At 72.5% G+C, this 104,007-nt stretch carries 101 protein-coding genes and 1 other RNA gene; 52 read left to right on the plus strand and 50 right to left on the minus strand.

Annotation, left to right across the window (positions count from 1 at the left end; translation table 11 throughout):
* Positions 1–301, minus strand: a 301-nt coding sequence (locus GPA02_RS12600) for a hypothetical protein (RefSeq protein WP_204986606.1), incomplete at its 3' end; no start/stop codon positions are given.
* Positions 294–2,090 carry an ABC transporter ATP-binding protein gene (locus GPA02_RS12605; RefSeq protein ID WP_156200432.1) on the minus strand — a complete coding sequence of 599 codons (1,797 nt, stop codon included), beginning with the start codon at positions 2,088–2,090 and terminating at the stop codon, positions 294–296. The genes GPA02_RS12605 and GPA02_RS12600, both read right to left, overlap by 8 nt.
* Positions 2,091–2,259: 169 nt before the next feature.
* Here GPA02_RS12605 and GPA02_RS12610 point away from each other — a divergent pair, with 169 nt between their 5' ends.
* Both GPA02_RS12610 and GPA02_RS12615 read left to right on the plus strand, forming a co-directional pair.
* Positions 2,260–3,456: a hypothetical protein gene (locus GPA02_RS12610; protein ID WP_156200433.1), complete on the plus strand. Its 1,197-nt coding sequence runs from the start codon at positions 2,260–2,262 to the stop codon at positions 3,454–3,456.
* Positions 3,457–3,460: 4 nt separating this feature from the next.
* Positions 3,461–6,883, plus strand: a complete 3,423-nt coding sequence (locus tag GPA02_RS12615; RefSeq protein WP_156200434.1) for a proline dehydrogenase family protein — start codon at positions 3,461–3,463, stop codon at positions 6,881–6,883.
* Between the two features lie 40 nt (positions 6,884–6,923).
* Here the strand turns inward: GPA02_RS12615 and GPA02_RS12620 are convergent, their stop codons facing one another.
* The 10 genes from GPA02_RS12620 to GPA02_RS12665 all read right to left on the minus strand — a co-directional run bounded on the left by GPA02_RS12620 (position 6,924) and on the right by GPA02_RS12665 (position 16,779).
* Positions 6,924–7,643 carry an NUDIX hydrolase gene (locus GPA02_RS12620; RefSeq protein ID WP_156200435.1) on the minus strand — a complete coding sequence of 240 codons (720 nt, stop codon included), beginning with the start codon at positions 7,641–7,643 and terminating at the stop codon, positions 6,924–6,926.
* Between the two features lie 263 nt (positions 7,644–7,906).
* On the minus strand, positions 7,907–8,779 hold the full coding sequence (locus tag GPA02_RS12625; protein ID WP_156200436.1) for a hypothetical protein: 873 nt from the start codon (positions 8,777–8,779) through the stop codon (positions 7,907–7,909).
* An 11-nt stretch (positions 8,780–8,790) separates the two neighbouring features.
* The gene (locus GPA02_RS12630) at positions 8,791–9,447 is read right to left on the minus strand and encodes a LuxR C-terminal-related transcriptional regulator (RefSeq protein WP_156200437.1); all 657 of its coding nucleotides are present in this window, start codon (positions 9,445–9,447) and stop codon (positions 8,791–8,793) included.
* Entirely contained in the window at positions 9,435–10,673 is a 1,239-nt protein-coding gene (locus GPA02_RS12635; protein ID WP_156200438.1) for a sensor histidine kinase, read from the minus strand. The genes GPA02_RS12630 and GPA02_RS12635 overlap by 13 nt, the downstream gene beginning before the upstream one ends.
* Positions 10,674–10,795: 122 nt before the next feature.
* On the minus strand, positions 10,796–11,722 hold the full coding sequence (locus GPA02_RS12640) for a DNA-3-methyladenine glycosylase family protein (RefSeq protein WP_156200439.1): 927 nt from the start codon (positions 11,720–11,722) through the stop codon (positions 10,796–10,798).
* Positions 11,723–11,757: 35 nt separating this feature from the next.
* Complete coding sequence (locus GPA02_RS12645; RefSeq protein ID WP_240134031.1) at positions 11,758–12,747, minus strand: LacI family DNA-binding transcriptional regulator; 990 nt, start codon at positions 12,745–12,747, stop codon at positions 11,758–11,760.
* Positions 12,748–12,847: 100 nt separating this feature from the next.
* Positions 12,848–13,717: a carbohydrate ABC transporter permease gene (locus GPA02_RS12650; protein WP_156200441.1), complete on the minus strand. Its 870-nt coding sequence runs from the start codon at positions 13,715–13,717 to the stop codon at positions 12,848–12,850.
* Positions 13,714–14,688, minus strand: coding sequence for a carbohydrate ABC transporter permease (locus GPA02_RS12655; RefSeq protein WP_156200442.1), 975 nt, complete (start codon positions 14,686–14,688; stop codon positions 13,714–13,716). The genes GPA02_RS12650 and GPA02_RS12655 overlap by 4 nt, the downstream gene beginning before the upstream one ends.
* 83 nt (positions 14,689–14,771) lie before the next feature.
* Positions 14,772–16,073: an ABC transporter substrate-binding protein gene (locus GPA02_RS12660; RefSeq protein WP_240134032.1), complete on the minus strand. Its 1,302-nt coding sequence runs from the start codon at positions 16,071–16,073 to the stop codon at positions 14,772–14,774.
* Positions 16,074–16,272: 199 nt separating this feature from the next.
* Complete coding sequence (locus GPA02_RS12665) at positions 16,273–16,779, minus strand: DUF2505 domain-containing protein (RefSeq protein ID WP_156200444.1); 507 nt, start codon at positions 16,777–16,779, stop codon at positions 16,273–16,275.
* Between the two features lie 86 nt (positions 16,780–16,865).
* Here GPA02_RS12665 and GPA02_RS12670 point away from each other — a divergent pair, with 86 nt between their 5' ends.
* The gene (locus tag GPA02_RS12670; protein ID WP_156200445.1) at positions 16,866–18,317 is read left to right on the plus strand and encodes a sensor histidine kinase; all 1,452 of its coding nucleotides are present in this window, start codon (positions 16,866–16,868) and stop codon (positions 18,315–18,317) included.
* 80 nt (positions 18,318–18,397) lie between these two features.
* Here GPA02_RS12670 and GPA02_RS12675 read toward each other — a convergent pair whose 3' ends face one another.
* Positions 18,398–18,646 (minus strand): WhiB family transcriptional regulator, encoded by a 249-nt coding sequence (locus GPA02_RS12675; protein WP_156200446.1) that lies wholly within the window; start codon positions 18,644–18,646, stop codon positions 18,398–18,400.
* A gap of 245 nt (positions 18,647–18,891) precedes the next feature.
* Between GPA02_RS12675 and GPA02_RS12680 the strand changes: the two genes are divergently transcribed.
* On the plus strand, positions 18,892–19,365 hold the full coding sequence (locus tag GPA02_RS12680) for a hypothetical protein (protein ID WP_156200447.1): 474 nt from the start codon (positions 18,892–18,894) through the stop codon (positions 19,363–19,365).
* Here the strand turns inward: GPA02_RS12680 and GPA02_RS12685 are convergent.
* The 6 genes from GPA02_RS12685 to GPA02_RS12710 all read right to left on the minus strand — a co-directional run bounded on the left by GPA02_RS12685 (position 19,248) and on the right by GPA02_RS12710 (position 29,095).
* Positions 19,248–22,631: an FtsK/SpoIIIE domain-containing protein gene (locus GPA02_RS12685; RefSeq protein ID WP_156200448.1), complete on the minus strand. Its 3,384-nt coding sequence runs from the start codon at positions 22,629–22,631 to the stop codon at positions 19,248–19,250. The genes GPA02_RS12680 and GPA02_RS12685 overlap by 118 nt on opposite strands.
* 80 nt (positions 22,632–22,711) lie before the next feature.
* A complete protein-coding gene (locus tag GPA02_RS12690) occupies positions 22,712–25,288 on the minus strand; it encodes an ABC transporter permease (RefSeq protein WP_156200449.1) in 2,577 nt (858 codons plus the stop codon).
* A complete protein-coding gene (locus tag GPA02_RS12695; protein WP_156200450.1) occupies positions 25,288–26,082 on the minus strand; it encodes an ABC transporter ATP-binding protein in 795 nt (264 codons plus the stop codon). Before GPA02_RS12695 ends, GPA02_RS12690 begins: the two co-directional genes overlap by 1 nt.
* A 122-nt stretch (positions 26,083–26,204) precedes the next feature.
* The gene (locus tag GPA02_RS12700; protein WP_156200451.1) at positions 26,205–26,894 is read right to left on the minus strand and encodes a response regulator; all 690 of its coding nucleotides are present in this window, start codon (positions 26,892–26,894) and stop codon (positions 26,205–26,207) included.
* Positions 26,891–28,237 carry a sensor histidine kinase gene (locus GPA02_RS12705; RefSeq protein WP_156200452.1) on the minus strand — a complete coding sequence of 449 codons (1,347 nt, stop codon included), beginning with the start codon at positions 28,235–28,237 and terminating at the stop codon, positions 26,891–26,893. Before GPA02_RS12705 ends, GPA02_RS12700 begins: the two co-directional genes overlap by 4 nt.
* Positions 28,238–28,336: 99 nt before the next feature.
* Positions 28,337–29,095, minus strand: a complete 759-nt coding sequence (locus GPA02_RS12710; RefSeq protein WP_156200453.1) for an SOS response-associated peptidase — start codon at positions 29,093–29,095, stop codon at positions 28,337–28,339.
* Positions 29,096–29,142: 47 nt separating this feature from the next.
* Here GPA02_RS12710 and GPA02_RS12715 point away from each other — a divergent pair, with 47 nt between their 5' ends.
* Positions 29,143–29,634 carry an SRPBCC family protein gene (locus GPA02_RS12715; protein ID WP_162457775.1) on the plus strand — a complete coding sequence of 164 codons (492 nt, stop codon included), beginning with the start codon at positions 29,143–29,145 and terminating at the stop codon, positions 29,632–29,634.
* Between the two features lie 52 nt (positions 29,635–29,686).
* A complete protein-coding gene (locus GPA02_RS12720) occupies positions 29,687–30,604 on the plus strand; it encodes an SH3 domain-containing protein (RefSeq protein WP_156200455.1) in 918 nt (305 codons plus the stop codon).
* A 24-nt stretch (positions 30,605–30,628) separates the two neighbouring features.
* On the opposite strand, the gene GPA02_RS12725 is transcribed toward GPA02_RS12720, so the two are convergent.
* Complete coding sequence (locus tag GPA02_RS12725) at positions 30,629–31,531, minus strand: alpha/beta fold hydrolase (protein WP_156200456.1); 903 nt, start codon at positions 31,529–31,531, stop codon at positions 30,629–30,631.
* On the minus strand, positions 31,528–32,169 hold the full coding sequence (locus GPA02_RS12730; RefSeq protein WP_156200457.1) for a TetR/AcrR family transcriptional regulator: 642 nt from the start codon (positions 32,167–32,169) through the stop codon (positions 31,528–31,530). Before GPA02_RS12730 ends, GPA02_RS12725 begins: the two co-directional genes overlap by 4 nt.
* Before the next feature lie 179 nt (positions 32,170–32,348).
* On the opposite strand from GPA02_RS12730, the gene GPA02_RS19025 reads away from it, so the two are divergent.
* Positions 32,349–32,993, plus strand: coding sequence for a hypothetical protein (locus GPA02_RS19025; protein ID WP_193567865.1), 645 nt, complete (start codon positions 32,349–32,351; stop codon positions 32,991–32,993).
* 24 nt (positions 32,994–33,017) lie between these two features.
* Here the strand turns inward: GPA02_RS19025 and GPA02_RS12740 are convergent, their stop codons facing one another.
* Entirely contained in the window at positions 33,018–33,683 is a 666-nt protein-coding gene (locus GPA02_RS12740) for a hypothetical protein (RefSeq protein WP_162457776.1), read from the minus strand.
* 128 nt (positions 33,684–33,811) lie between these two features.
* On the opposite strand from GPA02_RS12740, the gene GPA02_RS12745 reads away from it, so the two are divergent.
* A complete protein-coding gene (locus GPA02_RS12745; RefSeq protein WP_162457777.1) occupies positions 33,812–34,882 on the plus strand; it encodes a beta family protein in 1,071 nt (356 codons plus the stop codon).
* Here GPA02_RS12745 and GPA02_RS12750 read toward each other — a convergent pair.
* From GPA02_RS12750 to GPA02_RS12760, 3 genes are all read right to left on the minus strand, one after another.
* Positions 34,854–35,423, minus strand: a complete 570-nt coding sequence (locus tag GPA02_RS12750) for a sce7726 family protein (RefSeq protein ID WP_156200516.1) — start codon at positions 35,421–35,423, stop codon at positions 34,854–34,856. The two genes, GPA02_RS12745 and GPA02_RS12750, sit on opposite strands and share 29 nt — an antisense overlap.
* A 64-nt stretch (positions 35,424–35,487) precedes the next feature.
* Positions 35,488–35,793, minus strand: a complete 306-nt coding sequence (locus GPA02_RS12755) for a hypothetical protein (protein WP_156200460.1) — start codon at positions 35,791–35,793, stop codon at positions 35,488–35,490.
* A gap of 20 nt (positions 35,794–35,813) precedes the next feature.
* The gene (locus tag GPA02_RS12760) at positions 35,814–36,197 is read right to left on the minus strand and encodes a hypothetical protein (RefSeq protein WP_156200461.1); all 384 of its coding nucleotides are present in this window, start codon (positions 36,195–36,197) and stop codon (positions 35,814–35,816) included.
* A gap of 30 nt (positions 36,198–36,227) precedes the next feature.
* Between GPA02_RS12760 and GPA02_RS12765 the strand changes: the two genes are divergently transcribed.
* From GPA02_RS12765 to GPA02_RS12815, 11 genes are all read left to right on the plus strand, one after another.
* Positions 36,228–36,410: a hypothetical protein gene (locus GPA02_RS12765; RefSeq protein ID WP_156200517.1), complete on the plus strand. Its 183-nt coding sequence runs from the start codon at positions 36,228–36,230 to the stop codon at positions 36,408–36,410.
* Complete coding sequence (locus GPA02_RS12770; protein ID WP_156200518.1) at positions 36,407–36,781, plus strand: TadE/TadG family type IV pilus assembly protein; 375 nt, start codon at positions 36,407–36,409, stop codon at positions 36,779–36,781. The genes GPA02_RS12765 and GPA02_RS12770 overlap by 4 nt, the downstream gene beginning before the upstream one ends.
* Positions 36,778–37,251: a pilus assembly protein gene (locus GPA02_RS12775; protein WP_240134034.1), complete on the plus strand. Its 474-nt coding sequence runs from the start codon at positions 36,778–36,780 to the stop codon at positions 37,249–37,251. Before GPA02_RS12770 ends, GPA02_RS12775 begins: the two co-directional genes overlap by 4 nt.
* On the plus strand, positions 37,244–37,744 hold the full coding sequence (locus GPA02_RS12780; protein WP_156200462.1) for a hypothetical protein: 501 nt from the start codon (positions 37,244–37,246) through the stop codon (positions 37,742–37,744). The genes GPA02_RS12775 and GPA02_RS12780 overlap by 8 nt, the downstream gene beginning before the upstream one ends.
* 80 nt (positions 37,745–37,824) lie before the next feature.
* Complete coding sequence (locus tag GPA02_RS12785) at positions 37,825–38,364, plus strand: RNA polymerase sigma factor (protein WP_156200463.1); 540 nt, start codon at positions 37,825–37,827, stop codon at positions 38,362–38,364.
* Positions 38,361–39,626, plus strand: a complete 1,266-nt coding sequence (locus tag GPA02_RS12790; RefSeq protein WP_156200464.1) for a hypothetical protein — start codon at positions 38,361–38,363, stop codon at positions 39,624–39,626. Before GPA02_RS12785 ends, GPA02_RS12790 begins: the two co-directional genes overlap by 4 nt.
* 93 nt (positions 39,627–39,719) lie before the next feature.
* Positions 39,720–40,847, plus strand: a complete 1,128-nt coding sequence (locus GPA02_RS12795) for a hypothetical protein (protein WP_156200465.1) — start codon at positions 39,720–39,722, stop codon at positions 40,845–40,847.
* A gap of 91 nt (positions 40,848–40,938) precedes the next feature.
* Positions 40,939–41,514: an HhH-GPD-type base excision DNA repair protein gene (locus GPA02_RS12800; RefSeq protein ID WP_156200466.1), complete on the plus strand. Its 576-nt coding sequence runs from the start codon at positions 40,939–40,941 to the stop codon at positions 41,512–41,514.
* Positions 41,515–41,722: 208 nt separating this feature from the next.
* The gene (locus GPA02_RS12805; RefSeq protein WP_156200467.1) at positions 41,723–43,054 is read left to right on the plus strand and encodes a multidrug effflux MFS transporter; all 1,332 of its coding nucleotides are present in this window, start codon (positions 41,723–41,725) and stop codon (positions 43,052–43,054) included.
* 50 nt (positions 43,055–43,104) lie between these two features.
* Complete coding sequence (locus tag GPA02_RS19130) at positions 43,105–43,662, plus strand: DUF2087 domain-containing protein (protein ID WP_204986607.1); 558 nt, start codon at positions 43,105–43,107, stop codon at positions 43,660–43,662.
* 157 nt (positions 43,663–43,819) lie between these two features.
* Positions 43,820–45,316 (plus strand): aldehyde dehydrogenase family protein, encoded by a 1,497-nt coding sequence (locus tag GPA02_RS12815; RefSeq protein WP_156200468.1) that lies wholly within the window; start codon positions 43,820–43,822, stop codon positions 45,314–45,316.
* A gap of 444 nt (positions 45,317–45,760) precedes the next feature.
* Here the strand turns inward: GPA02_RS12815 and GPA02_RS12820 are convergent, their stop codons facing one another.
* Positions 45,761–47,056: an MFS transporter gene (locus GPA02_RS12820; protein ID WP_156200469.1), complete on the minus strand. Its 1,296-nt coding sequence runs from the start codon at positions 47,054–47,056 to the stop codon at positions 45,761–45,763.
* A gap of 91 nt (positions 47,057–47,147) precedes the next feature.
* Between GPA02_RS12820 and prfB the strand changes: the two genes are divergently transcribed.
* The 10 genes from prfB (at position 47,148) to GPA02_RS12870 (ending at position 57,190) form a co-directional block, all read left to right on the plus strand.
* The gene (gene prfB / locus GPA02_RS12825; protein ID WP_156200470.1) at positions 47,148–48,260 is read left to right on the plus strand and encodes a peptide chain release factor 2; all 1,113 of its coding nucleotides are present in this window, start codon (positions 47,148–47,150) and stop codon (positions 48,258–48,260) included.
* Between the two features lie 180 nt (positions 48,261–48,440).
* Positions 48,441–49,139, plus strand: a complete 699-nt coding sequence (gene ftsE, locus GPA02_RS12830; protein WP_156200471.1) for a cell division ATP-binding protein FtsE — start codon at positions 48,441–48,443, stop codon at positions 49,137–49,139.
* Positions 49,136–50,050 carry a permease-like cell division protein FtsX gene (gene ftsX / locus GPA02_RS12835; protein ID WP_156200472.1) on the plus strand — a complete coding sequence of 305 codons (915 nt, stop codon included), beginning with the start codon at positions 49,136–49,138 and terminating at the stop codon, positions 50,048–50,050. Before ftsE ends, ftsX begins: the two co-directional genes overlap by 4 nt.
* Positions 50,051–50,061: 11 nt before the next feature.
* Complete coding sequence (locus GPA02_RS12840; RefSeq protein WP_156200473.1) at positions 50,062–51,477, plus strand: murein hydrolase activator EnvC family protein; 1,416 nt, start codon at positions 50,062–50,064, stop codon at positions 51,475–51,477.
* Between the two features lie 121 nt (positions 51,478–51,598).
* A complete protein-coding gene (gene smpB / locus GPA02_RS12845) occupies positions 51,599–52,081 on the plus strand; it encodes an SsrA-binding protein SmpB (RefSeq protein ID WP_156200521.1) in 483 nt (160 codons plus the stop codon).
* Between the two features lie 79 nt (positions 52,082–52,160).
* Entirely contained in the window at positions 52,161–54,023 is a 1,863-nt protein-coding gene (locus GPA02_RS12850) for a DUF2207 domain-containing protein (protein WP_156200474.1), read from the plus strand.
* Positions 54,024–54,148: 125 nt separating this feature from the next.
* Positions 54,149–54,515: a transfer-messenger RNA gene (gene ssrA / locus GPA02_RS12855) on the plus strand.
* A 326-nt stretch (positions 54,516–54,841) separates the two neighbouring features.
* Positions 54,842–55,492 carry a tyrosine-type recombinase/integrase gene (locus GPA02_RS12860; protein WP_162457778.1) on the plus strand — a complete coding sequence of 217 codons (651 nt, stop codon included), beginning with the start codon at positions 54,842–54,844 and terminating at the stop codon, positions 55,490–55,492.
* The gene (locus GPA02_RS12865; RefSeq protein ID WP_162457779.1) at positions 55,480–56,004 is read left to right on the plus strand and encodes a site-specific integrase; all 525 of its coding nucleotides are present in this window, start codon (positions 55,480–55,482) and stop codon (positions 56,002–56,004) included. The genes GPA02_RS12860 and GPA02_RS12865 overlap by 13 nt, the downstream gene beginning before the upstream one ends.
* Positions 55,994–57,190: a PD-(D/E)XK nuclease family protein gene (locus GPA02_RS12870; RefSeq protein WP_240134035.1), complete on the plus strand. Its 1,197-nt coding sequence runs from the start codon at positions 55,994–55,996 to the stop codon at positions 57,188–57,190. The genes GPA02_RS12865 and GPA02_RS12870 overlap by 11 nt, the downstream gene beginning before the upstream one ends.
* 79 nt (positions 57,191–57,269) lie before the next feature.
* Here the strand turns inward: GPA02_RS12870 and GPA02_RS12875 are convergent, their stop codons facing one another.
* The gene (locus tag GPA02_RS12875; RefSeq protein ID WP_156200477.1) at positions 57,270–57,854 is read right to left on the minus strand and encodes a hypothetical protein; all 585 of its coding nucleotides are present in this window, start codon (positions 57,852–57,854) and stop codon (positions 57,270–57,272) included.
* Positions 57,855–58,118: 264 nt separating this feature from the next.
* On the opposite strand from GPA02_RS12875, the gene GPA02_RS12880 reads away from it, so the two are divergent.
* The 4 genes from GPA02_RS12880 to GPA02_RS12895 are packed head-to-tail and all read left to right on the plus strand — an operon-like array spanning position 58,119 to position 66,078.
* Positions 58,119–60,116 carry a type I restriction-modification system subunit M gene (locus GPA02_RS12880; protein ID WP_156200478.1) on the plus strand — a complete coding sequence of 666 codons (1,998 nt, stop codon included), beginning with the start codon at positions 58,119–58,121 and terminating at the stop codon, positions 60,114–60,116.
* Positions 60,113–61,309, plus strand: coding sequence for a restriction endonuclease subunit S (locus tag GPA02_RS18820; protein WP_162457780.1), 1,197 nt, complete (start codon positions 60,113–60,115; stop codon positions 61,307–61,309). The genes GPA02_RS12880 and GPA02_RS18820 overlap by 4 nt, the downstream gene beginning before the upstream one ends.
* On the plus strand, positions 61,309–64,470 hold the full coding sequence (locus GPA02_RS12890) for a type I restriction endonuclease subunit R (protein ID WP_156200479.1): 3,162 nt from the start codon (positions 61,309–61,311) through the stop codon (positions 64,468–64,470). Before GPA02_RS18820 ends, GPA02_RS12890 begins: the two co-directional genes overlap by 1 nt.
* A 33-nt stretch (positions 64,471–64,503) precedes the next feature.
* A complete protein-coding gene (locus GPA02_RS12895) occupies positions 64,504–66,078 on the plus strand; it encodes a hypothetical protein (protein WP_156200480.1) in 1,575 nt (524 codons plus the stop codon).
* A 534-nt stretch (positions 66,079–66,612) separates the two neighbouring features.
* Here GPA02_RS12895 and GPA02_RS12900 read toward each other — a convergent pair.
* The 5 genes from GPA02_RS12900 to GPA02_RS12920 form a co-directional block, all read right to left on the minus strand.
* A complete protein-coding gene (locus tag GPA02_RS12900; protein ID WP_156200481.1) occupies positions 66,613–67,830 on the minus strand; it encodes a hypothetical protein in 1,218 nt (405 codons plus the stop codon).
* 860 nt (positions 67,831–68,690) lie between these two features.
* Entirely contained in the window at positions 68,691–69,521 is an 831-nt protein-coding gene (locus tag GPA02_RS12905; protein WP_156200482.1) for an anti-sigma factor, read from the minus strand.
* The gene (locus GPA02_RS12910) at positions 69,505–70,050 is read right to left on the minus strand and encodes an RNA polymerase sigma factor (protein WP_240134036.1); all 546 of its coding nucleotides are present in this window, start codon (positions 70,048–70,050) and stop codon (positions 69,505–69,507) included. Before GPA02_RS12910 ends, GPA02_RS12905 begins: the two co-directional genes overlap by 17 nt.
* Before the next feature lie 57 nt (positions 70,051–70,107).
* Entirely contained in the window at positions 70,108–70,797 is a 690-nt protein-coding gene (locus GPA02_RS12915; protein WP_156200484.1) for a class F sortase, read from the minus strand.
* Positions 70,794–71,609 carry a DUF4397 domain-containing protein gene (locus GPA02_RS12920; protein WP_156200485.1) on the minus strand — a complete coding sequence of 272 codons (816 nt, stop codon included), beginning with the start codon at positions 71,607–71,609 and terminating at the stop codon, positions 70,794–70,796. The genes GPA02_RS12915 and GPA02_RS12920 overlap by 4 nt, the downstream gene beginning before the upstream one ends.
* Positions 71,610–71,874: 265 nt before the next feature.
* On the opposite strand from GPA02_RS12920, the gene GPA02_RS12925 reads away from it, so the two are divergent.
* Complete coding sequence (locus tag GPA02_RS12925; protein WP_162457781.1) at positions 71,875–72,699, plus strand: ANTAR domain-containing protein; 825 nt, start codon at positions 71,875–71,877, stop codon at positions 72,697–72,699.
* A 32-nt stretch (positions 72,700–72,731) separates the two neighbouring features.
* Here the strand turns inward: GPA02_RS12925 and GPA02_RS12930 are convergent, their stop codons facing one another.
* Together GPA02_RS12930 and GPA02_RS12935 are read right to left on the minus strand one after the other, a co-directional pair.
* Positions 72,732–73,031, minus strand: a complete 300-nt coding sequence (locus GPA02_RS12930) for a DUF7882 family protein (RefSeq protein WP_240134037.1) — start codon at positions 73,029–73,031, stop codon at positions 72,732–72,734.
* A gap of 115 nt (positions 73,032–73,146) precedes the next feature.
* Positions 73,147–74,019: a phosphotransferase family protein gene (locus tag GPA02_RS12935; protein ID WP_162457782.1), complete on the minus strand. Its 873-nt coding sequence runs from the start codon at positions 74,017–74,019 to the stop codon at positions 73,147–73,149.
* 123 nt (positions 74,020–74,142) lie between these two features.
* On the opposite strand from GPA02_RS12935, the gene GPA02_RS12940 reads away from it, so the two are divergent.
* On the plus strand, positions 74,143–75,255 hold the full coding sequence (locus GPA02_RS12940; RefSeq protein ID WP_156200489.1) for a carboxylate-amine ligase: 1,113 nt from the start codon (positions 74,143–74,145) through the stop codon (positions 75,253–75,255).
* Between the two features lie 27 nt (positions 75,256–75,282).
* Here GPA02_RS12940 and GPA02_RS12945 read toward each other — a convergent pair whose 3' ends face one another.
* The 8 genes from GPA02_RS12945 to GPA02_RS12975 all read right to left on the minus strand — a co-directional run bounded on the left by GPA02_RS12945 (position 75,283) and on the right by GPA02_RS12975 (position 80,440).
* Complete coding sequence (locus GPA02_RS12945) at positions 75,283–75,831, minus strand: type 1 glutamine amidotransferase domain-containing protein (protein ID WP_156200490.1); 549 nt, start codon at positions 75,829–75,831, stop codon at positions 75,283–75,285.
* A 76-nt stretch (positions 75,832–75,907) separates the two neighbouring features.
* Positions 75,908–76,210, minus strand: coding sequence for a DUF4235 domain-containing protein (locus tag GPA02_RS12950; RefSeq protein ID WP_156200491.1), 303 nt, complete (start codon positions 76,208–76,210; stop codon positions 75,908–75,910).
* 146 nt (positions 76,211–76,356) lie between these two features.
* Entirely contained in the window at positions 76,357–76,794 is a 438-nt protein-coding gene (locus tag GPA02_RS12955; RefSeq protein WP_240134038.1) for a DUF7882 family protein, read from the minus strand.
* Positions 76,795–76,812: 18 nt separating this feature from the next.
* Positions 76,813–76,983: a hypothetical protein gene (locus GPA02_RS18955; RefSeq protein ID WP_170296848.1), complete on the minus strand. Its 171-nt coding sequence runs from the start codon at positions 76,981–76,983 to the stop codon at positions 76,813–76,815.
* Positions 76,984–77,210: 227 nt separating this feature from the next.
* Positions 77,211–77,480, minus strand: a complete 270-nt coding sequence (locus GPA02_RS12960) for a DUF7218 family protein (protein WP_156200492.1) — start codon at positions 77,478–77,480, stop codon at positions 77,211–77,213.
* A gap of 175 nt (positions 77,481–77,655) precedes the next feature.
* On the minus strand, positions 77,656–78,522 hold the full coding sequence (locus GPA02_RS12965) for an SDR family oxidoreductase (protein ID WP_156200493.1): 867 nt from the start codon (positions 78,520–78,522) through the stop codon (positions 77,656–77,658).
* Positions 78,519–79,646 (minus strand): hypothetical protein, encoded by a 1,128-nt coding sequence (locus GPA02_RS12970; protein ID WP_156200494.1) that lies wholly within the window; start codon positions 79,644–79,646, stop codon positions 78,519–78,521. The genes GPA02_RS12965 and GPA02_RS12970 overlap by 4 nt, the downstream gene beginning before the upstream one ends.
* Before the next feature lie 95 nt (positions 79,647–79,741).
* Positions 79,742–80,440: a GAF and ANTAR domain-containing protein gene (locus GPA02_RS12975; RefSeq protein WP_156200495.1), complete on the minus strand. Its 699-nt coding sequence runs from the start codon at positions 80,438–80,440 to the stop codon at positions 79,742–79,744.
* A 156-nt stretch (positions 80,441–80,596) separates the two neighbouring features.
* Between GPA02_RS12975 and GPA02_RS12980 the strand changes: the two genes are divergently transcribed.
* The 7 genes from GPA02_RS12980 (at position 80,597) to GPA02_RS13010 (ending at position 86,051) form a co-directional block, all read left to right on the plus strand.
* Complete coding sequence (locus GPA02_RS12980; RefSeq protein ID WP_156200496.1) at positions 80,597–82,015, plus strand: dihydrolipoyl dehydrogenase family protein; 1,419 nt, start codon at positions 80,597–80,599, stop codon at positions 82,013–82,015.
* Positions 82,016–82,046: 31 nt separating this feature from the next.
* Positions 82,047–82,874: an ABC transporter ATP-binding protein gene (locus GPA02_RS12985; RefSeq protein WP_156200497.1), complete on the plus strand. Its 828-nt coding sequence runs from the start codon at positions 82,047–82,049 to the stop codon at positions 82,872–82,874.
* A complete protein-coding gene (locus GPA02_RS12990; RefSeq protein ID WP_156200498.1) occupies positions 82,871–83,560 on the plus strand; it encodes an ABC transporter permease in 690 nt (229 codons plus the stop codon). Before GPA02_RS12985 ends, GPA02_RS12990 begins: the two co-directional genes overlap by 4 nt.
* Positions 83,557–84,291: an ABC transporter permease gene (locus GPA02_RS12995; protein ID WP_156200499.1), complete on the plus strand. Its 735-nt coding sequence runs from the start codon at positions 83,557–83,559 to the stop codon at positions 84,289–84,291. The genes GPA02_RS12990 and GPA02_RS12995 overlap by 4 nt, the downstream gene beginning before the upstream one ends.
* 32 nt (positions 84,292–84,323) lie before the next feature.
* The gene (locus tag GPA02_RS13000) at positions 84,324–85,247 is read left to right on the plus strand and encodes an ABC transporter substrate-binding protein (protein ID WP_156200500.1); all 924 of its coding nucleotides are present in this window, start codon (positions 84,324–84,326) and stop codon (positions 85,245–85,247) included.
* 102 nt (positions 85,248–85,349) lie between these two features.
* Positions 85,350–85,691 carry a cupin domain-containing protein gene (locus GPA02_RS13005; protein WP_156200501.1) on the plus strand — a complete coding sequence of 114 codons (342 nt, stop codon included), beginning with the start codon at positions 85,350–85,352 and terminating at the stop codon, positions 85,689–85,691.
* A gap of 21 nt (positions 85,692–85,712) precedes the next feature.
* Entirely contained in the window at positions 85,713–86,051 is a 339-nt protein-coding gene (locus GPA02_RS13010) for a DUF488 domain-containing protein (RefSeq protein WP_240134039.1), read from the plus strand.
* Between the two features lie 122 nt (positions 86,052–86,173).
* On the opposite strand, the gene GPA02_RS13015 is transcribed toward GPA02_RS13010, so the two are convergent.
* Positions 86,174–86,407: a hypothetical protein gene (locus GPA02_RS13015; RefSeq protein WP_156200502.1), complete on the minus strand. Its 234-nt coding sequence runs from the start codon at positions 86,405–86,407 to the stop codon at positions 86,174–86,176.
* A complete protein-coding gene (locus tag GPA02_RS13020; protein WP_156200503.1) occupies positions 86,404–87,411 on the minus strand; it encodes a LacI family DNA-binding transcriptional regulator in 1,008 nt (335 codons plus the stop codon). Before GPA02_RS13020 ends, GPA02_RS13015 begins: the two co-directional genes overlap by 4 nt.
* Positions 87,412–87,510: 99 nt before the next feature.
* Here GPA02_RS13020 and GPA02_RS13025 point away from each other — a divergent pair, with 99 nt between their 5' ends.
* From GPA02_RS13025 to GPA02_RS13045, 5 genes are all read left to right on the plus strand, one after another.
* The gene (locus GPA02_RS13025) at positions 87,511–88,713 is read left to right on the plus strand and encodes an endo-1,4-beta-xylanase (RefSeq protein ID WP_156200504.1); all 1,203 of its coding nucleotides are present in this window, start codon (positions 87,511–87,513) and stop codon (positions 88,711–88,713) included.
* 247 nt (positions 88,714–88,960) lie between these two features.
* Positions 88,961–90,673 (plus strand): ABC transporter substrate-binding protein, encoded by a 1,713-nt coding sequence (locus GPA02_RS13030; RefSeq protein ID WP_156200505.1) that lies wholly within the window; start codon positions 88,961–88,963, stop codon positions 90,671–90,673.
* Positions 90,674–90,738: 65 nt separating this feature from the next.
* Positions 90,739–91,758 carry an ABC transporter permease gene (locus tag GPA02_RS13035; RefSeq protein ID WP_156200506.1) on the plus strand — a complete coding sequence of 340 codons (1,020 nt, stop codon included), beginning with the start codon at positions 90,739–90,741 and terminating at the stop codon, positions 91,756–91,758.
* On the plus strand, positions 91,755–92,687 hold the full coding sequence (locus tag GPA02_RS13040) for a carbohydrate ABC transporter permease (protein WP_420809360.1): 933 nt from the start codon (positions 91,755–91,757) through the stop codon (positions 92,685–92,687). The genes GPA02_RS13035 and GPA02_RS13040 overlap by 4 nt, the downstream gene beginning before the upstream one ends.
* The gene (locus GPA02_RS13045; RefSeq protein ID WP_156200507.1) at positions 92,684–93,436 is read left to right on the plus strand and encodes a YesL family protein; all 753 of its coding nucleotides are present in this window, start codon (positions 92,684–92,686) and stop codon (positions 93,434–93,436) included. The genes GPA02_RS13040 and GPA02_RS13045 overlap by 4 nt, the downstream gene beginning before the upstream one ends.
* An 81-nt stretch (positions 93,437–93,517) precedes the next feature.
* Here the strand turns inward: GPA02_RS13045 and gdhA are convergent, their stop codons facing one another.
* Positions 93,518–94,867 (minus strand): NADP-specific glutamate dehydrogenase, encoded by a 1,350-nt coding sequence (gene gdhA, locus GPA02_RS13050; RefSeq protein ID WP_156200508.1) that lies wholly within the window; start codon positions 94,865–94,867, stop codon positions 93,518–93,520.
* A gap of 64 nt (positions 94,868–94,931) precedes the next feature.
* A complete protein-coding gene (locus tag GPA02_RS13055) occupies positions 94,932–95,696 on the minus strand; it encodes an ABC transporter ATP-binding protein (protein ID WP_156200509.1) in 765 nt (254 codons plus the stop codon).
* 291 nt (positions 95,697–95,987) lie between these two features.
* On the opposite strand from GPA02_RS13055, the gene GPA02_RS13060 reads away from it, so the two are divergent.
* Positions 95,988–96,536, plus strand: coding sequence for an AMIN-like domain-containing (lipo)protein (locus GPA02_RS13060; protein ID WP_156200510.1), 549 nt, complete (start codon positions 95,988–95,990; stop codon positions 96,534–96,536).
* Positions 96,537–96,593: 57 nt separating this feature from the next.
* On the opposite strand, the gene GPA02_RS13065 is transcribed toward GPA02_RS13060, so the two are convergent.
* Positions 96,594–97,730, minus strand: coding sequence for an acyl-CoA dehydrogenase family protein (locus tag GPA02_RS13065; RefSeq protein WP_156200511.1), 1,137 nt, complete (start codon positions 97,728–97,730; stop codon positions 96,594–96,596).
* A 52-nt stretch (positions 97,731–97,782) separates the two neighbouring features.
* Here GPA02_RS13065 and GPA02_RS13070 point away from each other — a divergent pair, with 52 nt between their 5' ends.
* The 4 genes from GPA02_RS13070 (at position 97,783) to GPA02_RS13085 (ending at position 101,348) form a co-directional block, all read left to right on the plus strand.
* Complete coding sequence (locus GPA02_RS13070) at positions 97,783–98,352, plus strand: pyridoxine/pyridoxamine 5'-phosphate oxidase (RefSeq protein WP_156200512.1); 570 nt, start codon at positions 97,783–97,785, stop codon at positions 98,350–98,352.
* Positions 98,353–98,515: 163 nt separating this feature from the next.
* The gene (locus tag GPA02_RS13075) at positions 98,516–98,794 is read left to right on the plus strand and encodes an HU family DNA-binding protein (RefSeq protein ID WP_156200513.1); all 279 of its coding nucleotides are present in this window, start codon (positions 98,516–98,518) and stop codon (positions 98,792–98,794) included.
* A gap of 353 nt (positions 98,795–99,147) precedes the next feature.
* Positions 99,148–99,513: a DUF3039 domain-containing protein gene (locus GPA02_RS13080; RefSeq protein ID WP_156200514.1), complete on the plus strand. Its 366-nt coding sequence runs from the start codon at positions 99,148–99,150 to the stop codon at positions 99,511–99,513.
* 50 nt (positions 99,514–99,563) lie between these two features.
* Positions 99,564–101,348, plus strand: a complete 1,785-nt coding sequence (locus tag GPA02_RS13085; RefSeq protein ID WP_156200526.1) for a DEAD/DEAH box helicase — start codon at positions 99,564–99,566, stop codon at positions 101,346–101,348.
* On the opposite strand, the gene GPA02_RS13090 is transcribed toward GPA02_RS13085, so the two are convergent.
* The 3 genes from GPA02_RS13090 to GPA02_RS13100 form a co-directional block, all read right to left on the minus strand.
* Positions 101,332–101,769 (minus strand): HIT family protein, encoded by a 438-nt coding sequence (locus GPA02_RS13090; RefSeq protein WP_204986610.1) that lies wholly within the window; start codon positions 101,767–101,769, stop codon positions 101,332–101,334. The two genes, GPA02_RS13085 and GPA02_RS13090, sit on opposite strands and share 17 nt — an antisense overlap.
* A 64-nt stretch (positions 101,770–101,833) precedes the next feature.
* The gene (locus GPA02_RS13095; protein WP_156200515.1) at positions 101,834–103,144 is read right to left on the minus strand and encodes a nicotinate phosphoribosyltransferase; all 1,311 of its coding nucleotides are present in this window, start codon (positions 103,142–103,144) and stop codon (positions 101,834–101,836) included.
* Positions 103,145–103,195: 51 nt separating this feature from the next.
* The coding region (locus tag GPA02_RS13100; protein WP_193567867.1) for an endonuclease/exonuclease/phosphatase family protein at positions 103,196–104,007 on the minus strand (812 nt) is incomplete at its 5' end.

The following is a 104,007-nucleotide window of genomic DNA, read 5'->3' on the forward strand; positions in this document are numbered from 1 at the left end:
CAGGCGCGTCCCGCACGGCCTCGGCGCGGGCGGCGCGCAGCCGGCGGACGCCGCGCGCCAGCCACGGCAGCAGCCGGACGAGGTCGAGGTCGCTCGCGCGGTGGATCGGCAGCGCGTCGCCGACGAGGTCGGCACCGGCGGGGTAGCCCGGCCGCGCGCTGCCGACGACGAGCACCTCGGCGCCCGCGGCCCGCAGCGACGCCGCGGTCTTGAGCACGCGGCTGTCGGTCGAGACCTGGTTGTAGACCAGCAGCGCGACGCGAGGCGCGCGCCCGTGGACGCGGGGGAGGCGCTCAGTCATCCGCACCCCCGACCAGCCCGGCGAGCGCGGCCTGCTCGGCGAAGTCCGGCACCGCCGCCACGACCTCGGCGAACGACCCGCTCGCCACGAGCCGGCCGTCGCGCAGGAAGCACACCTGCTCGCTGTGGCGGATCGTCGCGAGCCGGTGCGCCACCACGATGACGCTGATCTCGCCAGCCAGCTCGCGGATCGCAGCGGTGACCGCGGCCTCGGTGCTCGTGTCGAGGGCCGAGGTCGCCTCGTCCATCACCAGCACCAGCGGGTCGTCGTAGAGGGCGCGCGCGATGCCGAGCCGCTGCCGCTGCCCGCCCGAGAGCGCGAGCCCGCGGTCGCCGACCGGGGCGTGGATGCCCTCGGGACGGGACTCGACGACGTCGAGCAGCTGGGCGCGTGCCAGGGCGCGGCGCACGCGCTCGGGGTCGATCTGGTCGTCGGACCACGTGAGCGCCACGTTGTGGGCGACCGAGGCGTCGAACAGCGCGACGTCCTGCGGCACGTACCCGACGCGGGAGCGCCAGTCGGCGAGCACGCGCTCCAACGGCTGCTCGCCCACGAGGATCTCGCCGGAGTCCGGCTGCAGCAGCCCCAGCACGAGGTCGACGAGCGTCGACTTGCCCGACCCCGACGCGCCGACCAGCGCGAGCGTCTGCCCGAACGGGAGCTCGAGGCTGACACCGTCGACGGCGGGCGTCGTCGAGCCGGGGTAGCGGAACGTCACGTCCCGCAGCCGCAGCGTGCGGCTGCCCGGTGCCAGCGGCTCGCCGGGCTCCGCGTGCGGCTCGGTGTAGCGGCGGCTGCGGTCGATCTCGGTGAGCACCTGGTCGGCGAACGGCAGGTTCGCACCGGTCTGGGCGAGGATCGTCTGGAACCGCGTCAGCGACGGCACGATCCGGAACCCGGCCACGCCGAAGAGCGCGACGGCGGACAGCGCGCCCGGGACGCCGTCCTGGGCGTAGCCGATCGCTGCACCGACGCCCAGCCCGCCGATGAGCGCGGCCTCGAGCACGTAGCGCGGGATCGCGCCGAGGAACGACTGGTCGGCCCGCGCCCGCGAGGAGCGCGACCGTACCGAGAGCACCAGCTGCTCGAGCTCGGGGCCGCGGCCGCGCAGCGTGATCTCCTTCAGCGCGTGCACCATCTCGCTCGTCAGCCGGGCGGCCCGCGCGGAGTACGTGCGGTTGTCCCGCCCGGCCGCGACGGCGCGGCGCAGCACCCACACGTACAGCCCCGCCGCCACCGCGGCGAAGTAGACGACCGTGACCGAGGCGAGCAGCGGCTGCGCCACGATCAGCACGCCGAGGACGGCCACGAACGTCACCAGCTCGCCCGCGAGCTGGCAGAACGGGATGAGCACGCCCGAGACCGTGGCGCCGACACCGACGTCGGTCGAGCGGACGATGTCGGTGGCGTTGCGCCGCAGCCGCTCGGTCCACGGCGCACGGAAGGTGCCGGCGAGCAGCTGCGCCCCCAGCGCCTGCTCGAACCGCGCGAACCGCGACGTCGCCCACCGCTGCAGCACGATCGCCAGCGCGCTCTTGGTGACGATCAGCAGCCCGACCACCAGCAGCACGTCGCGGAACTGGGACGGCTCGGCGATCGTGCCGAGCACCGGCAGCCTCGTCTCGCCGCCGGTGAGCATGGGCGCCAGGATCACCGCGAGCAGCCCGAGCGCCGCCACGTCGAGGATCGCCAGCAGGCTCTGCAGCGTCGCGAACAGCACGACGAACCGGCGCGTGCCCGGCGGCAGCACGCCGAGCAGTCGGCGCACGGTGCGCCACAGGGCGGCCATGGTCCTCGCTGCTCCTTCGCGGCCGACGGTGCGGGCGGTCGCTCCGAGGGTATGGGGTCGCGCGGCACGTGCGCGTCACCTCGCCGCGGCACGGGCAACCCGCAGCCGCCCACCAGCAGCCCCGTGGCAGTCCCACGGCGGTGGCCCCCGGGCACCTAGGGTGGCGAGCATGTCGACGGCGTACCGGCTCTTCCGTGCCCTGCCCGGGCCGGTCCGCGGTCTCGCCGAGACGGTGCTGCGACGGTCCGCCGAGCGCGAGGTTAGCGCCCTGCTGCCGGGCTGGCGCGGCGCCGGCCGACGGCTCGTCGTCGGACCGCTCAACACCGCAGGGCAGGCCTGGCGGTGGGCCCGCGCCGTCGAGGCGCACACCGACGTCGAGGCCCTGAGCGTGCGGATGCAGCCGCGCCACGGCGCGAGCACGCTCGGCTACCCGGCCGACGTCGAGGTCCCCGCCGCCGCGCAGGTGCGCGGCCTCGCCCCCTACCGCGACCTCGTGCTCGCGGCCACGCACGTGCTCGCCGAGGGCGGGCGTGCCGTCCTCGACGACGTGCACCACCGCACGGTGCTCGACGACCTCCCCGCGCTCGCCGACGCCGGGGTGACGGTCGGGGTGCTCGTCCACGGGTCCGAGGCGCGCGACCTGCGCGCGCACGCCGAGCGCTACCGCAGCTCGCCGTTCCGCGAGGAGTGGGACGAGCGGCTGCACCGCATGCAGGCGCGCGTCGAGCAGACCCAACGGCTGCTCGAGGAGGTCCGGGCGCAGCGGCTGCCCCTGCTCGTCGCGACCCCCGACATGCTCGAGCACGTGCCCGGCGCCACCTGGCTGCCGATCGTCGTCGACGTCGAGGCGTTCCGGACCGCACGGCCACCGCTGCGCTCCTCGCGCCCGGTCGTGCTGCACGCCCCGACCAACCCGCGCCTCAAGGGCACCGAGGTCGTCGAGCGCGTCCTCGGCGCCCTCGACGCCGCCGGCCGGATCGTCTACCGGCAGCTCCAGGGCGTGCCCAACGCCAGGATGCCGGAGGCGCTCGCGGCGGCCGACGTCGTCGTCGACCAGGTCGTGCTCGGCAACCCCGCGACGCTGCTCATCGAGACGATGGCCGCCGGGCGGCTCGCCGTCGCCCACGTCGCGCCCGAGGTGCGTGCCGCGATGGCCGCGAGCGACCCGCTCGGCGAGGAGCTGCCGGCGCTGGAGGCCGACGCCGAGACGTTGCGCGACGTCGTCGAGCAGGTGCTCGCCGACCGCGAGGCCGCGGCCGCGGTCGCCGCGCGCGGACCCGCCTGGGCCGCGCGCAACCACGACGGGGCGCGCTCGGCGAAGGTGCTGGGGGAGACCCTGCTGGGCGACGTCGATGGGCGAGGATGAGGACATGGTTCTGACGCCGGCAGAGGAGCTCGTGGAAGAGGCCGTGGCGCTCGCCCGCCGCTGGGCGCAGCAGACCACCGAGCAGCAGACCGGGGCTGAACGACGCACCTCCGGGCAGCTCGCCCGGCTGGTGGCCGACCCCGCCGGGCTCGACCTCGCGGTGCGGTTCGTCGACCGGGTCGCGCGACCCGAGGACGTCGAGGTGGCCGCCCGGGAGCTGGGCGCGCTCGCCGGGCTGGCGGGCTCGGCGCGGTTCCTCTCCGGTGCCGACCGGGCGCTGCTGGGGCTCGGGGCCCGCGTCGCGCGGATGGCGCCGTCGGTCGTGGTGCCGCTCGCGCGCAAGCGCCTGCGCCAGCTGGTCGGGCACCTGGTCGTCGACGCCGAGGACCCGACGCTGGCGAACCACCTCGCGCGCGCCCGCGCCGAGGGCTACCGCCTCAACATCAACCTGCTCGGCGAGGCCGTGCTGGGCGAGGCCGAGGCCGAGTCCCGCGCCCGGCGCACCCTGGAGCTGCTGCAGCGCGACGACGTCGACTACGTCTCGATCAAGGTCTCCTCGCTGGTCTCGCAGATCAGCACCTGGGACACCGCCGGCACGGCCGCCCGGGTCGTCGAGCGGTTGCGTCCGCTGTACGCGGCCGCGCGCGCCGCGAGCCCGCACACGTTCGTCAACCTCGACATGGAGGAGTACCGGGACCTCGAGCTCACGCTCGACGTCTTCGAGACGCTGCTGGCCGAGCCCGAGCTGCTCGACCTCGAGGCCGGCATCGTGCTGCAGGCCTACCTGCCCGACACCCCGGCCGCGCTCGAGCGGCTCGTCGCGTTCGCGCAGCGGCGCGTCGAGGCCGGCGGTGCCCGCATCAAGATCCGGCTGGTCAAGGGCGCCAACCTCGCGATGGAGCGCGTCGAGGCGGAGCTGCACGGCTGGCCGCAGGCGCCCTACCCGACCAAGGACGAGGTCGACGCCAACTACGTGCGGCTGCTGGACGCGGCGCTGCGCCCTGAGGTCTGCCAGGCGGTGCGGCTCGGCGTCGCGTCGCACAACCTCTTCGACGTCGCGTTCGCCCACCTGCTCGCGACCCGCCGGGGCGTGGCCGCGGCGATGGACGTCGAGATGCTGCAGGGCATGGCCCCGGCGCAGGCGCGCGCGGTGCGCGCCGAGGTCGGGCACAGCAGCCCGGTCATCCTCTACACGCCCGTGGTGGCGCGGGCCGACTTCGACGTCGCGGTCTCCTACCTCGTGCGGCGGCTCGAGGAGAACGCCGCGCCCGAGAACTTCCTGCACGCCCTGTTCGCCTCCGGCGACGACGGCATGAGCGACCAGGAGCGCCGGTTCCGTCGCAGCGTCGCGGCCCACGCGACGACCGCGCGCGGCCCGCGCCGCACCGCGGCCCGACCGCCGGTCACCGACAGCTTCGCCAACACCCCCGACTCCGACCCGACGGTGCCGGAGGTCCGGGCCGCCGCGGCCGCGGCGGTCGCCACGACGTCGGTCGAGCCGGTCTCCCCGGTGCTCGCCGACGTCGACGCGGTCGACGCGGTCGTCGCGCGCGCCGTCGAGGTGCAGCCCGGCTGGGCGATCCGCGCCGGGCGGGACCGGGCGCGGGCGCTGCGCGCGGCTGCCGTCGCGCTGGAGTCGCGCCGTCACGAGCTGCTCGCGGCGATGGCCGCCGAGGGCGGCAAGACCGTGGCCGAGGCCGACCCCGAGATCAGCGAGGCGGTCGACTTCGCCCGCTACTACGCCGACAGCGCGGAGGCCGTCGACGACCTCGCGCTCGCCGAGGGCCTCACGCCCACCGCGAGCCGGGTCGTGCTGGTCACGCCACCGTGGAACTTCCCGGTCGCGATCCCGATCGGCGGCGTGCTCGCCGCGCTCGCGGCGGGCTCCGCCGTCGTCATCAAGCCCGCAGGCCCGACGCCACGGTGCGCCGAGATCGCGGTCGAGGCGGTCCGGGAGGCGCTCGGCGAGAGCGGCGCCGACGCCGACCTCGTGCAGGTCGTCCGCACCGACGAGGGCGACGTCGGGCGTGCGCTGGTGAGCCACCGCGACGTCGACACCGTCATCCTCACCGGCGCGTACGAGACCTCCCGGATGTTCATGGGCTGGCGCGCGGACCGTGACGGCGGGCCGCGCGTGCTGGGGGAGACGAGCGGCAAGAACGCCCTGGTCGTCACCCCGAGCGCCGACTACGACCTCGCGGTCGCCGACGCCGTGCGCTCGGCGTTCGGGCACGCGGGGCAGAAGTGCTCGGCGGCGTCGCTGCTCATCCTCGTCGGCTCGGTCGCGAGGTCGGAACGGTTCCGGCGCCAGCTCGTCGACGCCGTGGCGTCGCTGCGGGTCGGCTGGCCCTCCGACCTCGGGGTCACGATGGGGCCGGTCATCGAGCCGCCGCAGGGCAAGCTCGCCGACGCCCTCACCCGGCTGGAGCCCGGCGAGAGCTGGCTGCTGGAGCCGCGGCAGCTCGACGACACCGGCCGGCTGTGGTCGCCCGGGCTCAAGACCGGCGTGCGGCCCGGTTCGCCGTTCCACCTCACCGAGTACTTCGGCCCGGTCCTGGGCATCATGGAGGCCGCCGACCTCGACGAGGCGATCGCGTGGCAGAACGCCACCCCGTACGGGCTCACGGGCGGGCTGCACAGCCTCGACGAGGACGAGATCGCCCGCTGGCTGGACGCCGTCGAGGTGGGCAACGCCTACGTCAACCGGCACACGACCGGCGCGATCGTGCAGCGGCAGTCCTTCGGCGGCTGGAAGCGCTCGGTCGTGGGGCCGGGCGCGAAGGCCGGCGGTCCGAACTACGTCGCACAGCTGCTCCAGTGGGAGCAGGTCGGGGTGCCGACGGCGTCCGGCGAGGTCGGGCCGCGCGTCGCCGCGGTGCTCGACGCCGCCCGGCGGTGGCTGCCCGACGCCGACGTGGAGCGGCTGCGGGTCGCCGCGGGCTCCGACGCCCACGCACGCGACCTGTACTCCGCCGAGACCGACCGCAGCGGGCTGCGCGCGGAGTCGAACGTGTTCCGCTACCGGCCGATGCCAGCGGTGACCGTGCGCGGCAGCGCCGACGCCGCGCCCGCCGACCTGCTGCGGGTGCTGCTTGCCGCCGAGTGCGCAGGCGTGCCCGCGCACGTGAGCGTCGCGCCCGAGGTGCCGCTCGCCGAGGGCATGGCCGCCTGGGCGCAGGCCCAGGGGTGGCACGTCGAGACCGACGCCGAGCTCGCCGCCCGCATCGCGGCGGGCGAGGTGCGCGGCCGGGTACGGGTGGTCGGCGACGCGGCCGGGCTGTGGCGGGCCGCCGTCGAGCCGGACGCCGACGTCACGCTGCTCACCGGACCGGTGCTGCTGTCCGGGCGGCGGGAGCTGCTGACGATGCTGCGCGAGCAGGCGATCAGCCGCACCCGGCACCGGTTCGGGCACCTGGAGCGGCGCTAGCGACGCCGTCGTGGGCGGGCCTGACCTGCTCGGGACCGGGCTAGCGGTCGAGGAAGCGGTCGCCGCGGGCCTCGGACATCGTCATCTCGTGGACGCGCTCGCGCGGCCACGGGCGGCTCCACCCCATCTCGGTGAAGAGGTGGTCGAGCAGGTTGCCGGTGAAGCCCCACACCCAGCCGCTGTCGAGGGCGAAGCCCGCGCTGCCGTGCCCGCCGATCGTCACGGTGGCCCGGTGGGCGGGGTCGAGCAGGTGCGCGACCGGGACCCGCAGGGTGTGCAGCACCTCGCCGGGCGAGACCTCCGAGACCGCGCCGGGTGAGTCGGTCCAGCCGAGCACCGGCGTCACCACGAACCTGCTGAACGGCACGAGCACCGGGTCGAGCACGGCGAGCACCTCGACGAGGTCCGGCGCGAGCCCGATCTCCTCGTGCGTCTCCCGCAGCGCCGCCTCGACCTCGGACTCGCCGGGCTCGAGGCTGCCGCCCGGGAGCGCGATCTGGCCGGGATGGTGGCGCAGCAGCGGCGAGCGCTGCACGAGGAAGATGTCGACGCCGTCGACGGGATCGGACTCGGGAAGACGAGCCGGGTCGGCGGTCGGGGCGAAGAGGGCGAGGACGGCGGAGGCACGGAACCCCGCGGCTCGCTCGGCCTCGTAGGCGTGCATGCCGCCGAGCGGCGTCATCCCCTCGGCCGCGACCCGCGCGACGAACTCCTCCAACGAGCCGCGCGCCGGGTGGGGCTGCCTCACCGACGTGCTCACCCACCCACCCTACGTTTCACCGCACTGTGCAACATCCGCCACTTTCACCGCACTGTGCAACATCCGCCACTTTCACCGCACTTTGGAACAGCGCCGGTCTCGTCGCACTGTGAACAGGCCGCGCGGCATGACCGCACGGGTTGCTCGGTCGGTGACCGACCAACGCGCCGGGGTCTCGCGCGCTCCTACCTAGCCCTGTTGCAAACTGCGGTGAAACCGAGGCCTGTTGCAAAGTGCGGTGAAAGTGGGTGGGGAGGCGGGGGTCAGCGGCTGTAGCCGACCCAGGCGTCGCCGGCGCGGACGTCGACGGTGAGCGCGTGGTCCGCGGTGGGGTTGGTCCGCACGTCGATCGTGCGGTCGCCCGCGGCGACCTGACCACCCAGGGAGTACTCCCCGTCGGGCAGCTCGAGCCGCACGCTGCCGGCGCTGACCTCGACCGTCGTCGTGCGCGGCGGCGCCCCGGTGACGGTGCCGGTGAAGCGGCCCGCGCTGAGGTCGACCGTCACGCTCTCGGGCCCCTCGGTCTCGACCGTGGCCTCGCCCGCGTTGACGTCCACGGCCAGCGCGGTGCTCGCCCCGGTGAACGTCAGGTTGCCCGCGGACACCTCGATGCCGACGGCCTGCAGGTCGCCCTCGAGGCGCAGCGACCCCGCGCTCAGGTCGAGGTCGGCGTCGATCTCGCCCTCCAGCGCGGCGGGCAGCACCAGCTCGGCGGTGGTGCGGGCGCCGCCGAAGGAGGGCCAGAACCACAGGTCGCGCTCGTCGGCGACCCGCAGCACGCCGCCGTCGTTCTCGAGCAGCCAGGTGAGGTTGCGGCGCCAACCCGTCGACCGCACCTCGAGGCTCGCCTCGTCGACGGCGTCGAACCGGATCGAGAGCTCGGCTGAGGAGATGTCGACGTCGAGCGAGGTCACGCCGTCGACGTCGCTGGTGTAGGACGCCTGGTCGGACCGCCCGGAGCTGCCGATGCCGACGACGACGGACTGCAGCACGAGCCCGAGCACCACGACGGCGCCCACGAGGGTGACGAGCAGCGCCACCCAGCCGGTGCTGCGGCCCGGCGGACGCGGGTCGGAGGGGACCGGTGCGTCCTGGGGCGGCGGCCCGTCGTGCGGGGTGAAGGTCTCGGTGGTCATGTCTCGCCCCTTCAGGCGTTCGGGTGGGAGTCGAGGTGCGCGAGCACGGCCAGCACGCGGCGGTTGCCGGAGGTGTCGGGCTCGAGGTCGAGCTTGAGGAACAGCGAGGAGATGTGCTTCTCCACGCTGCCCTCGGAGATGTAGAGGGCCTTCGCGATCGCCTGGTTCGAGCGCCCCTCGGCCATGAGCGCCAGCACCTGCGACTCGCGCTCGGTCAGCCGCGACAGCTTCGAGTCGCGCTGGCGCCGGGTGAGCAGCTGCGCGACGACCTCCGGGTCGAGCACGGTGCCGCCCGAGCCGACGGTCTCGATGCTGCCGAGGAACTCCTCGACGTCGGCGACGCGGTCCTTGAGCAGGTAGCCGAGACCTCCGGTGTTGGCCGCGATCAGCTCGGTCGCGTACCGCTCCTCGACGTACTGGCTGAGGACGAGCACCGCCAGGTCGGGGTGCGCCGCGCGCAGCCGCAGCGCGGCCCGGATGCCCTCGTCGGTGAACGTCGGTGGCAGCCGGACGTCGAGGATCGCGAGATCGGGCGAGGTGGCCGCGACCTCCTCGTCCAGGCGGCTGGCGTCGGGCAGCGCCGCGACGACCTCGTGCCCGGCGTCGGCCACGAGCCGCACGATGCCCTCGCGCAGCAGCACGGAGTCCTCGCAGATCAGGATGCGCACGGGAGGCTCACCTCGATGGTCGTCGGCCCGCCGGGCGGGCTGGTCAGGGAGAAGGTGCCGCCGGCGGCGGCGACCCGGTTGGCCACGCCGTCGATGCCGCCGCCGGGCAGCCGCCGCGCGCCGCCCTGGCCGTCGTCCTCGATGCGTGCCCAGATCATGTTGCCCGGCCGCTCGAGGATCGTCACCCGGGCGCTCGCGGCCTGGGAGTGCTTGGCCGCGTTGGTCAGCGACTCGGCGACGGCGAAGTACATCGCGGCCTCGGTCTCGGGCGTGCAGCGCGACGAGAGCCGCACGTCGAGGTGCACCGGGATGTGGGAGCGGGCAGCGAGCGCGGACAGCGCGGCGTCGAGGCCGCGGTCGGCGAGCACCGCCGGGTGGATGCCGCGCGCCAGCTGGCGCAGCTCGGTGATCGCGGCCTTGGTGGAGGTGTGCGCCTCGTCGATGAGCGCGGCCGCCGCCTCGGGGTCGGAGGCGAGCTTGGCGCGCGCCATGCCCAGCGTCATGCCGACCGAGACCAGTCGCGGCTGCACGCCGTCGTGGAGGTCCCGCTCGATGCGGGTGCGCTCCACCTCGGCCGCGCGCATGGCCTCGTGGCGGCGCTGGGTCGCGCTCTCCACGCGTCGGGTCAGCTCGGCCTCGCGGGAGGGCACGAGCAGCTGCGGCGAGATCGAGCGGTGCACGAGCGTCAGCACGTAGACGGCGGCGAGCCCCAGCAGGGTCGCTCCCACCCCGATGCCGACCGCGGCGATGCGCCCGGACTCGATACCGAACCAGGGCGCCAGGAAGACGCCGTCGCCCGGGCCGACCGCCGTGACGACGGCGTAGGTCGCCCCGGTCACGGCGACGTTGAGCATCGTGAGGGTGACGAGGCCCAGCAGGGACACGATCACCAGGTGGAGCAGGCTGCGCAGGTTGGCGCGGTCGGTGACCTGCACCCACAGCGTGTGGGGCACACGCACCCAGTCGGTGCGGGTCGACCGTGGCATGGGGCGCTCGGGGATGTCGAGCCCCAGCAGGCCGGCGACGCGGGACTCCTCGAACCACGCGAGCCACCAGAAGGACATGGCCGCCAGCGCGAGCAGCAGCACGCCGAAGCCGGCGGCGAAGAGGCCCGCGACGCCCACCGCGACGAGCGAGACGAGGCCGGCGAGCACCAGCGGACCACACAGGCCCAGCGCGGCGAGGTGGGCCGCGACGGCCAGCGTCTGGCCCAGTCGTCGAGTCATGGCACCACCGTAGGAGCGTGGCGAGCCGTGCGGCACGGGGAGGGCCTGCGCATCCGCGGGGGATAGCCCCCGGTGGCGGGCCGCCCCGGGGCCGCCGCACCGACCGGCCGGGGTACCCGGGGTCAGCGGCGGACCGGCAGGTGGGTGCGCACCGACATCCGCGCGCCCCGGCGCGGTGCACCGGCGTGCCCGAGCTCGACGAGCCGCTGCACGCGGTGCCGGTGCGGTGCGTAGGGCGCCAGCAGCTCGGCGAGACCCGCGTCGTCGACCGGTGCGCCGGTGAGCGCGTAGCCGACGTCCTTGGCGACGTGGTAGTCGCCGAAGCTGACGGCGTCGGCGTCGCCGAGCGCCCGCGCACGCACCTCGGCGCTCGTCCAGACGCCGATGCCGCGGATCGAGCGCAGCGCCTGGTCGAGCCGCTCGGGGCCCTGTCCGCCGGCTCGCTCGAGCGCGGTCGCGACGCCCGCGGCGCGCAGCAGCGGCGCCGAGCGGCCGTGGTCGACGCCCATGCGCAGCCACTCCCACGAGGGGATCGCGAGCAGGTCGGACGGCGACGGCGGCACCCGCAGCCGGAGCTCCTCGGGCGCCCCTGGGGCGGGCGCGCCGAACCGCTGCACGAGCCGGCGGTACCCGCCGAACGCCTCCTTGCCGGTGACCTTCTGCTCGATGATCCCGGGGACGAGCGCCTCCATGACCAGCCCGGTCGCGCCGAGGCGCCAGCGCGGGAAGCGCCGCCACAGCCGGGCGACGGCGTCGTGCCGCGGGTGGAACCCGGCGAGGTCGTCCTCGGCGCCGAGCATGCGTGGGAGCGCCTCCAGCACCCACGCCGCGCCCGGGCCCCAGGCGCGTGCCGCGACGACGCCGTCGGCGTCCAGCGGGGCGACCGCGAGCGTCGTCGGCCCCTCGGGCGTGCGGATGCCGCGCCACACGGTGCCGTCGGGCGTGACGCGGTAGGTCGGGTCGCCCGCGCCGCGCCTGAGGTGGGCGAGCACGAGACCGGTGGGGCAGGGCCAGCCCGGCCGCCACCTCCGTGCCGCAGGACCGCTCACCACCGCAGGCTACGCGGGGGCGGCGACGCGGGAGGTCAGTCCTGGCGACCGACGGTGGAGGCGCGCACGACGAGCTCGGTCGACAGCGTCACCGCCGCGGGCACATCGTCGCCGTCGAGCAGACCGAGCAGCAGCGTGACGGCCTGCCGCGCCATCGCGGCGACCGGGTTGACGATCGTCGTCAGCGGCGGCCTCGCCTCGGCCGCCGCGTCGACGTTGTCGAAGCCGACGACGGCGACGTCGTCCGGGACGCGGCGTCCGTGCTCGCGCAGCACCTCCATCGCCGCGACCGCCATGACGTCGGAGGCGGCGAAGACGCCGTCGAGGTCGGGGTGGGCGCGCAGCAGCTTCTCCATCGCCGCGGCGCCGCCGGCCGCCGTGAAGTCGCCGTGCACGACGGCCGCGTCGGACAGCCCGGCCGCCCGCACCTCACGTCGCCAGCCGGCGAGACGGTCGACGCCGGCGACCATGTCCGACGGCCCGGCGATCGTCGCCAGCCGGGTGCGCCCGGTCTCGACCAGGTGCCGGACGGCGAGCGCCGCCCCGTGGGCGTTGTCGACGTCGACGTAGGGCATGCCCGGCACCGGCGTGAACGGACGACCGAGGAACACGACCGGGAGACCGCTCGCCTGGGCCGCCTGCCAGAACTCGTCGCGACGGTGGTGGGAGGTGATGATCGCGCCGTCGGTGTGACCACCGCGCAGGTAGCGGTCCATCCGGTCGCGGTGCGTCGCCTGCCCCATGACCAGCACCATCTGCAGGTCGGTCTTGGCCAGCGCCGTCGCGATGCCGTGCATCGTGCCGGCGAAGAACGGGTCGGAGAACACCCGTGCGTCGGACTCGGGGATGACGACGGCGATCGAGTCCGCCTGCCTGGTCACCAGCGAGCGCGCGGCCCGGTTGGGGGAGTAGCCCAGCTCGCGGATCGCCTCCTGCACGCGACGGCGGGCGGCGTCGGACACCTTGCTGTCGGCGTTGACGACGCGCGAGACCGTCGCGCGCGAGACACCCGCGCGCGCTGCCACGTCCTCCAGTGTCGGGGCGCTGCCTCGCGAGCTCACCTGCGACGTCCTCCTCCGCTCGAGCGGGACGGTAGCGCGTGCGGCGTCGCGGCGGGGACCGAGTTCATCCCTTGACCGCGCCCTGCATGATGCCGCTGACCAGCTGCCGCCCGGCGACGACGAACAGCACCAGCAGCGGGATCGTCGCGAGCGTGGCGCCGGCGAGCACCATCGAGTAGTCGATGAAGTACGCGGCCTGCAGCTGCTGCAGCGCGACCGTGAGCGTGGGGTTCTTGGCGTTGAGGACGATGAACGGCCAGAAGAAGTTCGTCCAGGTCGCCACGAAGGTGAACAGCCCGAGCATCGCCGCGGCGGGCCGTGCCGCGGGCAGCGCGACGTGCCAGAACGTGCGGATCATCGACGCGCCGTCGACCCGCGCGGCCTCGATCAGCTCGTCGGGCAGCGTGCCCCGCAGGTACTGGGTCATCCAGAAGACGCCGAACGCCGTGACCATGGCGGGAACGATGACCGCCGTCAGCTCACCGGTCCAGCCGAGCCGCGCCATGACGATGAACAGCGGCACGACGCCGAGCTGGGTGGGCACCGCCATGGTGGCGACGACGAACACGAGCAGCGGCCCGCGCCCCAGGAAACGGAGCTTGGCGAACGCGAACCCGGCGAGCGTGGCGAACAGCACGACCGAGAGCGAGACCGTGGTCGAGACGATGATCGAGTTCAGCGTCGCGCGCCAGAACGGCACCTGGTCGATGACGGTCGCGGCGTTGCGCAGGAAGTTGCCGCCGGGCAGCAGCGGGAACGGGGTGCGGGCGAGCACCGTCGAGTCGTGGCTGCCGATGAGGAATGACCACCACAGCGGGAACACGCTGCCGGCGAGGAACGCGCCGAGCAGCCCGTAGGTGACGAAGCCGGGTCGGTTGAGGCCGGAGCGGCGCGTCCGGGTGGCGGCGCCGGGAACGGTGGTGGTGGGGATCATCGTGTGTCCGCAATCCGTCGGGTCACGGCCAGGTTGACGAGCCCGAACGCGACGATGACCAGGAACAGCAGCCACGCCACGGCCGAGGCCCGGCCGAAGTTCGACTGGGTCCAGCCCAGCTCGTAGAGGTAGATCGTCAGGGTCTTCCACTGGCTGCCCGCGCCGCCGCGGCCGTACTGGTCGAACAGCCGTGGCTCGTCGAAGATCTGCAGGCCGCCGATCGTGGAGGTGATCGCGACGAAGATGATCGTGGGCCGCAGCATCGGCACCGTGATCGAGAAGAACTGCCGGACCCGGCCCGCGCCGTCGATCCACGCCGACTCGTAGAGGTCGCGGGGGATCGCCTGCATCGCGGCGAGGAAGATCAGCGCGTTGTAGCCGGTCCAGCGGAAGTTCACCATCGTCGCGATCGCGACGTGGCTCGCCAGCGGGTCGGAGTGCCACCGGATCGGCTCGACCCCGATCAGGCCGAGGGCGGCGTTGACCAGCCCGAACCGGTCGGCGAACAGGTTGGAGAAGATCAGCGAGACCGCGACCGGCGCGACGACGTAGGGCAGCAGCACCCCCATCCGCCAGAACGTGCGCGCTCGCAGGTTCGAGTCCAGCAGTGCCGCGAGCGTGATCGCCACCAGCACCTGCGGCACGGAGCTCAGCAGGAAGATGCTGATCGTGTTGCGCAGCGAGACCCAGAAGTCGCTGTGGCCGAGGACGAACCGGAAGTGCTCCAGCCCGACGAACTCGCCCTGGCCCATGATCTGGTCCCAGTCGTGCATCGACACGTACGCCGTGTACAGCAGCGGGAACAGGCCGGTGATCGCGAACAGGACGAAGAACGGCGAGATGTAGAGGTAGGGGGACAGCTTGACGTCCCAGGTGCCCAGCCGCTGCGAGAGGCCGATCCTGCGGGGCGGCCGGTCGTCGTCGGGCCGGCGGCCCCGGGTGCGGGTGGGTGCGTCGGTCACGGTGCTCATGGGTGCTCGCGCGTGCGCGTCGTCGACTCCCCGCCCCGGGGCCGGGCCGTGCGACCCGGCCCCGGGACGTGCTCAGGAGTCGGTCAGCCGATGGCCTCGACGTCGCTGACGAACTGCGCCCAGGAGCTCTCGGCGTCGGCGGAGCCGTCGACGTCGACGCGCGTGATCGCGTCCTGGATCGCGGTGTTGATGACGAAGTAGTTCGGGCCCTTGTAGGGCTGGAACTCGACGGCGTTGGCCCGGTCGATGAAGATCTGGCCGGTCGGCGCGTCGTTGAAGAAGGCGTTGGTCGAGTCGACGAGCGCCGGGTCCTCGTAGGCCGCGGGCTGGCTGGGGAAGGTGCCCTTGGCGAGGAACGCCTGGATCTGCTGCTCGGGCGCGGTCAGCCACTGTGCGAGCGCGATGGCCTCTTCGACGTGGTCGCCCTGGGCCGGCACGGTCAGGTAGGAGCCGCCCCAGTTGCCGCCGCCGCCGGGGAAGACGTTGGCGATGTCCCAGCCCTCGATGCCCGCGGCGTTGCCCTCGATGATGCCGAGCATCCAGCCGGGGCAGAGCATGGTCGCGAACTCGTCGCCCTGGAACGACTGCGCCCAGTCGGTGGACCACTGGCCCAGGTGCGCGGAGAGGCCGTCCTCGACCGAGGCCTTCAGCACCGCGTCGTAGGCGGCGCGGACCTCGGGGTTGGTGGCGGCGATGATCTCGCCCTCGGGCGTCTCGTAGGGCACCTCGATCTGGTTGGTCATGCCCTGCCAGAGCGCGCCCGCGGAGTCGTACCAGGCGGAGTCGGAGGCGGCTACGAACTCGCGGCCCGCGGCGAAGTAGGACTCCCAGCTGTCGCCGATCCACTCGGCGAAGCCCTCGCGGTCGGAGGGGAAGCCCGCGGCCTCGACGAGGTCGGCGCGGTAGCAGATCGCCTCCGGCCCGATGTCGGTGCCGTAGCCGATGAGCTTGCCGTCGTCGGTGGTGGCCGCGTCGACCTTCCAGTCCAGCCATCGGCCCTCGACCTCGGGGGAGGAGAGGTCGGCGAACTTGTCGGGGTACTGCATGAACTCGACGAGCCAGTCGACCTCGACCGCCTCGATGTCGGCCGCGCCGGCGTTCGCGCCCAGGCTGTTGCGCAGCGCGTCGCGCGCGTTGTCGGCGGTGTCGGCCTTGGTGTGCTCGATCGTGATGTTCGGGTTCTCCGTCATGTACTGCTCGAAGAGCTCCTCGTAGCCGAACTCGTTGAACGTCGCGACGGTCAGCGTGACCTGGTCGCCGCCTCCGCCGCCTTCGCCGCCGGCCTGCCCGTCGGGTGCGTCGTCGTCCCCGCCGCCCGCACACCCTGCGAGGGCGAGACCGGCCACGCCGATGAGCACGGCTGCCGCACGTGTAGTCCTGCGCACTGTGACTCCCTTGTCCGTGGTTGCGCGGCCGGGTGGTGCTCCCGACCGCGATGGGAGCGCTCTCATCGTTGAGGAAAAGAATCGGTGAGAGCGCTCTCACCTGCGCACAGCGTGACGGAGGTCACGCCTGACGTCAAGAGGTGGGCGTCGAGAGGCGGCGCGGTGGAGGTGGGTCAGGCGTGCGAGCGGAGGCGCTTGCTCAGGCGCGCTCGGCGAGCCAGGCGGTGCCGACGCGACGCTCGCCGTCGAGCACCCGCTGCACCTGGGTGACGGCCTGCTCCTCGATCTTGCCGCCCACGAGCGGGATGCGGGCCTCGACCGTGCCCTCGTAGACGAGCACGGTCTGACCCGGCTGGCCCGGGGCGAGCGTCGCGGTGCCGGACGCGCTCGCGGGCTTGCCGACGACGTCGAGCTCGACGGTGCCGCGGCGGCTGCCGTCGGCCTCGGCGGGGCCCCAGCGCTCGACCAGCGTCAGCTCGAGGGTGGCGCCGACGAGGCGCTGCGCCGCCGCCGGCAGGTCGCTGGTGGGCAGCGCCCGGCGCGTCGAGACCGTGAAGCCGCCGTCCGGCGTCGTCGTGACGTCGACGGTCGAGCTCACCGGCCGGCTCGCGGCGACCTTGCGCTCGACGAAGGCGGGGTCGGCCATCATCGCGGCGACCTCGGCGACGGGGGCGTCGTAGGTGGTTCGGGCCTGGAACGGGCGCACGGGGAAGCTCCTCGGTGGGGCAGGGGCGACGCCGGCGACGGCGTCGCGGGACGCGGTGAGCGCCCTACGCTACCGGGGTGTCCACGATGAGCGATCTGATCGACCGGAACGGGGCGATCTCGCCCGCCGACGTCGAGTGGCTGCACCTGCTGGTGGGGGACTGGCAGGTGATCTCCGACCTCGCGTTCGCCGACCTCGTGCTGTGGCTGCCCACGCAGGACGACGACTTCGTCGCCATCGCGCAGTGCCGGCCGTCGACCGCGGCGACCGTGCACCACGAGGACATCGTCGGCAGCCACGCCCCGCGCGGCTTCGTCGCGACGCTGCGCGAGGCGATGACGACGCAGCAGATCTGCCGGGTCGGGGAGGCGCGCTGGACCGGTGCCTACGCGATCCGCGAGGAGGCGATCCCGGTCGTGCGGGCGGGCCGCACGATCGCCGTCATCGCCCGTGAGACACACCTCGGCGCGAGCCGGACCCCGAGCCGGCTGGAGATCAACTACGTCGAGTCGGCCGACGAGCTGTGCGGCATGATCGCGCGCGGCGAGTTCCCGGCCGCCAACGCCGCGACCGGGCGGCGCCGCGGCGCCCCGCGGGTGGGCGACGGCCTCGTCCGGCTCAACAGCGAGGGCGAGGTGCTCTACGCCAGCCCGAACGCGCTCTCGGCGTTCCACTGGCTCGGCGTCTCCGACGAGATCGTGGGCCGCTCGCTCGCCGAGGTGATCACGCCCCTGATCGAGGACTCCAACCCGGTCGACGAGTCGATGCCGCTCGTGCTCATGGGGCGGGCGGCGTGGCGCACCGACATCGAGTCGCGCGGGGTGTCGCTGTCGCTGCGCGCCCAGCCGGTCACCGAGCACGGCACCCGCATGGGCGCGGTGCTGCTCGTGCGCGACGTCTCCGAGCTGCGCCGCCGCGAGCGCGAGCTCATGACGAAGGACGCGACCATCCGGGAGATCCACCACCGGGTGAAGAACAACCTGCAGACCGTCGCGGCGCTGCTGCGGCTGCAGGCCCGTCGCAGCACCTCGACCGAGGTCAAGGAGGCGCTCGACGGCGCGATGCGCCGGGTCGCGACGATCGCGACCGTCCACGAGGCGCTGTCGCAGACGATCGACGAGGTCGTCGACTTCGACGACGTGTTCGGGCGTGCGCTGCGGCTCGCCGCCGACGTCGCGGCGTTCGGGGGCGCGCCGGTGACGTTCGTCCGCGAGGGCGCCTTCGGGCGCGTCACGGCCGCCGACGCCACCCCGCTCGCGGTCATCCTCACCGAGCTGGTGACCAACGCCGTCGAGCACGGGCTGGCGCGCCAGGGCGGCACGGTCACCGTCGCGTCCTCGCGCGAGGGGCGCACGCTCACGGTCAAGGTCATCGACGACGGCGTCGGCGTCGACCCGTCGGCGATGGACGGGCTCGGCACCCAGATCGTCACGACGCTGGTCGACACCGTCCTGGACGGCTCGATCTCATGGGCCAGCCGCACCGGCGGCGGCACCGAGGTGACGTTGCAGACGCGGCTCGCGGAGATGAATGAATGAGCCGTCGGGGTATTTGCTGAAATGCATGAAAATCGCCCCGGCGCTCTTTTCGAGCGCCGGGGCGAAAGTGAAGAAGTGTGTCAGCCCGCGCGGCGCGCACGTGCCGTGCGCCGCTTGAGCGCTCGGCGCTCGTCCTCGGACATCCCACCCCACACACCGGAGTCCTGACCGGTCTCGATCGCCCAGCGCAGGCACTGGTCGACGACGTCGCAGCGGCGGCAGACCGCCTTCGCCTCCTCGATCTGCACGAGAGCCGGGCCGGTGTTCCCGATCGGGAAGAACAGCTCGGGGTCCTCGGTCAGGCAGGCGGCCTTGTGGCGCCAATCCATGCGTGTAGCCCTCCTAGCGAGCAAGGGGAGGGGCGGCGTCGCCGCCCGTCGTGGCCGCGTACCGCATCTGGGCAGCACGACCAAAGGGAAATTGACCGAGATCCAGTTTCACATGCACGCATCAGCGGCACAAGGGGTTCAACAAGACAGATGTCGGAGAAGCCGTGAGACCTCCCTCACAGGTCTGCGGACAGGCCCACGTCGTGCCGCCGCTCGCCGCCACGGGCAGCGCCTAGGCTGGCACCGTGCCCGACCGTCTGCCGCCCGAGGAGCCCGTGCGCGCCCCGGCGCCCGCGCCCGTGGAGGACCCCTGGCGCAACCTGCCGCTGCTCGCGGCGCTCGTCGTCGCCGGCCTCGAGGCGGTCGCCCTCGTGGTCGTCGCCGTCGGGTCGGTCGTGAGCGCGGCGCGCGAGGGCTGGAGCGGCGCGGCGGTCGCGATCGCGCTGGCGGTCGTGCTGCTGCTGTTCGTGCTGCTGCTGGTCGCCGGGATCAACGCGCTGTGGCACGGCCGCCGCTGGGGTCGCGGCCCGGTGCTCACCTGGCAGCTCATCCAGGCGGCCATCGCGGTCGGCGCCGTCGGCGAGGGCCCCGCGTGGGCGGTCTACCCCGCCCTGGCCGCCTCGCTCGCGGTCGCGGCCGGGCTGCTGCTGCCGGCGTCGGTGGCCGCGACGAACCGACCTTCGTCGTCCTCCTCCTCGGGCACCGGCACCGTCCTCTGAGCCGCCCGGCACCGGTCGACCTGCACCGGTTCGGCACGGCCCGCCGTCACGAGCACGCCCCTGCCCGCGCGGCGCGGACCCGCGACAAGCGGCCGCAGCTCCGGCCCGGTCCACGGCGGTGCGCCGTCCTCGCCCAGCACCAGCAGCACGTCGGGGTCGCGCAGCCGCCGTGCGAGGTCGTGGTAGGCCGCCGCGAGAGGCCCGGGCCGCGCCGTCGCGAGCAGCGTCACGCCGCGCTCGGCGCACGAGGCGGCGGCGGCTGCTGCCGTCGCGGCGAGCCGGTCGACGTCGTCGAGAACCAGCACGCCCGCCCCGGTCGATGGCACCTCCGCAGGGTCGGTCCACACCGTGCGGCCGGAGGCGCGTAGCCGTGCCGCGAGCATGCGCAGCGCCGTCGTGCGACCGCTGCGGGGCCCGCCGAGCACCAGCCACGCGGCGCCGTCGGGCAGCGGGGCACCCACCGGGCCGTACGCCGCCCCGCCGAGGCCGACCAACAGCCACGTCGAACCGGGCACGACGCCTGTCCCGGGAGGCAGGTCGACGAGCGTCGGCAGCGGTTCCAGCCGCTGCGGTGCCGTGGCCGGGGTCGGCCAGGGGCCGGTCGCGTCCGACGTCGCGACGTGGGCCGTGCGCGCCGACCGTCCGTCGAGCAGCACGCCGCGGCCCGGCGGGGAACCGAGGTCGACGAGCTCGCGGGGCACCCCGGCGACCAGGGCGTCGGTCACGTCCCGCGGCGCGAGCACGAGGTGGTGCCGCAGCTGGACGGCCCACCGCGTCGCCGGTGTCGCCGAGGTCAGCACCACGCCCAGCCGGTGGCGACGCGCCTCCCGCAGCAGGTCCTGCAGCATCTCGGTGCCGCGGCCGAAGCCGAGCACCTCGTCGAGAGCGCGCGCGGCGGCGTCCACGTCGTCGACGACGAGCAGCTCCGGCTGCGGTCGCGGGCCGCGCAGCTCCTGCAGCAGCCGGTGCAGGCGTGCGACGTCGTCGGGCCCGCAGACGGTCCCGCGCGCGGGTGCGGCCGGCGGCACCACGGGCCCGCCGGCGACGGCGTGCGTCACGACACCCCGCGCCACCGCCTCGCGCGCGAGGGTCCGGGCCGCCGTGCTGCGGCCGCTCCCGGGCGGCCCGCTGATCAGCAGCGACTCGCCGGTCGCCAGGTGCCAACCGGCGTGCCGCTGGCGGTCCGGCTCGTCGAGGAGCAGCAGCGGCACCCCCGCGACCGCCGGCTCGGGCAGCGCGCGGGTCGGCACGACGTCCGGCAGCTGGGGTGCCCACGGCGGCACCACGCGCACGAGGGACGCGTCCGCCCCGGCCGCCGTCGCGCACGCCGCCGTGACGGCGCCGACCAGCCGGGCGACGCCATCGTCGACCGCACCCGGCCACGCGACCTGCACCGTGACGGCGGCGTCGGTGCGCAGCACAGCCCGTCCGGGGACCGCCGGGAGGGACGCCGCGGCGGCGTCGCCCAGCACGTCGACCGAGTCGGTCTGCTCGAGCACCCGCAGGCACACGCGCACCGCGATGTTCGCCCGCATGTCCGCGGTCACGGCGCCGCCGGGGCGTTGCGTGGCGAGCACGAGGTGGATGCCCAGCGAGCGGCCCTGCGCCGCGAGCCGCACCAGCCCGTCCAGCAGGTCGGGGTGGGTGTCGGCGAGCGTGCGGAACTCGTCGACGACCACGAGCAGCCTGGGCAGCGAGCGGCCCCGGTCGTGCAGCTCCGCCAGCGACCGGCAGCCCGCGTCGGCGAGCACCCGCTCACGACGCGCGACCTCGGCACGCAGCCCGGCGAGCGCGCGCGCGGTGCTGCCGCTGTCGAGGTCGGTGAGCACCCCGACGACGTGGGGGAGCGCCGCGAGAGCACCGAACGTGGCGCCGCCCTTGTAGTCGACGAGCAGCACGTGCAGGTCGGCGGGCGCGTGCGCGAGCGCCAGCCCGAGCACCCAGGTCGTGAGCAGCTCCGACTTGCCGGAGCCGGTGGTGCCCGCGACGAGCGCGTGCGGGCCGGCCGCGGCGAGGTCCAGCCACACCGGGCCCTGCTCGCCGGCGCCCACCGGCACCACGAGCCCGGCGGGCCGGTCGCGCCACCGGGCGATCACCTCGCGCGGGGTCGGGGTGCCGACGAGCTCGGTCAGCGGCACGACGGCGGGCAGCCCCGCCGCGCCCGTCGATGCCCGCGCCAGCGCGAGCGCGATCTCGTGCGCCCACGCCGTGCCGACGGTGCGGTCGTGCCGCTCGCTCACCTCGACGACCTCGGCGCAGCCCGGCGGCACCTGCGCGAGCGACGGCGCGACGACCAGCGCGACGGCGTCGCGCGGCAGCGCAGGGGCGCCGCCCGCGGCGGCCTCGACGACCACGACTCGCGACGCGCTCGCGCTGGTGGCCGTGTGCGGCAGCGGTGCCGCCCAGTCCCAGCCCGGCGGCACCACGACCGCCAGGTCCTCGGGAGGGTGGGCGTGGACGAGCTGGCACAGCAGCCACCGCACCATCGCGCGCGCGGCCTCGGACGGTCCGACGACTGCGACGGCGTGGCCGGGGTCGGGGACCGCGACGGTGCGGTGCCGTGCTCGCCGACCGTGCCCGGCCCAGCCCGCGTCGAGCAGGTCGACCTCGCGGCGCCACGGGTGGTCGGCCGCGGCGAGCAGCCCGGCCGGGTCGGGCGGCGGAGCGGGCGGTGGCGGCTCGGGGTGGGACCGGCGCCGTGCGGCGCGCTGACGCCACCACGGCCAGACGACCGCGGCCACCAGCGCGAGCGGCAGCACGACCCAGGTCACGGCACGCCACGGGCTGCTCGCGGCGCTCGTCAGCGCCAGCGGCACCATCGAGGCTGCCATCGCCAGCGGCACCAGCAGCCGCAGCCCCAGCCCCTCGCCGAGGTCGGGCGAGGGCGTCGCCTCGGCCGGGGGCGCCAGCCCTGGGTGCGGCCGGACCTCCAGGACCGTGCCGCCCGCGACGAGCCGGGACCCGACGGGCACCGGCCGCCAGCGGCGCCGCAGCCGGCGCCCGCGAGCGTGCACGACCCGACCCGAGCGCCGCCGGCGGGCGCGCCGGAGCCGCACCACGCGGCCGGTGAGCGCACGTGCCTGCAACCGGCCGCGCCGGTCGCGCAGCGCGAGGTGGTGCCGCGACAGGTCGGGGTCCGCGAGCGGCAGGTCGGCGTCCGGTGCCCGCCCGACGACCACCGCACGGTCCTCGGGCAGCGGCGCGACCCACCCGCCGTCGGGCCCCTCGACGACCGCGACGTGGTGACGGCTCCCGGCTCGGCTCACCCCGACCATGCTGCCGCGCAGCACGGCCGCGCCGCGGGGGCCTGTGGACAACCCCTGCGGCGCGGCCGCACGTCGACCCGCTAGTCGGTCGCGAGCGCCGCCACCGGGGACTGCCGCACGGCGGAGCGCGCGGGCAGCACGGACGCGACCAGCCCGGCGACCAGCGCGATGACCGCGACGGCGGCCAGCTGCGGCCACGGCACCCCGAGGCTGAGCGAGCCCAGCCCGCCGAGCACGACCGCAGCGCCGGCCCAGCCGTACAGCAGCCCCGCGACACCGCCGACCAGGGCGCCGACCGAGGCGATCAGCACCCCCTCGACCGCGAGCATGCCCCGCAGCTGGCCGCGGGTCAGGCCCATCGCGCGCAGCGTCGCGTTCTCGCGACGCCGCTCGAGCACCGACAGCGACAGCGTGTTGGCGACGCCGACCAGCGCGATGATCACCGCGACCGCCAGCAGGCCGAGCACGACCGCCAGCAGCGTGTCGATCACCTGCCCGTAGGCGGCGCGCTCGACCGCGGCCCCGCCGACCTGGAGCACCGGTGCCGAACCGTCGGCCTCGGTGACCTCGTTGACCGCGTTCTGCACCGCTCCCGCGGTCGCGACCGCGTCGGCGTCGTCGGCCATCCGTGCGTAGATCGTCGTCACCTGCGCGTCCGGCACGAGCATCTCGGCCGCCTCGGGGGTGACGTAGGCGGTGTTCTGCCCGACGTCGCCCGGCACCATGCGCAGGTCGAGCGTGGTGCCGTCGGAGCCCGTGACGGTGACGGTCTCGCCGTCGAGGTCGCCGAGCTCGTAGGTCCAGCCGATGACCATGACGCCGTCCGTGAGGCCGTCGAGCGCGTCGGAGCGCATGACGTCCCCGAGGTCGCCGGAGTCGACCGCCATGAGGTCGACGTAGGTCGTGAGGTCGCCGGTGCCGATCTCGACGGACCCCGTCCGCAGCGTCGCCGTGGCGGCGACACCCTCGGTCTGCCGGACCGCCTCGACCTGCTCGGGCGTGACGCCGACCGAGGTGTCGCCGACCTGCGCGACGACGTCGACAGGGAAGGAGGAGTCGAGCTCGTCCATGAGGGTGTGCCGGGCCGAGTAGGCGCCGGTCGACATCATGACGACGAGGGCCACGCCGATGACCAGCGCGTTCGTCGTGGCCGCGGTGCGGCGCGGGTTGCGCACGGCGTTCGCGGTCGCGATCCGTGCGGGGACGCTCTTGCCGGCGAGCCGGCCGAGCAGCGGCAGCAGCCGGGGCACGAGGAACACCGAGCCGACGAGGATGCCGGTGAGCGAGATCAGCCCGCCCAGCACGCCGATCGCGAGCCCGCCCAGCATGGCCGCGTCAGCGCTGTCGGTGTCGCTGAGGCCGAGCGAGAGGGCGACGCCACCGGCCAGCATGAGCGCACCGACCAGCGTCGCTGCCACGGTGAGCGTCATCCGCAGCCGGCCCGCGCCCTGCTCGGACGGACCCTCGACCGGGCGCAGCGCCGCGACCGGGGCCACCCGGGTCGCCATCCGCGCCGGCACCAGGGCCGACAGCAGCGTGACCAGCACGCCGACACCGAGCGTGACCACGGGGACCGGCCAGCTGAACGGCACCGTGGTGCCGATCGTCGAGCTGGCGAACGCCCCGTCGAGCACCCGGACGCCGATCATGACGACCCCGGTGCCGAGCGCCAGCCCGGCCAGCGAGGCCAGCAGCCCGACGAGGGTCGCCTCGAGCAGCACCGAGCGTCGGATCTGGCCGCGGCTGGCACCGACGCAGCGCAGCAGCGCGAGCGTGCGGGTGCGCTGCGCCACCAGCACCTGGAAGGTGTTGCTGATGACGAGCCCGGCGACCGAGAGCGCGACCGCTGCGAAGCCGAGCATCACGACGAGGAACGTGACGTTGGAGCCGGTCTCCTGCGCGGTGCGCTCGGCCGCGAGCTCGGGCACGGTCCACACCGAGGCGTCGGCCAGCCCGGGCGCGGACTGCAGGTCCGCGCGCACGGACTCCAGGTCGGCGCCGTCGGCCAGCGCGACCAGCACGGTGCCGTAGAACTCCGGGTCGCCGCCGTTCTGCTCGGTGCGCCAGGCGTCGAGCGCCTCGGGCTCGAGCCGGCCACCGGCGCCCATGGCGAAGAAGTTGTCGCTGGCCTCCAGCAGCCCGACCACCTCGAGCCGGTCGGTGCGCTGCTCCTGGGTGTCGGTGGCCTCGTCGTAGACCTGGAAGCCCACCGGGACGACGTCGCCGATCTCGACGCCGAGCCGCTCGGCGACGTCGGCGGCGAGCACGATCTCGTCCGCGGCTGTGGCGTCACGGCCCGAGGAGAGCGTGCCGACGGCGAGCCGGGGGTCGGACGGCGTGGGCGAGAACGAGACCCACTCGGTGGCGCGCGGCCCGGTCACCTCCAGGCCGAACCAGCTCTGCACGTCGGCGGTGGCGACGCCGTCGGTGCCGCGGACGGCGGCCACCTCCTCCGGGCCGATCGGCACGCCCTGGGCGTCGACGACGAGGTCGGCGTCGCCGTAGCTGGCGGTGAACGCGTCGTGGGTGGCGCGCTCCATGGTCGCGGACGCGAGCAGGCTGGCCGCGACGAACGCGGTGCCCAGCAGGATCGCGATGGCGGCGGCGGTGAGCCTGCCCGCCGACGCGCGCATCTGGTCGAGGGTGGCGCGCAGCATCAGCCGACCACCGTCGCAGCCGGGTTGCGCAGCGCGTCGAGGCCGGCGAGGACGCTCTCGGGCGTCGGGTCGGTGATCGAGCCGGCGATGCGGCCGTCGGCCAGCAGCACGACGCGGTCGGCGTAGGCGGCGGCCGCGGGGTCGTGGGTGACCATGACGATCGTCTGGCCGAGCTCGCGCACCGAGCGGCGCAGGAACGACAGCACCTCGGTGCCGGAGCGGGAGTCGAGGTTGCCGGTGGGCTCGTCGGCGAAGACGACCTCGGGGCGGGTGGACAGCGCACGCGCGATCGCGACGCGCTGCTGCTGGCCGCCGGAGAGCTCGTGCGGCTTGTGGCTGAGGCGGTCGCCGAGGCCGAGGGTGCCGACGAGCGTGTCGTACCACTCGGTGTCGAGGCGGGTGCCGGCGAGCTGGGAGGGCAGCGCGATGTTCTGCGCGGCCGTGAACATCGGCAGCAGGTTGAAGGACTGGAACACGAAGCCGACGCGCTGGCGGCGCAGCAGCGTCAGCTGGTCGTCGTTGAGGGTGGTCAGCTCCGTGCCGCCGAGCCACGCCTGGCCGGCGGTCGCGGTGTCCAGTCCGGCGAGCAGGTGCATCAGCGTCGACTTGCCGGAGCCGCTCGGTCCCATGATCGCGGTGAACTCGCCCGCGGCGAAGGTGACGTCGACGCCGTCGAGCGCGTGCACGGCGACGTCGCCGCGTCCGTAGATCTTCGTGAGACCGACGGCGCGCGCGGCGGCCGGCGTCTCGGGGCGTGAGGGCGGTGAGGGCGGGGAAGGGATGGTCTGCGTCATGGTGACGACGCTAGGTCCGGCGCCGGGACCGCCGCGTCGCGCCCGGGTCGGGTCCGTGCGTCATCCCACGGGTGGACCCGCGCGCGGCGGGCGACACCGGGGTCGGAGCCGCCTGCCCGCCGTCAGGACCCGGGGCTGACGAGACCGGTCTCGTAGGCGATGACGACGGCCTGCACGCGGTCGCGGGCGCCGAGCTTGGCGAGCACGCGACCGACGTGGGTCTTGACGGTCGCCTCGGCGACGAACAGGTCGGAGGCGATCTCGGTGTTGGAGCGGCCGCGCGCCATGAGCACGAGGACCTCGCGCTCGCGCTCGGTGAGGCTGTCGAGCACCGCGGGCGGGGTGCGCTCGGCGTCGGGCAGCACGCTCGCGAGGTGTCCGATGAGCCTCTTGGTCGAGGACGGCGCGATGACCGCGTCGCCGTGGTGGACGGTGCGGATCGCGGCCAGCATGTCCTCCGGCGGGGTGTCCTTGAGCAGGAACCCGGAGGCGCCGGCCTTGATCGCCTGCAGCACGTACTCGTCGAGGTCGAACGTCGTGAGGATGATGACCTTCGTGGGCTGGGCGGCGTCGGCCCCGGTGAGCGCGGCGGTGGCCGCGAGCCCGTCCATCGTCGGCATCCGCACGTCCATGAGGACGACGTCGACCGGGTGGCTCCCGAGCAGCCGCAGCGCCTGCGCGCCGTCGCCGGCCTCGAGCACGACCTCCATGTCGGGCTGGGAGTTGATGACGAGCGCGAAGCCCGCGCGGACCAGCTGCTGGTCGTCGACGAGGGCGACCCGGATCGGGGCGTCGGTGGTGGGCTCGGTCATGCGGTCCTCGGGGGTGTGCTGGGGCGGGTGTCGGGCGTGGGGGCGGGGTCGGCGTCCCCCGGCGCGGTGAGCGGGCCGGGCGGGACGATCGGCGAGAGCGGCGCCTGCGACGGCTGCGCCGAGGCCTGGGCTCCGCCCGGTACCGGGATCTCCGCGCGCACACGGTAGCCGCCACCGGCGCGCGGCGAGGCCACCAGCGTGCCCCCGAGCATCGCGGCGCGCTCGCGCATGCCGAGCACGCCGTGCCCGGCGCCGTCGGAGGTGGCCGCGGCGCCGCGGCCGTCGTCGTCGACCTGGAGCACGAGACGCTGCGGCGCCCACTGCAGCAGCACGGTCGCCTTCGCGCCCGGGCCGCCGTGCTTGATGATGTTGGTGAGCGCCTCCTGCGCGATCCGGTAGATCGTCGAGCCCGTGCCGGGAGGCATCGGGCGCGGGTCGCCCATCTCGATCAACGACACCGGGAGGGTGCCGCGCAGCGACTCGACGAGGGCCGCGATGTCGGAGTCGCCGGGCTGCGGCACCAGGTCGGCGGCCTCGGCGCCGTCGGTGCGCAGGATGCCGAGGATGCGCCGCATGTCGGTGAGCGCGGCGCGCCCGGTCTCGGCGATCGTGGTCAGGGCCCGCTCGGCGGCCTCCGGGTCCGACTTCGCGGCGTAGCGGCCGCCGTCGGCCTGCGCGATGACGACGGAGAGCGAGTGGGCCACGATGTCGTGCATCTCGCGGGCGATGCGGGTGCGCTCGGCCTGGGTGGCGATCTGCGCCTGCTGGTCGCGCTCGCGCTCCAGGCGTGCGGCGCGCTCGGCGAGCGACTCCTGCTGCACGTACCGAGCCCGGCGCATCAGCCCGAGCGCCCAGGCGGTGAGGGCCAGCGCGGCGCAGCCGATGAAGAAGAAGGTGCCGACGGCGATCGCCGGACCGACGCCGGTCCAGTCGCTCAGCGCGAAGCCCGTGCCGACCATGACCGCGCCGGCGAGCGCGAGCAGCAGCCAGGTGCGGCTGCTGCCGCTGCGCCGGTAGGCGGTCACCGAGTACAGCGCGACGAGCACGGCGACGTCGGAGGGCTGCAGGAACTGGCCGAGGCCGAAGTGGGCGACGGCGGCCGCCGCGACCACGGCCGCGGTGCGCCGCGGGTGCACGCGGCGCCACGCGAGCGCGCCGAGCTGCACGAGGCCGAGCACCGTCCCGAGGGCGACGAGGACATCGTTGGCGGGCGCGACGCCGCCGTAGAAGACGGGCAGGAAGCCGAACACCAGCGCCAGCCCGGCCGCGAGCCAGATGTCCCCGGCCGAGGGGTGGCGCACAGCGGTCCCCGGGTCCGGGGTCGCGGGAGGCGTGGCGGTCACGCAGTTCAGCCTAGGGACACGCGCGGGCGGACCGCGTCGTCCCCCGGCCGGAGGGCGCACGCGGCGTGTGCGACCACAGGAGGACCGTGCGCACCGGGCTCACACCGGGGCGATGAGCTCCGGTCCGTCGTTCCGCACGTTCCCGACCGCGGCGCCCACCTCGTACCAGGACAGCTCGGGCGCCGGCTCGGCGAGCATCGCCATCACGGTGTCGTGGTCGGTGACGGTCGGGTCGAGCCAGGACTCGGCGATCTCGCGGGTGAGCATCGCCGGCTCGCGGTCGTGGATGACCTCCAGGCCGTCGCGCGCGGCCGCGGTGACGATCGTCGTCGACAGCACCCAGCGGTCGGGGTCGTCGTCGTCCTTGTCCGGGTCGCGCCACCACGAGTACAGCCCGGCGAACGCGATCGGGGCGCCGTCGGTCGGGTGGATGTAGAACGGGGTGCGGCTCGGCGTGGACTGCCCGGGCACCGCGACCTTCTGCCACTCGTAGTAGCCGTCGGCCAGCACGAGGCAGCGCTTGGTCGTGGCGGCCTTGCGGAACGCGGGCTTCTCGACGAGCGTCTCGCTGCGGGCGTTGAACATGCGCGAGCCGACCGAGAGGTCCTTCGCCCACGGCGGGACCAGGCCCCAGCGCGCCAGGTGCATCTCGCGTCGAGCGCCGGGCTCCTCCGCGGGTGCGGCGTCGGCCGCGTCGCCGTCGGCCCGAGGTGCGCGGTCGACGACGATCCGCACACCGTCGGTCGGTGCGACGTTCCAGCTCGCCATCACCTCGCGCGCGGCATCGGTCATGTCGTCGACGTCGAAGGCGTCGGCGAGGTCCTGGGACTCCCGGAACGAGGCGTACCGACCGCACATGTGGCCATCCTCGCACCGCGTGCCGACAGCACCGCCAGACTGGGGGCGTGCTGCGGCTGCGCTCCACCTGGCGGCTCCCGGCGCCCGCCGAGCGGGTCTGGGAGGTCCTCGAGCGCGTGGAGGACTGGCCGCGGTGGTGGCCCGGCATGGACGCCGCGACGGTGGTGCGACAGGGCGGCACCGCCACGGTCGGGGAGCGGGTGCACCTGGTCGTGCGCAGCCCGATCGGGTACCGGCTGCGCTTCGGGGTGGAGATCGTCGCCGCGGAGCCGCCCCGGCGGGCGGCGGCACGGGTCGTCGGCGACCTCGTGGGCACCGGCGACTGGCGCGTGGAGCCCGCGGCGGCGGGCTGCGCGGCGACGATCCGCTGGCACGTCGTGCCCGTGCGACCGGCGATGCGCACGGCGCTGCGGGTGCTCGCGTGGCCGCTGGTGTGGGCGCACGGACGCGTGATGGAGCGGGGCGAGACCGCCCTGCGGGCCCTGCTGGAGCGTGGCGACGATCACCGCGCGGATGTGACCCCGACCCCAGCCCGTTAGATAACGATCTGGTTACAGTGGCTCGGTTCTGGACCCGATCGAAGGTTGCTTCGTGCCATCAGGCCGACACCACCCCACCCCGCACCGCCCCTCCCGTCCGCTCGCGCCGACCCGCGCGCTGGCCGCCGTCGCGGTCGCCGCGCTCGCCGTCACCGGCCTCGCGGCCGGCGCCGCGCCGACCGACGAACCGGCCGCCCCCGACACCGTCTCCTTCGACGACGTCCCGGCGGTCGCCGTCGACGGCCGCGGCGACGTCGCCGACCGCACCCAGGTGCGGCAGGCCGTGCCCGCGCCCGTCGTGCCGCGCGCGCTGCCCGACGACGGCATGCCCGAGCCGCTGCCGGAGGTGACCGGCCAGCTCTGGGCGAGCACCGCCGTCAACGTGCGGACCGGGCCGTCGACCGAGCGCCAGGTGCTGACCACGCTCGACCGGGCCGACGTCGTCGACGTCACCGGCGAGAGCGAGGACGGCTGGTCGGAGGTCGTCTGGGACGACCGGGTGGCATGGGTGGCCTCGGACTTCCTCGTCGACAGCGAGCCGGCCGAGGAGCCGGCACCGGAGGAGACGACGGCGCAGGAGCAGGTGGCGGAGGCGCCCGCGGGCGTGTCCTCGGCGTCGTGCGCGACCAGCGCCGGCATCGAGGCCTCGCTCGCCGCGAACGCCGCGGCCACCTACCGCGCGGTGTGCGCGGCGTTCCCCGGCGTCGTCTCCGCCTACGGGGGCTATCGGCCCGGCGACGGCGGCGACCACGGCAGCGGGCACGCGCTCGACATCATGGTCAGCGGCCAGGCCGGCTGGGACATCGCCGGCTACCTGCAGGCGCACGCCGGCGAGCTCGGCATCACCTACCTGATCTTCGAGCAGCAGATCTGGATGGCGGGCAGCCCCGCCGGAGCCTGGGAGCACATGGCCGACCGCGGCAGCCCCACGGCGAACCACTACGACCACGTGCACGTCAGCACGTCCTGACGCCGCCCGGCGGCGGGCGGTGGTTCAGGCCGGCTGCCGCGCCGCGAACGCGCTGACCCGCTCGACGACCTCGGACGCCCACAGGATCCGGTGGTGGCCGAGGCCGTCGGTGAGCACCAGCTCGCCGCCGGGCCACGACGCGACGAGGCGTTCGGAGACCCGGGTGGGGGAGTCGGCGTCGGCGCGGTCGTGGATGGCGAGCAGCGGTGCTGCGGCGCCGTCGAGCACCTCGCCGACGAGCGTGGGGCCGTGGAAGGCCGCGATCGGCACGCCGATGCTGCGCTCGATGCGCTGCAGCAGCCGCTGCCCGGAGCGGGCCCCGAGCCCGGTCATGCGGCGGAAGGCGACGAGCAGCTCCTCGGCCTCGGTCGCGACGGCGACGGTCGCGAGCGCACCGAGGCGGGTGTCGTGGTGGCGGGCGGCCCACAGCACGGCCATCGAGCCGAGCGAGTGCGCGACCGTGAGCGCGGGCTCGCCGTGGCGCTCGACGACGAGGGCGTAGGAGCGGGCCAGCTCCATGACGCTGCTGGCGTGCGGTCCGTGGCTGCCGCCGGGGGAGTCGCCGTGGCTGGGGGCGTCGTAGGCGACGACGCGGTAGCCGGCCTCGCGCAGCGGCTCGACCATCGCGGAGAGCTGCTGCCAGTGGCCGCCCCAGCCGTGCACGAGGTAGGCGACGGGCGCCTGCGGGTCGCCGTAGGCGCGGCCGCGCACGGTCAGCCCGTCGGCGCCGACCTCGAACGGCTCGCCGCCGGCGGGGGTGCGGGCGCGACGCCGTTCGGCAGGGGTGGCGGGTGGCACCCGGAACCACAGCCGCGAGCCGACGCCGGCCGCGAGCGACGGCGCGACGCGGTCGAGCGCGGCGAGGCCGCCGCGCATCACCCGCATCCGGAGCGGGAGGCGAACGGTCGTGCGGTTCTGGGAGCTCACGAGGCCTCCTGGTCGGGGGTGGGTGAGGTGGCGGAGGTGTCCGTGCGCACCGACGCGAGCAGCCGCTCGAACGCGGCGAGCGCGCGCTCGTCGGCGCGTGGCTCGCGCAGCAGCCGGGCGGTGACGTGGTGGCCGAGGACGATCCCGTAGCACTCGCGCGCGAACACCTCGGGGTCGACGTCGTCACGGAACGCGCCGGCGCGCACGCCGGAGCGGTAGGCGGTGGCGAGCGAGTCGAGGAGGTCGCCGAGGTGGGCGACGATCCGGTCGCGCACGGGGCTCTCGGGCAGGTCGTCGAACTCCATGGCACCGGCCGCGAACACGCAGCCGCCGGGCGCGGCGTAGTCGGCGTCGCCGTCCCAGCCCAGCCAGCGCTCGACCAGCGTACGCAGCCGCGGCTCGCCCGCGGGCTCGCGGAGCGCGGGCAGCACGACGTGGGTGCGGAACCGCTCGGCCGCGTGGTCGAGGGTGTCGACCTGGAGCTGGTCCTTGGAGCGGAAGTGGGCGAACAGCCCGCTCTTCGACATCCCGATCCGGTCGGCGAGGGTGCCGATCGTCAGGCCGTTGAGGCCGCGCAGGCTCGCCTGGTCCAGCGCCTCGGCCAGCACGGCCTCGCGTGTCTGTGCTCCCTTGGTCACCGGGCAATAAAAGCACGACCGTTCGTTCGATGACAAGACCTGGGTGAGGTCGGGTCGCCCACCTGCGCAGTGCGTGAGCATTCTCGGGCTGGCGTGCGGCCGCGTCCACAGCCGCGCCTCCCGCACTGGACCCCGTGGCACGGCATCAGTAGTTGTGTGGCGCGACCGAGGGGAGTGGCATGGACGACGGCGTGGCGATCCTCGAGACCGAGGTGCGGGAGCTGATCCGCCGCCGCGGGCTGGACCCTGCGGCCGACTCCGAGGCCACGCGGGTGCTCATCGCCGACGCCGTCGCCGACTACGACGAGCGGGCGATGCTGGGGCGGGTGCCGCGGCTGGCCGACCTCGAGGAGGCCACGAAGGCGCTGCACGACGCCGTCGTCGGGCTCGGGCCACTGCAGAAGTACCTCGACGACCCCGAGATCGAGGAGATCTGGATCAACGAGCCGGGCAAGGTGTTCGTCGCGCGCTCGGGTCGGTCGGAGCTGACGACGACGATCCTCACCGACGGGCAGGTGCGCGACCTCGTCGAGCGGATGCTGCGCACCAGCGGCCGCCGGCTCGACCTGTCAAGTCCTGCAATGCAACAGTGCTACTCGGCTGGCCGCTTTGCCCTGTGGTTCCAACGATTACGCGGCGACACGCTGTGTGCGCGACACGCCGCTCACCCGCGCCGTGCTGGTCGGCCGCCTCGTCATCCTCGCGGCGCCCGCGTGTGTCGCCTCGTCAGCTCGGCCGCTCAGACGTGCGCGCTCGCCCTGACCCCTGGCCCAAGCCCCTCCCCCCGGCACCGCCGGCCCCGGACCGGGACGCATAGCGCGTGAGATCGGCTGACACCTGAAACGCCCCTAGGGAGCGGGGGCGGAGTCGGCGGGAAGCAAGCCGATGAGTTGCATGGCATCGCGCTGGAGGAAGACGGCGCCGACGTTAGCCGCCTCATCGGGTCCGACCTTGTGCCCGAGGTCACGACGCATCTGGAGCATGAGGTCGATCATCCCGCGCATCTGCTCGGCCGCGCGGGCCTTCGGATCGGCGATCGCGTCCCAATCGCGAGACCGCCACTCGCCCCACCTGCGGATCGACTCCGAGGAGCCCTGCAGGATGATGGCCCGCCCAACCTCGTTCATGCTCGCAAGGTCCTCTGTCGAGAGGGCAGTCGTAGGAGCGCGCTGCCCGGTCTTCGGACGCGGGCCGCCTGTGGTGGACTCGCCCAGCTTGGTCCGTAGCAGCATGCCGAACAGCATCTGGGTGAACTTGTCGTAAGGGTCCTGGTACCGCGCCCGCAATTCGGATCTGATCTCGCGCCTTGCGTCGAGCACCTTCGTGATAGTCACTGTGCCCGCCGCGACAATCACGCTCGTCGCGGCAGCGATCGCGGCGCGCGCGACCTCTGAGTCCGCGGAGGCGAACCATGCGATCACGGCCCAGACGAGAGAGATCGCTGCCGCAACCAACGCCACGAAGATCAAGAGTCCGACGATCTGCCAGATGCGGGCTCGCGTACTTGGCTTCATATGCGCATCCTGCCTTCTGCTTCGGCGCGATGGCGCGGAATCATGGATGGCGAAACTACACCTGTGCGAGGGGGGTGCGTGCCAAGGTAGGCACTACAACTGTTGCGACCTGTCACCTTAGGAGTCTCATGGACGCCATCCCACCCACGCAGTACGTCCCGCTGTTGCTGACGAAACAGGGCGAGCGCAACGGGCTCAAGGCCGTCGATCCATCCACGAAGGCTGAGATCACGCCGCTTTTTGTCGCCCATGCGATCGACTGGGACCACGAGAACGACGCGCCCAAGAAGTCGGTCGACGATCACCTTGCGCGACTTCCCGGGCAACTCGTCGACTCGTGGGGCACGTCGCCGGCGATGATCGACGCGGGGTATCTCGATGGGGAGATCATGGCAACCGGAGAGCATCCGATCGAATGGATCACGCGCGAAGCGCGGGCGCTGGGGCTTCCACTGGTCCCAGCAGTCTCGCCAGACTATTCAGCCGATTATCACGACGCTGTGGCACGGGTAGTGGCTAGAGACAGCGACGGGGTCTGCCTTCGGCTGTCTCCGAGCGAATGGCCCGGACCGATGACGAGTACAGCCATGGAGGATCTGCTCCGACTGCTCGGCGTGGTCCCAAGTGAGGTCCACCTCGTACTCGACCTCGGAGGCGAACTCACAACTACGACTGAGCGTCTTCTCTCTGTGACGCTCAGCGTGCTGCCTACCCCTATGGACTGGCGGAGCCTCATAGTTGCCGGCGGCGCGATGCCCGCTCAGCTCCCTCTCGACACGATTTCGCGTATCCCGAGACAAGACTGGATCATTTTCAACACCGTCCGACACAACGGGGTCCGACTGCCGTCCTACGCCGATTACGTTGTGGCCGACCCCGGACCGGGCACGCAGATTGACCCTCGCTTCATGAGTATCAAGGCCTCGATCCGCTACACGGCGGACGATGTCTGGGTGATCGCCAGGGGAGGCCTCTTCAAGGGAAGCGGAGGCCGGAGTCTGGGTGCCAGGGCAGTGCCCGTGGCGTGCCAGGCGCTGGTTGCAGAGCCGGAGTTCACCAGTGGTCACTGCTCGTGTGAGGACTGGGTCGAATCAGTGGCGACGTCGGGGGCGGGCGGCGGTGGCGGCATGGCTTGGCGACAGCATGCAACGAAGCACCATCTGGTGCTCGTCACCGAGCAACTAGCCAGCCTTCCCTAGCTTTGAGAGCGGCTCGAACTTCATCGCGCAGCGTCGGGAGTTCGAGCCGCTCGACGAGTCGTTGCCACATTGCGGGACGCGGCTTGCTACGGACCCCACTGGCCGCGTCGTGGCGATCGAGAATCGCCAGGGCTTCGTCCCTCCACAGCAGGGTCGCTAGCGCGTACGGGTCGATCGACGGATTGCGGGCGGCTGGGCGCACTTCTTCAAGCGCGACCGTCTCGCCGTCCCAGGTCGCGACGAGGCAACCCCACCATTCGGGGAGCATGGAACAGGCGTGCTCGTGGTGGTTCTCGGCGACGACGAGCGTCGAATGGTCGAGAACCTGAGAGTAGACCTCCACCTGCGTCGGGAGGCGTCGCAGTGTGTCCGATGCGCTCTTGAGCTCGAACCCAGACAAGGTGCCGTTGACTACCGCGACGTCGACGCGAACGAGGCCCGCCAGGCCCATCTCGTCAACGAAGAGGGTGTCGTCCAGTTCGGCGCTGTGCAGATCGCTCAGGTAGCTGTGCAGCGCAGCCCGTACATGCCGATCGCGCATGCGCCCCACCGTAACGCCGCCGCCGGCGACTTCGAGGCAGTTCGGCTGCCCGCGCGTGGTGTGTCTAGTCACTCTTGATCCGCGGCTTCGACCGCTTGACCTCAACCTTCGACAACCGCGCTGAGGCTGCCGCGAACGCCTCGACGGCCTGGGCTGCCCGCTCGGCCTCGTCGGCCGCGAGGATCGCTCGTGCGACGCCGTGGGCCTCCCGGTAGCGCTCCACCGCACCGTCGACGTGGCTGGCGCGCCAGCGGGTGAGGCTGTCGCGGTCCAGCGACGACGGCAACGGCCGAAGCCACAGCGTCGGCTTGTTCGTGTTGGCGCTCCGCGGCCGGAGCTGCCCGCCGCCCGGATTTGCGAGCACCTCCATATTCATCCCAGATCGCATCGTCACCACCAGCCTTCCGCGCGACCGAGAGCCTCGAGCTGGACACCGCGGTGCAGCGTTTCCGGGTCGAACCGGCCAGTGACCGAAGCCATCCGCACGCACCGCTCGGCGTCGCGGCGGAACTCGTCATCGGCGTGCGAGGCTGCCCACGCCGCCGCCGACTCCTCGGTCAGCGGCGTGGGCAGCGGCAGCAAGGCCAGGGGGAGGGCTGATGGCGGACGGGGGAGCGGTGGCACCGGGCAGGCGCCCGGCGTCGCGCGCGCGACCCCGCGCCGTCCGGTCCCGCGGGCGACCGCGCGCACGGGTCCGCCGTCGCCCCGCGAGACGACCGCCGTCGGGTGCAGAACCGGTCGCGCGCACGCGACGCGGCCCGCGACCGCCGTCACGGCGTCGACATGACATGGAAGGACACCGACATGAGAAGCCTCCGACGGCGCTGGGCCGTGCTGGCCGCGGACCCCGAGCGTGGCGACGTGCCCGGCTGGGTGATGATCACGCTCATGACGGCCGGGCTGGTCGTGCTGATCTGGGCGCTCGCCGGCGACGCGCTGCAGCAGGTGTTCGAGACGGCGATCGAGCGGGTGCTCGGCGGCGGCTGAGCCCCGACGGCGAGCGCGGCTCGGCGGTCGTCGACTTCCTGCTGGTCTCGCTGCTGCTGACCGTGGTCCTGCTCGGCGTCGTGCAGCTCGCGCTGGCCCTGCACGTGCGCACGCTGCTCACCGACGCCGCCTCGGAGGGTGCGCGCTACGCCGCGCTGCACGGCAGCGACCTCGGCGCGGGGGAGCAGCGGGCCGCCGAGCTCATCACCACGACGCTGCCGGCGGGCTACGCCGACGACGTCGCCGCCGGCTACGAGAGCCACGGCGACGTGACGCTCGTGACGCTCACGGTCCGCGCGCCGCTGCCGGTGCTCGGTCTGCTCGGGCCGGACGCCACGATCGTCGTGACCGGGCGGGCGGTCGACGAGTGAGCCGGGCGCACCGGCTGCTGGCGGCGCTGCGGCGCCGGCTCGGCGGCCCCGAGCGCGGCAGCGCGGTCGTCGAGTTCCTCGGCGTCTCGCTGGTGCTCCTGGTCCCGCTGGTCTACCTCGTGCTGACGATGGCCCGCATCCAGGCGGCGTCGTTCGCGGCCGAGGGCGCCGCCCGCGAGGCGGGCCGGCTGATCGCGCAGGCCGAGACGATGGCCGACGGCGTCGCGGCCGCCCAGCTCGGCGTCGAGCTGGCGTTCGCCGACCAGGGGCTCGAGGTCGACGCGGCCTCGGCGCTGACGATCACCTGCTCGGTGCCCGACTGCCTGACGGCGGGCGAGTACGTCTCGGTCGTCGTGGCGACCGAGGTGCCGCTGCCGCTCGCACCGGACTTCCTCGCCGGGACGCTGCCGACCACGGTCTCGATCACCGCGGACGCGATGACCGCCGTCAGCGGGTTCCGCGATGGCTGAGGCGCGGCCGCGCACGGCACGCCGACGGCTGCCCGGCCGGCTGCGTGACGACGACGGCCAGATCATGCTGCTGTCGATCGCCTATGGGCTGGTGGCGCTCGCGCTCGTGCTCGTCGTGGTGTCGGTGTCGGCGATCTACCTCGAGCGCAAGCGGCTGCTCGCGCTGGCTGACGCCGTGGCCGCCGACGCGGCCGACGCGATCGCCGAGGACGCCTACTTCGGCAGCGACCGACCCGACGGGCCGGCGCTGCCGCTCACCGACGACTCGGTGCGGCAGGAGGTCCAGGAGTACCTGGCGGCGGCGCCGCAGGGCGTCGTCGACTTCGAGGGTCTCGCGGTCGGCGAGCCGACCGGCACCCCCGACGGCACGACGGCGCAGGTGACGCTCTCCGCCGTCGTCCGGCCGCCGGTCGTGACCTGGGCGATCGCACCCTGGCGCGACGGGTTCGTCGTCACCGTGACCGCGAGCGCCGAGGCGATCACCGCCGAGTGACGACTCGGCGACGCGCCGACCCCAACCGGGACGCGCGCTCGTTCGTGGGACACGATGACGGCAGCAGAGGAGGTGCGGGCGTGACGGCGTGGGAGGAGACCCTGAGCGTGCTCGTCCGCGAGCACGGCCAGCGGCTGCACCGCACGGCCTACCTGCTGTGCGGCGACCGGCACACGGCCGAGGACCTCGTGCAGGAGGCGTTCGTGCGCGTGCTCGGCCGGCGCCGTGGCGCCGCCCAGGTGACGCGCGGCATGGAGCCCTACGAGGCCGAGGCCTACCTGCGGCGCAGCATCCTCAACCTCTACCTCGACTCCTACCGCCGCCGGCGCCGGTGGGCGGGCATCCGGCACCTCGCCGCCGGGCGCGACCGGGTGGAGTCGGCAGCGGCTCGCACCGAGGCGCGGGTGGACGCGACGCGGGCGCTCGCCCAGCTGCCGCCGCAGGTCCGCGCCTGCATGGTGCTGCACTACTACGAGGACATGTCGGTCGCGCAGGTCGCGGCCGAGCTCGAGCTGGCCGAGGGCACCGTCAAGCGCTACCTCAGCGACGGGCGGGCGATCCTCGCGGTGAGCCTCGCCGAGCCCGCCGACGCCGACAGCAGCCGGGGAGGTGCACGATGAACGCCGACGACGTGCGGTCGGTGCTGCGGCGCTCGATCGACGAGGGCGGGCTGTCCGACGACGGCGGCCCGGACGAGACGGCGATCGCCCGCCGCGTGCGCGGCGCCCGGCGGCGCCGGGTGGCCACGGTCGCGGCCGCCTCGGTCGCGTCGGTCGCCCTCGTCGGGGTGGTCGTCTGGCAGGCCGGCCGGCTGGTCGACGACCCGCCGCCGGCGACGCCGACCGTCACGCACCAGCCCAGCGAGGAGCCGAGCACCGCCCCCAGCACCGACCCGTCCGACGACGTCACCGACGAGCCGACCGGGGACCCGGGCGGCGACCCCGACGACTGGTCCGACGCCGTCTTCCCCGCGTGCGGCGACGCGTTCGCCGGGCTGCCCGAGCGGACCTCCCAGCTCGTGGTCACCGAGGGCCCGGGCGGGCCGACGCCCACCGGCGGCGGCCCCTGGCTCACGCAGGTCCGCAACGACGGCGCGACCGAGATCAGCGGCGACGTCGCCTACGCGCAGACGGTGGTGGTCGACGGCGAGGGCGTCGTCGTCGCGACGAACGACCCCACGAGCGACTGGTTCTGGGGCGCCGAGGGCAGCCTCCACCTCGCGATCGCGCCGGGCGACACGCTGCCGTTCCCGGTCTCGCCGACCTGGCGCTGCGGCGACTCGCAGCCGCTGCCGAGCGGCGAGTACGAGGCGTACGTGCTGCTGTCGGTGGGCGAGATCGGCGTCAGCGGGCCCGACGACCTCGAGCAGGCGCAGGGCGGGCCGTTCCCGCTCCTCGTCGACGACGACCGCCAGCCCGAGCGGCTCCCGGTGGAGCCGCCGCCGGGCGCCGTCGAGTGGACGACCGCGTGCGGCGACACGTGGAGCGCGCCGGAGCCGACCACGGGGTTCGCGCTCGACCTCGAGCACGAGATCCGCTCGCCACGGGCCGCGAGCGACGACATCGATGGTGCCGCCCAGGTCACGGCCGGGGCGCCGGTCACCGGGGTGCTCTACAACGACGTCGTACTCGTGCGCGACGGGCAGGTGGTGACGCCGCCGCCGGGCAGCGACGCGCACGTGCTGCACGCGCTCAGCGAGGGCAGCCGGGTGCCGCTGGGGTTCACCAGCTCGCTCGTGGGCTGCGACGGCTCGACGCTGCCGGCGGGGCAGTACCAGGCCGTCGTGCTCACGCTGCTCGCGATCCACGACCCCGGCTCGGCCCAGGGCGCTGAGACCTACGTCGTCGCGACGAGCGACGTCGTCGACCTCGTGCTGACCTGATCGACCCCAACCGGGAGCGGCCGACGTTCGTGGGTAGGGGTGCGGGCGCGCAGCAGGGCGCGTCGGCGGACCGACACGACGACAGGAGCCGGCATGACCGAGCACACCGACGCCCCCACCCACCGACCCCGACGACGGCCGCTGCTCGCCGCCGGTCTCCTCACCCTCGCGCTCGCGGGCGTGGGCGCCTGCCAGCCCGCACCGGGCGGGCCGGGCGACCCCACCACGGAGCCGACGACCGACGCGAGCACGACGCCCGAGCCCGAGCCCACCGACCCGGACCCGACGGAGCCCACCGGGGAGCTGCCCGACGTCTCCGACGCCGTGATCCCCGCGTGCGGCGAGACGTTCGCGCTGCCGGAGCGCACCTCCGAGCTGGTGGTCGACAGCGGGCCCAGCGAGGCGCTGCCCGCGCACGGCGGGGGCTGGGCCACCACCGTGACGAGCACGGCCGAGGATCCCGTGCAGGGCTTCGTCGCCATGCAGCAGGTGGTCGTGGTCGACGGCGACGGCCGCGTCGTCGTCGCGCCCGACCCCGAGGACCCTGTGTTCATGGGGGCCGAGGGACCGTTCTGGATGGGCGTCGCGCCGGGGGAGACGCTGACGACGGTCGTGCAGATGGACGTCGCCTGCGAGACCGGCGACTGGCTGCCGGCCGGCGACTACGAGGTGTTCGCGACCATCACCTTCGTGGCGGGGTCGGGGGAGATGGAGCAGGCGCAGGGCGGGCCGTGGCCGCTGACCGTGGGTGAGGGCGACGCCGGTGCGCTGCCGGCCTCGCCGCCCGACGGCGCGGTGCCGGTCGACCTCGCGTGCGGCGCGTCCTGGGCGCCTCCGCAGCCGGGCACCGGCTACGGCCTGCAGCCGTGGGACGGGCTCGGCGGCGAGCACGAGGCGGGTGCGGTCCTCGAGGGGGACGTCGGCGTCGACCTCACGGCGCCGATGCACGGGCTGCTGTTCCCGCTGGTCGTCGTGCTCCGCGACGGCGAGGTGGTCAACCACCAGCTGGGCGGCGACACCGCGACCACGGTGTCGGCGACCGCGGGAACGCACGCGGTGCTCGACGTCGCCGCCGACCTGCTCGACTGCGGCACACCCGCCGGCGACTCGGCGCCGCTGCCGCCCGGGAGCTACCAGGCGGTGCTGCTGCTGGCGACCATGCTCGACGGCGAGCCTCACGCCGTCGCGGTGACCGAGCCGGTCGACCTCGAGCTCACCTGAGCGCGCGATCCGAGGGCCGGAGAGGACGACGCCGCACGGCCCGTCGCGACCCCGACGGGCGGTGCGGCACGGACGGTGGCACGATGCCGGTATGGACCTGCACCTGACCGGAGACGCCGACGCCGACGCCCTGCTCTCGCGCGACCCGTTCGCGCTGCTGATCGGCATGCTGCTCGACCAGCAGGTGACGATGGAGGCGGCGTTCGCCGGTCCCCGCAAGCTCGTCGAGCGCCTCGGCGGTCTCGACCCGGCGGCGATCGCGGCGATGGACCCCGAGGAGTTCTCGCGCATCTGCGCCACGCCGCCCGCGGTGCACCGGTTCCCGGGCTCGATGGCCGGGCGCATCCAGGCGCTCGCGGCCGCGGTCGCGGAGGAGTACGGCGGCGACGCCGCCGCGATCTGGACCGCCGGCGACCCCGACGGCGCCGAGGTGCTGCGCCGGCTCAAGGCGCTGCCGGGCTTCGGCGACCAGAAGGCCCGGATCTTCCTCGCGCTGCTCGGCAAGCAGCTCGGCCTGCAGGCCGCGGGCTGGCGCGAGGCGGCCGGCGACTACGGCACCGAGGGCTCGTACCGGTCGGTGGCCGACGTCGTCGACCAGGCCTCGCTCACCAAGGTGCGTGAGTACAAGAAGGCCGCCAAGGCCGCCGCACGCGCTGCGAAGGGCTGAACCGGCCCACGACCTGCCGGGCTGGTCCCGCGCACCCGGCTCGCGGCACCCGGCTCCGGGGAGACGGCGACCACACCCGCTGTGAAGTTCGTGTGAACTCGCGGCGTGTCAGGTCAAAACGATTCGACCTGACGGCTCGACGGTGCCACAATCGGTCTCTCGAACGAAACGATTCGACCTCATGAGAGGACGCCCTCGTACGGCACGCATGACGACGAGCACCGCCACCCCTGCCGACGCGACCGACGTCGTCGCCCCCAGCACCACCGAGCCCCGCGCCGAGACCGACGCGACACCGGCCGCGGTGGCCGTCGCCGCGCCCGCGGCCGCACCCCGCAGCCGGCTCTGGACGTTCAAGCTGGTGCTGCTGCTCGGCTCGATGTCCGCCATCGGCGCGTTCACGACCGACACCTACCTGCCGTCGCTGCCCGAGGTGGCCGGCGACCTCGCCACGAGCCACGCCAACGCCCAGCTGACGATCACCGCCACCCTCATCGGTGGCGCGATCGGCCAGTTCGTCATCGGACCGCTGTCCGACCGCTTCGGCCGCCGCGCGCCCGCGATGATCGGGATCGTCGTGCACATCGTGGCCTCGCTGCTGTGCATCGCGGTCATGGACATCGCGCCGCTCGTCGTGCTGCGGATCGTCCAGGGCATCGGCAACGCCGCCGCGGCGGTGACCGCGATGGCCGTCATCCGTGACCGGCTCACCGGGGCCGCCGCCTCGGTCGTGCTGTCACGGCTGATGCTGGTCATCGGTGTGGCGCCGCTGCTCGCCCCGACGGTCGGCGGCGCGATCGCGTCGGTGTGGGGCTGGCGCGCGGTCTTCGCCTTCCTCGCGCTGTTCGGCATCGTGCTGCTGGGCGTGGTGTGGAAGTTCCTGCCCGAGACGCTGCCGCCGCGGCAGCGCCTCACCAGCGCCCGCGCCGTCACCAGGTCCTACCGGGTGCTGCTGCGCGACCGCGTTTTCATCGCCTACGCGCTGCTGCCCGGCCTCACGATGGCCGCGCTGTTCTCCTACGTCGCCGCCTCGCCGTTCGTCATCCGCGAGGGCTACGGGCTGACCGAGAGCGAGTTCGCGCTGCTGTTCGCCGTCGTCGGGCTCGGCCTCGTGCTCGGCGCGCAGGCGAACGCCGCGCTCGTGCGGCGGTTCGCGCCGATCCGCCTGCTGCGGCTCGCGACGCCCATGATGCTCGTGCTCGCGGTCGTGCTGTTCGTCGTGACGATGACCGGTGCCGGCGGCCTGGTGGGCCTGCTGGTGCCGCTGTGGCTGCTGTTCGCGCTCGCCTCGCTCATCCCGCCGAACGCCTCGACGCTGGCGCTGCAGCGGCACGGCGAGCGGGCCGGGTCCGCGGCCGCCCTCATCGGGGTGTCGCAGTCCGGTGTGGCCGCGCTGGTCGCGCCGCTGGTCGGCGTGCTCGGTGGCGACTCGCTCGCGATGGGCACCGTCATCCTCGGCGCCACGGTCGTCACCCTGCTCGTGCTCGCGCTGGGCACGGGCGCCTACCGTCGCGGCGGCTGGGCGGCGCAGGTCGCCTGAGGCGGCTATTTCGGGTGCCCGACGGCGCCCGCTCGCCCTAGCGTGCCCGTGTGGACCCCACCGCCGACGACGCCCGGGCGCTCGCCCGCGGGGCCTCCCAGCTCGCCGCCCTGTCCCAGCCCGACGTCGCCGCCGTCGTCGCGTCGCTGCCGCGACGCCCCGGCTCGACGGCGTCCCTGACCGAGGTCGCGACCGCCGCCGGTCTCGACATCCGTGCGGTCGGCAAGGCCGTCGCGCGCGGCCGGGACGCCGGTGTGCTGCGGCTGGAGGGCGACGCCGTCGGGCTCGACCCCGACGGTGCCGACCGTGCCGTCGCCGACCTCGTCGCCCGGACGCCGCTCGGAGCCGCGCTGGTTGAGCGCCCCGAGCTGCGGGCCGAGGCGCCCTACGGCATGGTCCACGGCGTGCCCAGCGGTGAGCAGGCGCACGCGTTGCTGCAGGTGGTCGTCGAGCAGCTGCCGCGCGAGGAGATGACCGAGCCGCAGGTCACCGCGCTGCTCGGGCACCTCGGCGACGACCCGGTCGGGCTGCGGCGCGCCCTCGTCGACGCCGGTCTGCCGTGGCGCACGCCCGACGGGTCGCGCTACCGCCGCCAGGACGCCGCCTGAGCCCTGCCGCACCGGCCGGATCCCACGGTCGGCGTGCCTAGAGTGGGTGCATGAGCAGCACCTCGCCCCGCCGTCACGACCGGGCGCGGCGGACCTCGACGGCCTCCGCCGCGGCGGTCCCGACCGTTGCCTCGCTCGGCACGAGGGGAGGTGCCCGATGAGCCAGACCACGACGTCGACCCCGATGTCGGAGGTGCTCGCGCTGCAGCGGGCGGCCTTCCACCGCGACGGCCCGCCCTCGGCAGCGGTGCGGCGCGACCGGATCGACAGGTTCGCGCACGCGGTGCTGGAGAGCACCGACGAGCTCGTCGACGCCATCTCGGCCGACTTCGGCTACCGCGGCGAGATCGTCACGCTCGTCAACGACGTCGTCGCGTTCGCGGCCGAGGCCGAGATCCAGCGCGCGAACGTGGCCCGCTGGATGCGGCCCCGACCCGCCGGCGGCCGCGTCGTCGGCGCGGTGTCCCGGCTCGCCGGGCTGCGGGCCGAGGTGGTGCCGAGCCCGCTGGGCGTCGTCGGCGTCATGGGCATGTGGAACTTCCCGCTCAACCTCACCGCGATCCCGGCGCTCACCGCGCTCGCGGCGGGCAACCGCGTCATGATCAAGATGTCGGAGAAGGTGCCGCGCACGGCCGAGGTGCTGGCCAACGCGCTGCACGACGCCTTCGACGTCGAGGAGGTCGCCGTCGTCACCGGCGACGCCGAGGTGAGCAAGGAGTTCGCGGCGCTCGACCTCGACCACCTGTTCTTCACCGGCTCGGCCGAGGTCGGCAGCAAGGTGATGGCGGCCGCGGCCCGCACCCTGACGCCGGTCACGCTCGAGCTGGGCGGCAAGAACCCCGTCGTGGTCTCCCACGAGCTCGTGGGTCGACGCGAGGCGCTGCGTCGTGCGGCGTCGCGGATCGCCGCGGCCCGGTTGCAGAACGCCGGCCAGGCCTGCATCAACCCCGACGAGGTGTACGTGCCGTCGTCGGCGGCGCGGCTGTTCGTGCAGGACGTGTTCTCCGCCTGGGGCGAGAGCCTGCCCGACGTCATCGAGTCCGGGCAGATGACGACCCTCGTCGACGACGCCGCCTACGAGCGCGTGCAGGCGCTGCTGGAGGACGCGGCCGCCAAGGGCGCGCAGGTGATCCGCTCGGTCTCCTCCGACGCCGCGGGGGAGGAGGCGATGCGCCGCGACCGCGTGATGCCGCCCGTCGTCGTGCTCGGTGTGACCGAGGAGATGGCGATCGACCACGAGGAGGTCTTCGGGCCGGTGCTCGCGGTGCACGGCTACGACGACCTCGACGAGGTCCTCGACCGGCTCGCCCAGCGGCCCGCCCCGCTCGTCGCGAGCTGGTTCGGCCCGGACGACGCGGAGTTCCGCACGTTCGTCGACCGCACCCGCTCCGGCGGTGTGGCCCGCAACGACTGGGCGCTCAGCGCGTTCACGCCCGGCACCCCGTTCGGCGGCGTCGGCCGCTCCGGCCTCGGCAGCTACCACGGCCGCTGGGGCTTCGAGCGGTTCTCCCACCTGCGCTCGGTGGTCGGCTCCCGGCTGCCGGTCTCGATCACCCAGCTCACCGGCCCGGTGGTCGACGACCGCGTCCGCGACGCGCTGCGCACCGGCGTCAACGCCTATCGCCAGCTCCTCCGCACCCGCCTGCATCTCTGACCCGGGCGGCCCCCCGCCACCCCACTTTCACCGCACTTTGCAACACGGTCCGCTTTCACCGCACTTTGCAACACGGCCTGGTTTCACCGCACGTCGTGCCGATCGCGGGCCAGGCGGGCAGCGGCGGACGCCGTAGCGCAGGTGCAGCACACGCTCGCCCTGGACGACGTCGAGCGGGCGTCCGGCAGGTGCACGGCGTCCACCGGGCCGACGTACCGCCTGCCCGAGCCGAGGAACCACCGGGGCGACGTCCATCGCACCTCGTCGACGAGACCGGGGCGAAGACCTGGCCACCGACGTCGCCCACCGCGACCTCCACGACGCGTTGCCCGGCGAGTTCCTGCGCCAAGGCGACGGCGTCGCTCGCGTCGGCGGTGGCAGAAACTGCGGTCTGTTGCAAAGTGCGGTGAAACGGGGCGGTGTTGCAAAGTGCGGTGAAACCGCTCAGGGCTGGGGGTCGGCGGCGTCGTAGCGCAGGAGCCGGCGGCCGAGGGTGGCGGAGAGCAGGAGCACCACCGCCGCGCACGTGACGCCGCCGATGACGGCGGCCGCGCCCTCGCCGAACCGGGACGCGAGCGAGCCGACGACCAGGTCGCCCAGGCGGGGGCCGCCCGCGACGACGACGATGAAGACGCCCTGCAGCCGGCCACGCATCGAGTCCGGGGTCGCCGCCTGCAGGACGGTCTGCCGGAAGATCGACGAGATCGAGTCCGCCGCGCCGGCCAGCGCCAGCAGCGCCGTGGCCACCACCAGCGCCCACACGATCGTGCTCTGCGGCCGGTGCTCGCCCACGACCAGCAGCAGCACGCCGAAGCCGGTGACCGAGGCGGCGAAGCCGAGGATCGCGGCGACGATGACCGCACCCTGCCGGCGCAGGTGCACCAGGCCGCCCGACAGCACCCCGGCGAGCACCGCGCCGATCGCGATGGCTGCGGTGAGGTAGCCGGTCGTCGTCTCCCCGCCGCCCAGCACGAGCACGCCGACGGCGGGGAACAGCACCCGCGGCATCGCGAGGATCATCGCGCTCAGGTCGAGCAGGAAGGTCATGCGCAGGTTGGGGCGGGTGCCCAGGTAGCGCAGGCCCTCGAGCACCGAGGCCAGCCCGACGACGCGGCGCCCGGTCGGCTCGCCGTCGGCCCGCTCGGGCGGCAGGTCCGGCAGGCGCCACAGCGCGTACAGCGACGCGCCGAACAGCACGACGTCGAGCGTGTACGCGGCCTCGAACGAGTGCCAGGCGACCAGGGCGGCACCGAGCAGCGGGCCGCCGGTGAGCGCGACGTTCCAGGCGAGCGTCTGCACCGCCAGCGCCGCCGGTAGCTGCTCGCGCGGCACGAGCCGCGGGATGATCGCGGTCCGAGCGGGGTTGTTGACCGCCGACGCCGCCGACTGCAGCCCCACCAGCACGTACAGCAGCCCGACCGACCCCACGTCCAGCCACGCCTGCGCCGCGATCGCGGCGGTCACCACCAGCAACGCGGACGACGCCGCCAGCGCCACCTTGCGGCGGTCGAAGGCGTCGACGAGCGCACCGCCGTAGAGCCCGAGCACCACGAGCGGCACCAGCGCGCACAGCCCGAGCACGCCGACCGCCAGCGTCGAGGAGGTCAGCGCGTACACCTGCAGGCCGACCGCGACCGCCGTCAGCTGGGTGCCGATGTTCGAGATCCCCAGCCCCCACCACAGCCGCCGGAACGCGGGGCTGCTGCGCAGCGGCGTCAGGTCGGCGAGCAGGCGAGCCACGGGTCACGAGCCTAGGAGGCGACGGCGACCGGCCGCCGGAGCGGCCGCATCGCGGAGAGCGGACCGGCAGGCTCGCGTACCCTTGCCGTTCGTGGCTACAGACTTCTCCGCCGAGATCGCCGCCCTGCGCGGCACGCTCGACCAGATCCTCGCCGTGACCAAGCCGGAGGACCTCGAGCGACGGATCGCGGAGCTCTCCGAGAAGGCGGCCGCTCCCGACCTGTGGGACGACCAGGACGCCGCGCAGGCGATCACCAGCCAGCTCAGCCACGCCCAGTCCGAGCGGGACCGGCTCCGCGACATCGCGGCTCGCGTCGACGACCTCGAGGCGCTCGTGGAGCTTGCGCAGGAGGAGGCCGACGAGGACACCCTCGCCGAGGCCGGCGCTGAGCTGGAGTCGCTGCGCGCCGCGATGTCCGACCTCGAGGTCCGCACACTGCTCTCGGGCGAGTTCGACCCCCGCGAGGCGGTCGTGACGATCCGCGCCGGCGCGGGCGGCGTCGACGCCGCGGACTTCGCCGAGATGCTCATGCGGATGTACCTGCGCTGGGCGGAGCGCAAGGGCTACCCGACCAAGGTCATGGACACCTCCTACGCCGAGGAGGCGGGCCTGAAGTCGGTCACCTTCGAGGTCAACGCGCCCTACGCGTACGGCACGCTCTCGGTCGAGGCGGGCACCCACCGGCTGGTGCGGATCAGCCCGTTCGACAACCAGGGTCGCCGGCAGACGTCGTTCGCAGCCGTCGAGGTGATCCCGCTGATCGAGCAGACCGACCACATCGAGATCCCCGAGTCCGAGATCAAGGTCGACGTCTTCCGCTCCTCGGGCCCCGGCGGGCAGAGCGTCAACACGACCGACTCCGCCGTCCGCATGACCCACATCCCGACCGGGATCGTGGTGTCGATGCAGAACGAGAAGTCGCAGATCCAGAACCGCGCCGCCGCGCTGCGGGTGCTGCAGTCGCGACTGCTGCTCGTGCGTCGCCAGGAGGAGCAGGCGAAGAAGAAGGAGCTCGCGGGCGACGTCAAGGCGTCCTGGGGTGACCAGATGCGCTCCTACGTGCTGCAGCCGTACCAGATGGTCAAGGACCTGCGCACCGAGCACGAGTCCGGCAACACCGCCGCGATCTTCGACGGCGAGATCGACGACTTCATCAACGCCGGCATCCGCTGGCGCCGGCAGCAGGCCGCCGACCAGAGCTGACCCGCACTGCCCCGGACGGCCTCCGCGCAGGTCCGGACGGCGTCCCGCGCCCCAGGTGTGACCGGACCGACGTCATGACGCCCCGGCGTGTCGGAGGGGTCTCGTCATGTTCCCTGCCTACCGTGTCGGCAGGCCGGTCCTTGTTCTTCCCCCGTCGTCGATCCCGGCCGAGGTTGCCACGTGATCCGGTTCGACAACGTCTCCAAGGTCTACGCCCGCGGGCACCGACCTGCGCTCGACCAGGTGAGCCTGGAGATCGAGCGGGGCGAGTTCGTGTTCCTCGTCGGCAGCTCGGGCTCGGGCAAGTCCACGTTCCTGCGGCTGGTGCTGCGCGAGGAGCGTCCGACGTCGGGCGGCGTGTTCGTCGCCGGCCGCAACCTCGCCCGGATCTCCTCCTGGAAGGTGCCGTACCTGCGTCGTCAGATCGGGACGGTGTTCCAGGACTTCCGGCTGCTCAACAACAAGACGGTCTTCGACAACGTCGCGATCGCCATGCAGGTGATCGGCAAGCCGCGCCACCAGGTGATGAGCACGGTGCCGGAGACGATCGAGATGGTCGGGCTGGCAGGCAAGGAGCGGCGGCTGCCGCACGAGCTGTCCGGCGGTGAGCAGCAGCGCGTCGCGATCGCGCGTGCGTTCGTCAACCGGCCCCCGATCATCCTCGCCGACGAGCCGACCGGGAACCTCGACCCGACGACGTCGGTCGGGATCATGCGGCTGCTCGAGCGGATCAACCGCACCGGCACGACCGTGGTGATGGCCACCCACGACGACGAGATCGTCGACCAGATGCGCAAGCGCGTCGTCGAGCTGGTCGACGGCCAGATGGTGCGCGACCAGGCCCGTGGCGTGTACGGCGCCCGCAAGGAATCCGCATGAGGGTCCGGTTCGTCCTCGCCCAGATCGGCAACGGCCTGCGGCGCAACCTCGCCATGGCCGTCTCGGTCGTGCTGGTCACGTTCATCTCGCTGGCCTTCGTGGGCGCCGCGGCGCTGCTCCAGATGCAGGTCGACAAGGCCAAGGACGACTGGTACGACCGCGTCGAGGTCAACGTCTACCTGTGCCCGGCGGGGGAGGCCAGCCAGAGCTGCCCCGACGGCGAGGTCACCGAGGAGCAGATCGAGGAGCTGCGCGGGCTGCTGGAGTCCGACGCGCTCGCCGACTACGTGCAGACCGTCTACCTGGAGACCAAGGAGCAGGCCTGGGAGGCGTTCCAGGAGCGCTTCGGCGACCAGGAGTGGGCGCAGCGCATCACCCAGGACCAGATGCAGTTCTCGTTCCGGGTGAAGCTGGTCGACCCCGAGCAGTACCAGCTGATCTACGACGAGCTCTCCGGCCGCCCCGGCGTGCAGCAGGTCATCGACCAGCGCAGCATCCTGGAGCCGCTGTTCCTCGTGCTCAACCGCGCCACCCTGATCTCGGTCGGGCTGGCCGTGCTCATGACCGTGACGGCGGTGCTGCTGATCACGACGACGATCCGGCTGTCGGCGATGAGCCGCCGTCGCGAGACCGAGATCATGCGCCTGGTGGGCGCCTCGAACTTCTTCATCCAGCTGCCGTTCATGCTGGAGGGCGCGATCGCCGCGCTGCTCGGCGCCGCGCTCGCGGTGGGCGGCCTGTGGGTGGGTGTCCACTACATCGTCGAGGAGTGGCTGGCCGAGTCGGTCAGGTTCATGCCGTTCGTCGACACCTCCGACGTCTGGACGGTCGCGCCGATCCTCGTCGCGATCGGTATCGGGCTGGCGGTCGTCAGCTCCTTGGTCACGCTCAGTCGATATACGAAGGTGTAGGTCGAACCGTCATGACCGCGAGACGTAGGCACCGCGGGATCTGGGTCCGCCGGGCGGCTGCAGCCGCCGTCGGCGTGCTGCTGGCCACCACCGGCCTGAGCGCCGCCACCGCCGACGACCTCGACGACCTGCGCGACGAGCAGGACCGCGTCGAGCAGGAGCGCGAAGAGGTCGAGGCCGCGCTGGAGGGCACCGACACCGAGCTCGCCGAGACGTACCTGGAGCTCGACGACATCAAGCGCCGGCTGCCGGCTGCCGAGCAGGAGCTCGTGGTCGCCAACGAGGAGCTCGCCGCGGCCGAGCGGCACCTCGCCGAGGTGCAGGGCCGGCTCGACGTCGCCCGGCAGCAGCAGGCCGACCTCAAGGCCGAGATCGCGCAGGGCGAGGCGGACATCGCCGCGACCGAGCAGGCGATGGGCGAGGTCGCCCGCACCGCCTACCGCGGCGGCGACGGCATGAGCACGCTGACGCTGATCTTCGGCGCCGGCTCGGCCGAGGAGTTCGCCCAGGACTACTCGGCGATGAGCTCGGCGCTGCGCACGCAGAACCAGACCCTCACCGACCTGGAGAACCTGCAGGCGGTCAACCGCAACCGGCAGACCCGGCTCGACGCCGTCGAGGAGCGGATCGTCGAGCTCGAGGCCGAGGCGCAGGACGCGGTCGCCGCGGCGGAGGAGGCGCGCCAGCGCGCCGAGGACCTCGTCGTCGAGATCCGCGAGCTCAAGGCCCAGAAGGAGGACAAGGCCGCCGAGCTGGAGCAGCTCCGCGAGGAGTACGCCGAGCAGCAGGCCGAGCTCGAGGCCGAGAACGAGCGCATCGACCAGGAGATCAAGGACGAGATCGCCCGCATCGCGGCCGCAGAGAAGGCCGAGCGCGAGCGACAGGCCCGCATCGCCGCCCAGCAGGCACAGCAGCAGCAGAGCTCCGGCGGTGGCGGTGGGGGCGGCGGCTCCGGCGGCGGCTCGAGCGGCGGCGGGGGTGGCTCCGGCGGCGGTGGCGGCGGCGGGAGCAGCACCGGTGCCTTCATCAAGCCGATCAGCCGCTCGCTGTACGTGACGTCGCCGTACGGGATGCGCTGGTACCCGATCACCGGTGGCTACTTCTTCCACCAGGGCGTCGACCTGCGGTCGGGCTGCGGCGAGGCGCAGATGGCGGCCGCGTCCGGCACGGTGGTCGGGGTGCGGCCCGCGGCGGGCAACGGCACCCACGGCAACCAGGTGCTGGTCAACCACGGTGTCATCAACGGCAGCTCGTGGGTGAGCGTCTACAACCACCTGTCGCGGTTCGCGGTCAGCACGGGCCAGTGGGTCTCGCAGGGCCAGACGATCGGGTACACCGGCGCCACCGGCAACGTCACGGGGTGCCACGTGCACTTCGAGCTGTGGCGCAACGGGGCGACCGTCAACCCGATGCCCTACATCTCCTGACGCCCTCGGCATAACGGTTGGGCCGCCGTCGGGCGGCTCGCTTACCCTGGTCCGGTCGTCGGGTCGGGCGGCAGGAGAGGCAGTCGTGAGCAACGTCAAGGGTGGCGCCAAGAAGAAGAAGGTGCCCGCGGGCACCGACCCGCGCACGGTCAAGAACGTCGTGGCGCGCAACAAGAAGGCGCGGCACGACTACCACATCGACGACACCTACGAGGCGGGGCTGTCGCTGACCGGCACCGAGGTGAAGAGCCTGCGTGCCGGGCGCGCCTCGCTCGTGGACGGCTGGGTCGCGATCGACCGCGGCGAGGCCTGGCTCGAGGGCGTGCACATCCCCGAGTACACCGAGGGCACCTGGACGAACCACGCGCCGCGGCGCAAGCGCAAGCTGCTGCTGCACCGTGAGCAGATCGAGAAGCTGGCCCAGGTCTCGCGCGAGAAGGGCCGCACGATCGTGCCGCTGGAGCTGTACTTCATCGGCGGTCGCGCGAAGGTCGAGATCGCGACCGCGCGCGGCAAGCAGCTGTGGGACAAGCGTGAGACGCTGCGGCGCCAGCAGGACGAGCGCGAGGCGCAGCGGGCGATGAGCCTGCGTCGCCAGCTCTGACCTGGTTCCGCCGGGAGGGGGAGGTCTCTCCACCGGGCGGGTGCGGTGCCGGCGTGGTGGCGCCACTAGCCTGCAGAGCATGACTCGACGTCGTCCCCTGACCCTCCTGCTGGCGCTGGTGGTGGCGCTCGTCGTGGCGGCCGCGGTGCTGCCCGCCGGCCCCGCACGCGCCGACGACGACCAGGGCGACCGCGAGATCACTCGCTACGTGATCGAGGCCGACGCGCAGCCCGACGGCACGATCGCCGTCCGGCAGGAGATCGACCTGGACTTCGCGACCACGCCGGGCCACGGGCTGTTCCTCACGCTGATCACCCGGCAGGAGATCGACGGCGACCCCGACCACTACCGGGTGCTCGAGATCGACGACGTCCAGGTCACCTCGCCCAGCGGCGCCCCCGACGACCTGTACCTCGACGAGGAGGACGCCGGTCTGGTCATCCGGATCGGCGACGAGGACATCGGGGACGTCTCGGGCGTGCAGACCTACGTCGTCACGTACACGGTCGCCGGGGTGCCGAACAGCGGCGTCGGCGCGGGCGGCGAGGACGAGATCTACTGGAACGTCATCGGCGCCGGGTTCGAGCTGCCGATCTCGGACGTGACGGTGCGGCTGAACGCCCCGACCGAGCCGCTGCAGGTCGACTGCTTCACGGGCCGCGTCGGGTCGAAGGCGCGGTGCTCGGGCTTCGCGGTGACCGACGGCGGGGTGGAGTTCCGGCAGGACCGCCTCTCCCCGGGCACAGGGCTGAGCGTGGTCGCCGCCTACGAGGGCGGCACGTTCGGCGGTGTGACGCCGATCCTGGCCCCGCGCCGGACGTTCTCCAACAGCATGGGTCTCCAGACGCCGGCCGTCCCCGCCGCGGGTGTGCTCGCCCTCGTGGGGGCGGCCGGGGTCGCGGTGGTGGCCCGCCGCCGTGGGCGCGACCTCGCCTATCTCGACGTGACGCCGGGCCTGGCGCCGCCGGGCGGGACGGCGGGGGAGGCCGCCGTCGGGCCGCGCCGCAAGACACCGGTGGCGGTGCAGTTCACGCCGCCGCCGGACGTGCTGCCGGGTGAGATGGGGACGCTGTTCGACGAGCGTGCCGACCGCCGCGACGTCACCGCGACGATCATCGACCTGGCGGTGCGCGGCTACCTGCGGATCGAGGAGATCCCGGGCGCCGAGAAGCCGGACTGGCGGCTGGTGCGCGACGTCGACCGCAGCTGGGACGACCTGCGGCCGTTCGAGCGCACGCTGCTGCGGGGGATCTTCTCGACGTCGGGGGAGAAGAAGCGGCTCAGCAAGCTGGGCACCCGGTTCGCCGAGGCCGTCTCCGACGCGCAGGACCAGCTGTACGAGGAGATGGTGGCGCGCGGCTGGTTCACGCACTCCCCGCAGGCGGTGCGCCGGTCGTGGGTGGGCGCCGGCGTGCTGCTGGTCCTGGCCGGGCTGGTGCTGACGGTGCTGCTCGCCTTCCTCACCGGGTGGGGGATGCTCGGGCTGGCGGTGGTGGTCGTCGGGATCGCGGTGCTGATCGCCTCCTCGACAGCGCCCGCGCGCACCGCCGAGGGCAGCGCCGTGCTGGCGCAGACGCTGGGGTTCAAGCGCTACATCGAGACCGCCGAGGCGAACCAGCTGCGCTGGGAGGCGGGACAGGACATCTTCTCCAGGTACCTGCCGTTCGCGATGGCGTTCGGGCTCGAGAACCGGTGGGTGGGGCTGTTCGCCGAGCTCGCCGAGCAGGGCGTGGAGCTGCCCGAGCAGGGCTGGTACGTGGGCTCGACGCCCGCGGTGGCGCTGTGGAGCTCCGGGTTCGGGCAGGCGGTGTCGTCGTTCAGCTCGGCCGCCGACCTCGCGGTGGCGACGGCGACGCCCGCCTCCTCCGGCGGCTCCGGGTTCTCCTCCGGTGGCGGGTTCTCCGGCGGCGGCATCGGCGGTGGCGGGGGCGGCGGCTGGTGACCGGTGCTGGTGACCGGCTGCTGACCGGTGCCGCGGGGGAATGAGCTGGGTCGGCGCGGCGTTGGGCACGTAGGATGGCACTGCCGCCCGGCCGCGAGGCCGGTGGTGCTTGACAACTCAACAGGGGGGGTGATCGGTTTCGACGACGGTCGTCGTCCCAGGAGAAGCGGGTCGAGGATGCACGGTCATCTCGTCAACGCTCCGTGCAAACCAATAGGTGCCGATTCCAAGCGCACCGAGTTCGCCCTCGCCGCCTGAGCGAGCCCGAACTCCGTCAGCCCGGGATAGCTTCCGACCCGGTTCCTGGCGTCATCTAGGAAGCCACTGCTCGTAGCCCTCGTCACCGGGGTTACGGGGACATCTAGGTGACTGAGCCCGTCAGCGACTTGTCTGCGTGATCGCTGGGGCCGAGAAACTCATCAGCAGACTGCACCCGGAGAAGCCCTGGTTCAGCACCGTCGGACGCGGGTTCGATTCCCGCCACCTCCACCCCATGACAAAGCCACCGCGCGTCAGCGCGAGTGGCTTTTGTCATGCGGGGAGGTGTCGGGTGTCGGGAGGAGGAGCGCCCACCGAGGGACGAGGTGGTCGCGACGACGGGTCCCGCCACCTCCACCACGAAGCGCCGTGTACCAGTGGTACACGGCGCTTTTTGTTGTATTTCCAACGGTTTCCGGCGATCGGCTCCGTAGGCAGGAGTTGGCACGGATCGGCCGGAATTGGCACAAGAACTGTCACACGCTGAGAGGGGTCGGGGTTCGATGGCGCGTTCAGGACCGCTTCCACGCGGGATCACGCTCTACCGGGGACGCTACCGCGTGCGCCTGTCCGTCGATGGGCAGACGCACGCGCTCGGCATGTTCGACACCCTCGGTGATGCCAAGGCGGCGCTGGCGATCGCGAAGGGCGAGGCGGTCCGCGGATGGTTCGTGCCGCCCTCGGAGCTGCGGGCGCAGCGGCGTGCGGTCGTCGAGCGGGAGGCGCTGGAGTCGGTGACGGTCGGGGAGTGGGCGCAGACCTGGCTGGCCGAGATGGACGCGAACCCGAAGCGCTCGCACTCGACCGTGGTGAGCTACACCTCGGTGCTGCGCAACCACGTGCTGCCGACGCTGGGGCACGTGCGCTTGGTCGACCTGACCACGCAGCAGGTCTCGGACCTGCTTGCCGAGCTCCGCTCCCGCCCCTCGGCCCGCCACCCAGGAGCCAAGGCCAACGGCATCACCCACACGACGACGATCGTGCTGCGCTCGATGATCAACGCGGCGGTCAAGCGGGAGGTCGGCGGGCTGACAGCGTTCCGGTTCCCCGAGGCGGTCGGACACGTGCGCGTGCGGCCGGCCGAGGAAGACGGCGACGTTGCGACGCCGGCCGAGGTCGCGGCGATGGCCGAGGCGATGCCGGAGCACCTGCGGATCGCGGTGCCACTGGCGGCGTGGTGCGCGCTGCGGCTGGGGGGGTGCTCGGGCTAGAGCGGCGCGACCTGGACCATCTGGACGACCCGGCTCGGGCGACGCTGCACGTGCGGCGACAGTGGAACACCAAGGCGCATGCGATCACTGACCCGAAGGCGGACTCGGCGAGGTCGATCGCGATCCCGCGGCTCTTGCTGCCGGCGCTGGTGGCGCACCTGGAGGAGTTCACCGGCGCGAAGCCGACGAGCACCGTGCTCCGTGGTCGCCGTAGAGATGTTCGGGTATCGCAGACGACGTTCGACAACGCATGGCGCGAGGCACGCAAGGGCGTGCGACCGACATTCCACTTCCACGACCTCCGGCACACCGGCCTGACGATCTACGCCCAGCAGGGCGCGACGCTCGCCGAACTGCTCCACCGCGGCGGCCACAGCGATCAGCGTTGCACTGAGGTACCAGCACGTCACGGTCGAGCGGGATCGAGCGTTGACCGACAGGCTCAGCGACGTCGTCTCGGCATGACCTGTCTAGCGCGACTTCCGCCATTAGGGTTCGAGCGTGTCGGATGAGTCGGAAGCCAGCCTCGATCGGATGGTGACGGCGCTGGTGCCGTCGCTCTCGCGGAGTCTGGCCGAGCAGTTCAACGTGTTTCGGGTGATGCACCACGGAACTCACGAGAGGCAGTTGTCCAACGTCTTCGCTTGGCTTCTGCGCGCCGACGCCACCCACGGGCTCGGAGACACCTTCCAGCGGATCTTTGTCAGGCAGGTGAGTGCGCAGGTCGCGCCCGGCATGGCGCTACCGGCTACCGGCTATCGGGTGACGCAGGAGGTGAACACGTCGGGGCCAGACGACTTGTCCGCAGACATTGCCGACATCGTGCTCACCGGTGAGAACGCGGTGCTCGTGGTGGAGAACTTCGAGTCCTCCGATGGGCATGGGCATTGCTACGAGCGGTATCTCAGATTCGGGCAGGCAGGTGGCACCGCCCTCAGCGTGGTCGTGCTTCTGTGTCACCGACATGAGCCGAGCCGGCAGCGCGACGGTTGGGAGAACGCGGTTGTGCTGACCTACTCCGAGTTGCTCGGCGAGCTGCAACGGCATCTCGCGGCCGACGCAAGATGGCAGCGGGCACACCCCGAACCCCACTTCTTCATCAGCCAGCTCATCGATCACTTCGTGGAAGGGGCCGCGGCCGTGAACATCGACGACCAGATCTCGTTCATCAGCACCATGTGCGCCACAGGCGAGTCCGCGCGGTACGGTCATCAGCGGCACGACGTCGCTGGTGAAGAGTTCGCCAATCTGGTGGCGCAACACGCTCGGCGCCAGTTCGAGGAGGCCCGTGGCACGCTCGGCCGGGTGAAGCGAGCCTTGAAGGATCACGCGGACCGAATCCTGGTCGCGCAGCTCAACGCTGGACTTGCGGCGGGACCGGTGACGTCCGTGAAGACGCCGTACAAAGGCCAATGGCAGTGGTGCGTAGCGCTGTACCGCGCGGACGCGGCGCATCTCTTCATCGAGTTCGGACCGACAGCCGTAGTCGAGAACACGCGCGTGCCGCAGCCCCTCGCGGCACCGGACTATTCGAGGCTCTTCGTCACACGCCGGGCGGAGGGTGGCGGGATCGACCTCATCAGCCAGACCGATGTCGGTCTCTACGAAGTGCTGGCAGGGCTGCCGTCCACAGACGTCCGACTCCGAGACGCGCTCATCGAAGCAGCCTCGAGGAGCACGACGTCAGAACGCTCGTAGTTGGTTAGCCGTGCGGTGCAGGCCCGGCTGCGAGTAGGGCCAGCGACACCTGTGCCCGGCGTCTGCGGGCCGCAGGCACCTATGACCATGCCGGATGATCGTCGGGCAGTGCTCGGGCGAGGTTCCGAATCCTGCGGGCGTCTGAGCCGGTCCACATCTCGGGTGACTCCAGAAGGGCATCGGCGTCCCTGACCGTAGCGGCCAGCATCGCGCCGTCGAGCAGGTGGCGATCTCGGTCACGGGAGTCCACGCGGTAGGCCCCGCCCTCGAGCGTGAGCGCACCGAGGACATTGGGGATGCTGATCGTCACGTCGTCGCCGGCCTCGGTGGACAGGCGCAGGTCGACCGTCTTGCGCAGCGCTGAGGTGCCTCCTGGTGCCTCGACGAGGGCGTGACGTCCTACCTGCTCTGCGACGGCCCGCGGCGCGGCGTGGTCGGCGATCAGCACGTCGATGACGTGCCGACTCTCGCCCTTGGAGCGGACGAACCGATGGGCAGGATCGCGGCGGTCGTGGGGATCGACCAACTGATACCCGAGGTCGCGGAGGCTCGCGCGGGCACCGTTCCAGCTGATCGCGCCGGTCTCGATGTGGAGGACGACGTCGATGTCGTCGGTGGGGCGGGTGACCGCTAGTCCGGCGTGCAGAACGTGTGCCTGCACCATGAGGCCGCCGACGAGGGTCCACGAACCCGGAGGCAGCCGGCGGGCGAGTTCGGGTAGCCGTGTCGCAAGCCTGCTTGTCACACCACTGGCACACGGCGGATGGGGAGGATGGTGTCGGGTGTCGGGACGAGGAGCGCCCACCGAGGGACGAGGTGGTCGCGACGACGGGTCCCGCCACCTCTGCCGCGGCGCGCCATCGATTGACGCCCTCCGCCGTTCGACGTCGCGGCGATACTGTCGCCGTAGTGTCGAGGAGGAGTCGTCGTGAGTCAGCTCAGCAACTTCGTGTGGTCCATCGCGGACCTGCTTCGTGGCCCCTTCAAGCCGCACCAGTACGGGACGGTCATCCTCCCGTTCACGATCCTGCGCCGTCTCGAAGCCGTGATGGCGCCGCAGCGCGTGGAGATGGCCGCCGCCGTCGCCAAGTCCGAGGATCCGACCCTGCGCCGCGCTCACGTGCGCCGCGCCACGGGTCTGCCGTTCTACACCACCTCCTCCTACACCCTCGCGACCGCGCTGGAGGACCCGGACAACCTCACCGCGAACCTCGTCGACTACATCAACGGGTTCTCCGACGAGGTCGACGTCTTCAAGCACTTCGACTTCGAGGCTCGCATCCACCAGCTGGACGCCGCCGACCGGCTCATCCCCGTCACGCAGGCGTTCGCCGCCGCGCCCTTGTCAACCAACGACGTCGACAACGCCGGCATGGGCGACCTGTTCGAGCACCTGATCTACAAGGACTTCGAGGCCTCGAACGCCGAGGCGGGCGACTTCTACACCCCGCGTGACGCCATCAGGCTCCTCGTCGACCTCGTCTTCGCCGAGGACACCGCCGCTCTCGCTACCCCCGGCATCACCCGCTCCGTCTACGACCCCGCCGCCGGCACCGGTGGCATGCTCTCGGTTGCCGAGGAGCATCTGCACCAGCTGAATCCGAAGGCGAACCTGGCCCTGTTTGCGCAGGAGATCAACCCTGCCTCCTACGCGATCGCCAAGTCAGACATGCTGATCAAGGGCCAGGACATCGCCAACGTCCGCCTCGGTGACACCCTTGCCGACGATCTCTTTGCCGGCGACACCTTCGACTTCGTCCTTTCCAATCCGCCGTACGGCGTCGACTGGAAGGCCTCGGAGAAGGCGGTCCGCGACGAGTACGCCCGCGGCGCCAACGGCAGGTTCGGCCCGGGGCTGCCGAGTGTCGCTGACGGGTCGATGTTGTTCCTCCTCCACGTCGTCGCGAAGCTCCGCCCGGTCGACGCGCGCGGCAACGGCGGCCGTGGCGGCATCGTCCTGAACGGCTCCCCACTCTTCAACGGTGGCGCCGGCTCGGGTCCGAGCAACATCCGTGGGTACCTGCTCGAGAACGACCTCGTCGACGCGATCGTGGCGCTGCCGAACGACATGTTCTACAACACCGGCATCGCCACCTACCTCTGGATCCTGGACAACTCCAAGCAGCCTGAGCGGCGCGGCAAGATCCAGCTCGTGGACGCCACCAAGCTGGGCACCAAGATGCGCAAGTCGCTGGGCTCCAAGCGGGTCGAGATCTCCGACAGTGATCGCGAACGCATCGTCCGCACCTATGCGATGTTCGACGGCGACCCTTCCGTCGCCGAGTCCGCTCCCGACGGCGGTGTGTCACCTCGGTCCAAGGTGTTCGACAACCTCGACTTCGCCTACTGGTCGGTGACGATCGAGCGGCCCTTGCGGCTCAACTTCCAGGTCACGCCCGAGCGGCTGGAGGCGGTTGCGGCGTCGAAGCCGCTTGCCAAGGTAGACGGGCTCGTCGATGTCCTCCGCAGCTTCGGTGACACGCTCTACCTCAACCGCGAGGAGTTCCTGCGCGATCTCGGTAAGCACCTCGGCGCCGCAGGCATCGGGCTATCGACACCCCAGCGCAAGGCGCTCTGGCAGGCGCTTGGAGAGAGGGACGAGAACGCTGACATCTGCACCACCAAGGGGCGTCCGGAGCCCGACACCGGACTGCGCGACACCGAGATCGTCCCCTTCGGCTGGGGCGGCCACCCGAAGAGTCATGACGCCCACTGCGACACTATCCAGGCCTACGTCGACGCCGAGGTCCTGCCCCATGTGCCCGACGCCTGGATCGACTGGGACAAGACCAAGGTCGGCTACGAGATCCCCTTCACCCGGCACTTCTACGAGTACGTGCCGCCCAGGTTGCTGGAGGAGATAGACGCGGATCTTGAGGCGTCGGTCGCGCGGATTCTCGCGCTATTGCGGGAGGTCGAGTCATGACTTCGGCTCGACCAGCAACCAGTCGCCGCTCCACGGAGCCCTGGCTTGAGGACCTCCCAGAGCACTGGACCGTCGTTCCGATGCAGCGTGTCGTCAGATTCGGGAACGGCGCAGACTACAAGGACCTCGAAGTCTCGAAAGGCGGCTACCCCGTGTATGGGTCCGGAGGGATCTTCAGTCGCGCCAGCACATATCTGTACGACGGCGAGAGTGTTCTGTTTGGGCGGAAGGGGACGATTGACCGGCCGCTGTATGTACGAGGCAAGTTTTGGACCGTCGACACGATGTACTTCACCGTGCCAAGCCCCGCAGTGTTCCCGAAATACCTGTACTACGTCGCAACGACGATTCCATTCGGGTACTACACGACGAGCACGGCACTGCCCAGCATGACATCGTCCGATCTTGGACGGCACCGGATGCCTCTCCCTCCACTGGGCGAGCAGCGGCGGATCGCGGACTTCCTGGACGCCGAGACCGCCCAGATCGACGCACTCATCGCCGAGCAGGGACACTTCATCGCCCTCCTCCGCGAGCGGCGGACGACAGAGATTGCTCGCGTGGTCCAGGGTGATCCGACCTGGCCCCTGCTCCGCCTCTCATGGCTGTTCAATCGGATCGGGAGCGGTACAACACCGCCCGCGGACTCGATCTTGCCTGCGGGTCAAGGCTCGCACCAGTGGGTGACGACAAGCGAACTCCGGGAGGTGGGCATCACGGAGACGAAGCAGACGCTCTCGGAGGGCACGGTCCGGTCCACGCCCGCGCTGCGAGTGTTTCCGGCGGGCACGCTCCTTATCGCAATGTACGGGGCCACCATCGGCCGGCTCGGCTGGCTCGAGACGGCAGCCACGACAAACCAGGCCTGCTGCGCGTTCGCGGAGCCACGGGGTGTAACAACTCGCTGGGCCTATTACTGTCTCCTCGCGGCCAAGCCTGCTCTGCTTCTCCTCGCCTCCGGCGGTGGGCAGCCGAATATCAACCAGGACAAGCTGCGCTCGATGCGGATCCGCGTCCCACCGCTCGGCGAACAGAATCGACTCACAGCTTATCTCGATACGCAGGGAGCGCGGGTCGATGCGCTCATCGCGGAGGCTGAACACAATATCGCTCTGTCGAAGGAACGAAAGGCTGCTCTCATCACGGCTGCCGTGACCGGGCGGATCGATGTGAGCACAAGGAGCGCTGCCTGATGTCGGACGCCTCGGAGGCCGCTCTGGAGACCGAGATCGCCGAGTACCTGGCCGCGCACGGGTGGCTGTACTGGCCGACCGGCGCTGGCTATGACGCGAGCCTCGCGCTGTTCCCTGAGGACGTGTTCGCCTGGCTGGAGGAGACGCAGCCGGAGGAGTTGGCGAAGGTCGTCGCGGCTGGCTCGTCGTCGGAGACGAAGCAGCGTCGGCAGCTGTTGGAGGCGCTGGCGAAGCGGCTCGACGCTCGGCTCGACCACGGCGGTGGCACGTTGAACGTGCTGCGCCGGCCGTTCTCGCACGTCAACGCCCACCTGTCGATGTGCCAGTTCAAGCCCGCGACCTCGCTCAACCCGAAGACAACGGCCGACTACGCCGCCGTCCGGCTGCGGGTGATGCGGCAGGTGTACTTCTCGCCGGTAAAGGGCGACAACCGCTCGATCGACCTGGTGTTCTTCGTCAACGGCATACCCGTTGCCACCGCGGAGCTGAAGACGTTCTTCAAGCAGCACGTCACCTCCGCGATCGACCAGTACAAGCACGACCGCGACCCCAAAGGCCAGCCACTGCTCGGGCACGGCAACCGGGCGCTCGTACACTTCGCCGTCGACGACGACGAAGTCTTCATGACCACCCGCCTCGCCGGACCCAAGACCTACTTCCTGCCCTTCAACCGCGGCAGCCTCGACCAGGGCGCAGGCAACCCGCCCAATCCGACCGGACCGGCGTCGTCGTACCTGTGGGAACGCGTGCTGCAGCGCGACGCTTGGCTCAACATCCTCGGCGCACTGATGTTCGTGCGGCACGAGGAGCGCGTCGACCCGATCAGTGGCAAGAAGTCCACGTCCTCGACGATCATGTTCCCGCGTTACCACCAGTGGGAGGCGGTGACACAACTCGTCGAGGCCGCCCGTACCGAGGGGCCGGGCTCCCGCTACCTCGTGCAGCACTCGGCCGGGTCGGGCAAGACGAACTCGATCGCGTGGACCGCGCACCGGCTCGCCCGCCTGCACGACGAGAACAACGAGAAGGTGTTCGACACCGTCCTCGTCATCACCGACCGCACCGTGCTGGACGACCAGCTCCAAGCGGCGGTGCGGCAGATCGATGACCGCAAGGACCTCGTCGTCACGATCGACGACACCGAGGTCCGCCGCGCCGGCGGCTCGAAGTCCAAGGCGCTGGCCAAGGCGCTGACGGACAAGCGGCTGATCGTCGTCGTCACCATCCAGACGTTCCCGTTCGTGCTCAAGGAGCTGGCGGAGAACGCGTCGCTGCGCGACCACCGGTTCGCCGTCATCGTCGACGAGGCCCACACCTCCCAGACCGGCGCGACGGCGTCGGAGGTCCGCAAGGTGCTCGCCGGCGGCGCTACGGAAGTCGCGGAAGGCGCCGAGATGGACGCCGAAGACCTGCTGAACTCCGCAGTCGAGCAGCAGATCGCGACGATCATGACCGAGCGGGCGGCGCCGTCGAACCTCTCCTACTTCGCGTTCACCGCTACGCCCAAGGCCAAGACGCTCGAGCTGTTTGGCCGCCCCGAGCGCGACGATCCCGAGCAGATTCCGCGAGCGTTCCACCTGTACTCGATGAAGCAGGCGATCGAGGAAGGCTTCATCCTCGACGTGCTGCGCGGCTACCAGACGTACTCCACCGCGTACGAGATCGAGCGGGCGGCCGAGCGCGGTGTGGACGCATCGGCGGGGCTGGGCGAGGACGACGACCTCGTGGATGAGAAGGCGGCGTCGCGGGCGATCATGGAGTACGTCAAGCTGCACCCGAGCAATATCGGGCAGAAGGTGCGGATCGTCGTCGAGCACTTCCGCGCCAACGTGGCGCATCTGCTCGACGGGCATGCCAAGGCCATGGTGGTGACCTCCTCGCGCCAGGCGGCGGTGCGGTACAAGGTCGAGATCGACGCGTACCTGCGCAACCAGGGATACGGCGACATGCAGACGCTGGTCGCGTTCTCGGGGTCGCTGGACGACGAGGAGTACCTGATCGAGGGGGCGTCGGAGGCGACGATGAACCCGGGCCTGGCGTCGCTCGACTTGGCGGCGGAGTTCATGGCGCCCCAGTACCGGGTGATGATCGTGGCGGACAAGTTCCAGACCGGGTTCGATCAGCCGTTGCTGTGCGCGATGTACGTGGACAAGCGGCTCGACGGCATCGCGGCGGTGCAGACGCTGTCGCGGCTGAACCGGACGTATCGGGCGCCGTCGGGGGAGGTGAAGGAGCGCACGTTCGTGCTGGACTTCGTCAACGACCCCCTGGATATCCAGCGCTCTTTCGAGCCTTACTTCACCGAGGCGCGGATCGAGACGACGACGGACCCGAACATCGTCCATGAGATCGCCGCCAAGCTCGCCGAGGCGGACATCTACGACGCCGAGGACGTCGACGCGTTCGCGCACGCGTGGTTCACGCGCGCGGGGCATGGGGCGCTGGCGGCAGCCATCCAGGTGCCGAAGCAGACGTTTGCCGATCTGTACGCGTCGGCGAAGTCGCGGCGCGACGTCGCCGAGGTGGAGCGGCTCGAGCTGTTCCGCAAGGACGCCGGCACGTTCGTGCGGCTGTACGACTTCATGTCGCAGGTCGTCGACTACGGCAATACCGAACTGGAGAAGTTATCGGTGTTCCTGCGGCAGCTGGTGCGGGTGATTGCGGTCGATCGGCTGACGAGTGAGGTCGACCTGAGCGATGTGGTGCTCAAGCGGGTGCGGCAGGTCGACCGTGGGGAGATGGATCTGGGGCTGACGGGGGCCGGGGTGCTGACACCGGTGAGTGGTGCAGGGTCCGGGGTGGCGTCGCGGGACCCGAAGCTGGTGGCGCTCGACGAGATCATCCAGCGAATCAACAGTCTGTTCGCTGGGGAGTTCGAGCCGGGGACGGTCGAGGGCTTCGTGCGGTCGGCGGCGGCCGAGGTGTCGACGGATCCGCAGGTCGTGGCCGAGATTGAGGCCAACGAGATCGACCAGTTCCGCAAGAGCCCGACAGTGCCGAACAAGGTCATCGACGCCGTGCTCGACGTTCCTGGGCTGATGGAGAAGATGACCGGGGAGGCGATCGGGAACCCGGACATCATCGCTGCGATCGCTGAGGCGGCGTACTTGCTGCACAAGCTGCAGAACGGCAACATCGCCGATGTCGGACCGCACCAGTAGCGTTAGGTCGCATGAGGTGAGGAAGGGCTTGAGATGGAACAGCTCTACGTAGTCGAGGTCGACGTTCGGGCGGCCGCGCCGAAGACGCTCTCGGTAGAGGACGTCCGGGACCGAGCCGTCGAGCATCTCGCAGCCTGGCTCAGTTTCGAGCACATGCCGAAACTGACGGCGGCCGATTTCGCGGTAAGTGGTTCCGCTCGGCTCACAAGCGATCGTGATGGCCGCCCCGACAGCCGGATCTCGTGGAGTCGTGAGGGAACAGCTGACGTGGGCGCCCTAGCCGTAGCGGTTCGCACCAAGATCACGCGAAGCGGCCGTGCCGAGTTTGTCTGCCTTGTCACGATCTTCACTGAAGCCGACCGGACGACTGTCCGGCTTGAACTCGGTCGCGAATCGCTCGATGGCGTCTTGGCCCCAGCCGGGATCGACTTCTTCAGACGTCCCCATCTGCTCGTTCTGCTGTTACGTGATCGGGAGTTGCAGTGCTGGTCCGGGCCGAGCAGAGTTGATGGCAGGTTCACCTGGGTCAATCCCAAGCACGCAAGTTCCGTCTGGGACACGCTCTCGGCGGCTGGCCGCCTTCTACCCATCCTACTGGTCGATGCCCGCGACGAGCGCGGAGAGAATTTGGCGCGAAGGGCCGCTGGCGAACTCGCTGGTCTTGCTCCTGTCCTCGCTGTTGATGCCAAGGCCCAGCAGGTCCTGGCCGAGCGGCTCGACGCGATCGATGCCTCAATACCAAGGCACGGTGCCCGGCTTGTCTGGCCAGATCTGTCGCTACGGCACCCCGTATTCACTGCTGACCAGGCTCAATTCGCCCCGGGGCGTCTCCTGAAGATGCTGAGCGCGGTATCTGTGACGGTGCGTGGCGTTAATCAGCTGCTTCGGAAGGCAGAGGTCGCCCAGAGAGCAGCCAAGAACAAGCAGATCGCCGCGGATCTGGCTGCAGCCAAAGCGCAGGGCGACATGACCAAGGAGGTGGAAGCCCAGGCACAGGCTATCCAGGAGCTCCAAGCAGAGGTCGACCAATACGACTCGTGGTTCAAGCAAGTCGAGGAAGAACGTGACAACTACAAGGCGCAGGCCGCTCAGGCGGCGTATTGGAAGCAGGAGGCCGAGCGTGCACGGCAGGCCAACGGAGTGCGCGTCACTGATTGGTCGGAGGCCCCGGCACTCGACTCAGCTGATCTCAAGGGCCTAGCGGCGTTCCTCGAAAAGCAATCCCAGGGCGCGATCCTCTTCACACCTGCCGCACACCGGGCATGGAAGCGGGACAACTACCGTCATGTCGAGGTGATGCAAGAAGCTCTGATTTCACTCACAAAGGCAGCGATTGAGTATAGGCGGCTCGGGGCCAATTTGGGCATGCTCCCGGACGACTGGTTTAGGGAGGAGTGGGAACTAACACTCGCGTCCACGGATCAGTACCTGAGCAAGCATAAGCTTGACGCCTTCAGTTTCGACGATAAGCGCTACAGTCGTGCACCTCACCTCAAGCTGGGCGACAGCACGTCACCCGACCAAGTGGGTCGCGTGTATTTTGCAATGGATGTGGACGGTGAGCGGTTCATCGTCGACCATGTTGGGCTGAAGCTGTACGGACTTTGATGCGCAGCAGCGGTGTCGATCAAGTTGTACTCGGCTCGGAGGAGTTGGTTGACTCGTGCGCTCGGAGTCTGTCGTCGAAGGTATCTAGTCCGTAAATGGCGCATAACTGCCGGGGGGCGCATGGCAAGTCAGGAGGTGCGTTTCGACGAAGTCTCTGACCTCGGCTACATCTGGGGCTGGTTCAGCAGGCGTTCGAGTGGCAGATGTGGTAGGAGAGGCGTGCGATCTTCCGCGCTCTGAACGAGAATCCGGATTCTGGCATCACTTAACAGCATCGGCAGGCGTGTTGCTCCAGGCCCGGCCGAGGCGGCAGGGATCCCGCGGTCGACACCGCCAGAGCGAGAGCCCGCAGCGCAGCCGTTCGATATGAACTGCGACTCCAAATTCGTCGAGGTCGCTGAACCTGCACCTGAGTGCGTCCAGCACGTCGAAGTCTTCCAGATGGCTAGGCTGAGAACTCTTCGATCGGCGGGAGCTCGACGACTACCCGACCTGAACGCTACGCCATCGTTCGCGACCAGCCACGGCTTGCCCTCACGCCGTCTTGGGTAGGACAGCAAATAGCACTGCAAGGTGGATCTCCCGGTCGCCGTCGTCGGGGTGGCCGAGCACGAAGTTTCGACGAGCCGCAGTCTCAGTGGAGATGGCGCCAGAACGCTTAAAGGCGGCATGATCTCTCACCGCCTGATCGGCCTTCTCGAGGACCGCGCTCGCGTCCTTGCGGTCGATGAAGAGAATCAATGCAGCCTTCTCGTCGCGCCACGGCAGATAACTCAGCAGTTGGTCAAGAGCGTCCCCACAGGCCTTGGCTCCCGTCCACCACTTGCACTCGCCGACGAAGACGTGACGCTCGCCGTCCTTCACAAGGATGTCGGTCTTGCCCCTCTGGACAAAAGTCTCGCCGGTCGCGCCTCCCTCGAACGTCCCGTTGAGCTGGACCAGAATTTGGTCGCGGAGCTCCTCCTCGTCCTTTCCGGAGGCAACGGACGGAGTACGCTCCATAGCGAGGAGGGTGGACCGCACCACTCTGATGACATCCTCGTACTGCTCTGCCGTCAGGGCGGGTTCGTCCGCATAGGGTGCCGTAACTCCCGTCGTTCGAGCCGCGCCAACCTTCTTCCGGGACAGCGGGACAGGGCGAGGTGCGTCGGAGCGCTTTGAGATCGGGAATCCGAGCGCACCTGCGAGGTTGCGCCTCTTCTGGGCCGAGTCCTTGCGCCGCTCGATTGCTGGGCGGAGTTGCTCGGCGACGCGCGCGTTATGCGCGGCCACGTCGGCGCGCACATGTCCAAGCTCCGTCCGGATTGGGTCGATCTCGCGGCCGATAGCCGCCTTTGCGTCCTCAGGCTTGATGTCGCTCAGTGCTTGACCGGAAGTCACCGTGATGGTTCCACGGCCGATGGACCCTTCGAACCGCGTCATCAGGTGTGTACTGGGACGGTAGTTGAACAGTCGTGCGTCGCCGCTGAACTCGAACGTGGCATTGATGGTGAGCCCCCGCGCGGTGTATACGCGATCCAGGCCCCATTGGTCACGAACCTGCCTTGAGGTCTCAACTACGTTTCCGTCGATCGCACTCTTGCCGATTTCGGGGGCAACCAAAGTTGCGCTTTGAACGAACTGGTCGAGGAGGTCGTCAGTCGAGCGGGACAGAACCTCATCCTCGGGCAAGCCCTCAATCGTCCTCACGGTGTCCTGGATGAGCTGCCGTAGGAACTCCCGAAGCTCGCCGCCTTCGAAGAGCCGGTTCACTGATCGACCTGGAGGCTTCTGGAGGTGCTTGGGATCAAGAGCCGGCCGCAGCGGTCGGGGAGAGGCAACTTCGCTCGGCGAACGCCTGCGAGGCTTGCCCGCGCTCGGAGCTCGATGTACACCACTGGCACGTCGGAGGTGTCGAAGAGAGCAGACACTGTGGGGAGGACAGGATCGAGCGCAGACCTAGTCCTTCGATTGTCGAACAAGTCCCGCATGCGTCCTCCTTCGGATTGCCTTAACCTGTGTGACCTTAGCGATGACCGCCGACTGATTCGGCGACGCCGCCCGAGACGGTGGTCAGTGCGCAGAGACCCGCAACCGGGCGCGGCCGCCCGGTCAGCTTCTCGGCCGTTTGGCGTAGAACCAACGCCGACCCACCGCAGCCGACCGTGACCGACGTCACAAACCAAGCTCGTGGGCATCGATGCGCTCGCGATTGTCGAGGGGGTCCACTCGCCGCTGCCGGCGGTGCCGGCGGTGCCGGCGGTGCTGGCGTCAGGCGGCCACTGTCACAGCCATGTCACTCGGGCTTCCGTGCGAGCAAGGGCGCACGTCAAAGGCATTCTGGCTCGATTCCCGCCACCTCCACACAGCAAAGGCCGCCGCGCGTCAGCGCGAGCGGCCTTTGCTGTGTGAGGCGTCGGGTGTCGGGAGGAGGAGCGCCCACCGAGGGACGAGGTGGTCGCGACGACGGGTCCCGCCGCCTCCCGCTCGCGGGGGTCGCCGTGCACCCAGCGCGAGCGGCCCCGGCATGGGTCGGTGCCGCGACTCGCGGCGTCGCTGTCCACGTCGCGGAGCGCGCCTCTCGCACGGTGCATCCAGGGCGGCCGACACCGACCACGCTGCGCCCCTGTACCTCAGGCGAGCTCCCCCCGCACGATGCTGTTGCCGGAGTGGGCGGGGTCGCCGTCGGGCGGCTCGTCGGAGATGTCGACGACGGCGAAGTCGGTGAGGTCGATGCCGTCGGGGAGCAGGAAGGTCCCTGAGTCGCCGACGAGCACCCCGACGCTGATGAGGCGCTGCAGGTCGGTCGAGATCAGCCAGACCTCGCGGTAGCCGTCCGTGCTGACGTCGGTGAGGTCGACGCGCAGCACACGGTCGCCGTCGGGGTCCTGCTCCAGCACGGCCGTGCCGGCGGCGTCCCAGCCGGGCAGCGGGTCGAGCACCGCCTGGGCCACCGGGCTCGGCGACGGCGTCGGGTCGGGCTCCAGCAGCGACTGCACTCCCAGCGTGCCGACGACGCCGATCGCTGCCGAGGCGGCCACCGCCAGGAGCATCGTGCGCCGACGACGCCGGGCGTCCAGCGACACCACCGGGGCCGGCGGCGGCTCCGCACCGCCCGCGCTCGGCCCCCGCTCGTCGGGCCCTGCCTCACCGGTCCGCTGCTCGACCGCACCGGTCGGCTCCTCACCGGTCGGCTCCGCACCGGTCGCCGTCGTCGCGCCGCTCCCGGCGCCACCGCCTGTCCCACCGGACTCCTCGGCGATCTGGGCCGCGATGCGGTCCCACACGTGCTCGCCGGGCCGCTCGAGCTCCACCGGCTGCCGCCCGGCGCGCACCACCTGGGCGAGCGAGTCGACCTCGGCGCGGCACACCTCGCACGTCTCCAGGTGGGCAGCGGTGGTGGGCGACGCGGGCTCGCCGAGCGCGACGAGAGCGAGGTCCTCGGGGTCAGCGTGCTGCGACATCGACTACCTCCCATCGTTCGCGCAGCCGCAGCAGGCTGCGGCGGATGTGGCTCTTCACGGTGCCGAGCGGGATGCCGGTGCGCTCGGAGATCTGCTGGTGGGTGAGGTCGTCGTAGAACGCGAGCGAGATGATCGTGCCCTGCGGCTCCCCGAGGTCGGAGATCGCGTCGGTCACCACCACCCGCTGCACCACGTCCTCCATGCTGTCGTGCGACGGCGAGGCCGTCGACTCCTCGGCCGCCGACGCCTCCGCACCGGCCCGCACCCGCGACCGCCGCCGCAACGCGTCGGCGATCGCGAACCTCGTGATCCCCACCAGCCACGCCGGTAGCGGCCCCCGCTCGGGGTCGTACCGCTCCCGGGTGCGCCACGCCTCGACGAACACGTGCTGCGTGAGGTCCTCGGCGTCGGACCGGTCGCCCAGCGCCCGCAGCGCCAGCGTGTGCACCATCGGCGACCAGCGCTCGTAGGCCTCCCGCACCGCCGCGGGGTCGCCGTCGCGGAACGACTGCGCGAGCGCGTCATCCACGGCGTCCACCTCTGCGACGGGGTCTGCCCGGTGCCGGGCACTGCTGACTGCCATCTTCTACGCAGGGACCGCCGTGACGATGACATTCGAACGATAGCTCTCCGCCGCCGGATCCCACTGACCGCCGCACGTGATGAGCACCAGGTGGGGCTCGCCGTCACGGACGAAGTAGGGCGCGAGGTCGAGCGTCGCCTTCTCCAGCACCTCGACCGACGTCACCACGAACGTGTGCTCGCTGCCGTCCGCCGCGGTCACGACGACGGTCTCTCCGCCGTCGAGGTCCTCCAGCAGCCGGAACGGCCCGCGCGGCGTGAGCCGCGAGCCGGCGTGCGCCAGCACCACGGTCGCGCCGCGGTCGCTGCCCACACCGGGGCCGAAGCGGTACCAGCCCGCCTCGTTGGCGTCGGGCGGCACCTCGGCCTGCCCGTCCGCCGCGACACCGACCGGGACGACCGGCACCTCGATGCCGAGGTCGTCGATCTCGACGACGGCCGGCGGGCTGCCCGCCACGGCCGGCTGCTGCGGCTGCGTCGCGTCGACGCGCGGCACCTCCGGCGTCGGCCCGCTCGATGGCGGCACGGTCGGCTCCTCGCCCGCGGCCGCGGCCTGCGTCACGGTCGACGGCGTCACCTCCGGCTCGGCCTGCGGCCCACCGCACGCGGTCGCCCCGATCAGCACGAGGAGCGCGGCCGTGGCCGCACGGGCGCCGAGCGCCCGTGCGGCCACGGAGGTGGGCAGGTGGGTCATGCCGCCGAGCGCGAGCCGAGACGGATCGCGACGCCGGCCACGCCGGCGACCGCGAGCATGCCCAGGATCACCAGCGGGGCGACGGCGCCGCCGTCCTCGGGCACCCTGACCTCACCGGTCGGCACGCCGTCGGGGGCGGAGTGGCCGGCGGCCACGGTCTGCGTCGCGAGCGCCAGGTTGCCGTCCTCGAGGCTGCCCCACGCGTAGACGACGGTCAGCTGGCCGTCGGTCACGGAGACGTCCGCCGGGCCGAGCACGGGCTCGGTGGTCCCGGCCGCGGCCACCGCGGCGGGCACGGTGCCGGCCGGCAGGTCGAGCGTGGCCTCGTCACCGTTGGCGAGCTCGGTGACGACCGCCTCGCCGTCGGCGAGCACGTCGACGGCGGGAGCCGCGGCCACGTGCCGGACGGTCAGCCGGCCCTCGCCGGCCTCGGTGGCGCTGATGTCGTTGGTGAACAGCGCGGCGGCCGGGGCGCCGTCGGCGTCCAGGTGCGCGACCGCGGTGTAGGACATCCCGTTCTCGAGCTCCAGGTCGATCGGGCCGAGCACCGGGTCGCTGGCGTCCGCGGCGTCGGAGGCGGTGATGGCGACGCTGTAGGTGCCCGCGGGCAGCTCCAACGGCCCGGCGAGCGTGCCGGGCTCGAAGTCGTCGAGGGTGAGCTCGTCGTCGACCCACACGTCGACGACGAGGTCGGGCACGCCGTGCAGCACGGACAGCTCGGCGGCGTCCTCCGGTGCGGCGAGGGCGGGTGCGGCCCCCACGGCGAGGACGGCGGCGCTGAGCCCGAGCGTGAGGGTGGTGCGGAACCGCATGGCCTTCTCCTTCATGGTGGTGCCCGACTGGGCATCTGCTCTGACACCACGTACTTCCTCCGGCGACACGGTCCTGGATGCAGCCGCGCGAGATTTTTTGCATCTCTTTCTCGGCCGCCTCGACGGTGAGAAGAGGACCGCGCGCGCATTAGCAGATCGAACCAACTCGGCGCAATGGTCTACCGGCGCCCATCGGTGCGCTGATGAAGTGCTCTCAGAGGGGCCCACCACCGACGGGGCCACGCTGGAGAGAGGGAGACAGCAGATGACCGCTGACGACGTGGCCGTGCTGGACCAGCAGTGCGCCAAGTTCATCGAAGCCATGCAGCCGATGCACGAGGCAGACGGGGTACGCAGCACGGCCGAGGCCGTGGTCGACGCCGCGATGGCCGTCGTGCCGGGAGCGATCGAGGTCGGCGTCGCGCTCATGCGCCGCCGTGGCAACGCCGAGATGGTCGCCGCCACCTCCGAGGCCGTGCGGGTGTGCGACCAGCGCCAGCGCGATCTCGGCCAGGGACCGTTCCACGTGCTGCAGGACGGCCAGCTCGCGAGCTGGGGAGCGGCGTGCAGCAAGCAGTGGCGCAAGTGGGGGACGTTCGCGGCCGAGCAGACCGGGGCGCGCAGCGTCATGTGCGTGCGGCTGGTCGCGCGCCGGACCGTCATCGGGGCGCTGTACATCTACGCCTCGGGGCGCGAGCTCATGGACGTGCGCACGCGGCAGCGGGTGATGCTGCTCGCCGAGCACGCCGCGGCCGCGCTCGTGAACGCGCGGGAGATCCACACGCTGCGCCGGGCGGTGCTGAGCAGGACCACGGTGGCCACCGCCGTCGGCATCCTGATGGCGCGCTACCGCCTGGACGACGAGCGCGCCTTCGAGCTGCTGCGGCGCTGGTCGTCGCACCGCAACGAGAAGCTGCGTGTCGTCGCGCAGGAGGTGGTGCGACGCCAGATCGCGCACCCCGCCGGCTCGATCGACGCGGGTGCGCCGCTGGTCGAGGAGACGCCTCAGCTCACCGGTGCGACCGTGAGCGGGCTGTCGGAGCGGCGGACGGAGCACCAGCGCGAGACGATCGCGCTGCGGGCCGGCTGACGTGGCCGCTGCGGGTCGTCAGCCGGCAGAGCTCATGCCTCGAGCTCGAGGTCGACGGCCCGCAGCGTCCCGCGGCTGATCTGCGCGGCGTCGGACTCACGGATGGCCACGAGGCCACGGGGGGAGTTGGAGAACTGGACCATGACGTCGATCCAGTCGCGGTTCAGCTCGGGGCGCCGGCTCCCGGAGAACTCGAACTGCAGCGGCACGGCGGGGGAGAGCCACAGCGACCGCCGGCCCGAGCCGCGCTCGGCGTCGACGGACCAGCTCAGCATGAACGACTCCTGACGCCGGAGCTTCGCGGTGATCGCGACCTTGAGATGCGCGAGCATCCGATCGTCGAACGGGTGACGTGACCCGCAGCCGTAGACAAGATGACCCATTGGTGCATCATCCCCTATCGGGGGACCTCCCGTACGGCCGTCCCGTGGCTGGATCCCTGTGATCTCAGTCCCTGGCGGCGAAGGTGTGCCCGAACGAGCGCCACGCGTTGTCCAGGTACGCCGCACGGGCGTGCGGCTCCTCGAGCGCGAACGCCATGTCCTCGAGCCACTTGCAGCGTGCGTGGAACCGCACGCGGGCGACGTCGGCGTCGCTCGGCCGGCCGTCGAGGTCGTGCCAGACCGCGAGCGCCACGTCCTCGCCCAGGTCCCGGAGCAGGGCGCCGGCGTCCCGGGCCGGCGGCGCGAGCGCCGCGTCGGTCCAGTCGATGACCCCGGTCAGCCGTCCCTCGCCGTCGACGAGCAGGTGCTCGACGCCGAGGTCGTTGTGCTGCGGGGTGTCGGCCGGTGCGTCGGGCGGCGGCGCCTGCCCCAGGAAGCGCTCGACGGCGTCCGCGGGCTCGGGACCGAGCGCGTCCCGCACGGACTCGAAGGCCTCGAGGGCCTCGCCGTGCCACTCGGCGTTCGGGTAGTCGTCGACGGGGAGCGCCACCACGGGCACGACACGGCGCAGCGCCGCCAGCACCTGCACCAGCCCGTCGCGCACCGACGGGTCGGGCGGGCACCCGGCGGTGAGCAGCGGCGTGCCCTCGAGCCGTCGGTAGGCCAGCACGCCGAGGTCGGCCTCGTGCAGCAGCGGCACCGGCGTCGGCACGGGGGAGGCGTCGGCGAGCGCGCGCAGCAGCGCGACCTCGCGCGCGACGGCCTCGACGTCGTCGGACCGCCGCACCACGACGTCGCCCACGTAGACCGTGACGTTCTCCTCGCCGCGGGCGACCAGGCGTGCCGGGGTCTCGCCGTCCCACAGGCCGTGCCGCTCACCCAGGTCGGCGAGCAACGACCGCTCCTCGGCGTCGAGGTCCTCGGGCTCGTGCACCACGAGCAGCTCCTGCGCGTCGTCGGGAAGGGGGCGCCGCGATGGTAGCAACGGGCGGCCCGGCGCCGGTCGCGGACCCCTGACCATGTGGTCGGCGGGGCCCGGTGGGTCCTGCACACTTGGGCGATGCGAACCGTGGGTGTCGAGGAAGAGCTGCTGATCGTCGAGAGCGGCTCCGGTCGCGCCCTCTCGATGGCCACGCAGGTGCTGCGCCAGGCCGAGGAGGTCGCCGAGGGCGGCACCGACGAGCCGGGCGGCGGGCTCGAGAAGGAGCTGCAGCAGCAGCAGGTCGAGACAGGGACGCGCCCGCACACCGACCTCGACGCGCTCGGCGAGGACATCCGCGCGTGCCGCCGGATGGCCATCGACGCCGCGCGCGCGACCGGCGCCCAGGTCGCCGCCGTCGGGACCTCGCCGCTGCCCGTGGAGCCGCTGCTCGTCCGCAACGAGCGGTTCGCCCTCATGACGGAGCGGTTCGGCATCACCACCGAGGAGAACCTCACCTGTGGCTGCCACGTGCACGTCGGGGTGTCCTCGCGCGAGGAGGCCGTGGGCGTCCTCGACCGCATCCGCCCGTGGCTGCCCGTGCTCGCCGCGCTCAGCGCGAACTCGCCGTTCTGGCAGGGCAGGGACACGGCGTACGCGTCGTTCCGCACGCAGGCGCAGGCCCGCTGGCCCTCCGCCGGGCCGACCGAGCTGTTCGGGTCCGCCGAGGCCTACGACGACCTCGTGGCGCGCATGGTCGCCAGCAACACGGTGCTCGACGCCGGCATGGTCTACTTCGACGCCCGTGTCTCGCAGAGCTACCCGACCGTCGAGCTGCGAGTGGCCGACGTCTGCATGGACGTCGAGGACGCCGTGCTGGTCGCCGGGCTCGCGCGTGCCCTCGTCACGACGGCCGCGGCGGCCTGGGCGGCCGGCGAGGGTGCGCCTGCGGTGCCGGTCGCGCTGCTGAGGCTGGCGTCGTGGCAGGCGTCGCGCGCAGGTGTGGGCGGCGACCTCCTCGACCCGCTGACGGCGCAGCCGCGCCCCGCCGTCGACGTCGTCGCCGACCTCCTCGAGCTTCTCGGCCCGGCGCTGCGGGAGACCGGCGACGAGGGCGCGGTCCGCCGCCGTGTCGAGACCGTGCTGCGGCAGGGCACCGGCGCCGACCGGCAGCGCGCGACCTGGGAGCGCACCGGGAGCCTGGCGGACGTCGTCGCCGAGGCGGTGCGCGTCACCGCCGGGATGGAGTCCTGAGCGGACCCCACCACCGGCGGCGTCGGGTCAGCGGCTCTGGCCCGCGTGCCGACCCTCGGCGATCTCCTCGACCATCTTCGCGTTGAAGGCGGGCAGGTCGTCGGGTGTGCGGCTGGAGACCAGGCCCTGGTCGACGACGACCTCCTCGTCCACCCACTCGGCGCCTGCGTTCACGAGGTCGGTGCGCAGGCTGGGGTAGCTGGTGAGGCGCCGGCCGCGCAGGGCGTCGGCGTCGGCGAGGATCCAGGCGCCGTGGCAGATCACGGCGACTGGCTTGTGCTGGTCGAAGAACGCGCCGACGAACGCCACCGCGTCGGTGTCCATGCGCAGGTGGTCGGCGTTGACGACGCCGCCGGGCAGCACGAGCGCGTCGAAGTCGTCGGCGCTCGCGGAGGCGACGCCGAGGTCCACGGCCTGGGTGTGCCCCTTCTTGCCCTCGACGCTGCCCTCCTTGGGGCTGACGAGCGTGGGCGTGCCGCCCTGCTGCTCGACCGTCTCCCAGGGGCTCGTGAGCTCCGAGTCCTCGAAGCCGTCGGTCAGCAGGAACGCCACTGTGGCGCCGTCGATCCGTTCCATGGTTCCGCCTCGTGGTCGTGGGGTCGTGCGTCGTGCGTGACGCGGTCGTGCGGTGCTCTCGTGGGGTCGTGGTGCGTCAGTCGCCCGGCCACTCGCCGGTCCAGCGCTCGAAGACCCGTGCGCCGCCGCGACTGACGGCGGCCCTGACCGCCGCGAAGATCGCGCCCTGGATCAGCGCTCCGACGATCACCTCCTTGAAGGGGTACTCCGACTGCAGAGGCCCCGGTGGGTCCTGGTGGTCGCCGGGCGAGGCCCGCTTCCAGACCTGCTTGAACACCTGTCCTGCGACGACCCCGGCGATGATGCTGCTCACCAGCCCGAACGGCTGGTAGAGGATCTTCGCCGAGGTGTTGCCCTTCTTCTCGGGGGCGGTCGCCATCGCTGACTCCTTCGGTCGGGGCGTGCGCGCGTCTCCCGGCTCATGGGCCGGTGGCGCGACTGTCTCTGCTCCGGTACCCCGGCGGGTGCGGGGCATGCGGGGCGTGGTCGCCGCGCCGTCGTGCGGTGCGGCGCGCGCGGGTGCTGCTAGGGCTCCAGCTGCAGGCTGGCGGCGTCGATCTCGCCGCGCGAGAGCGACAGCGCGTCGGCCTCGGAGATCACGACGAGTCCGCGTGCCGAGTTCGAGAACTGCACCATGACGTCGATCCAGGCCCGGTTGAGCGTGGGGCGGCGGCTGCCGGCGAACTTGAACTGCAGCGGGATCGCTGGCGCCAGCCACAGCGACATCCGACCGGAGCCGTCACGTGCGTCGATGACCCAGCTGAGCATGAAGCACTCCTGGCGCCTCAGCTTCGCGGTGACCGCGACCTTGAGGTGGGCGAGCAGGCGGTCGTCGAACTCGTACTCCGAGCGACACCCGTAGATCAGCTTGCCCATCGACCTCATCGTGTCAGGTCCGTAGGTCTCCTCGCCGGCGAACTCGGCAGGCATCTGGCTCGGGTCGTGGTCGGCGGGCGTCGTCATGCCGTCCATCGCGCGCGGTCAGCCCTCGTCGCGACCGTCGTCCTCGCCCTCGGCCTGCGACGGGTGGGCCTGCATGGGGGCGTCGGTCTGGGGGCTCGACAGCTCGCGGTCCTCGCCCTCGGCCTGGCTGGGGTGCGCCGGCTGCTCGGGCGCGGTCGCGTCCTGTCCGTGGTTCTGCTCCTGGCTCATCCTCGTCCTCCTATGTGGGCCGGGACCGGGCGGCCCCGGGTCGCACCGACGTCCGCGCGACCGGGGCGACGCGCGGACGTCGGCGACGTGTGCGACGGGCCGTGTCGGCTGGTGGGGTCGGGACCCGGCCCGTCGTCCTCCACGCTAGGAAGCGGGTGGACGGCGAAACAGGGCCTTGCCGGAGCGTCGTCGCCGTGGTAGCGGCTCGCCTCGACCGGTGCGCCGCGCTAGTGGTTGCGCAGCATGTCGATGAGCTCGTCCTTCGTCTTCTCCGAGTAGCCGGACAGCCCGAGCTCCTTGGCCCGGTCGCGCAGCTCGTCGACCGTCCTGTCCGCGTAGTTCTCCGCGTTCCCGCCGCGGCGCCCCACGGTGTCCGTGCCTTGCGCGGCCGCGGCGTTCGAGATCCGGGCGGCCTTCTCCTTCGACGCGCCCTCGTCGCGCAGCTCCTCGTACATGTCGGGCTTCTTGATCGACGACGGGGTGTCCTTGCGTGGCATGGCTCCTCCTTCTCGCGTGCTCTCGACCGTACGCCCGTACCGCTCGGCGCAGTGGGATCGGGGGAGGGTCGGGCGGATCTCGCAGGAGGCCGTCCGCCAGCACGACGGCGGGCTCCCACGGGTGCGTCCCCGCGAGAGCCCGTCGATCGGCTCGCCCGCGTCGCGGGCGGAGGCCTCAGAACACCGCGCGCCCGCCCGTGACACCCAGCACGGTGCCACTGACGTAGCTGGCCTCGTCGGAGGCGAGGAACACGTACGCCGCGGCGACCTCGATCGGCTGGCCCGGCCGCCCCAGCGGGGTGTCCGCGCCGAAGCCGTCGACCTTCTCCTCGTCGAACGTCGACGGGATGAGCGGCGTCCAGATCGGTCCCGGCGCGACCGCGTTGACACGGATGCCGCGCTCGCCGAGGTCGGAGGCGAGGTTGACCATGAGGTTGTTGAGCGCGGCCTTCGTCGAGGCGTAGTCGAGGAGCGGCTCGCTGGGCTCGTAGGCCTGAATCGAGGTGGTGATCGTGACCGTCGAGCCCGGCTTCAGGTGCTCGACGGCGGCCTTGACCAGCCAGAAGGTGGCGAACACGTTGGTCTCGTACACCCGCTGGAGCTGCTCGGAGGAGAACGCCTCGATGCCGCCCTTGGTCCCCATCTGGAACGCGGCGTTCGACACCACGGTGTCGAGACCCCCGAGAGCCTCGACGGCGTCGCGCACCAGCGCCTGGTTGGCCTCCTCGGTCCGCTGGTCCGTCGGGAGCAGCACGCAGCGGCGGCCCTCCTCGGTGACGGCCTTCTCCACCTCGGCGGCGTCCTCGCTCTCGTCGGGCAGGAACGCGATCGCGACGTCGGCCCCCTCCTTGGCGAACGCGATCGCGGTCGCCCGGCCGATGCCGGAGTCGCCGCCGGTGATGAGGGCGCGCTTGCCCTCGAGCCGCCCGCGTCCGGTCCAGCTGGACTCGCCGTGGTCGGGCACCGGGTCCATCTCGCGGGTGCGGCCGGGCCACTCCTGGGTCTGGCCGGGCACGTGCGTCGGTCGCTGACCGTCGGTCATGTCAGTCCTTCCGTCGTCGGTACTTCGGTCGTCTCCCCGGGCGCCTCGTCGGCCTCGGGGGTGTCCTGCGGGTCGTGGGCAGCGAAGGTGCTCCGTGCCGCGAGGTCGTGCTCGACGGCGGTCGTCGCCGTCACGCAGGCACGTGCGCCCAGCAGCACGTCGGCGGCGAGGCCGGGCTCGGCGTCGACGAGGCTCTCGGTCGCCTCCAGCGTCGTCAGCCGCCCGACGACGCAGTCGTCCCAGGCCTGCCGTGCCGCGGCGTCGAGGCCGAGGCCCCGCAACGCGTCGCCGGTGGCGAAGCGGCCGGAGGCGGCCAGCCCGTCCGCGGCGGTCAGCCAGCCCATCGCGACGCCACGGGTGGCGCGGTGGGCCACCACGTGGTCGAGCAGCGCGAGGCGCCACAGCGCCGGCCCGGGCAGCCGGTCGAGGTGCTGACCGGTGCGGTCGCCGAGGCCGAGGTGGCGCAGCACCGCACCGACGCCGTCGCGCTCGGTGTCGCCTGCCTCGGGCGCACCGGCCGCACCCGCGAGGTCGGCGGGGTCGCCTGCGAGGGTGCGCGCCAGCAGCCGGCGTGGTGTGCCGGCGAGGCGGGGCAGCAGCGCGGCGCGGGCGTCGCGCTCCCGGAGCCGCTGCACCGCGGTCGTCACGAGGTCGTCGCAGGTCGCGGCACGCGGCTCGTCGGCCCCCTCGGCAGCACCGGCGACCATCGCCACGACCACGCGGGCGACGCCCAGCCCGGTCACGCGCGGCGGCAGCTCGACCGACTCGCGCAGCCGCTCCAGCCCGTACCGCAGCGGCGTGGCGAGCGACCAGCGGGCGCTCGCGAGCAGCGGGTGACCCTCCCAGCCGTCGGGCACACCCTCCAGACCGCGCCGGTCGAGCTCCGCGAGGTGCACGAGCGCGAGCGCGGCGTCGTCCCCGGCGCGCCACCACGGCACGTCGTCCTCGACCTGCCACAGCTCGGTGACGTGCGACGCGGCGAGGATGCCGGGGTCACGGGTCGGGGGCCCGGCCAGGAGCGTCAGCAGCGCCTGCGAGATCGGGCCACGGGCCCGAGGCAGGGGTGTGGGGTGGACGCGTCGCGGTCGGGGGCGACGGGCGTCGAGGGAAGGCGTGGCGGTCATCGAGCGTGCTCGCGTCCTGGTCGTGCCTCCACGCCACGGGTCTCGAGCGCGTCCCCTGCAGTCTGCCGTACCTCGCCGAGCCCGTCCACCGATCCTCAGACCTGCACGGGCGCTCCGGGCAGCTCGCGGCGCCGCACGACGTGCTCGGCGACGGCGATGAGACGGATGTTGCGGTCCTGCGACACCCGGGACAGCACCGCGAACGCGCCCGCGGCGTCGAGCGAGAACCGCTCCATGAGGATCCCCTGCGCCTGACCGATGAGGTGCCGGCTGTCGACGGCGAGCCGCAGGTTCTCGTCCGACAGCGCCGAGCCCAGCGCGACCGAGACGTGCGTGGCCAGCAGCACCGCGATGTCGATCGCGTAGGTGTCGAACGCGCCCGGCTCGCGGGAGTACAGGTTGAGCGCGCCGTGCACGGTCTCGCTGGAGAACAGCCGCACGCTCAGCATCCCGGCGATGCCGTGGTCCTTCGCGACCTGCGGCCCCCACCGCGGCCAGCGCGGGTCGCGTGCGACGTCGCCGGCGGCGATGACCGTGTCGTCGGTGATCGCGTCGAGGCACGGGCCCTCCTCCAGCTCGTACTGGAGCAGGTCGCACGCGACGACGACGGGGTCGGACGGCGACACCGACTCCAGCCTGCCGCGCCGCCGGCGCATCGTGACCCCGGCCATCTGGCATCCGGGCACGACCGCCATCGACCAGCCCACCGCGACGTCGAGGAGCTCCTCGCTGCCGGCGGCGGCGTCCATCTCTCGCGCCGCCTGGGCCAGCTGGATGTCGAGACCGTCCGTCATGGACCGATTGTGACCCCTCGGCACCGGCCAGGGCGACGATGGCGGAGGGGACGCGCCGCGATGACGAGCGGGCGAGAAAGCATGGCGGGGAACAACGCCGCGGTGCCACGCTGTTGGGGCGTGCACGACAACCCCGACCCGACCGGAAGGTGTGCGGTGGACGAGACCGACGTGATCGTGATCGGCGGCGGACCTGCGGGTGAGAACGTCGCCGACCGGGTGGTGCAGGGCGGGTTGTCCGCCGTGCTCGTCGAGAGCGAGCTGGTCGGGGGCGAGTGCTCCTACTGGGCGTGCATGCCGTCGAAGGCGCTGCTGCGGCCGGTGCACGCGCTGCGCTCGGCGCAGCACGTCGCGGGCGCCGCGCAGGCCGCGACCGGGGCGCTCGACGTCGCCGCGGTGCTCGCGCGCCGCGACGCCGTCGTCGCCGACTGGTCCGACGACGGCCAGGTCGACTGGCTCCGCTCGGCGGGCATCGTGCTCGTCCGAGGGGCCGGCCGGATCACCGGCGAGCGCGAGGTGACGGTCACCGACGAGGACGGCAGCACCCGGGCGATCCGTGCGAGGCACGCGGTCGTCGTCGCCACCGGCAGCGACCCCGTGGTGCCGCCGGTGCCCGGGCTGGCCGAGGCGCAGCCGTGGACCAGCCGGGAGGCCACCGGCGCCCAGCAGGTCCCGGAGTCGCTGGCGATCATCGGCGGCGGCGTCGTCGGGGTCGAGATGGCGACGGCGTACGCGGCGCTCGGGTCGCGGGTCACGGTGCTCGCACGGCACGGGCTGCTCGAGCGGATGGAGCCGTTCGCGGGCGAGCGGGTGGCGGCGTCGCTGCGCGAGGCCGGCGTGGACGTGCGCACCGGCACCTCGGTCACCGCCGTCGAGCGCGACGACGACGGGGTGCGGATGGCCCTCGACGGCGGCGGCGAGGTGGTGGCGGCCGAGGTGCTCGTCGCGACCGGGCGGCGGCCGCGCACCGACGACCTCGGGCTCGACGTCGTCGGCCTCGTGCCCGGCGAGCCGATCGCTGTCGACGACACGATGCGGGCGACCGGGCACGACTGGCTCTACGCCGTCGGTGACGCGAACGGTCGCGCGCTGCTCACCCACCAGGGCAAGTACCAGGCGCGTGCGGCGGGCGACGTCATCGTGGCGCGCGCGACGGGCGCGCGCGTCGACGACCACGCCTGGGGCCGCCACGTCGCCACCGCCGACGAGCGCGCCGTGCCGCAGGTCGTCTTCAGCGACCCCGAGGTCGCCGCCGTGGGCATGACCGCCGCCGAGGCGGAGCGCAGCGGTGCGCGCACCCGGGTCGTCGACCACGACCTGGGTGCCGTCGCCGGTGCCTACCTGCACGCCGACGGCTACGCGGGCCAGGCGCGGATGGTCGTCGACGCCGACACCGGTGTGCTGCTGGGGGCGACATTCGTCGGCCCCGACGTGGCCGAGCTGCTGCACGCGGCGACGGTGGCGGTCGTCGGTCAGGTGCCGCTCGCGCGTCTGTGGCATGCCGTCCCGGCCTACCCCACTGTCAGCGAGGTGTGGTTGCGTCTTCTCGAGACCTACGGTCGCGACTCCGCGTGACCGGCCCCACCAGCCCGCCCGGAGGTACCGCGTGATCGAGTTCCGCTCCGTGACGAAGAGGTTCGGCGACGGCACGCTCGCCGTCGAGGACTTCTCCCTCACGCTGCCGGCGCACCGCACGACCGTGCTCGTCGGGTCCTCCGGCTGCGGCAAGACCACGCTGCTGCGGATGATCAACCGGATGGTTGAGCCGACCGGCGGCGACGTCGAGATCGACGGCGAGAGCGTGCTCGGCAAGGACCCGGTCGCGCTGCGTCGCAGCATCGGCTACGTCATGCAGAACTCCGGGCTGATGCCCCACTTCACGGTGCTCGACAACGTCGCGACCGTGCTGCGGCTGATCGGCACCCCGAAGCGGGCCGCGCACGAGCGCGCGCGGTCGCTGCTGGAGACCGTCGGGCTCGACGGCGCCCTGGCCGACCGGTACCCGAGCCAGCTCTCGGGCGGGCAGCAGCAGCGCGTCGGCGTCGCGCGCGGGCTCGCGGCCGACCCGAACATCCTGCTCATGGACGAGCCGTTCGGCGCCGTCGACCCGATCGTGCGGGCGGACCTGCAGCGCGAGATGATCCGCCTCCAGCGCGACCTCGACAAGACGGTCGTCTTCGTCACGCACGACATCGACGAGGCGTTCCTGCTCGGCGACCAGGTGGTCATCCTCGACACCGGGGCGCGGGTCGTGCAGGTCGGCAGCCCCAGCGAGATCATCGAGAACCCGGCCGACGACTTCGTCGCCGCGTTCATCGGCGTCGACCGTGGCCGCCGCGCCCTGCACATCAAGGAGACCGCGCGCGGTCGTGTCGTCGTCGACGCCGAGGGCCGTACCCAGGGTGCGCTCGTCGAGGACGGTGCCATCACGTGACCTGGGTGCTCGACAACCTCGACCTGGTGCTCTCGCTCGCCGCGGTGCACCTGCGTCAGAGCGCCGTCGCGATCGTGCTCGGCTTCCTGCTCGCGCTGCCGCTGGGCTGGCTGGCGTGGCGGTTCCGGCTGCTGCGCGGCCCGCTCGTGCTCGGCACCGGGCTGCTGTACACGATCCCCTCGCTCGCACTGCTCATCCTCATGCCGGCGGCGCTGGGGTACTCGGCGATCAGCGAGACGAACCTCGTCGCCGCGCTCGTCATCTACGCGGTCGCGATCCTCGTGCGCTCGGTCGTCGACGGCCTCGACTCGGTCGACCCCGCCGTCCGGCAGGCGGCGACCGCGATCGGCTACGGCGCCGCGCGGCGCTTCTGGACCGTCGAGCTGCCGCTGTCGGGGCCGGTCCTGCTCGCCGGGCTGCGGGTGGCAGCGGTCAGCACGATCTCGCTGGCGACCGTCGGCATCCTCATCGGCGTCACCAACCTCGGGTACCTGTTCGAGAACGGCCTGCAGCGGCGGATCGTCGCCGAGGTGCTCGCGGGTGTGACCGCGGTCGTCGTCATCGCCCTGGTCGTCGACCTCCTGCTCGTGCTGGCCGGGCGCGTCCTCATGCCGTGGACGCGAGCCGGGCGCGGCACCGGCCGTACCCGTGCGCGTGCCGCGCTGCCCGTGAGGACCGCCGCATGAACCTCTTCGGCGAGGCGATCGCGTGGCTCACCGACCCCGCCCGGCTCGAGGGCAGCTACGCGCTGCCCACGCTGCTCGCGCAGCACGTGGGCTACACGGTGGTCTCGGTGCTCGTCGCGGCCGTGGTCGCGATCCCGGCCGGGTGGCTGATCGGGCACACCGGTCGCGGCCGCGAGGTCGCGGTCGCGATCGCAGGAGCCGCCCGCGCGGTGCCCTCCTTCGGGCTGCTGGTGCTGCTCGTGCTGCTGCTGGGCGTGCTGCGCATCCCGGAGGCTGCGGTCGTCACGTTCGTGCTGCTCGCCATCCCGTCGCTGCTCGCCGGCGCCTACACCGGGATCGAGGCGATCGACCGCGCCGTCGTCGACGCCGCCCGCGCGATGGGCATGACCGAGCGGCAGATCTTCTGGCGCGTCGAGCTCCCGCTCGGGCTGCCGCTGCTCGTCGGTGGCATCCGCTCGGCCGTGCTGCAGGTGATCGCCACCGTGACGATCGCCGCCTACGTCAACCTCGGCGGCCTCGGCTGGCCGATCATCCAGGGCATCCCGCTGCGGCGCTTCGACCAGGTGCTCGGCGGAGCCCTCCTCGTCGCGGCGCTCGCGCTCGTCGTCGACCTGCTGCTCGCGCTCGCGCAGCGCGCCGCCGTCCCGGCCGGCGTCCGCGTCCACCGCGCGACCCGACCCGCACGCCGCGCCGCCGCGCGCAGCGAGGCCGCAGCCTCGCCCTCCGCCTGACCGCAGACCCCCACCGAGAGGAACCCATGTCCATGTCACGACCCGTCGCACGACGACCGCTGCTCGCCGTCGGCGCCGCCCTCGCGGCCTCGCTCGCGCTCGCCGCCTGCTCGAACGACAACCCGCTCGAGCAGCCCTCCGACGACGACGCCACCTCGGGATCTGGCGGCGAGACCCTCGTCGTGGGGTCGCAGGCGTACTACTCGAACGAGATCATCGCCGAGATCTACGCGCAGGCGCTGGAGAACGCGGGCTACGACGTCGACCGGCAGTTCAGCATCGGGCAGCGCGACGCCTACATGCCCGAGATCGTCTCCGGCGCGATCGACCTGTTCCCCGAGTACACGGGCAACCTGCTGGAGTTCCTGGAGCCGGAGCCCACCGCCACCAGCCCGGAGGACGTCTACGCAGCGCTCCAGGAGGCGCTGCCGGAGGGCCTCGCCGCGCTCGCGATGGCCGAGGCCACCGACCAGGACACCTACACCGTGCTGGCCTCCTTCGCCGAGGAGAACGGGCTGACGACGATCGCGGACCTGGCGGACGTCGAGGGTCCGCTGACCATCGGCGCTGCACCGGAGTTCGAGCAGCGTCCCTACGGTCCGGCCGCCGCGGCCGAGGTGTATGGCGTCGACCTCGAGTTCTCCGCGACCGGGCCGACGACGCTGGAGGCGCTGCAGGCCGGCGAGATCCAGGTCGCCGACATCTACTCCGCCGACCCCGCGTTCGACACCGGCGAGATCGTGGCGCTCGAGGACCCCGAGAACCTCATCCTGTCCTCCAACGTCGTCCCGATCGCGTCCGCCGACGTCGCCGAGGACATCGCCGCGGTGATCGACCCGATCAGCGCGGCGCTCACCACCGAGGAGCTGGTCGGCCTCAACGCGCAGAGCACGGTCGAGCAGCGCTCCACCGCCGACATCGCGAGCGAGTGGCTGGAGGCCAACGGCCTGCTGTGAGCCGACGTCGGGCGGCGGGGCACGCGGTGCAGCTCGTCGCCCCGACGGCGCCCACGGAAGCCTGTCGTGTGCTTGGCTCGTGCCAGACGTGAGGAGGGCGGCATGGAGTCGCAGGACCTGACGGCGCTGGTGGCCGAGCTGCTCGAGGACGCGCGCGGCGCGAGCAGCATGCGCAGCGGCCGGACGATCCACGGCGGGCGCGAGCACCACCTGCGCCAGACGGTGCTCGCGCTCGCAGCCGGCGGCGAGCTGGCCGACCACGAGAGCCCGGGCGAGGCGACGCTGCAGGTGCTCGCGGGCCGGGTGCGGCTCAGCACCGCCGAGGAGAGCTGGGAGGGAGGGCCGGGCGACTACCTCGTGATCCCGCCCCACCGGCACCGCGTCGACGCCCTCGAGGACGCCGCGATCATGCTGACCGTGGTGGTGGCCACCCGCGAGGGCTGAGCGGTGCCGCTCGAGGTGCGCGTGGCTCGCGTGTACGCCGAGCCGACCGCGGCCGACGGCGAGCGCGTCCTCGTCGACCGTCTCTGGCCGCGGGGGCTGCGCAAGGACGACCCGCGCGTCGGGACCTGGTTCCCCGACGCCGCGCCCTCGACCGCGCTGCGCCGCTGGTACGGCCACGACCCGGCGCGGTTCGAGGAGTTCGCGCGCCGCTACCGCGACGAGCTCGACGAGGTCCCCGACGCCGTCGAGCAGCTCCGCACGCGAGCCGCCGGCGGCACGCTCACGCTGACCACCGCGACGGCCGACGTCGAGCGCAGCGCGGCCGCCGTGCTCGCCGAGGTGCTGCGCGCACGCGGCTGAGGGAGCCGGCCGCCTGGCCGCGGCGGAGAGCGCGCTGATACCCGGGCCGCGGCAGAGGTGCGGTGAGACCGAGGAGCGGCAGAACGTGCGGTGAGACCGAGGAGCTGGAGACCGGCAGGGTCTCAGTCGTCGCTGCGCTCGCGGTCGCCGACGTGCTCGGCGACCTCCGGGTCGTCGGTGCGGAGCCGCTCGACCTCCTCACCGGCGGTGCAGGTGCGCAAGGACAGCGTGAGCCCGTGCTCGTCGCGGTCGAGCACGGCCCAGGTGCCGCCGGAGTGCTCCCACCGCAGCAGCGCGGCGAACGCCGGCGAGCGCGGGGCGGGGGTGGCGCGGTCGTGCTCGGGCGCGTCGCTCATGTGCTCTCCCGGACCGTGACGGTGGTCGGGACCACCTGCCGGCGCGGACCCTCGGCGGTGCCGGCGAGCAGCGCGAGCGCCAGCCGGGCGGCACGCGTGCCCAGCTCGTCGAACGGCTGTCTCACCGAGGTCAGCGGCGGGTCCGACGTCGCGGCGACCACCGTGTCGTCGAAGCCGACGATCGCGACGTCGTCCGGCACCCGCCGGCCCGCGGCGGCGAGGGCGCGCAGGGCACCTGCCGCGACGAGGTCCGACGTCGCGAAGATGCCGTCGACGTCGGGGCGCTGCCGCAGCAGCTCCTCGGCCGCACGTGTGCCGGCCTCGAGCTCGTACTCGCCGGGCACCCGCGGACCGGGATCGACGCCGGCCTCGCGGCAGCGGTCGGCGAAGCCCTGCAGCCGCTCGCGGCCCGGGCCGAAGTGGTCGGGGCCGGCGAGGGTCGCGAGCCGGTGCCGCCCGGCGTCGAGCAGCGTCTCGGCCGCCTGTCTCCCGCCACCGGCCTGGTCGGCCTCGACGAACCAGCCGTCGGCGGAGCGCTCGCTGCTCGGCCGGCCGACGTGGGCGACCGGGATCGGGACGTCGGCGAGCACCTGGTCGAGCTCGACGGACTCGTAGAGCAGGATGACGACCGCGGCGTCCACGTGCCCGGCGGAGAGGTGCCGCACGAGCCGGTCGGTGTCGCGCCCCTCGTCCAGCAGCAGCACGGGCTGCTGGCCGGCGTCGAAGATCACGCGCGTGGCGGCGCGGATCGGTGCGGCCGTGAACGGCCCGGACTGGCCCTGGGCGTCGCTCGCGGGCACGACGATCGCGACGGCGCCCGCCCGGCCGCGCCGCAGCGCCCGCGCGGCGGGGTTCGTCGTGTAGCCGAGCTCGCGCGCGGCCTCCTCCACCCGGGCGGCCAGGGCGGGGTCGACGGTCGGCTGCCCGGCGATCGCACGCGCCGCCGTCGCCCGCGACACGCCTGCCAGGCGCGCCACGTCGACGAGGGTCGGACGGCGGCTCACGCGCCCATCGTGCCACCTGCCGGACGGGGCTGGACGGGGAGGCGCCGGCGATGCATGATGAGCGAGAGATCGATCTCTCGACGTCAGGCAAGGAGGCCGATGACTGCCAGCGTGCGACGGGTCACCGCGACGGTGACGCTCACCGACGACGACGGGCGACCGCTCGCGCGCCGTGATGTCACCGTGCGTCAACGACGGCACGCGTTCGAGTTCGGCTGCGTGGGCACGCACCCGGGGGAGACCGACACGCACGTGCAGAGGGCGTGGCTCGACGTCTTCGACACCGCCACCCTGCCGGTCTACTGGGGCCGTTACGAGCCCGTGCGCGGCGAGCCCCGCCGCGCCGAGCTGGAGCAGGCCGCCCGCTGGCACGCCGATCGCGGCGTCCGCCTCAAGGGCCACCCGCTCGTCTGGCACACCGTCAAGGCGCCGTGGCTCGACACGCTGCCGCTGTCGGAGGTCGAGCAGCTGCTGCGCGCGCGCATCCGGCGGGAGGTCACCGACTTCGCCGGGCTGATCGACGTCTGGGACGTCGTCAACGAGGCCGTGATCATGCCGAGGTTCACCAACGAGCCCGACGGCGTGCCCAACGCGATCACGCGCCTGTGCGCCGAGATCGGTCGCGTCGAGCTCGTCCGGCTCGCGGTCGAGGAGGCCCGCGCGGCGGGGACCTCGCCGCGCCTGCTCATCAACGACTTCGACCTCGGCCCCGAGTACGAGCAGCTGGTGGAGGACCTGCTGGCGGCAGGCGTCGAGATCGACGCGATCGGGCTGCAGTCCCACATGCACAAGGGCTTCCACGGCGAGGAGCGCCTCCTCGAGGTCTGCGAACGGTTCGCCCGGTTCGGGCTGCCGCTGCACTGGACCGAGACGACGCTGCTCTCCGGCGAGCACGTGCCACGCGAGATCGAGGACCTCAACGACCACGTCGTCGACGACTGGCCGAGCACGCCCGAGGGCGAGGAGCGCCAGGCCGAGGAGATCGTCCGTCACTACACGACGCTCGTCGGCCATCCCGCGGTGCACTCGATCACCTACTGGGGGATCGAGGACGGCGGCTGGCTCGACGCGCCGAGCGGGCTGCTGCGCCGCGACGGCTCGCCCAAGCCGGCCTACGACGCGTTGCGCGGGCTGGTGCGGGGGGAGTGGTGGGTCGACGAGCGCGCCGACCGCACCGACGAGGAGGGCAGGCTCGAGGTCGAGGGTTTCGCCGGGACCTACGAGGTCCGCGTCGGCACCGCGACCGCGGAGCTGGAGCTGGGTCCCGACCAGGAGAGCCACGCGGCGCTCAGGGTCGGGTGAGACGCGCCGACCAGGGCGGTCGGCGCAGGGTGTGACGCGAAAGCGACGAAATTATCGGCTTGGCTGGCGCCTGCCCTCGTGCGACGCCGTCGACCCCGCGCGCGGGCGTGCCACGGGAGAACCCGCAGGTCACAGCCGTGTCACGGCTCTTGACATCCGACCGATCCGACTCGTAGGTTCGCGGAAAATATCGGCACCGCGCCGATAGTATCGACACGCTCGTGTCGGACGCTCGACGAGGAGAACCATGAGCAACTCGAAGACGACTGTGCGGCGTCGTGCCACCCGGCTCCGCCAGGTGGCCGCGCTCTCGGGGACGGCAGCGCTGATGCTGGTCGCCGCCTGCAGCAGCGGCGGCGGTTCCGGCGGTGGTGGCGGCGGCGGAGGCGGCGGCGGAGGCGAGGCCACCGGCGGTGGCGTCGAGCTCGAGTGCGCCGTCGAGGACTTCCAGGCGAACGAGCAGTTCACCGCACCGGAGCCGATGGAGCTCGGGATCCTGTGGACCGACTGGCCCGAGACCCCGATCACCGACGACTGGCAGCTCTTCGACGAGATCGAGGAGCGCACCAACGTCCGGCTGGTGCCGACCAACATCCCCTTCAGCGACGCCGTCGAGAAGCGCAGCCTGCTGATCAGCGCCGGCGACGCGCCCCCGATCATCCCGCTGATGTACACCGGTGACGAGCGGCAGTTCGCGGCCTCCGGCGCCGTGCTGCCGATCTCCGACTACACGCAGTACATGCCCAACTTCAACCACTACGTGGAGGAGTGGGGCCTGAGCGAGATGATCGACAACCTCCGCCAGGCGGACGGCCGGTTCTACATGACGCCGGGTCTGCAGGAGGTGTCGGTCCCCGTCTTCACCCTGATCATCCGCAAGGACGTCTTCGACGAGGTCGGCGCCGGGGTCCCCGAGACCTGGGACGAGCTGCACGACGCCCTCGCCAAGATCAAGGAGAAGTACCCGGACAGCCGGCCGCTCGCCGACGGCTTCGAGGGTCAGTCGATGCTCAACTACGCCGCGCACGCCTTCGGGACCGTGGCGGGCTGGGGCTTCGGCACCGGCATGTTCTGGAACGACGAGACCGGCGAGTTCGAGTACGCGGCGACCTCCGAGGGCTACAAGGAGATGGTCACCTACTTCCGCGGGCTCGTGGAGGAGGGTCTCCTCGACACGGAGTCGTTCACCGAGGCCAACGACGGCAGCGGCACCGTGACCGAGAAGTTCGCCGACGAGACGGTCTTCGCCGCCTCGGGCGCCTCGGGCACCGTGCAGGAGTTCGCCACCGCGCTGACCGCCGCGGGTGTCGAGGACTTCGAGCTCGTCCAGATCGCGCCGCCGGGCGGTCCGGCCGGCCAGGTCGTGGAGCCGCGCAACTTCTGGCACGGCTTCGCGCTGACGTCGCAGGTCGCCGACGACCCGAACCTCTGCACGATCCTGCAGTTCATGGACTGGCTCTACTACAACCCCGACGCGCGCGAGATGCTGCAGTGGGGCGTGGAGGGCGAGACCTACACCAAGGACGCCGACGGCACGATCACGCTGAACCCCGAGTACAGCCTCGACGCGTTCAACATCAACCCCGACGGCGAGATCGACATCCAGGTCGACCTCGGCTGGGCGTCGAACGTCCTCGCGGGCGGCACCGAGTCGCGCGAGCTCAAGGAGTCGTACAACGTGCCGCAGTTCGTCGAGTACATCGACACGGTGCTCTCGACCCGCACGCCGCGCGACCCGTTCCCGCCGGCCCCGCTGGACGAGCTGGAGCTGGAGCAGGCGTCGCTGCTCGCGACCCCGCTGAAGGACACCGTCGACACGGCGACGCTGCAGTTCATCATCGGTGACCGGCCGCTGGAGGAGTGGGACGCCTACGTCGCACAGCTCCAGGGGCAGGGGCTCGACCAGTACGTGGACCTCATCAACGGGGCCCAGCAGCGGTTCGAGTCCGAGCAGGGCTGATCCGATCGGCCGCGGCCGGCCGGCGTCACGCCGGCCGGCCGCGGTCCTCGCACGAAGGAGTGACGATGAGCCAGACGCGAGCGGCCGAGCGACCGGCCGCCGTCGCTGCCCCCGAGCCCGGGGGCCTGCCGCCGGACCCGGCACCGCCCCGAGCGCCCGGCCGGCTGCGCCGTCGGAGCGCGGTCGTGCCCTGGCGCGTGGCGCTGCGGCGCGACTGGGTGCTCTACGCCATGGCGATCCTGCCGCTGCTGTTCCTGGCGGTCTTCCGCTACGTCCCGATGCTCGGCAACGTCATCGCGTTCCGGCGGTTCCGGCCGGGCTCGAGCATCTTCGGCGACGAGTGGGTCGGGTTCCGCTACGTGGAGATGTTCATCGCGGACCCGAACTTCTGGCAGGTGTTCGCGAACACGGCGATCCTCGGCGGGCTGACGCTGCTGTTCACCTTCCCGCTGCCGATCGTGCTCGCGCTGCTGCTCAACGAGATCCGCGTGCGGGCGTTCAAGCGCACCGTCCAGTCGATCTCGTACCTGCCGCACTTCCTCTCGATCGTCATCGTGGCGGGCATGGTCATGCAGCTGCTGTCGCTGCAGGGCACCGCCAACCAGATCATCGAGTGGCTCGGCGGCGAGCCGATCGCGTTCCTGCAGCGCGCCGAGTGGTTCCGCGTCATCTACGTCGGCTCCGAGGTCTGGCAGACGGTCGGCTGGGGAACGATCCTCTACCTGGCGGCGCTGACGACGATCGACGCCTCGCTGTACGAGGCGGCCCGGATCGACGGCGCGAACCGGCTCCGGCAGACCTGGCACGTCACGCTGCCGGGCATCCGGCCGACGATGGTGACGCTGCTGATCCTCAACATCGGCACCTTCCTCAACGTCGGGTTCGAGAAGGTCCTGCTGCTGTACAACCCGCTGACCTACTCGACCGCGGACGTCATCTCGACCTACCTGTACCGGGTCGGTCTGGTGGCCAACAACTTCAGCTACGCGGCGGCCATCGGTCTCTTCCAGGCCGTCATCGGCCTCGTCATGGTGCTGAGCGCGAACCTCATCTCGCGCCGAGTGGTGGGAGCAAGCCTGTGGTGAACGAGATCGGCGCGACCCTGCGCGCACCGGCCCGCACGGGACGGCCGGTCGGAGCCCGCGACTCACGTGCCTACAAGGTCTTCACGAGCGTCAACACGATCGGGCTGATCGCCTTCTGCGGGCTGATGCTGTACCCGTTCGTGACCGTGCTGGCGCAGTCGTTCAGCTCGGCCGGCGCGGTCAAGGCGGGCCTGGTCAACATCTGGCCGGTCGGCTTCAACACCGACACCTACGCCGCCGTCATCAGCAACAGCATGTTCTGGCAGAACTACCGGAACACGGTGGTCTACACGGTCGTCGGCACCGCGATCGCGATGGTGCTGACCACGACCTTCGCCTACGTGCTCTCCAAGCAGCACCTGCGCGGCCGCACGGTCCTGATCGGCATCGCGATCTTCACGATGTTCTTCAACGGCGGGCTCGTGCCGAACTACGTGCTGATCTCCTCGCTCGGCCTGAAGAACACGATGTGGGCGGTGGTGCTGCCCGGTGCCTTGTCGGTGTTCAACCTGCTGGTGATGAAGTCGTTCTTCGAGAACATGCCGCGCGAGCTGGAGGAGGCCGCGCAGATCGACGGCCTCGGCTGGGGCGGCATCTTCACCCGCATCGTGCTGCCGCTGTCCAAGGCCGTCATCGCGACGATGATCCTCTTCTACTCGGTCGCGATGTGGAACGACTGGTTCAACGCCTTCCTGTACCTGGACAAGAAGGAGCTGTTCCCGGTCACGCTGTTCCTGCGCAACCTCATCGCGGGGGCCTCGACGACGGCGACCGAGGGCGCAGCGGCGACCGGCGGCAACAGCGACGCGATCGCCGCCAACATCCAGGCGGTCACGATGATCCTCACGATGATCCCGATCCTGTGCGTCTACCCGTTCGTGCAGCGGTACTTCGTCTCCGGCGTCATGCTCGGGTCAGTGAAGGGATGACCGCCGCTCGGAGCGCGGAGCTCCTCGCCGACCGGCCGCCCGCGCGCGGTCGTACCGGGGCGGGTGGCGACTTCGGGCAGGGTCCGTTGTCGCAGCTCGCAGGCGCCGTCTACCGGCACGCGGTGCTCGGGGTGTGCCTGGCGGTCGCGTGCGTGCCGACGCTGCTCGTCGGCGCTGCGCTGGGGCGCGGCCCCGGCGCCGCGCCCTGGCTCGTGCTGGCCCAGCTCCCGGTGGCGCCGGCGCTCGCGGCCGGGCTGTACGCCGTCCGGGCCTGGCGGCAGGACCTCGACACCGGCCCGCTGGCGGCGTTCGCGCGCGGCCTGCGGGCCGACGTCGCCGACGTGCTGCGCTGGTGGCTGCCGACGCTGCTCGCGCTCGCGGTGCTCGTGACGAACGTCGCGGTGGGCGCGGCGGCGGTCGGCGCTCCCGCGCTGCGCGGGATGAGCACCGTCGTCGCCGTCGTGGTGCTGCTGTGGTCCGGTCACACCCTGGTGATCAGCGCGGTCATGCGCTTCCGCACCCGCGACCTGGCGGTGATCGCGCTGCTGACGCTGGTGCGTCACTGGCACGTGACGCTCACGATGGTCTCGCTGCTCGTGGTCGCGCTCGGCGTCGTCTACGTGGGCTCCGAGGTGGCGCTCGCGCTGCTCGCGTGGGCGTTCGTGTCGGTCCTCGAGCACGTCAGCCGCCCGCTGCGCGCCGACGTCGAGGCCCGCTTCACCGCACCGGCCTCGCCGGTGCCCGCCTGACCCGTCCGGAGAAGCACTCGCCGGCCTCGCCGGCCGGGCCGCAGCCGACCTCCTGGGTGAGCGGGCGCCGTCGGGCGGGTCCTAGATCACGCCCAGCGCGAGCATCGCGTCGGCGACCTGGATGAACCCCGCGACGTTGGCGCCCGTCGAGTAGTTGTTCGGGCTGCCGTAGGTGTCCGCGGTCTCCAGGCACCGGTCGTGGATGCCGCGCATGATCTGCGACAGCCGCTCCTCGGTGTGCTCGAAGGTCCACGAGTCGCGCGAGGCGTTCTGCTGCATCTCCAGCGCGCTGGTGGCGACGCCGCCCGCGTTGGCCGCCTTGCCGGGCGCGAACCCGACCCCGGCGCTCTCCAGCAGCCGCACCGCCTCGGGCGTGCACGGCATGTTCGCGCCCTCGGCGACGATCGTGCAGCCGTGCCCGACCAGCGTCGCCGCGGCGTCGGCGTCGAGCTCGTTCTGGGTCGCGCAGGGGAGCGCGATGCGGCACGGCACGTCCCACACGCTGCCGCCCTCGACGAAGGCGACGGAGCCGCCCGCGGCGTCGGCGTACTCCTTGAGGCGACCGCGGCGCACCTGCTTGATCTCGGTGAGCAGGTCGAGGTCGATGCCGCGCTCGTCGACCACGTAGCCGCTGGAGTCGGAGCACGCGACCACGGTGCCGCCGAGCTCGTGCACCTTCGCGATCGCGTGGGTCGCGACGTTGCCGGAGCCGGACACGACCACGCGGGCGCCGTCGAAGCTCTCGCCACGCGTGCGGAGCATCTCGTCGACGAAGAACACCAGGCCGTAGCCGGTGGCCTCCGGGCGCACCTGGGACCCACCCCAGGTCAGGCCCTTGCCGGTGAGCACGCCCGACTCGTAGCGGTTCGTGATGCGCTTGTACTGGCCGAACAGGTAGCCGATCTCGCGGCCGCCCACGCCGATGTCGCCCGCCGGGACGTCGGTGTACTCGCCGATGTGGCGGTACAGCTCGGTCATGAACGACTGGCAGAACCGCATCACCTCGGCGTCGCTGCGGCCCTTCGGGTCGAAGTCCGAGCCGCCCTTGCCGCCGCCGATCGGCATGCCGGTGAGGGAGTTCTTGAAGATCTGCTCGAACCCGAGGAACTTGACGATGCCCAGGTAGACGCTCGGGTGGAACCGCAGGCCGCCCTTGTACGGGCCGAGCGCGGAGTTGAACTCGACGCGGAAGCCGCGGTTGATCTGCACCTGGCCGCTGTCGTCGACCCACGGCACCCGGAAGATGATCTGCCGCTCCGGCTCGCACAGGCGCCGGATGATCGCGCCGTCGGTGTACTCGGGGTGCTTGCTCACCACCGGCCCGAGGCTCGACAGGACCTCGTGGACGGCCTGGTGGAACTCGCGCTCGCCGGGGTTGCGGCGCAGCACCTCGTCGAACGTCGGCCGGAGCCGGGAGTCGAGGTCGGGCACGGTTGCTCCTTCGATCTGGTGGCCGCGTGCGGGCGCGGCGGGGTGGTGCGTGCCGAGCGCCGCGTCAGCGGAAGCGCTGGACGGCGAGCGGCGCCGCCTCGGCGAGCTCCTTGACGACGGGGTGCTCGGCCTCGGCGAGGATCTGCTGCAGCGGGCCGGTGGCGACGATGCGGCCGTCGGCCATCGCGTGCACGGTCGGGCAGACGCGCTCGACCAGCTCGAGGTCGTGCGAGGCCAGCAGCACGCCGATGCCCAGCTGCTCGATGAGGTCCCGGAGGTGGCGGGCCATCGCGCCGCGGCTGTTGGGGTCCAGCGCGGTGAGCGGTTCGTCGAGCAGCAGGATCTCGGGTCGGGTCGCCAGCGCGGCGGCCAGCGCGACACGCTGCCGCTCGCCGCCCGAGAGCGTCACCATCGGGCGATAGGCCTTCTCGGCGTCGAGCCCGACGGCGGCGAGCATCTCCGGCAGCGGCGTCGCGTGGCTGCGGCCACCCTTGCGGGCGACCTTCATCGCGTCGCGCAGCCGGCGCTCGGCGGTCATGCGAGGGTCGGAGATCGTCATCGAGTACTGCGAGACGGCGCTCACGCGAGCGTTGAACTCGGCCTTGCTGCGCATCCGCAGGCGCGCGACGGGGCGGCCGTCGAACGTGACGGTGCCGCGCGGCGGCTTGAGCTGGCCCGACAGCGCGGCGATCAGCGTCGTCTTGCCGACGCCGGAGGGGCCGATCAGGCCCACGGGCGGCTGGCCGCTGCTGATCTCGATGCTCAGCCCGTCGAAGACGTAGCCGTCACCGTAGGTGAGGTACAGCTCGTTCGCCTTCAGGGTCGGCACGTCACACTCCTCGTCGCGGCGCTCGGGCGCCGTCCGTCGCGTCTTGGTCCGCCGGTCGGCAGCGCCGCCCGGCCCTCGCTCACGGTACCCGGCGTCTTGAAGGGTGGGCGACGCCGTCCCACGAACGTGACGACGGCCACGACCCCGACGCCGTCGAGCAGCGACCCTCGGCACCCCAACGTTTCGCCGGTGTCCGAAACGTGACCGACGCTGCTCTTCCTCTACAGCTCGGCGATTCCTAGCGTCCGAGACAACGCCGCCCGCCCGGGCGGCCCGACGGAGGAGAAGGCCATGAAGCGCTTCCTCGCATGGGTGCTCGCAGTGCTGCTGAGCGCCCTGTTCCTCGTCCCGGCGAGCCCGGCGGCGAACGCCGCACCGTACTGCGGCATCACGTGGGGCTCGCTCGCCAAGCGCGACTCCGGCTCGGCCGCCGGCGCCGCGCTCACGGGTGTGCGCGCGGGGCGTCACACCTGCTACGACCGCCTCGTGCTCGACGTGCGCGGCGACGTCGACGGCTGGGACGTGCGCTACGTGCCCGTCGTGCACGCCGAGGGGTCCGGCAAGCCCGTGCCGGTGGCCGGCGGCGCGGACCTGCAGGTGGTCGTCCGCGTCCCCGCCTACAACGCCTCGGGCCGCCCGACCTACACGCCCGCGAACCCCTCCCGGCTGGTGAACGTCTCGAGCTTCTCCACGTTCGAGCAGGTCGCGTTCGCCGGCTCGTTCGAGGGGCAGACGACGATCGCGCTCGGCGTGCGAGCGCGGCTGCCGTTCCGGGTGTTCGTCCTCGACGGACCGGGGAGCGGGAGCAGGCTCGTCATCGACGTCGCGCACCGCTGGTGACGGCGGCGCCGCCCCGCCCGTGCGGCGGGGCGGCGCCCACCCGTCAGCAGGCGTGGGTCAGGGGAGCGGGCCGAGGAGGGCGGTCGCCACGGTCGCGTGGGCCGACTCGTCGTCGCTGGGGTGGAACAGCCCCGCGAGCACGTCGCGGTAGAGCCGGCTCAGCTCGTTGCGGGTGAAGTAGGAGCCGCCCCCGCTCACCCGGATCGCGGCCTCGACGACGTCCTTCGCGGTCTCGGTCGCGCGGACCTTGGTGCCGGCGAGCTTGGCGAACCAGCGCGGCCCGTGGTCGACCTGGGCGTCGACGTCGGCCGCGGTGGCGTGCAGCTGCGTGAGCGCGGTCTCCAGGTCCATCGCGGCGGTCGCGAGCCGCCACCGGATGTCGGGGTCGTGGGCGTAGACGTCGCCGGTCTTCATCGACGTGCGCGAGCGCACCGTCTCGACGGCGAGGTCGAGCGCGCGCTGGGCGATCCCGAGGTAGACGCTCGACAGCAGCAGCTCGAAGCAGGCGAAGATGCCGAAGACGAACGGGTCGGGGTTCGGGCCGGGCGGCAGGCGCCGGACGACGCGGTCGGCGGGCGCGTGGGCGCCGTCGAGCACCGTGGTGCGCGACTGCGTCGCGCGCATGCCGAGGGTGTCCCAGTCGTCCTTGGTCTCGGTGCCTTCGCGGGTGACGAAGCCGTAGACGATGCGCGGGTCGTCGGGGTCGCTCGCGTCCAGACCGTGCACGCCGAGCCGGGTCCACGCCGGTGCGAGCGAGGTGAAGATCTTGGTGCCGTGGAAGCGGTAGCCGCCCTCGCCGTCGGGCCGGGCCTCGGTCGCGGAACCGAACAGCACGAGGTCGTTGCCGCGCTCGGAGATGCCGAACGCGAACAGCTCGCCGGCCGCCGCCTCGCGCAGCAGGACGTCGAGGCCGTCGTCGCCGCGGTCGTGCAGCACGCGGCCGACGCCGCACCACACCTGGTGCATGTTGACCGCCAGGGCTGTGGCCGGTGCGGCGCCCGCGAGACGGGACTGCTCGCGCACGAGCTCGAGCAGGCTCAGCCCGGCGCCGCCGAGGTCGGTGGGCACGTGGGCGGCGAGGTAGCCCGCCGCACGCAGCGCGTCGAGGTCCTCGGTGAAGAACGTGTTGTCGCGGTCGTAGCCGGGGGCGCGGGAGCGGATCTCGTCGAGCAGGGAGTCGTCCAGGAACGTCATGACCCGACGCTAGCCCCGTGGGCGGCGGACGCCTGCGCGTAGCGTGGCCGGGGTGAGCCTCCGAGAGACCTTGCGCGCGCTCCCCACGTTCCCCGACGAGCTGCCGGTGCTCGACACCGACAGCCTCCCCGACGACCCGCGCGAGCTGTTCTTGACGTGGCTGGACGAGGCGATCGCCACCGGCGAGCGGCAGGCCGCGGCGATGACCGTGACGACCGTCGACGAGCACGGCGTGCCGGCGTCGCGCACGCTGATCGTCAAGGACGTGGACGAGCGCGGCATCCAGTTCTCCAGCTCGCTCTCGTCGCGCAAAGCCACCCACCTCGCGCAGCGACCGGTGGCGACGCTGCTGTTCTTCTGGCGTCCGCTGGGGCGGCAGGTCGAGATCACGGGCGACGTGACGCCGCTCGACGAGGCCACCAGTCAGGCCGACTGGCGCGCCCGCCCGAGCTACGACGGCACCGACAACCCCGACTGGCAGGTGTGGTCGGTGCTGCCGCGCCGGCTGGAGTTCCTGCAGGCCACGCACGACCGCGCGCACGTGCGCGTGGAGTACCTGCGCCGGCCCGAGGGCTGGGAACGACGGCGGATCCGCCCCTCGGAGCGACCGACCGACGCGTGACCCGTGTGACATGTGTGACGGATGTGGCGTCTGAGAGTGCTAAGTGGCGGAAACACGCCGAAAACACGGCGTGAGATCGCGGGTTTGTCGCCCTCCGGCCGTAGTGTCGGCTCCGGCGCACCCCGTTCGGGGCGCGATCACTAGCAAGAGAAGAGGGGACAACGTGTCCGTCAACCGCACTGACCTCGTGGCCGCGATCGCCGACAAGGCCGGCCTGACCAAGACCGACGCCGACAAGGCTCTGTCGGCCCTCCAGGACGTCCTGGTGGAGAACCTCGGCAAGGGCGAGGCCGTCAAGGTGACCGGCCTGCTCTCGGTCGAGCGCGTCGAGCGCAAGGCCCGTACCGGCCGCAACCCGCGCACGGGCGAGGAGATCAAGATCCCCGCTGGCTACGGCGTGAAGATCTCGGCCGGCTCGGCCCTCAAGAAGGCCGTCGGCTGACCCAGCTGACCCGCAGCGCCCGTCCCTGACGGCGCTCGCCACGAAGGGCCCGGGAGGATCGCCTCCCGGGCCCTTCGTCGTGCCCGGGGGTTCGCAGGTGGGCGGTCGCAGCGGTGGGTGCAGCCGCGACCCCCGTCGAGTTCGTGCCGTGCTGCCGAGTTCGTGCCGGGCCCGGTCCGAACTCGGTACCAAGGCACGAACTCGGCGGGGTGATCGGTCTCCCCGACGCCCGTGGCGCCGGCGCCGCCGACTGAGCGCTCATCCACACCCACCGGACAGCCCGTCACCAGCAGATGTCCCCATGGGTGCCGCCGCGGTCACGAACGCTCCGAGAGGTTCGTACACTGGCTGGCATGTCCGAGCCGCTACCTCCCACCGCGCCCACGGCACCCGACCGGCAGACCGCCGGGTCGACCGGGGTCCTCGAGCGGGAGGAGAGCCGCCAGGAGGTCTCCCCGGGGGATGCCGAGCGCTACGCGCACTACGTGAAGAAGGAGAAGATCACGGCCGCTGCCGTCACCGGTGGCCCGGTGGTCGCGCTGTGCGGCAAGGTCTGGACTCCCACGCGCGATCCCAGCAAGTACCCGGTGTGCCCGGTGTGCAAGGAGATCTACGAGTCGATGACCGGTGGGGGTCCCTCCGGCGGTGACGGGTCCGAGGGCGGGTCCGGCCGGTCGGGGTTCTCCGGGTTCTTCGGTCGTCTCGGCTCGCGCTGGTGACGCCGCCGCCCGACGCCGGGCGGCACGCGACGGGGCAGGGCTCCGTCGGCGTGCGCCCGCACGACCAGGTCCAGCACCCGCAGCACCCCTCGGCGGCCGCCGCGACGCAGCTGCCGCCCGCGTACCCGGCGCGCGCCGCGTGGGGCACGGCGAACCGGCTGCGGGCGTGGCAGGCGGCTGCGCTCGAGAAGTACCTGGCCCGCGCGCCGCGCGACTTCCTCGCGGTCGCGACGCCGGGCGCCGGCAAGACGACCTTCGCGCTCCGGGTGGCCGCCGAGCTGCTCGAGACCCGCGTGGTGCGGCGCGTCACGGTCGTCGCGCCGACCGAGCACCTCAAGACCCAGTGGGCCGACGCCGCGGCCCGGGTCGGGATCAGCATCGACCCGAGCTTCCGCAACTCGCAGGGCCGCCACGGCGCCCACTTCGACGGCGTCGCCCTCACCTACGCGCAGGTGGCCGCGAACCCGGCGCTGCACCGTGCCCGCACCGAGGCGGCGCCGACGCTCGTCATCCTCGACGAGGTGCACCACGGCGGTGACTCGCTGTCGTGGGGCGACGCGATCCGGGAGGCGTTCGAGCCCGCCACCCGCCGGCTGAGCCTCACCGGTACCCCGTTCCGCTCGGACACCGCGGCGATCCCGTTCATCACCTACGAACCGGACGCGGACGGCGTCCGGCGCTCGAAGGCCGACCACTCCTACGGCTACGGCGACGCGCTGCGCGACGGCGTCGTCCGCCCGGTCATCTTCCTCGCCTACTCCGGCCAGATGCGGTGGCGCACCAAGGCCGGCGACGAGGTGAGCGCACGGCTCGGCGAGCCGATGACCAAGGACCAGATCGCGCAGGCGTGGCGCACCGCGCTGGACCCCGACGGCGAGTGGATCGGCTCGGTCCTCAAGGCCGCCGACACCCGGCTGTCGGAGGTGCGTCGCACGGTGCCGGACGCGGGCGGCCTCGTCATCGCCACCGACCAGGACGCCGCCCGCGCCTACGCCGGCCAGCTGCGCGCGATCACCGGTGAGCCGCCGGTCGTCGTGCTCTCCGACGACCCGGGCGCCTCACGCCGCATCGAGGAGTTCGGCGAGGGCGAGCAGCGCTGGATGGTCGCGGTGCGGATGGTGTCGGAGGGCGTCGACGTGCCGCGGCTCGCGGTGGGTGTCTACGCCACCGCCGCCGCGACGCCGCTGTTCTTCGCGCAGGCGATCGGCCGCTTCGTGCGCGCCCGCAAGCGGGGCGAGACGGCGTCGATCTTCCTGCCGTCGGTGCCGGTGCTGCTGGGGCTGGCGAGCGAGCTGGAGGCCGAGCGCGACCACGCGCTCGACCGCAAGCCCTCCGCCGACGCCGACGAGGTGCTCCTCGACGACGCCGCGCTCGAGCGCGCCAACCGGGAGGAGCCCGCCAGCGACGGGCTGCTCGCCGGCTTCGAGGCGCTCGAGGCGAACGCCAGCTTCGACAAGGTGCTCTTCGACGGCGGCGAGTTCGGTGTGGGCGGCGACGTCGGGTCGGACGAGGAGCTCGACTTCCTCGGCCTGCCGGGTCTGCTCGACGCCGACCAGGTCGCGACGCTGCTGCGGCAGCGGCAGGCCGAGCACGTGGCGCGGTCGCCGCGCTCGCAGGCGGCGCGCGCCGCCGTCGACCACCGCCGGCTGGCGGAGCTGCGCAAGGAGCTCAACCAGCTGGTGTCGGCCTGGGCGCGCCGTTCCGGGACCCCGCACGGGGTGCTGCACACGCGGCTGCGGCAGCACAGCGGCGGCGGCGAGGTCGCGACGGCGACGGCGGAGCAGATCGAGAAGCGGATCGAGAAGGTCCGCGGCTGGTTCATCGGGAAGAGCTGAGCTCCTCGACCACCGTGCGGATCCGCTCGGCGGTGCGGGCGGCCTCGCCCTCGTCGTAGGAGGTGCGCGGCCAGAAGAACCCGCGCAGGCCGTCGCCCTTGGTGCGCGGCACGACGTGGGTGTGCAGGTGCGGCACGCTCTGGCTGACGACGTTGTTGACCGCGACGAACGTGCCCTGCGCGCCGAGCGCCTGCGGCACCGCCCGCGACAGCATCTGCACCGTGCCCATGTAGTCGGGCAGCCGGTCGGCGGCGAGGTCGGGCAGCGTCACGACGTGCTCGGCGGGCACCACCAGCACGTGCCCGCGGAACACGGGCCGCACGTCGAGGAAGGCGACGACCGTCGGGGTCCGCAGCACCTCGTGGGCCGGGGCCTCCTGGGCGACGATCCGGCAGAACACGCAGGACGGGTCGTGGCTCATGGGGCCAGCGTGCCACCAGGGACTGCGCGCTGCGGGCCGCTCCCGGCAGGTCCGGCCGTCGTCGTCAGAGCTGGACGTGCGTGGTCGGGATCGCCGGGTCGCCGGCCGAGAGCCGCCGCGCGGACGGCCCGAGCTCGCCGCGCGAGGCGAGGTGGCGCTCGGCGGCCAGCCGCACGCCGTCGGCCCCGACGAAGCGCTCGTCGACCTGCCCGGCGCGCACGAGCGGCACGTGCAGCAGCCGCAGGTCGCCGTCGGGCGGTGTCCAGGACGCGTCGGCCCCCGCCAGCACGACCTCCTCGACGGCGCGGCCCGCCTCGTCGAGGCGGCGCGCGGCGCTCTTGCGGCCCGCGACGGAGTTCTTCGCCCGTGACGCCTTGACGACGCCGGTCATCCGGCCGTCGGCGCCCTCGCGCTCGACGAGCTTGTAGACCATGCCGCAGGTCGGGGCGCCGGAGCCGGTCACCACCGAGGTGCCGACGCCGTAGGCGTCGACCGGCGCGACGGCGAGCGAGGCGATCGCGTACTCGTCGAGGTCGGAGGAGACGACGATCTTCGTGCCGGCGGCGCCGAGGGAGTCGAGCAGGTCGCGCACCTCGCGCGCGACGACGCCGAGGTCGCCGGAGTCGAGCCGGACGGCGTCGAGCTCGGTCCCGGCCGCGGCGATCGCGCGCCGCACGCCGGTCGGGATGTCGTAGGTGTCGACCAGCAGCGTGGTGCGGGTGCCGTAGGCGGCGACCTGCGACGCGAACGCGGCCTCCTCGTCGTCGTGCAGCAGCGTGAACGAGTGCGCCGCGGTGCCGATGGTCGGCAGGTCGTAGGAGCGGCCCGCCTCGAGGTTGGAGGTGCCCGTGAAGCCGGCGACGACGGCGGCCCGCGCCGCCGCGACCGCCGCCTGCTCCTGCGCCCGCCGCGACCCCATCTCCAGGCACGGCCGGCTGCCGGCGGCCGAGGTCATGCGCGACGCTGCGGAGGCGACCGCCGAGTCGTAGTTGAGGATGCTGAGGATCACGGTCTCCAGCAGGATGCCCTCGGCGAAGCTGGACTCCACGACCAGCACGGGCGAGCCGGGGAAGAACACCTCGCCCTCGGCGTAGCCGTAGACGTCGCCCGTGAAGCGGTAGTTCGCGAGGTAGTCGAGCGTCTCGTCGTTGACGATCTCCTGCTCGCGCAGCCAGGCGAGCTCGGCGTCGCCGAACCGGAACTGCCGGATCGCCTCGAGCACGCGCCCGGTCCCGGCGACGACGCCGTAGCGGCGGCCGGGCGGCAGCCGTCGCGTGAAGACCTCGAACACGCTGCGGCGATGGGCCGTGCCGTCGGCCAGCGCGGCCTGCAGCATCGTCAGCTCGTAGCGGTCGGTGAGCAACGCCGTCGACATGGGGTCAACCTAGTGCCCGCGGCGCCGGCCGGCCGGCCCCGGCCGGTCGTGTCAGCCGGTCGCGAGCGTGACGAGCACGGGCAGGTGGTCGGAGGCGAGCGTGCTGGGCACGCGGACGTCGGCGACCGTGAGGTCCGGGGTGACGAGCACGTAGTCGATCCGCTTCTCGGGCGCCTCGGCGGGCGAGGTGTCGGCGCCACCGGGGTCGGCGTCGACGAGACCGGTGCCGAGGACGAGCGCGTAGGCCTGCTCGCCCTCGACCATGTTGAGGTCGCCGCCCAGCACGACCGGCCCGCCCGCGGCGAGCACGTCGCTCAGGACGGCGGCGAGGTCGGCCGCCTGCGCCGTCACGCCGTCGTCGTTGGGCTGCAGGTGCGTCGCGACGTAGGTGAGCTCGCCGCCGTCGGGCGTGACGACGAGCGCCTGCGCGCCGGTGACGGCGCCGTGCGAGGGCAGCGGGTGCCAGGAGAGACGCACGCGGTCGGCGTCGAGGAGGACGGCGTCGCCCCACACGGGGTCCGCGGCCGCGCCGAACCACCCCGTCGTGCCGAGCAGGCGCTCGAGGATCGCGAGCTGGTCCTGCCCGCCGTTGAGGTACCAGCCGCGGTCGACCTCGCTGAGGAGCGAGACCTGGGCCTGCGCGAGCACCTCGGCGACGTCCTGCGGCCGGAACCGGCCGTCGATGCCGTAGCCCATGCGCAGGTTGTACGCCGCGACCGTCGTGGTGCCCTCGGCCGGCTGCGCGGTGGGCACCGGGGTGATCGTCGCGCCCGGCCCGACGGCGGCCAGGCCGGTCGCGACCAGCGCGCCGGCGCCGACGACGAGCGGCCGCACCGGGCGCGCCGGCACCACCGCGCGCGGCC

Source organism: Actinotalea caeni (assembly GCF_009733795.1).
GTDB classification, from domain to species: domain Bacteria; phylum Actinomycetota; class Actinomycetes; order Actinomycetales; family Beutenbergiaceae; genus Pseudactinotalea; species Pseudactinotalea caeni.

What these genes read in the sequence shown, in the direction of transcription:
- GPA02_RS13035 (WP_156200506.1), top strand. Translation starts at nt 90,739, where the DNA reads ATGAGCCAGACGCGAGCGGCCGAGCGACCGGCCGCCGTCGCTGCCCCC.
- GPA02_RS12700 (WP_156200451.1), bottom strand. Translation starts at nt 26,894, where the DNA reads ATGACCGAGCCCACCACCGACGCCCCGATCCGGGTCGCCCTCGTCGAC.
- GPA02_RS12930 (WP_240134037.1), bottom strand. Translation starts at nt 73,031, where the DNA reads ATGCTCGCGCATCTCAAGGTCGCGATCACCGCGAAGCTCCGGCGTCAG.
- GPA02_RS12840 (WP_156200473.1), top strand. Translation starts at nt 50,062, where the DNA reads ATGACCGCGAGACGTAGGCACCGCGGGATCTGGGTCCGCCGGGCGGCT.
- GPA02_RS12805 (WP_156200467.1), top strand. Translation starts at nt 41,723, where the DNA reads ATGACGACGAGCACCGCCACCCCTGCCGACGCGACCGACGTCGTCGCC.
- GPA02_RS13060 (WP_156200510.1), top strand. Translation starts at nt 95,988, where the DNA reads ATGAAGCGCTTCCTCGCATGGGTGCTCGCAGTGCTGCTGAGCGCCCTG.
- GPA02_RS12605 (WP_156200432.1), bottom strand. Translation starts at nt 2,090, where the DNA reads ATGGCCGCCCTGTGGCGCACCGTGCGCCGACTGCTCGGCGTGCTGCCG.
- GPA02_RS12750 (WP_156200516.1), bottom strand. Translation starts at nt 35,423, where the DNA reads ATGCGCGATCGGCATGTACGGGCTGCGCTGCACAGCTACCTGAGCGAT.
- GPA02_RS12800 (WP_156200466.1), top strand. Translation starts at nt 40,939, where the DNA reads ATGGACCTGCACCTGACCGGAGACGCCGACGCCGACGCCCTGCTCTCG.
- GPA02_RS12975 (WP_156200495.1), bottom strand. Translation starts at nt 80,440, where the DNA reads ATGACGGACGGTCTCGACATCCAGCTGGCCCAGGCGGCGCGAGAGATG.
- GPA02_RS12740 (WP_162457776.1), bottom strand. Translation starts at nt 33,683, where the DNA reads ATGAAGCCAAGTACGCGAGCCCGCATCTGGCAGATCGTCGGACTCTTG.
- GPA02_RS13015 (WP_156200502.1), bottom strand. Translation starts at nt 86,407, where the DNA reads ATGAGCGACGCGCCCGAGCACGACCGCGCCACCCCCGCCCCGCGCTCG.
- GPA02_RS12635 (WP_156200438.1), bottom strand. Translation starts at nt 10,673, where the DNA reads ATGACTCGACGACTGGGCCAGACGCTGGCCGTCGCGGCCCACCTCGCC.
- GPA02_RS12615 (WP_156200434.1), top strand. Translation starts at nt 3,461, where the DNA reads ATGGTTCTGACGCCGGCAGAGGAGCTCGTGGAAGAGGCCGTGGCGCTC.
- GPA02_RS12610 (WP_156200433.1), top strand. Translation starts at nt 2,260, where the DNA reads ATGTCGACGGCGTACCGGCTCTTCCGTGCCCTGCCCGGGCCGGTCCGC.
- GPA02_RS12780 (WP_156200462.1), top strand. Translation starts at nt 37,244, where the DNA reads ATGGCTGAGGCGCGGCCGCGCACGGCACGCCGACGGCTGCCCGGCCGG.
- GPA02_RS18955 (WP_170296848.1), bottom strand. Translation starts at nt 76,983, where the DNA reads ATGAGCCAGGAGCAGAACCACGGACAGGACGCGACCGCGCCCGAGCAG.
- GPA02_RS12960 (WP_156200492.1), bottom strand. Translation starts at nt 77,480, where the DNA reads ATGCCACGCAAGGACACCCCGTCGTCGATCAAGAAGCCCGACATGTAC.
- GPA02_RS13005 (WP_156200501.1), top strand. Translation starts at nt 85,350, where the DNA reads ATGGAGTCGCAGGACCTGACGGCGCTGGTGGCCGAGCTGCTCGAGGAC.
- GPA02_RS12915 (WP_156200484.1), bottom strand. Translation starts at nt 70,797, where the DNA reads ATGACCCACCTGCCCACCTCCGTGGCCGCACGGGCGCTCGGCGCCCGT.
- GPA02_RS12695 (WP_156200450.1), bottom strand. Translation starts at nt 26,082, where the DNA reads ATGACGCAGACCATCCCTTCCCCGCCCTCACCGCCCTCACGCCCCGAG.
- GPA02_RS12965 (WP_156200493.1), bottom strand. Translation starts at nt 78,522, where the DNA reads ATGACCGACGGTCAGCGACCGACGCACGTGCCCGGCCAGACCCAGGAG.
- GPA02_RS12670 (WP_156200445.1), top strand. Translation starts at nt 16,866, where the DNA reads ATGAGCGATCTGATCGACCGGAACGGGGCGATCTCGCCCGCCGACGTC.
- GPA02_RS18820 (WP_162457780.1), top strand. Translation starts at nt 60,113, where the DNA reads ATGACTTCGGCTCGACCAGCAACCAGTCGCCGCTCCACGGAGCCCTGG.
- GPA02_RS12875 (WP_156200477.1), bottom strand. Translation starts at nt 57,854, where the DNA reads ATGGTGCAGGCACACGTTCTGCACGCCGGACTAGCGGTCACCCGCCCC.
- GPA02_RS13080 (WP_156200514.1), top strand. Translation starts at nt 99,148, where the DNA reads ATGTCCGAGCCGCTACCTCCCACCGCGCCCACGGCACCCGACCGGCAG.
- GPA02_RS12755 (WP_156200460.1), bottom strand. Translation starts at nt 35,793, where the DNA reads ATGGAGGTGCTCGCAAATCCGGGCGGCGGGCAGCTCCGGCCGCGGAGC.
- GPA02_RS13045 (WP_156200507.1), top strand. Translation starts at nt 92,684, where the DNA reads ATGACCGCCGCTCGGAGCGCGGAGCTCCTCGCCGACCGGCCGCCCGCG.
- GPA02_RS12815 (WP_156200468.1), top strand. Translation starts at nt 43,820, where the DNA reads ATGAGCCAGACCACGACGTCGACCCCGATGTCGGAGGTGCTCGCGCTG.
- GPA02_RS12625 (WP_156200436.1), bottom strand. Translation starts at nt 8,779, where the DNA reads ATGACCACCGAGACCTTCACCCCGCACGACGGGCCGCCGCCCCAGGAC.
- GPA02_RS12925 (WP_162457781.1), top strand. Translation starts at nt 71,875, where the DNA reads ATGACCGCTGACGACGTGGCCGTGCTGGACCAGCAGTGCGCCAAGTTC.
- GPA02_RS13090 (WP_204986610.1), bottom strand. Translation starts at nt 101,769, where the DNA reads ATGAGCCACGACCCGTCCTGCGTGTTCTGCCGGATCGTCGCCCAGGAG.
- GPA02_RS13095 (WP_156200515.1), bottom strand. Translation starts at nt 103,144, where the DNA reads ATGTCGACGGCGTTGCTCACCGACCGCTACGAGCTGACGATGCTGCAG.
- GPA02_RS12675 (WP_156200446.1), bottom strand. Translation starts at nt 18,646, where the DNA reads ATGGATTGGCGCCACAAGGCCGCCTGCCTGACCGAGGACCCCGAGCTG.
- GPA02_RS12970 (WP_156200494.1), bottom strand. Translation starts at nt 79,646, where the DNA reads ATGACCGCCACGCCTTCCCTCGACGCCCGTCGCCCCCGACCGCGACGC.
- GPA02_RS12895 (WP_156200480.1), top strand. Translation starts at nt 64,504, where the DNA reads ATGGAACAGCTCTACGTAGTCGAGGTCGACGTTCGGGCGGCCGCGCCG.
- GPA02_RS19025 (WP_193567865.1), top strand. Translation starts at nt 32,349, where the DNA reads ATGGACGACGGCGTGGCGATCCTCGAGACCGAGGTGCGGGAGCTGATC.
- GPA02_RS12765 (WP_156200517.1), top strand. Translation starts at nt 36,228, where the DNA reads ATGAGAAGCCTCCGACGGCGCTGGGCCGTGCTGGCCGCGGACCCCGAG.
- GPA02_RS12790 (WP_156200464.1), top strand. Translation starts at nt 38,361, where the DNA reads ATGAACGCCGACGACGTGCGGTCGGTGCTGCGGCGCTCGATCGACGAG.
- GPA02_RS13030 (WP_156200505.1), top strand. Translation starts at nt 88,961, where the DNA reads ATGAGCAACTCGAAGACGACTGTGCGGCGTCGTGCCACCCGGCTCCGC.
- ftsX (WP_156200472.1), top strand. Translation starts at nt 49,136, where the DNA reads ATGAGGGTCCGGTTCGTCCTCGCCCAGATCGGCAACGGCCTGCGGCGC.
- GPA02_RS12710 (WP_156200453.1), bottom strand. Translation starts at nt 29,095, where the DNA reads ATGTGCGGTCGGTACGCCTCGTTCCGGGAGTCCCAGGACCTCGCCGAC.
- GPA02_RS13025 (WP_156200504.1), top strand. Translation starts at nt 87,511, where the DNA reads ATGACTGCCAGCGTGCGACGGGTCACCGCGACGGTGACGCTCACCGAC.
- GPA02_RS12690 (WP_156200449.1), bottom strand. Translation starts at nt 25,288, where the DNA reads ATGCTGCGCGCCACCCTCGACCAGATGCGCGCGTCGGCGGGCAGGCTC.
- GPA02_RS13065 (WP_156200511.1), bottom strand. Translation starts at nt 97,730, where the DNA reads ATGACGTTCCTGGACGACTCCCTGCTCGACGAGATCCGCTCCCGCGCC.
- GPA02_RS12950 (WP_156200491.1), bottom strand. Translation starts at nt 76,210, where the DNA reads ATGGCGACCGCCCCCGAGAAGAAGGGCAACACCTCGGCGAAGATCCTC.
- GPA02_RS12995 (WP_156200499.1), top strand. Translation starts at nt 83,557, where the DNA reads ATGAACCTCTTCGGCGAGGCGATCGCGTGGCTCACCGACCCCGCCCGG.
- GPA02_RS12850 (WP_156200474.1), top strand. Translation starts at nt 52,161, where the DNA reads ATGACTCGACGTCGTCCCCTGACCCTCCTGCTGGCGCTGGTGGTGGCG.
- GPA02_RS12920 (WP_156200485.1), bottom strand. Translation starts at nt 71,609, where the DNA reads ATGCGGTTCCGCACCACCCTCACGCTCGGGCTCAGCGCCGCCGTCCTC.
- GPA02_RS12940 (WP_156200489.1), top strand. Translation starts at nt 74,143, where the DNA reads ATGCGAACCGTGGGTGTCGAGGAAGAGCTGCTGATCGTCGAGAGCGGC.
- GPA02_RS12955 (WP_240134038.1), bottom strand. Translation starts at nt 76,794, where the DNA reads ATGACGACGCCCGCCGACCACGACCCGAGCCAGATGCCTGCCGAGTTC.
- GPA02_RS12655 (WP_156200442.1), bottom strand. Translation starts at nt 14,688, where the DNA reads ATGAGCACCGTGACCGACGCACCCACCCGCACCCGGGGCCGCCGGCCC.
- GPA02_RS12945 (WP_156200490.1), bottom strand. Translation starts at nt 75,831, where the DNA reads ATGGAACGGATCGACGGCGCCACAGTGGCGTTCCTGCTGACCGACGGC.
- GPA02_RS12650 (WP_156200441.1), bottom strand. Translation starts at nt 13,717, where the DNA reads ATGATCCCCACCACCACCGTTCCCGGCGCCGCCACCCGGACGCGCCGC.
- GPA02_RS12745 (WP_162457777.1), top strand. Translation starts at nt 33,812, where the DNA reads ATGGACGCCATCCCACCCACGCAGTACGTCCCGCTGTTGCTGACGAAA.
- GPA02_RS12890 (WP_156200479.1), top strand. Translation starts at nt 61,309, where the DNA reads ATGTCGGACGCCTCGGAGGCCGCTCTGGAGACCGAGATCGCCGAGTAC.
- GPA02_RS12795 (WP_156200465.1), top strand. Translation starts at nt 39,720, where the DNA reads ATGACCGAGCACACCGACGCCCCCACCCACCGACCCCGACGACGGCCG.
- GPA02_RS13000 (WP_156200500.1), top strand. Translation starts at nt 84,324, where the DNA reads ATGTCACGACCCGTCGCACGACGACCGCTGCTCGCCGTCGGCGCCGCC.
- GPA02_RS12905 (WP_156200482.1), bottom strand. Translation starts at nt 69,521, where the DNA reads ATGTCGCAGCACGCTGACCCCGAGGACCTCGCTCTCGTCGCGCTCGGC.